103 protein-coding genes and 1 pseudogene (1 of these 104 running past the window's edge) are annotated in these 111,597 nt (G+C 73.8%); 58 read left to right on the forward strand and 46 right to left on the reverse strand.

Going from position 1 to position 111,597, the window contains the following annotated elements:
• Window positions 1–740: the 3' end of a type VII secretion protein EccCa gene (eccCa, locus tag IE239_RS11500; RefSeq protein ID WP_195826357.1), read on the forward strand. 3,241 nt of this gene lie to the left of the window's left edge; only the last 740 of its 3,981 coding nucleotides appear in the window; its start codon lies beyond the left edge, outside the window; its stop codon occupies window positions 738–740.
• A gap of 119 nt (window positions 741–859) precedes the next feature.
• Here eccCa and IE239_RS11505 read toward each other — a convergent pair whose 3' ends face one another.
• From IE239_RS11505 to IE239_RS11520, 4 genes are all read right to left on the reverse strand, one after another.
• Entirely contained in the window at window positions 860–2,125 is a 1,266-nt protein-coding gene (locus tag IE239_RS11505) for a S8 family serine peptidase (RefSeq protein ID WP_190149150.1), read from the reverse strand.
• A gap of 51 nt (window positions 2,126–2,176) precedes the next feature.
• On the reverse strand, window positions 2,177–4,330 hold the full coding sequence (locus IE239_RS11510) for an AfsR/SARP family transcriptional regulator (protein ID WP_190149151.1): 2,154 nt from the start codon (window positions 4,328–4,330) through the stop codon (window positions 2,177–2,179).
• A gap of 43 nt (window positions 4,331–4,373) precedes the next feature.
• Window positions 4,374–5,666, reverse strand: coding sequence for an RICIN domain-containing protein (locus IE239_RS42000; RefSeq protein ID WP_229878032.1), 1,293 nt, complete (start codon window positions 5,664–5,666; stop codon window positions 4,374–4,376).
• Window positions 5,667–5,817: 151 nt separating this feature from the next.
• Complete coding sequence (locus IE239_RS11520) at window positions 5,818–8,361, reverse strand: AfsR/SARP family transcriptional regulator (RefSeq protein WP_190149152.1); 2,544 nt, start codon at window positions 8,359–8,361, stop codon at window positions 5,818–5,820.
• Between the two features lie 322 nt (window positions 8,362–8,683).
• Here IE239_RS11520 and IE239_RS11525 point away from each other — a divergent pair, with 322 nt between their 5' ends.
• Together IE239_RS11525 and IE239_RS11530 are read left to right on the forward strand one after the other, a co-directional pair.
• Window positions 8,684–9,451: a response regulator transcription factor gene (locus IE239_RS11525; protein WP_190149153.1), complete on the forward strand. Its 768-nt coding sequence runs from the start codon at window positions 8,684–8,686 to the stop codon at window positions 9,449–9,451.
• On the forward strand, window positions 9,441–11,291 hold the full coding sequence (locus tag IE239_RS11530) for a HAMP domain-containing sensor histidine kinase (protein WP_190149154.1): 1,851 nt from the start codon (window positions 9,441–9,443) through the stop codon (window positions 11,289–11,291). The genes IE239_RS11525 and IE239_RS11530 overlap by 11 nt, the downstream gene beginning before the upstream one ends.
• An 11-nt stretch (window positions 11,292–11,302) precedes the next feature.
• Here IE239_RS11530 and IE239_RS11535 read toward each other — a convergent pair whose 3' ends face one another.
• Both IE239_RS11535 and IE239_RS11540 read right to left on the reverse strand, forming a co-directional pair.
• Window positions 11,303–12,712, reverse strand: coding sequence for a M1 family metallopeptidase (locus IE239_RS11535; RefSeq protein WP_190149155.1), 1,410 nt, complete (start codon window positions 12,710–12,712; stop codon window positions 11,303–11,305).
• Window positions 12,709–13,641, reverse strand: a complete 933-nt coding sequence (locus tag IE239_RS11540) for a M20/M25/M40 family metallo-hydrolase (protein WP_190149156.1) — start codon at window positions 13,639–13,641, stop codon at window positions 12,709–12,711. The genes IE239_RS11535 and IE239_RS11540 overlap by 4 nt, the downstream gene beginning before the upstream one ends.
• Window positions 13,642–13,823: 182 nt before the next feature.
• Here IE239_RS11540 and IE239_RS11545 point away from each other — a divergent pair, with 182 nt between their 5' ends.
• From IE239_RS11545 to IE239_RS11560, 4 genes are read left to right on the forward strand one after another with little or no spacing between them, the layout of a single operon-like run.
• Window positions 13,824–14,432 carry a hypothetical protein gene (locus tag IE239_RS11545; protein ID WP_190149157.1) on the forward strand — a complete coding sequence of 203 codons (609 nt, stop codon included), beginning with the start codon at window positions 13,824–13,826 and terminating at the stop codon, window positions 14,430–14,432.
• The gene (locus IE239_RS11550; protein WP_190149158.1) at window positions 14,416–15,510 is read left to right on the forward strand and encodes an efflux RND transporter periplasmic adaptor subunit; all 1,095 of its coding nucleotides are present in this window, start codon (window positions 14,416–14,418) and stop codon (window positions 15,508–15,510) included. The genes IE239_RS11545 and IE239_RS11550 overlap by 17 nt, the downstream gene beginning before the upstream one ends.
• Before the next feature lie 11 nt (window positions 15,511–15,521).
• The gene (locus tag IE239_RS11555; RefSeq protein ID WP_190149305.1) at window positions 15,522–16,235 is read left to right on the forward strand and encodes an ABC transporter ATP-binding protein; all 714 of its coding nucleotides are present in this window, start codon (window positions 15,522–15,524) and stop codon (window positions 16,233–16,235) included.
• On the forward strand, window positions 16,232–17,452 hold the full coding sequence (locus tag IE239_RS11560) for an ABC transporter permease (RefSeq protein ID WP_190149159.1): 1,221 nt from the start codon (window positions 16,232–16,234) through the stop codon (window positions 17,450–17,452). Before IE239_RS11555 ends, IE239_RS11560 begins: the two co-directional genes overlap by 4 nt.
• 147 nt (window positions 17,453–17,599) lie before the next feature.
• Here the strand turns inward: IE239_RS11560 and IE239_RS11565 are convergent, their stop codons facing one another.
• The gene (locus IE239_RS11565; RefSeq protein ID WP_190149160.1) at window positions 17,600–18,166 is read right to left on the reverse strand and encodes a rhodanese-like domain-containing protein; all 567 of its coding nucleotides are present in this window, start codon (window positions 18,164–18,166) and stop codon (window positions 17,600–17,602) included.
• Between the two features lie 77 nt (window positions 18,167–18,243).
• Between IE239_RS11565 and IE239_RS11570 the strand changes: the two genes are divergently transcribed.
• The gene (locus tag IE239_RS11570; protein ID WP_190149161.1) at window positions 18,244–18,525 is read left to right on the forward strand and encodes a metal-sensitive transcriptional regulator; all 282 of its coding nucleotides are present in this window, start codon (window positions 18,244–18,246) and stop codon (window positions 18,523–18,525) included.
• Window positions 18,526–18,567: 42 nt separating this feature from the next.
• Here IE239_RS11570 and IE239_RS11575 read toward each other — a convergent pair whose 3' ends face one another.
• The 4 genes from IE239_RS11575 to IE239_RS11590 all read right to left on the reverse strand — a co-directional run bounded on the left by IE239_RS11575 (window position 18,568) and on the right by IE239_RS11590 (window position 22,058).
• Window positions 18,568–19,320, reverse strand: a complete 753-nt coding sequence (locus tag IE239_RS11575) for a sulfite exporter TauE/SafE family protein (protein WP_190149162.1) — start codon at window positions 19,318–19,320, stop codon at window positions 18,568–18,570.
• Window positions 19,317–19,712, reverse strand: a complete 396-nt coding sequence (locus IE239_RS11580; protein WP_190149163.1) for a rhodanese-like domain-containing protein — start codon at window positions 19,710–19,712, stop codon at window positions 19,317–19,319. The genes IE239_RS11575 and IE239_RS11580 overlap by 4 nt, the downstream gene beginning before the upstream one ends.
• Before the next feature lie 38 nt (window positions 19,713–19,750).
• Window positions 19,751–21,127 carry an MBL fold metallo-hydrolase gene (locus tag IE239_RS11585; protein WP_190149164.1) on the reverse strand — a complete coding sequence of 459 codons (1,377 nt, stop codon included), beginning with the start codon at window positions 21,125–21,127 and terminating at the stop codon, window positions 19,751–19,753.
• Between the two features lie 394 nt (window positions 21,128–21,521).
• Entirely contained in the window at window positions 21,522–22,058 is a 537-nt protein-coding gene (locus IE239_RS11590; protein WP_190149165.1) for a DUF2231 domain-containing protein, read from the reverse strand.
• Between the two features lie 284 nt (window positions 22,059–22,342).
• Between IE239_RS11590 and IE239_RS11595 the strand changes: the two genes are divergently transcribed.
• The 8 genes from IE239_RS11595 to IE239_RS11630 all read left to right on the forward strand — a co-directional run bounded on the left by IE239_RS11595 (window position 22,343) and on the right by IE239_RS11630 (window position 30,616).
• Entirely contained in the window at window positions 22,343–23,038 is a 696-nt protein-coding gene (locus IE239_RS11595) for a response regulator transcription factor (RefSeq protein ID WP_190149166.1), read from the forward strand.
• Window positions 23,035–24,381 (forward strand): sensor histidine kinase, encoded by a 1,347-nt coding sequence (locus tag IE239_RS11600; protein WP_190149167.1) that lies wholly within the window; start codon window positions 23,035–23,037, stop codon window positions 24,379–24,381. The genes IE239_RS11595 and IE239_RS11600 overlap by 4 nt, the downstream gene beginning before the upstream one ends.
• A 173-nt stretch (window positions 24,382–24,554) precedes the next feature.
• A complete protein-coding gene (locus IE239_RS11605; protein ID WP_229878033.1) occupies window positions 24,555–24,968 on the forward strand; it encodes a hypothetical protein in 414 nt (137 codons plus the stop codon).
• Window positions 24,965–25,930 (forward strand): FAD:protein FMN transferase, encoded by a 966-nt coding sequence (locus IE239_RS11610; RefSeq protein WP_190149169.1) that lies wholly within the window; start codon window positions 24,965–24,967, stop codon window positions 25,928–25,930. Before IE239_RS11605 ends, IE239_RS11610 begins: the two co-directional genes overlap by 4 nt.
• Entirely contained in the window at window positions 25,927–26,613 is a 687-nt protein-coding gene (locus IE239_RS11615) for a ferric reductase-like transmembrane domain-containing protein (RefSeq protein WP_190149170.1), read from the forward strand. The genes IE239_RS11610 and IE239_RS11615 overlap by 4 nt, the downstream gene beginning before the upstream one ends.
• Entirely contained in the window at window positions 26,610–27,950 is a 1,341-nt protein-coding gene (locus tag IE239_RS11620; protein ID WP_190149171.1) for an NADH-ubiquinone oxidoreductase-F iron-sulfur binding region domain-containing protein, read from the forward strand. Before IE239_RS11615 ends, IE239_RS11620 begins: the two co-directional genes overlap by 4 nt.
• Window positions 27,947–28,159, forward strand: a complete 213-nt coding sequence (locus IE239_RS11625; RefSeq protein ID WP_190149172.1) for a ferredoxin — start codon at window positions 27,947–27,949, stop codon at window positions 28,157–28,159. The genes IE239_RS11620 and IE239_RS11625 overlap by 4 nt, the downstream gene beginning before the upstream one ends.
• A 126-nt stretch (window positions 28,160–28,285) precedes the next feature.
• Window positions 28,286–30,616 (forward strand): heavy metal translocating P-type ATPase, encoded by a 2,331-nt coding sequence (locus IE239_RS11630; protein ID WP_190149173.1) that lies wholly within the window; start codon window positions 28,286–28,288, stop codon window positions 30,614–30,616.
• A 59-nt stretch (window positions 30,617–30,675) separates the two neighbouring features.
• On the opposite strand, the gene IE239_RS11635 is transcribed toward IE239_RS11630, so the two are convergent.
• From IE239_RS11635 to IE239_RS11645, 3 genes are all read right to left on the reverse strand, one after another.
• A complete protein-coding gene (locus tag IE239_RS11635; RefSeq protein WP_190149174.1) occupies window positions 30,676–31,425 on the reverse strand; it encodes a glucose 1-dehydrogenase in 750 nt (249 codons plus the stop codon).
• 144 nt (window positions 31,426–31,569) lie between these two features.
• A complete protein-coding gene (locus tag IE239_RS11640) occupies window positions 31,570–34,011 on the reverse strand; it encodes a glycoside hydrolase family 65 protein (protein WP_190149175.1) in 2,442 nt (813 codons plus the stop codon).
• A 48-nt stretch (window positions 34,012–34,059) separates the two neighbouring features.
• Window positions 34,060–34,935 (reverse strand): universal stress protein, encoded by an 876-nt coding sequence (locus IE239_RS11645; RefSeq protein WP_190149176.1) that lies wholly within the window; start codon window positions 34,933–34,935, stop codon window positions 34,060–34,062.
• 361 nt (window positions 34,936–35,296) lie between these two features.
• Between IE239_RS11645 and IE239_RS11650 the strand changes: the two genes are divergently transcribed.
• The 18 genes from IE239_RS11650 to IE239_RS11735 all read left to right on the forward strand — a co-directional run bounded on the left by IE239_RS11650 (window position 35,297) and on the right by IE239_RS11735 (window position 52,910).
• Entirely contained in the window at window positions 35,297–35,725 is a 429-nt protein-coding gene (locus IE239_RS11650; RefSeq protein WP_190149177.1) for a cyclic nucleotide-binding domain-containing protein, read from the forward strand.
• Window positions 35,726–35,749: 24 nt separating this feature from the next.
• Window positions 35,750–36,427 (forward strand): CBS domain-containing protein, encoded by a 678-nt coding sequence (locus IE239_RS11655; protein WP_190149178.1) that lies wholly within the window; start codon window positions 35,750–35,752, stop codon window positions 36,425–36,427.
• A 254-nt stretch (window positions 36,428–36,681) separates the two neighbouring features.
• Window positions 36,682–37,560 carry a universal stress protein gene (locus IE239_RS11660; RefSeq protein ID WP_190149179.1) on the forward strand — a complete coding sequence of 293 codons (879 nt, stop codon included), beginning with the start codon at window positions 36,682–36,684 and terminating at the stop codon, window positions 37,558–37,560.
• 124 nt (window positions 37,561–37,684) lie between these two features.
• The gene (locus IE239_RS11665; protein WP_190149306.1) at window positions 37,685–38,713 is read left to right on the forward strand and encodes an alcohol dehydrogenase catalytic domain-containing protein; all 1,029 of its coding nucleotides are present in this window, start codon (window positions 37,685–37,687) and stop codon (window positions 38,711–38,713) included.
• A 204-nt stretch (window positions 38,714–38,917) separates the two neighbouring features.
• On the forward strand, window positions 38,918–40,708 hold the full coding sequence (acsA, locus tag IE239_RS11670; RefSeq protein ID WP_190149180.1) for an acetate--CoA ligase: 1,791 nt from the start codon (window positions 38,918–38,920) through the stop codon (window positions 40,706–40,708).
• Window positions 40,705–41,814 (forward strand): pyruvate dehydrogenase (acetyl-transferring) E1 component subunit alpha, encoded by a 1,110-nt coding sequence (gene pdhA, locus IE239_RS11675; RefSeq protein ID WP_190149181.1) that lies wholly within the window; start codon window positions 40,705–40,707, stop codon window positions 41,812–41,814. The genes acsA and pdhA overlap by 4 nt, the downstream gene beginning before the upstream one ends.
• Complete coding sequence (locus IE239_RS11680; protein WP_190149307.1) at window positions 41,811–42,815, forward strand: alpha-ketoacid dehydrogenase subunit beta; 1,005 nt, start codon at window positions 41,811–41,813, stop codon at window positions 42,813–42,815. Before pdhA ends, IE239_RS11680 begins: the two co-directional genes overlap by 4 nt.
• 2 nt (window positions 42,816–42,817) lie before the next feature.
• A complete protein-coding gene (locus IE239_RS11685) occupies window positions 42,818–44,503 on the forward strand; it encodes a dihydrolipoamide acetyltransferase family protein (protein ID WP_190149182.1) in 1,686 nt (561 codons plus the stop codon).
• A complete protein-coding gene (locus IE239_RS11690) occupies window positions 44,500–44,751 on the forward strand; it encodes an acyl carrier protein (protein WP_229878035.1) in 252 nt (83 codons plus the stop codon). Before IE239_RS11685 ends, IE239_RS11690 begins: the two co-directional genes overlap by 4 nt.
• A 182-nt stretch (window positions 44,752–44,933) precedes the next feature.
• Window positions 44,934–45,398, forward strand: coding sequence for a hypothetical protein (locus IE239_RS11695; RefSeq protein ID WP_190149183.1), 465 nt, complete (start codon window positions 44,934–44,936; stop codon window positions 45,396–45,398).
• Between the two features lie 14 nt (window positions 45,399–45,412).
• Window positions 45,413–46,357 (forward strand): V-type ATPase subunit, encoded by a 945-nt coding sequence (locus IE239_RS11700; protein ID WP_229878036.1) that lies wholly within the window; start codon window positions 45,413–45,415, stop codon window positions 46,355–46,357.
• Complete coding sequence (locus tag IE239_RS11705) at window positions 46,344–47,804, forward strand: V-type ATPase 116kDa subunit family protein (protein ID WP_229878037.1); 1,461 nt, start codon at window positions 46,344–46,346, stop codon at window positions 47,802–47,804. Before IE239_RS11700 ends, IE239_RS11705 begins: the two co-directional genes overlap by 14 nt.
• Before the next feature lie 32 nt (window positions 47,805–47,836).
• The gene (locus IE239_RS11710) at window positions 47,837–48,259 is read left to right on the forward strand and encodes an ATP synthase subunit C (RefSeq protein WP_190149185.1); all 423 of its coding nucleotides are present in this window, start codon (window positions 47,837–47,839) and stop codon (window positions 48,257–48,259) included.
• Window positions 48,260–48,261: 2 nt separating this feature from the next.
• Window positions 48,262–48,489, forward strand: a complete 228-nt coding sequence (locus IE239_RS11715; protein ID WP_229878038.1) for a hypothetical protein — start codon at window positions 48,262–48,264, stop codon at window positions 48,487–48,489.
• Complete coding sequence (locus IE239_RS11720; RefSeq protein WP_190149318.1) at window positions 48,486–49,013, forward strand: V-type ATP synthase subunit E; 528 nt, start codon at window positions 48,486–48,488, stop codon at window positions 49,011–49,013. Before IE239_RS11715 ends, IE239_RS11720 begins: the two co-directional genes overlap by 4 nt.
• Window positions 49,010–50,794 (forward strand): V-type ATP synthase subunit A, encoded by a 1,785-nt coding sequence (locus tag IE239_RS11725; RefSeq protein ID WP_229878039.1) that lies wholly within the window; start codon window positions 49,010–49,012, stop codon window positions 50,792–50,794. Before IE239_RS11720 ends, IE239_RS11725 begins: the two co-directional genes overlap by 4 nt.
• Window positions 50,791–52,272, forward strand: a complete 1,482-nt coding sequence (locus tag IE239_RS11730) for a V-type ATP synthase subunit B (protein ID WP_268254508.1) — start codon at window positions 50,791–50,793, stop codon at window positions 52,270–52,272. Before IE239_RS11725 ends, IE239_RS11730 begins: the two co-directional genes overlap by 4 nt.
• A complete protein-coding gene (locus IE239_RS11735) occupies window positions 52,269–52,910 on the forward strand; it encodes a V-type ATP synthase subunit D (protein WP_190149187.1) in 642 nt (213 codons plus the stop codon). Before IE239_RS11730 ends, IE239_RS11735 begins: the two co-directional genes overlap by 4 nt.
• Before the next feature lie 64 nt (window positions 52,911–52,974).
• Here IE239_RS11735 and IE239_RS11740 read toward each other — a convergent pair whose 3' ends face one another.
• The 4 genes from IE239_RS11740 to IE239_RS11755 all read right to left on the reverse strand — a co-directional run bounded on the left by IE239_RS11740 (window position 52,975) and on the right by IE239_RS11755 (window position 58,249).
• Entirely contained in the window at window positions 52,975–53,631 is a 657-nt protein-coding gene (locus tag IE239_RS11740; RefSeq protein WP_190149188.1) for a potassium channel family protein, read from the reverse strand.
• Entirely contained in the window at window positions 53,628–54,287 is a 660-nt protein-coding gene (locus tag IE239_RS11745; protein WP_190149189.1) for a potassium channel family protein, read from the reverse strand. The genes IE239_RS11740 and IE239_RS11745 overlap by 4 nt, the downstream gene beginning before the upstream one ends.
• Entirely contained in the window at window positions 54,284–57,145 is a 2,862-nt protein-coding gene (locus IE239_RS11750) for a cation-translocating P-type ATPase (protein ID WP_308435389.1), read from the reverse strand. Before IE239_RS11750 ends, IE239_RS11745 begins: the two co-directional genes overlap by 4 nt.
• Window positions 57,146–57,376: 231 nt before the next feature.
• A complete protein-coding gene (locus IE239_RS11755; protein ID WP_190149191.1) occupies window positions 57,377–58,249 on the reverse strand; it encodes a universal stress protein in 873 nt (290 codons plus the stop codon).
• Window positions 58,250–58,529: 280 nt separating this feature from the next.
• On the opposite strand from IE239_RS11755, the gene IE239_RS11760 reads away from it, so the two are divergent.
• Window positions 58,530–59,555 (forward strand): 6-phosphofructokinase, encoded by a 1,026-nt coding sequence (locus IE239_RS11760; RefSeq protein WP_190149192.1) that lies wholly within the window; start codon window positions 58,530–58,532, stop codon window positions 59,553–59,555.
• A gap of 145 nt (window positions 59,556–59,700) precedes the next feature.
• On the opposite strand, the gene IE239_RS11765 is transcribed toward IE239_RS11760, so the two are convergent.
• The 3 genes from IE239_RS11765 to IE239_RS11775 form a co-directional block, all read right to left on the reverse strand.
• Window positions 59,701–60,111, reverse strand: a complete 411-nt coding sequence (locus IE239_RS11765) for an SHOCT domain-containing protein (protein ID WP_190149193.1) — start codon at window positions 60,109–60,111, stop codon at window positions 59,701–59,703.
• A complete protein-coding gene (locus tag IE239_RS11770; protein ID WP_229878040.1) occupies window positions 60,108–60,362 on the reverse strand; it encodes a carboxymuconolactone decarboxylase in 255 nt (84 codons plus the stop codon). The genes IE239_RS11765 and IE239_RS11770 overlap by 4 nt, the downstream gene beginning before the upstream one ends.
• Before the next feature lie 369 nt (window positions 60,363–60,731).
• The gene (locus tag IE239_RS11775; protein WP_190149194.1) at window positions 60,732–61,964 is read right to left on the reverse strand and encodes a PP2C family protein-serine/threonine phosphatase; all 1,233 of its coding nucleotides are present in this window, start codon (window positions 61,962–61,964) and stop codon (window positions 60,732–60,734) included.
• Between the two features lie 497 nt (window positions 61,965–62,461).
• On the opposite strand from IE239_RS11775, the gene IE239_RS11780 reads away from it, so the two are divergent.
• A complete protein-coding gene (locus tag IE239_RS11780) occupies window positions 62,462–63,160 on the forward strand; it encodes a CBS domain-containing protein (protein WP_190149195.1) in 699 nt (232 codons plus the stop codon).
• A gap of 22 nt (window positions 63,161–63,182) precedes the next feature.
• Window positions 63,183–63,848: a DUF4389 domain-containing protein gene (locus IE239_RS11785; RefSeq protein ID WP_190149196.1), complete on the forward strand. Its 666-nt coding sequence runs from the start codon at window positions 63,183–63,185 to the stop codon at window positions 63,846–63,848.
• A 163-nt stretch (window positions 63,849–64,011) separates the two neighbouring features.
• Here the strand turns inward: IE239_RS11785 and IE239_RS11790 are convergent, their stop codons facing one another.
• From IE239_RS11790 to IE239_RS11800, 3 genes are all read right to left on the reverse strand, one after another.
• Window positions 64,012–64,323 (reverse strand): DUF1876 domain-containing protein, encoded by a 312-nt coding sequence (locus IE239_RS11790; RefSeq protein WP_190149197.1) that lies wholly within the window; start codon window positions 64,321–64,323, stop codon window positions 64,012–64,014.
• Window positions 64,324–64,373: 50 nt separating this feature from the next.
• Window positions 64,374–65,726, reverse strand: coding sequence for a nicotinate phosphoribosyltransferase (locus tag IE239_RS11795; protein ID WP_190149198.1), 1,353 nt, complete (start codon window positions 65,724–65,726; stop codon window positions 64,374–64,376).
• 253 nt (window positions 65,727–65,979) lie between these two features.
• A complete protein-coding gene (locus IE239_RS11800; protein ID WP_190149199.1) occupies window positions 65,980–66,798 on the reverse strand; it encodes a universal stress protein in 819 nt (272 codons plus the stop codon).
• 358 nt (window positions 66,799–67,156) lie between these two features.
• Between IE239_RS11800 and IE239_RS11805 the strand changes: the two genes are divergently transcribed.
• The 3 genes from IE239_RS11805 (at window position 67,157) to IE239_RS11815 (ending at window position 69,117) form a co-directional block, all read left to right on the forward strand.
• Entirely contained in the window at window positions 67,157–67,615 is a 459-nt protein-coding gene (locus tag IE239_RS11805) for an OsmC family protein (protein ID WP_190149200.1), read from the forward strand.
• 67 nt (window positions 67,616–67,682) lie between these two features.
• Entirely contained in the window at window positions 67,683–67,970 is a 288-nt protein-coding gene (locus IE239_RS11810) for an SHOCT domain-containing protein (RefSeq protein WP_190149311.1), read from the forward strand.
• Between the two features lie 145 nt (window positions 67,971–68,115).
• Window positions 68,116–69,117 carry an Acg family FMN-binding oxidoreductase gene (locus IE239_RS11815; RefSeq protein WP_190149201.1) on the forward strand — a complete coding sequence of 334 codons (1,002 nt, stop codon included), beginning with the start codon at window positions 68,116–68,118 and terminating at the stop codon, window positions 69,115–69,117.
• A 72-nt stretch (window positions 69,118–69,189) separates the two neighbouring features.
• On the opposite strand, the gene IE239_RS11820 is transcribed toward IE239_RS11815, so the two are convergent.
• From IE239_RS11820 to IE239_RS11830, 3 genes are all read right to left on the reverse strand, one after another.
• Window positions 69,190–70,026 carry a universal stress protein gene (locus tag IE239_RS11820; RefSeq protein ID WP_190149202.1) on the reverse strand — a complete coding sequence of 279 codons (837 nt, stop codon included), beginning with the start codon at window positions 70,024–70,026 and terminating at the stop codon, window positions 69,190–69,192.
• 281 nt (window positions 70,027–70,307) lie between these two features.
• Window positions 70,308–71,828 carry a bifunctional aminoglycoside phosphotransferase/ATP-binding protein gene (locus IE239_RS11825; RefSeq protein ID WP_190149203.1) on the reverse strand — a complete coding sequence of 507 codons (1,521 nt, stop codon included), beginning with the start codon at window positions 71,826–71,828 and terminating at the stop codon, window positions 70,308–70,310.
• Window positions 71,821–72,687 (reverse strand): universal stress protein, encoded by an 867-nt coding sequence (locus tag IE239_RS11830; protein WP_190149204.1) that lies wholly within the window; start codon window positions 72,685–72,687, stop codon window positions 71,821–71,823. Before IE239_RS11830 ends, IE239_RS11825 begins: the two co-directional genes overlap by 8 nt.
• 267 nt (window positions 72,688–72,954) lie before the next feature.
• Here IE239_RS11830 and IE239_RS11835 point away from each other — a divergent pair, with 267 nt between their 5' ends.
• Window positions 72,955–73,557, forward strand: coding sequence for an Rv1733c family protein (locus IE239_RS11835; RefSeq protein ID WP_190149205.1), 603 nt, complete (start codon window positions 72,955–72,957; stop codon window positions 73,555–73,557).
• An 81-nt stretch (window positions 73,558–73,638) separates the two neighbouring features.
• Complete coding sequence (locus IE239_RS11840) at window positions 73,639–74,559, forward strand: pyridoxamine 5'-phosphate oxidase family protein (RefSeq protein ID WP_190149206.1); 921 nt, start codon at window positions 73,639–73,641, stop codon at window positions 74,557–74,559.
• A gap of 144 nt (window positions 74,560–74,703) precedes the next feature.
• Here the strand turns inward: IE239_RS11840 and IE239_RS11845 are convergent, their stop codons facing one another.
• Both IE239_RS11845 and IE239_RS11850 read right to left on the reverse strand, forming a co-directional pair.
• On the reverse strand, window positions 74,704–75,600 hold the full coding sequence (locus tag IE239_RS11845; RefSeq protein ID WP_190149207.1) for a universal stress protein: 897 nt from the start codon (window positions 75,598–75,600) through the stop codon (window positions 74,704–74,706).
• Window positions 75,601–75,617: 17 nt separating this feature from the next.
• Window positions 75,618–76,520, reverse strand: coding sequence for a universal stress protein (locus tag IE239_RS11850; protein WP_190149208.1), 903 nt, complete (start codon window positions 76,518–76,520; stop codon window positions 75,618–75,620).
• A gap of 435 nt (window positions 76,521–76,955) precedes the next feature.
• Between IE239_RS11850 and IE239_RS11855 the strand changes: the two genes are divergently transcribed.
• The 3 genes from IE239_RS11855 (at window position 76,956) to IE239_RS11865 (ending at window position 78,735) form a co-directional block, all read left to right on the forward strand.
• Window positions 76,956–77,684, forward strand: a complete 729-nt coding sequence (locus tag IE239_RS11855; RefSeq protein ID WP_190149209.1) for a CBS domain-containing protein — start codon at window positions 76,956–76,958, stop codon at window positions 77,682–77,684.
• A 62-nt stretch (window positions 77,685–77,746) separates the two neighbouring features.
• A complete protein-coding gene (locus tag IE239_RS11860; RefSeq protein WP_190149210.1) occupies window positions 77,747–77,968 on the forward strand; it encodes a hypothetical protein in 222 nt (73 codons plus the stop codon).
• A gap of 101 nt (window positions 77,969–78,069) precedes the next feature.
• Window positions 78,070–78,735 (forward strand): CBS domain-containing protein, encoded by a 666-nt coding sequence (locus IE239_RS11865; RefSeq protein WP_190149211.1) that lies wholly within the window; start codon window positions 78,070–78,072, stop codon window positions 78,733–78,735.
• A gap of 182 nt (window positions 78,736–78,917) precedes the next feature.
• Here IE239_RS11865 and IE239_RS11870 read toward each other — a convergent pair whose 3' ends face one another.
• The 5 genes from IE239_RS11870 to IE239_RS11890 form a co-directional block, all read right to left on the reverse strand.
• Window positions 78,918–79,832, reverse strand: a complete 915-nt coding sequence (locus IE239_RS11870) for a universal stress protein (protein ID WP_190149212.1) — start codon at window positions 79,830–79,832, stop codon at window positions 78,918–78,920.
• Window positions 79,833–80,004: 172 nt separating this feature from the next.
• Entirely contained in the window at window positions 80,005–80,202 is a 198-nt protein-coding gene (locus IE239_RS11875; RefSeq protein ID WP_190149213.1) for a hypothetical protein, read from the reverse strand.
• Window positions 80,203–80,758: 556 nt separating this feature from the next.
• A complete protein-coding gene (locus IE239_RS11880) occupies window positions 80,759–80,962 on the reverse strand; it encodes a cold-shock protein (protein ID WP_069768673.1) in 204 nt (67 codons plus the stop codon).
• A 326-nt stretch (window positions 80,963–81,288) separates the two neighbouring features.
• Window positions 81,289–83,340 (reverse strand): alpha-L-fucosidase, encoded by a 2,052-nt coding sequence (locus IE239_RS11885; RefSeq protein ID WP_190149214.1) that lies wholly within the window; start codon window positions 83,338–83,340, stop codon window positions 81,289–81,291.
• 416 nt (window positions 83,341–83,756) lie between these two features.
• Window positions 83,757–84,590, reverse strand: a complete 834-nt coding sequence (locus tag IE239_RS11890) for a PIG-L family deacetylase (protein ID WP_190149215.1) — start codon at window positions 84,588–84,590, stop codon at window positions 83,757–83,759.
• 473 nt (window positions 84,591–85,063) lie between these two features.
• Between IE239_RS11890 and IE239_RS11895 the strand changes: the two genes are divergently transcribed.
• Window positions 85,064–86,191, forward strand: a complete 1,128-nt coding sequence (locus IE239_RS11895) for a glycoside hydrolase family 12 protein (protein WP_190149216.1) — start codon at window positions 85,064–85,066, stop codon at window positions 86,189–86,191.
• Window positions 86,192–86,647: 456 nt separating this feature from the next.
• Entirely contained in the window at window positions 86,648–87,670 is a 1,023-nt protein-coding gene (locus tag IE239_RS11900) for a LacI family DNA-binding transcriptional regulator (protein ID WP_190149217.1), read from the forward strand.
• A 367-nt stretch (window positions 87,671–88,037) separates the two neighbouring features.
• Here IE239_RS11900 and IE239_RS11905 read toward each other — a convergent pair whose 3' ends face one another.
• The 3 genes from IE239_RS11905 to IE239_RS11915 form a co-directional block, all read right to left on the reverse strand.
• Window positions 88,038–89,468 carry a glycoside hydrolase family 43 protein gene (locus IE239_RS11905; RefSeq protein ID WP_229878041.1) on the reverse strand — a complete coding sequence of 477 codons (1,431 nt, stop codon included), beginning with the start codon at window positions 89,466–89,468 and terminating at the stop codon, window positions 88,038–88,040.
• A 55-nt stretch (window positions 89,469–89,523) separates the two neighbouring features.
• Complete coding sequence (locus IE239_RS11910) at window positions 89,524–91,173, reverse strand: glycoside hydrolase family 27 protein (RefSeq protein ID WP_190149218.1); 1,650 nt, start codon at window positions 91,171–91,173, stop codon at window positions 89,524–89,526.
• Between the two features lie 426 nt (window positions 91,174–91,599).
• Window positions 91,600–91,830, reverse strand: coding sequence for a hypothetical protein (locus IE239_RS11915; protein WP_190149219.1), 231 nt, complete (start codon window positions 91,828–91,830; stop codon window positions 91,600–91,602).
• Between the two features lie 258 nt (window positions 91,831–92,088).
• On the opposite strand from IE239_RS11915, the gene IE239_RS11920 reads away from it, so the two are divergent.
• Complete coding sequence (locus tag IE239_RS11920; protein ID WP_190149220.1) at window positions 92,089–92,604, forward strand: MarR family winged helix-turn-helix transcriptional regulator; 516 nt, start codon at window positions 92,089–92,091, stop codon at window positions 92,602–92,604.
• Window positions 92,605–92,685: 81 nt separating this feature from the next.
• On the opposite strand, the gene IE239_RS11925 is transcribed toward IE239_RS11920, so the two are convergent.
• Window positions 92,686–93,882, reverse strand: a complete 1,197-nt coding sequence (locus IE239_RS11925) for a PP2C family protein-serine/threonine phosphatase (RefSeq protein WP_229878042.1) — start codon at window positions 93,880–93,882, stop codon at window positions 92,686–92,688.
• 307 nt (window positions 93,883–94,189) lie between these two features.
• Window positions 94,190–95,371, reverse strand: coding sequence for a PP2C family protein-serine/threonine phosphatase (locus IE239_RS11930; protein WP_190149222.1), 1,182 nt, complete (start codon window positions 95,369–95,371; stop codon window positions 94,190–94,192).
• Window positions 95,372–95,608: 237 nt separating this feature from the next.
• Here IE239_RS11930 and IE239_RS11935 point away from each other — a divergent pair, with 237 nt between their 5' ends.
• Window positions 95,609–96,094 (forward strand): MarR family winged helix-turn-helix transcriptional regulator, encoded by a 486-nt coding sequence (locus IE239_RS11935; RefSeq protein ID WP_229878043.1) that lies wholly within the window; start codon window positions 95,609–95,611, stop codon window positions 96,092–96,094.
• A gap of 497 nt (window positions 96,095–96,591) precedes the next feature.
• The gene (locus IE239_RS11940; protein WP_229878044.1) at window positions 96,592–96,873 is read left to right on the forward strand and encodes a hypothetical protein; all 282 of its coding nucleotides are present in this window, start codon (window positions 96,592–96,594) and stop codon (window positions 96,871–96,873) included.
• 153 nt (window positions 96,874–97,026) lie between these two features.
• Here the strand turns inward: IE239_RS11940 and IE239_RS11945 are convergent, their stop codons facing one another.
• A complete protein-coding gene (locus IE239_RS11945) occupies window positions 97,027–97,680 on the reverse strand; it encodes a hypothetical protein (RefSeq protein WP_190149224.1) in 654 nt (217 codons plus the stop codon).
• A gap of 207 nt (window positions 97,681–97,887) precedes the next feature.
• On the opposite strand from IE239_RS11945, the gene IE239_RS11950 reads away from it, so the two are divergent.
• From IE239_RS11950 to IE239_RS11960, 3 genes are all read left to right on the forward strand, one after another.
• Entirely contained in the window at window positions 97,888–99,444 is a 1,557-nt protein-coding gene (locus IE239_RS11950; protein ID WP_190149225.1) for a serine/threonine-protein kinase, read from the forward strand.
• 65 nt (window positions 99,445–99,509) lie between these two features.
• Window positions 99,510–100,025, forward strand: coding sequence for a MarR family winged helix-turn-helix transcriptional regulator (locus IE239_RS11955; RefSeq protein ID WP_190149226.1), 516 nt, complete (start codon window positions 99,510–99,512; stop codon window positions 100,023–100,025).
• Window positions 100,026–100,163: 138 nt separating this feature from the next.
• Window positions 100,164–100,535 carry a tetratricopeptide repeat protein gene (locus tag IE239_RS11960; protein WP_190149227.1) on the forward strand — a complete coding sequence of 124 codons (372 nt, stop codon included), beginning with the start codon at window positions 100,164–100,166 and terminating at the stop codon, window positions 100,533–100,535.
• Between the two features lie 97 nt (window positions 100,536–100,632).
• Here IE239_RS11960 and IE239_RS11965 read toward each other — a convergent pair whose 3' ends face one another.
• Complete coding sequence (locus IE239_RS11965; RefSeq protein ID WP_190149228.1) at window positions 100,633–102,060, reverse strand: PepSY-associated TM helix domain-containing protein; 1,428 nt, start codon at window positions 102,058–102,060, stop codon at window positions 100,633–100,635.
• Window positions 102,061–102,277: 217 nt separating this feature from the next.
• Here IE239_RS11965 and IE239_RS11970 point away from each other — a divergent pair, with 217 nt between their 5' ends.
• Window positions 102,278–102,922, forward strand: a complete 645-nt coding sequence (locus IE239_RS11970) for a peptide deformylase (protein ID WP_190149229.1) — start codon at window positions 102,278–102,280, stop codon at window positions 102,920–102,922.
• A 157-nt stretch (window positions 102,923–103,079) separates the two neighbouring features.
• Here IE239_RS11970 and IE239_RS11975 read toward each other — a convergent pair whose 3' ends face one another.
• Complete coding sequence (locus IE239_RS11975; protein ID WP_190149230.1) at window positions 103,080–104,498, reverse strand: dihydrolipoyl dehydrogenase family protein; 1,419 nt, start codon at window positions 104,496–104,498, stop codon at window positions 103,080–103,082.
• Window positions 104,499–104,642: 144 nt separating this feature from the next.
• Here IE239_RS11975 and trxA point away from each other — a divergent pair, with 144 nt between their 5' ends.
• Window positions 104,643–105,044: a thioredoxin gene (gene trxA, locus IE239_RS11980; protein WP_190149231.1), complete on the forward strand. Its 402-nt coding sequence runs from the start codon at window positions 104,643–104,645 to the stop codon at window positions 105,042–105,044.
• A 181-nt stretch (window positions 105,045–105,225) separates the two neighbouring features.
• On the opposite strand, the gene IE239_RS11985 is transcribed toward trxA, so the two are convergent.
• The 3 genes and pseudogenes from IE239_RS11985 to IE239_RS11990 form a co-directional block, all read right to left on the reverse strand.
• Complete coding sequence (locus IE239_RS11985; protein ID WP_190149232.1) at window positions 105,226–106,662, reverse strand: benzaldehyde dehydrogenase; 1,437 nt, start codon at window positions 106,660–106,662, stop codon at window positions 105,226–105,228.
• A 49-nt stretch (window positions 106,663–106,711) separates the two neighbouring features.
• Window positions 106,712–106,879, reverse strand: a pseudogene (locus tag IE239_RS42005) (4-hydroxybenzoate 3-monooxygenase); the annotation flags it as partial.
• Between the two features lie 207 nt (window positions 106,880–107,086).
• Window positions 107,087–108,136 (reverse strand): LacI family DNA-binding transcriptional regulator, encoded by a 1,050-nt coding sequence (locus IE239_RS11990; protein WP_190149233.1) that lies wholly within the window; start codon window positions 108,134–108,136, stop codon window positions 107,087–107,089.
• 115 nt (window positions 108,137–108,251) lie between these two features.
• Between IE239_RS11990 and IE239_RS11995 the strand changes: the two genes are divergently transcribed.
• Complete coding sequence (locus IE239_RS11995) at window positions 108,252–108,923, forward strand: TetR/AcrR family transcriptional regulator (protein ID WP_190149234.1); 672 nt, start codon at window positions 108,252–108,254, stop codon at window positions 108,921–108,923.
• Window positions 108,924–108,967: 44 nt separating this feature from the next.
• Entirely contained in the window at window positions 108,968–110,098 is a 1,131-nt protein-coding gene (locus IE239_RS12000; protein ID WP_190149235.1) for an FAD-dependent oxidoreductase, read from the forward strand.
• Window positions 110,099–110,118: 20 nt separating this feature from the next.
• Here IE239_RS12000 and IE239_RS12005 read toward each other — a convergent pair whose 3' ends face one another.
• Window positions 110,119–110,826: a TetR/AcrR family transcriptional regulator gene (locus IE239_RS12005; RefSeq protein ID WP_190149236.1), complete on the reverse strand. Its 708-nt coding sequence runs from the start codon at window positions 110,824–110,826 to the stop codon at window positions 110,119–110,121.
• Between the two features lie 118 nt (window positions 110,827–110,944).
• Between IE239_RS12005 and IE239_RS12010 the strand changes: the two genes are divergently transcribed.
• Entirely contained in the window at window positions 110,945–111,508 is a 564-nt protein-coding gene (locus IE239_RS12010; RefSeq protein WP_190149237.1) for an NAD(P)H-dependent oxidoreductase, read from the forward strand.
• Window positions 111,509–111,597: the final 89 nt, after the last annotated feature.

A 111,597-nucleotide genomic window follows, 5' to 3' on the forward strand; every position in this document is an offset into this window, starting at 1 on the left:
TGCCGGTCCGGCTGTCCGCGGCCGAACTGCCGCCCGCCGAGGGGGATCTGCGCGTCGCCCTCGGTGTCGAGGAGGACAGACTGGCGCCGGCCTGGCACGACTTCGCCGAGCACCCCCACCTGGTCGTGGTCGGCGACTCCGAGACCGGGAAGACCAACCTGCTCCGGCTCGTGGCCAAGGGCATCACCGAGCGCTACACCCCGGAGGAGGCCCGGGTCCTGGTCGTCGACTACCGCAGGGAGCTGGTCGAGGCGGTGCCGCAGGAGTACCGGCTCGGCCACGCGGTCTCCGTCGACCAGCTGCGCGAACTGGCCGAGGGCGCGGCCCGCGCGCTGCGCACCCGCATGCCGGGCCAGGACATCGCCCCGTCCCGGATGCGGCTGCGCGACTGGTGGCAGGGGCCGACCCTGTTCGTCCTGGTCGACGACTACGACCTGATCAACGCACCGCTGGGGCGCAGCCCCTTCGAGCCGTTGCTGGACTTCCTCGCCCTCGGCTACGAGATCGGCTTCCACCTCGTGGTGACGCGTTCCGCCGCGGGCGCCGGGCGAGGCCTGGGCGACCAGGTCCTGCGGCGGATGCTGGACGTGAACACGCCCGCCCTGCTGATGTCGTGCCCGCCGTCGGAGGGTTACCTGTTCGGCAGCGTGAAGCCGCGCGTGCTGGTTCCGGGGCGCGCGCTGCGCATCACCCGGCGCAAGACGTTCCAGGTGCAGACAGGTCTGCTGGCGGAGGACTGAGACCGAAAGACGAGGAGGGGGCCGGCCGATGGCCGGACCCCTCCTCGTCTTTCGCCGCCCGCCCGGCGGGCACGGACACCGCCGGGCCGTCGCGGCGCTCGCCGGCCTCCGCGGCGCTCTCACGCCTCCGCTACGTCGTCGGGCCGGACGCGCCGGGCGCGCACCGCGCCCCGTACGGCCGCCGCCGTCAGCACCGCCAGCAGACCGGCGGAGCCCACGAGCAGGGCGATCCTGCGGGGGCCCGGATCGTCCGCCCGCAGGGACAGCACCACCCGTCGTTCCGGCGCGCCCTGCGACACGGCGGCCCGCCCGGTGTGCGGTACGACGGTCAGCGAGGCGTAGGTGTCCAGACGCGGCGTGTCCGCCGGGTACGCGGTCCCGGTGAGCCGCCGCGCGGTCTCCTCGGCGCTCAGCTTCGGATACCGGGACCGTACGAGCGCGGCGGCGCCGGCGACATAGGCGGTGGCGAAGGACGCGCCGGTGCCGGTGAAGCTGCCCTTGCCGCGCGGGCCGGCGCCGACGACCTTGTCGCCGGGCGCGGCCAGGTCGGCCCGCAGCGGCTTCGGCGCGTCGTCGGGGCGGTCGCCGTCGGGGCCGAAGTCCAGGACGGAGAGCACGCCCTTGTCCGAGGCGGGCCAGTAGGCGCCGGGCGGGGCCGGCGTCGTCGTGCCGTGGGACGCCCCGGCGGGCGCGTCGGGCACGGCCGCCGCGACCACCAGGCAGTCCTGTGCCGTGGCGTACCGGACCGCCGCGGTCAGGTCCTCGCTGCTCTTGGACAGCGCGAGCGGGACGGCGATCACCCCGGCACGGGCGTCGGCCGCCGCGCGGATGCCCACGGCGACCGCCGCGGCGTCGGCCCGGCCACGGGCGTCGGTTCCGCGCACGGCGAGGACCCGTGCGTCCGGAGCCATTCCCCCTGCGCCGGCCCCGCCGCTGGTGCGGTCGTCCGCCGCGATGAGGCCGGCGACGAAGCTGCCGTGTCCGACGCAGTCCTCGCCGGCGTCCCCCACCGCCTCGACCCGGCCCTTCAGACCTCGGGTCCCCGGCTCGACCCCCGTGTCGACCACGGCGACGGTGACTCCCGCTCCCCGGGAATGCTCGCGCGCGCCGGACAGCCCGAGCACGGCGTACGTCCAGGGGACGACCGTCATCGCGGTGGGAGAAGGCCGGGTGCAGGACGCGCCGGAGCCGAGGGAGCCGGGGATGACGGGCAGCCGTACGGTCGGGGCGGACGCGGCCGGGGACGGTTCCGCGTCGCCGGCCGACGCGGCCGGCACGGAACAGACGGTGAGAGCGAGGGCCCACAGCCCGCTGGGGAGCACGTACCGGGAGCGGCGGGCGGGCAGAGCGGGCCGGGCCGCCCTGCGCGGCCGGGAGAGGGGCATGTACGGTTCGGTCCTTCGGTGGTCGGGACGGTCGGAGCCGGTCGGGGGCCGTCAGGACGAGGGCGTCCTGAGCTGCGGACGAGAGGAGCGGCCGGCGGCCGGCGGCGAGGTCGCCACGCCGGCCGCACGGACGGGCCGCAGATGACGGCCGGACAGCCGGTGGACGGCCGCGGCGCGCTTTTGCGTGCTCTCGTTCCGGTGCAGGAGCTCGCGTGCGTAGGCGTGCTCGAGGGGACGCAGCGTGAACAGCCCCGGTGCGCGCTCGTCGAGCAGGTGCACCGCGGTGAGCGCCGACAGCAGGGCCCGGGCCCGGCGCGGCTCGAGGCCTGCCAGGGCCGCTGCCTCCTCCGTGCTCGCCCCGCGACCGGGGTGCAGGGCGAGCAGCCGGAACAGACGGGCCGGGCCGGGGGCGAGGGTCCGGTAGGAGCCGTGGAGGCGCTGCCGTGCCTCCCCCAGGGCGGCCTCCCCCAGGGCCGCCTCGGCCTGCGCCCCCGGCTCCACGCCGGCGCCCGTGATCCGTGCGGCGACGGCGGTCAGCGCGAACGGCAGTCCCGCGCAGCGCTCCACGATCCGTGCGGTGGCGGCGTCGTCGGGGGTGACCCGGCCGGGGCCCAGGCACGCGGCCAGGAGTTCCGTGGACTCCGCGGACGTCATCGGATCCAGGACGACACGGTGGGCGCCCTCGGCCGCGACGAGGCAGGAGAGCTGGTCGCGGCTGGTGACCAGGACCATGCACCCCGGCGTGCCGGGCAGCAGGGGCCGTATCTGTGCCGCGTCGCGGGCGTCGTCGAGCAGCAGCAGGAAGCGGTGGCCGCTGAGCACGCTGCGCCACACGGCGCTGTGCCCGTCCACGTCGTGCGGGTCCTCGGGCAGACGGTGGGGTGGCACGTCCAGCGCGCGCAGGAGGCCGCGGAGGGCCTCGGCCGGTGCGACGGGCGCCGCGTCGGGGTCGAAACCGCGCAGATCGACGCGGATCAGTCCGTCCGGGAACCGGTCCGCCAGCAGGCGGGCCACCTGGGCGGCCAGGGCGGTCTTGCCGACCCCGGCCTGACCGCAGACTGCGGCGAGGACCGGCGCCTCGTGCTCCGGCGAGGCGCCGGCGGCCAGGGACAGCAGTTCGGCGGTCTCGGCGCGGCGCCCGACGAATCCGGACGCAGGGGCGGGCTCGGCTGCGGGGGCGAGCTCCGCCGTGGCTGCGGGGACGGGCCCGGTCGCGGCTGCGGCTGCGGTCGCGGTCGGGCCGGTGAAGATCAGCCGTCGCCCGTCGTCGGGCAGGCCGGGCTGCGGCGCGGGTCCGGCGCCGCCCGTCGGCGCCGCCGCGGGCCGCGATGACGCCACGGCCGCTCGTGCTTCCGGCGCCCCTGGGAGGAGGCCGGGCTCCCGGCACGACGCCGCGACGACGTGCCCGGGTCCAGGACGCGCGGGAGGCACGGCGACCGGGCCGTCGCTCATGTGGCCGGCGAGCACCCGCTCGTGTGCGGAGCGCAGTTCGGCCCCCGTCGTGACGCCCGGTTCCGCGGCGAGCCGGGTCCGGGCGAGGTGGCACACGTGCAGGGCCTCGGCCTGGTGGCCGGTGGCCGCCAGCGCCAGGGCGAGTCTCGCGTGCACGCCCGCGTCGAGGGGACGGCGGGCGGCGCAGCGTTCGAGCATGGGCAGGACGCGGTCGGCCAGCCCGTGCCGGAGCGCCGTGTCCGCGCCCTCCCGCACGGTTGCCGCGTACTCGTCGTCCAGGGCGGTGAACAGGCGGTGGTCGCGTGCGACGGCCGGGATTCCGGCGACGACCGGCCCCCGCCACAGCGCCGCCGCCTCGACGAACAGGTCCACGGCCGTCTCGGCGGCCTGCGCGAGGCCCGCCTCCTGCGCCCGCTCGCGCAGGAGGCGGAAGCGTGTCAGGTCGACGTCGTCGGGGCCGACCCTCAGCCGGTAGCCGCCGTAGCCCCGCACGAGGAGCTGTCCCTGGGCGCGGTGGGACAGACCCGGCTCCAGGACCCGGCGGAGCATGCCGATGTGCCGGTGGATCACGTTGGTCGCGCTCACCGGCGGCCGCTCGCCCCACAGCACGTCGGCGATCTCGCCGACGGGCACGGGCCGCTTGCCGCGGACGAGCAGCACCGCCAGGGTGGCGCGCTGCTGCGGGGGGCCGAGATCGAGCTCGGCGCCCTCGCACCAGGCGCGCATCGGTCCCAGCACGGAAAAGGACGGCACCACGGGTTCCTGACGCACTATCTGTTCTCCTGCCGGACGGCCCTCACTCCAGGCGCCACTTCTGGTTCTGGCCCCCGGCGCACGTCCACAGCTGCAGGCGGGCGCCGTTGGCGGTCTGCTCGTCCTTGACGTCGACGCACTTGTCCGCCCCGACGTTGACCAGGTCGCCGGCGGCGGTGAGCTTGAACTTCTGGGCCCAGCCGCCGTTGCAGTCAGCCAGCTGGATCGCCGCCCCGTCGCTCGCCGAGGCCCAGGCGATGTCCATGCACAGGCCGAGCGAACGCACCGAACCGTCCGAGTAGAAGGACCATCGCTGGCCCTTGGAGCCGTTGCAGTCCCACACCTGGAGGGGAGTTCCGTCCTTGCCCGCCCCGCCCGTGACGTCCGCGCAGCGGCCGGAGGCCGAGCTCGTCAGGGAACCCGCCGTCCGCACGGCTGGGCCGGAGGCGGCGTTCTTGACGGCCGAGTTCGCGGACGTGGACTTGACGGGCTTGTCGCCGCCCGCCGCGGCGGCACCGGCCCCGGCCGCACCGGCGCCCGCCGCCGCGGCACCGGGCTTCTGCGGGGCCGCGCCGGGCGCGGTGTGCGAGGGTGCGGCAGACCCGACCGCTCCCTTGACCGGCTTCGACGAGGTCGAGGCGGCGCCGGACGGGACGGCCCCGGCGGGCGCGCCGGGCCCCGCCGTGGAGGGGGCGGCGCCCGGGACGCCGCCGGGGACGCCGCCGCTGTCCTGGGAGAAGTCTCCCTGGGCCGACCGCGCGGTCGGGGCCCCGGACTTGTCGCCGCCCGAACCGACCAGCAGCACGGAACTCCCGGCCACCAGCAGAGCGAGCAGGGAGACGCCGAGGACCGACTCCCGGGAGAGCCGTCGGCCGCCCTGGCCCGCGTCGGGGTCACCGCCCTCCTCCGCGGGCTCGGCGAGCGTCGCCGACGCGGAGTCGCCCATGCCCTCGGCCCTGCCGGTCGAGGCCTCGCGCCGCCCGTCGGCGGAGCCCCGCTCGGCGCCCGGCCGGGCGTCCGGTTCGGCGGCCTCGCCCTCCGTGTCCGCGCCTGCGGGGACCTGCGGTGCCGCGATCCCCCGTGCGCCGGTGTCCGTGGCGGCGGCCCGCCGGAGGGACGCGGACGTCACCGTCGTGCCCGTGGTCGTCGCGGTGGCGCCGGCCACGGTCGGAGCTTCCTCGGTCCGCGCCGCGGTCGCCGCAGCGCGGTCGGGTGCGGGCGCGGCGGCCGCGCCGGCACGTGCGGAGCCCGGCGTCGGGCCCGGTTCCGGGGCGACGTCCGGTTCCGGCGATTCCTGCGTCGCCGCAGCGAGGTCACCGGACGGGGACGAGGTCATGTCCCCGGAGCGTTGCGTTACCCCGCGCGTCATAGTCCACTCTCCTGGATCAGGCCTCGGTCAAGCGGGTGACCGGCCCGTGCTCGTGTACACGACGTGCCGCGAAAGCGACTGCCGTCCGACCGGTGACCGGGCGGGTCCGCCCTCCGGGTCAGCGTAGGTCGGCGCAGTGACCGGAAACTGACCCCCGCCACCCGGCCCGGGCCGTCCGTCCTCCTCCTCCGGCCGACCGGTACCGCTCATCGGCGTGGCGGCGCCCGGTGGGCGTGCGGCGTCGCCGAGCCGGCCCCGCGCCGGGGACGACCGACCGGGCCACGGCTGTCCGTGGGCGTGCGCCGCCAGGACGCCCGGTGCTGCTGACAGTCCGTCGGCGCCGCGCCGGCGGGCGTGGACGCCGCCCTGCCGATCCGGGCCTCGAGGGAACTCCCCGAGCGGGCGGTACCCCGGGGCTCGCGGCACCGGACCGCACGGTCGCCGGGGCGGGTCGGGCGCGGGCGGCGGAGCGCCGGCGTCGCCGCACAACCCCTCCCGGCCGCAGCGGAGTCCGGGTGACCGGGCGGCGCGGCGGCCGTGCTCGTGAAAGCCGCCGCGGGGACGCGGGGAGAGCGGCGGGAGGAGGTTCGCCGGCGGGCGAAGCCGGCGGTCCGGCGAGCCCACCGGGTCCGCCCGCGGCGCTCCGGCGCGGTGGCCGTCGTCCCCGGACGTGCTGGGGCCGCCCGCGTGGCCGCAGGCCACGGGCTCCCCGGGGAGCCCGTGGTGGGGCGGCCGTGTTCTCGGACCCGGTGGAACGGCCGAGTTCGGCCGCGTACGTCCCGATCAGCACCGGCCGTCGGTACGTGTCGCCGGTCCCCTCGGCCAGCAGCCCCGCCCGCACCAGTTCGCCCAGCGGCCGGCGGACCCGCTCCACCGGCCACGCGGCCGCACGCGCGGCCGCGGCGGCGGAGACCGTCGTCCCGGGGCAGGCGGCGAGCCTGCGGAAGACGCGTGCGGCGGCCGGGGAGAGGACCCGGTACGCCGTGTCGAGGGCAGCCCGGACCTCGGGCACGGCGTTCAGCCCGGCGTCCGCGGGCTGGAACTCCTGGACCAGCGCCGCGAGCGGGAACCCTGGTCGCGCCGAGGCGCGGGCGGCGACGGAGGCCAGTGCCAGCGGCAGTCCGCCGGTCAGGTCGATGAGCGAGGCGACGGCGTTCTCCTCGGCGGTGACACGGCCCGCGCCGAGCCTGGACACCAGACAGTCGCGGGCTTCGTCGGCGTCGAAGGGCGCCAGGTCGCAGAAGCTCACGTCGCGCGTGCCGTGCGCCGTCTCCCGCATCGGGCCACGGCTGGTGACGACGGCGAGACAGCCCGCGGCCTCGGGGAGCAGATCCCTGATCTGGGCGGCATCGCGGGCGTCGTCGAGGAGGACCAGGACGCGACGGCCCGTCAGAGCCTGCCGGTAGCGCCGGACTCTCTCGCTCTCGGGTATGTCCTCCGGCCGGAGTCCGAGGGCGCGCAGAAGACCGCACAGCACCACGGCGGGGTCGGCCGGCGGAGCGTCAGGGGCATGGCCCCGCAGGTTCGCGTAGAGCCGGCCGTCCGGGAAGCCGGGGGCCGCGCGGTGCGCCCAGCGGACGGCCAGCGCGGTCTTGCCCACGCCCGGCGGTCCCGTGACGAAGATCAGCCCGCTCGGTCCGCCCGCCGTGCCGTCCGCCGTGCCGTCCGTACGCGGCAGCAGAGCCAGCTCCCGCTTCCTGCCGACGAAGACCGCGAGTCCCGGCGGGAGTTGAGCGGGCACGGCGCTTCCGGCCAACGGCTCGGCGGGTCGCCGCGCATCGGTGGACGGGGCTGGGCCGTCGGACGGGGCGAGGCCGTCGGCTACGGTCGCCGGGACGACGGCGCTCGTCGGGACGACCGCGGGCGGGCCGAGCACATGCCGGGCCGCGGCGCGCAGTTCCGGGCCCGGTTCGATGCCGAGCCGGTCCGCGAGTCGTGCCGTCACGTCCCGGTAGGCGCGCAGCGCCTCCTGCGCCCGGTCCGCCGCCTTCAGGGCGTACAGCAGGCGCGCGTGCAGCGGTTCGTCGAGGGGGCGTTCGGCGGCGCACAGACGCAGCGGCCCGAGCAGTTCGCCGGTCAGGCCGCACTGCTGTGCCGCGTCCGCGGCCTCCTTGACCACGACATGGCGCTCCCGGCCCAGCGCCTCGAAGGCGGGGGCCGTGTGCGCCGACGGCGGAAGCCCGTCGAACGGCCGGCCTTCCCAGAGTCCCAGCGCCTCGACGTACATCGCGACGCTCCGCCGGGTGAGGCCTTCGTCCCGTACCCGACGCGCGTCCTGAACGAGCTGTCTGAAACGCAGCAGGTCGAGGGAGTCGGGGTCGACCTCGATGCGGTAGCCGCCCGCTCCGCGCAGCAGCAGGCCGCCCGACACCCGCGCGGGAAGGTCGGGTTCCAGGGTCCGGCGCAGGGTGCCGACGTACCGGTAGACCAGGGTGGTCGCGCTGACCGGCGGTTCCTCGCCCCAGAGCGCGTCCACGATCTGCTCGACCTCCATCGGCTGCCCCGGGCGGGCGAGCAACAGGGCGAGCAGGGCCCGCTGCTGGGGCGGGCCCAGTTCCAGGGCGACTCCGTCGCGCCGGACACGGACCGGACCGAGCACGGAGAACCGCAGCCTCCCCCGCTCGGACGTGGTCCTGCCCTCCTCCGTGCCACCCGTGCGCATGTGCCTGGCCTTTCCCTGCGGCGCGGACGTCGTCCGTGGTCGCCGCTCATCGTTCTCGGTGTGGGTGGCATCGCCTTCGAGGAAGGCCTTCGTGGAAGGCCCGTTGAAGGCCCGTTGAAGGCCTGGATGTGCCGAACCAGCCCGTGCCACGTCGGCGCCGACGGCCTTCACCGTGGCGGCTGGACACTGCCGGGGATGCCGGTGATCAGATTGCCGTTCGAATGTCGGGAACTTGTTCCGTTCCTGTCGGGGTCCGGTGCCCCCTGCCCACATCCACGGCCGTGGCGGGAACCAGCCGTCGGCCGTCCCTACGATGGCGTCCATGTGTGCGTATGTGGTGCTCGCCGACGACGACCCGAAACAAGCCGATCTCATCCGCCTGTACCTGGAGCGAGAGGGCCATTCGGTCGGCGTCGTCCACGACGGGCGGGCCGCGCTGGACGAGATCCGGCGGCGCATGCCCGATCTCGTGGTGCTGGACTGGATGATGCCGCGCGTGGACGGTCTGGACGTGTGCCGGGTGCTGCGCAGGGAGTCCGACGTCCCGGTCCTGATGCTCACGGCGCGCGCCGAGGAGGACGACCTGCTGCTCGCCCTCGACCTGGGCGCCGACGACTACATGACCAAGCCGTGCAGTCCGCGGGAACTGGTCGCCCGGGTCCGCACCCTGCTGAGACGCGCCGGGCAGACGGCGGCCCCCGGCGCCGCCCGGAGAACCGAGCCCGCGTTCGAGGAGAGCGACCCGGTGTACGTCGTGGGTTCCCTCGTGGTCGACCCGGCCCGGTTCGAGATACGGGTGGAGGGACGTCCGGTCGACTGCACGCCCGGTGAGTTCCGTGTGCTCGAGGTGCTGGTCTCGGCTCCGGGGCGGGTGTTCTCGAGGAAACAGATCCTGGAACACCTGCACGGCATCGACCGCTATGTCACCACGCGCACGGTCGACGGTCATGTCATGAACCTCCGCCGCAAGATCGAACGCGATCCGTCCCGGCCCGAGCGGCTGCTCACGGTCTACGGCGTGGGTTACAAGGCCGCCGAACCCGGCCCCACGGCCGAGTCCGACGACGCGGCCGGCACCCGTGCGCGGTGACCTGTCCCTGCGCGGGAGTCTGCGCTCACGGCTGCTGATGCTGTCCGTCCTGGTCTCCCTGTGCTCGATCGTCGCCACCGCCTGGCTCGTCGTCAGCGTCACCGCGGTCGCCATCGGGCGTGAGCGCGGCCAGGCCATCGCCGAGGACGCCCGGGTGTACGACACGCTCGTCGGCTTCGCCGCGACGCACCCGGACTGGAGGGGGGTCGAGCCGACGGTCCGGTCCCTCTCACTGCAGACCGGCCGCCGTATCACCCTGACCGACGAGAACCGTCGTCTGCTGGCGGACTCCGACGGCGCGGGCCGCACGCCGGCCAGGTCGCTGCCCGACACGCCGTCGGCGACCGTCGACGCGCTCGCCGTGGACACCACGCTCGTCGCCCGCCACGGCGGCAGGACGTCCGACCGCATCGATCCGCGGGCCGTCGGTCCCTTCCGGTTGACCGCCCAGGAGAAGGCGTTCCTCCAGGCCGCTGCGACGCGGGTCGAGCGCTGTTTCCGCGAGGGGAGCGTGCCGTCCGACGTCGAGATCGTGCAGACTCCGAACGGGCGGCCGGAGATCGAGCTCGACGGCCGGCCTCTGGACCTCGGCGACCGGTGCGGGGTCGATGTCCTGCTCGAACGCACGCCCACGGAGAGCAGGGCGCTCGCTCAGCTGGGCAAGCTCGTCAACAGCTGTCTCGCCGCCCGTCATGCCGCGCCGGTACAGCTCGCCGACAACCTGACGTGGACCCCCTCCACCGCCCGCGGCGCTCCGAACAGCCGTGCGGTGACGTCCTGTCTCTCCACGGCGTCGCGCGACCAGCTCGACCCTTACGTGGCGCCTGCGGCGCTGCTCTTCGCCACCGCGCCCGAGCGGAAGATCGCCACCTTCTTCGATCTGTCCGACGCCAACCGCCTGAGGATCGCCGGAGTCACCGCCGCGGTGCTGCTCATCACGGTGACGGTCACCTTCGTCGCCGGCACGCGCATGGTCAGGCCGTTGCGCGCCCTGACCGGCGCGGCACAGCGGATGGCAGAAGGGGACGAGGACGCCCATGTCGAGGTGAGCGGCGGCGACGAGTTCGGCAGGCTCGCCGCGGCCTTCAACCTCATGTCGAGCCGGCGCCGGCAACTGGAGCAACTGCGCCGGGCGCTGGTCAGCGACGTGGCCCACGAGCTGCGCACCCCGCTCAGCAACGTCCGGGGCTGGCTGGAGGCCGTCGAGGACGGTGTCGTCCCCGCGGACAAGAGCCTCATCTCCTCGCTGCTGGAGGAGGCGCTGCTGCTTCAGCACATCATCGACGACCTGCGCGACCTCGCGGCAGCCGACGCCGGTGCGCTGAGGGTGCACCCGGAGGACGTGGACGCGGCCGCGCTGGTCGCCCAGGTCGCGCGGGCCCACCAGGGCAGCGCGGGGGCCGCGGGAGTGGAGCTGCGGGTGCGGTCCGGGGAGGAACGGCCGTTCCTGCGCGCGGACCCGGTGCGACTGCGTCAGGCGATCGGGAACCTCGTGTCCAACGGCATACGGCACACGCCCGCCGGCGGGTCGGTCACCCTCTCCGTCCGCCACGGGGGCGGTGACGTGGTGTTCGGCGTCGAGGACACCGGCTCCGGCATCAGCGAGGAGGACCTGGCCAAGGTGTTCGACCGGTTCTGGCGTGCGGAGAAGTCGCGCAGCCGGCAGGGCGGCGGAAGCGGGCTGGGCCTGTCCATCGTCCGCAAACTCGTCGAGGCGCACGGCGGCAGCGTGCACGCGTCGAGCGTTCCCGGACAGGGCTCCGTCTTCTCGCTCCGGCTGCCCGGCCCGTCGGCCGGGCAGCCGGAGTCGTGGAACCGGCCGCCGCCACCGCCCTCTTGAGACGGGGTGGGTCAGCGGGCCGCCGGCCGGGGCAGGCCCGCCGGGTACAGGTACCGGTCGGGAGGAACCTGCGTGCCGCGCGCCCAGGCGGTGAAGAAGCCCCGCAGGTCCTGGTGGGACAGTTCGGCGGCCAGGGCCTCGAACCGGGGCCACGAGGCGTTGCCGTAACGGTGTTCGGCCGGCCAGGCTCGCAGGAGGTCGAAGAACGCCTGGTCGCCGACCGTGCGTCGCAGGGCGTGCAGCATCAGCGGCCCTCGCGCGTACAGCGCGGAGTCGAGCTCCCGGCCGGGTCCGGGGTCGTACAGCGGGACGCGCCAGAACGCCGGATCGGCGCGGTGCTCCTCCACCGTGGGCAGGTAGTAGTCGCGGTCGACGTCGTCGCCCTGGTGCTCGTACCACAGCCACTGGGCGTACTGGGCGACGCACTCGGCGACGCACGTGTCACGCCAGTCGGTGAAGGACACGCTGTCGCCGTACCACTGGTGGGCGATCTCGTGCACCATCGCGACGTCGAAGAGACCCGAGTCGTACGTCGGGCGGCTCTGGGTCTCCAGGTCGGCCGGGCCTGCGCCGGAGCGTCCGGTCAGCACGAGGGCCCCGGCCGAGGAGAACGGGTACGGGCCGAACCGGGAGGCCAGGAAGCCGATGATGTCCTCCTGCAGCGCCTCGGCGTCCGGGTCGATCAGCGCGTCGGGGCTGTACGCGTTGACGACCGGGGTTCCGTCGGGCAGTTCGGAGGTGCGCACGGTGAACCGGTCGACGGCCACCGTGCTGACGTAGGTGGCGAGGGGGCGGTCCTCGTACCAGCGGAAAGTGCGACGCCCCGCGCCGTCCTGGGTCACCGGGCCGGGCCGGCCGTTGCCGACGGCGCTCCAGCCGTCGGGGACGGTGGCCGTGAGGCGGAAGGTGGCCTTGTCGGACGGGTGGTCGTTGGCCGGGTACCAGGAGGTGGCCGCGTGCGGCTCACCGCTGACGGAGAAGCCGCCGTCGGTCAGGGAGTGCCAGCCGCCGCCGACCGGCCTGCCCGAATACCGCACGCGTACGGAGAAGTCGTCGCCTTTGCGCAGCTCGCGGGCCGGGGTGATGACCAGCTCGTGCTCCCCCTCGCGTGCCACCGAGCGGGCGCCGCGGCCGTCGACCGTCACGGACGACACGTCGAACCCCGTCAGGTCCAGGTGGAACCGGCCCAGATCCGTCAGGGCGCGCGCGGTGATCGTGGTGTCGCCGGTCAGATGGTCGGGGCGGGCCGGGTCGTAGGCGATGCGGACGTCGTACTGGGCCACGTCGTAACCGGAGTTGCCGTCCGTGGGGAAGTACGGATCTCCCAGGCCCGCGCCGCCGTCGGCCGCTGACGCGGGCGCCAGGCCGGTGAGCATGCACAGGGCGAGGGCCACGAGCGGCGGGGCCACGAGCCGCCTCATCGGCTGCCCTTCGCCAGGGCGAGCTGCCAGGTGACGTCGAGCACGGCGTTGGTGCTGGCGGTCTGCACGGCCGGGTCCACGTTGTGGATGTCGTCACAGGCGCTGTGGATGCAGTCGGAGATGCCGGTGGTGAAGCCGGCGACGGGAATGCCCGCGGCCGCGAAGGACCGGTCGTCGGAGCCCGTGTCGCCGATGTCGAAGGTCGGTGTCGAGCGGGCGGCGAAGTACCTCTCGAAGGCCTCGGTCGACTCCACGGCGCCTTCGGCCTCGGACGGGTCGTGGGTGACCAGCCAGGTCGTGGTGTTCCGGGAACCGGCCTGGTCGAAGTTGAGGTACGCGCGGATCGAGGAACGCTCGGCGGGCGACAGGGCGTTCACGTAGTGGCCCGAACCGAACAGGCCGCCCTCCTCCGCACCCCACCACGCGAACCGGAGGTGCCGCTCGGTCTTGAGGTGGGCCTGGGCGACGGCGACCGCGGTCGCGAGCACGGCGGCCGAGCCGGAACCGTTGTCGTTGATGCCGGGACCGGCCAGGACGCTGTCCAGATGCGCTCCCACCAGGAGGGTGTTCCGCGTGTCGCCGCCCGGCCAGTCGGCGATGATGTTGTATCCCGTGGCGCCGGCGTGCGTGAAGGGCTGGAGGACCGTGCGGTAACCCGCTTCGTCCAGTTTCCGCTTCACGTAGGACACCGACTCCCGGTAACCCGGTGTGCCGTGCGCCCGGTTGCCGCCGTTGCGGTCGGCGATCGCCTGAAGGTCCGTCAGGTACGGCATGACGCGCTGGGCCGTGACGACCGGCGGGCCCGGGACGCGGGAGGCCGGGGCCGCCGCGGTGGCCCCGACGGGGGTCGCGCCGACGGGCGTGGCGCCGAGCAGGCCGGCGCACAGGGCGCCGACGGCGGCGCAGCGCAGGAACGGGCGGGATGCCATGAGAGGGCTCTCCTGTCACTCGTGGATCGGACGGCCACGAAGCTAGGGAGGCCGCGTCAGGTTCCCGTCGGGAAGACGTCGGCGGCCGGTGGGTGTGCGGTGGCCGCACCAAAACCGAAGCCGGAACGGACCGGCAACGGTTGCCGACCGTTTCCCGACACATGGCGCGGACCATGAGGCGCATGGACCACTTCGACATCGCGAGCCGCCGCCGCGTGCTCGGCGCCGCCGTCGTCGCCGCCGGCGCCCTCCTGCTCACCGGCTGCGGCGGTTCGGGCGAATCCGGCGACTCCGGCGGCAAGGGATCGGCGCGGCAGGACGTGGCGTCCCTGCACAGTGACGCGCCCGACGGCAAGGCGACCGCGCAGGCCGCTCCGTCCTCCGACGACGGCCGTCCCCAACTCCGTCTCGACAGCTCCGAGGAGGAGAAGAACCGCTACTGGCACATCTACGCCCAGTGCCTGAAGGAACACGGGCACAAGATGATCGCGGTGCGCGGCCCGGACTCCGTCGACGACACCGACCACAGCGCCACGGCCAAGGCGGCCACCAAGGCCTGCGCGAGCAAACTGCCGCTGCAGCCGCCGGAGATGGACGAGTCGACGAACCCGCACTACGACGACGACTACCGCGCCTACGTGAAGTGCCTGAACCGGAAAGGGCTCAAGGTCACCGCGCTGCCGGACAACTCCGGCTGGACCTACGACGGCAACACCACGCTGAGCGCGGACCAGCAGACCCAGGTGGACAAGAGCTGCACCCTGGAGGCGTTCGGTGGCAAGACACAGTAAGGGCGTCGTCGCGCTGAGCGTCCTGCTGGTCGCCGGTGTCACGGGCGGAGGCGCATGGGTGTGGCGCGACGCCCATGCCGGGCAGGGCACCAGGGCCGCGGCCCCCGACCGGGTGCGGACCGCCACCGTCACCAGGACCGACCTCTCCGACAGCCGCACCCTGCCGGGCACCCTCGGCTTCGGCACACCGCACACCCTCAAGGGCGCGGGCAAGGGCATCGTGACCCGGCTGCCGAAGCCCGGCGCGCGGGCGGTCAGGGGCAAGGCGCTGTACCGGATCGACGACCGGCCCGTCCCCGTCTTCTTCGGTGACACGCCGTTCTTCCGCACCCTGGCCAAGACGGGGGTGCGCGGCCACGACGTGAGCGTCCTCGGGGACAACCTGCGAGCGCTCGGCTACGAGACCGGCGCCGCCGTCACCTCCAGGAAGACCGGCGACGGCGATGAGGGCGAGGAGTTCACCCCCGCCCTCGCCGCGGCTCTCGAGCGGTGGCAGCACGACACCGGGCAGGCCGCCACAGGCGCCCTCGCCCCCGGTCAGGCCGTCGTCCTGCCCGGACCGGTGCGCGTCGACACAGTGCAGGCGCAACCGGGCGACCCGGCCGACGGCCCGCTGCTCACCTACACCTCCGCCGCCAAGACCGTCACCGTTGCGATGGAGGCGACCGCCGTGGGGACCGTCAAGGCAGGCAACAGGGCTGCCGTCACGCTGCCCGACGGCAGGACGATCCGCGGCACCGTCACCTCACTCGGCCGCACCGTACAGGGCGGCTCCGCCCAGGACTCCGCGCAGCAGACCGGGCCGGCCACCGTCGACGTGACGGTGGTCCCGGACCGGGCGACGGACGTGCAGAGCCTGGACGCGGCAGCGGTGCAGGTGCGGTTCGACAGCACCACGCGCAAAGGCGTCCTCGCCGTGCCCGTGGGGGCGCTGGTCGCGCTGCGGGAGGGCGGGTACGCCGTGCAGCGCCCGGACGGCACACTGATCGCGGTGACGACGGGCATGTTCGCGGGCGGCCTGGTCGAGGTGAGCGGCAAGGGAGTGGCCGCCGGCGCCGAGGTCGTGACGGCATCGTGAACACCCTCGCCATGACCTCGGCGCCGGCCGCCGGCTCCACGGCCCCCGTCCTCCGCCTCGAGGAGGTCACCAAGAGCCACCCGGGCGGTGTCACGGCACTGGACCGTGTCTCGCTCCGCGTCGACGAGGGCGAACTCGTCGCGATCGTCGGCCCGTCCGGCTCGGGCAAGTCGACGCTGCTGCACATCATGGGCACCCTGGACCGGCCGACGAGCGGCACCGTCCGCATCGCGGGACACGAAGTCCACACCATGAGCGACCGTCACCTCTCCGCGCTGCGGGCGCGTCACCTGGGCTTCGTCTTCCAGCACTTCCACCTCACCGACGGGCTCGACGCCACGGAGAACGTCGCCACCGGCCTGCTCTACGCGGGCGTCCCCCGTCGCAGGCGGGCGCCCCTCGCACGGGAGGCGCTGGCCAGGGTGGGCCTCGAACACCGGCGCTCCCACCTTCCCCAGCAGCTGTCCGGGGGTGAGCGCCAACGGGTCGCCATCGCGCGTGCCCTGGTCAACTGGCCCGCGCTCGTGCTGGCCGACGAGCCGACGGGCGCGCTGGACGCGGCCAACGGGGAGGCCGTCCTGCGGTTGCTCGTCGAACTCAACGCGCAGGGCACGACCATCGCCCTGATCACCCACGACCGCGACATCGCGGCTCGCCTCCCCCGCCGGGTGGAACTGCGCGACGGCCGCATCACGGCCGACGTCAGCGGGGTGAGTGCCCGATGACGCGCCCGCTGCAGGACCCCGGGCCCCGCACGGTTCGGCTGACCTTCGCCGACGTCCTCCGGCTCGGCCTGCTCGGCATCCGCACCCGCGGTCCACGCGCCGCGCTGTCCGCGCTCGGCATCTCCATCGGCATCGCGACCCTCGTCGTCGTGACCGCCGTTCCCGCCTCCAGCCAGCGGGCCCTGTTGGAACAGCTGTCCGCGCTCGGCACGAACATGCTGCGCGTGGCGCCGCCGACGGACGGCGATCCCCCGGTCGTCCTGCCCGCGACCGCGGACGCCATGGCCGCCCGTATCGGCCCGGTGACCAGCGCGAGCGCCGTGGCCAACACCCACAAGACCGTTCTGCGCTCGGACCGCGCCGACCCGTCCGACGCCTCGGGCATCAGTGTGCTCGCCGCCCGCACCGACCTCCTGAAGTCGGTCCACGGGACGGTGCGTTCCGGCTCGTTCCTGTCGCCCACCGCCGGACGGTTCCCGACCGTGGTCCTGGGCTCCCGGGCCGCCGCCCGGCTCGGCTACGACCGGGTCCGGCCCGGCCAGGAGACCGGACAGGTCTACATCGACGGCCACTGGTTCACCGTCGTCGGCATCCTCGACCCGCTGCCGCTCGCCCCCGACCTCGACGCCTCCGTCCTGGTCGGCTGGGACGCGGCCCGCGAACAGCTCCGGTTCGACGGCCATCCCACCGTCGTCTACGTCACCGCCCGTGAGTCGCAGATCGAGGCCGTCCGCGCGGTGCTGCCCGCCACGGTCTACCCGCAGCTGCCGGGGCTCGTCCAGGTCAGCCGCCCTTCGGACGCCCTGGCCGCCAAGCGCGCCACCCAGGCGACCCTGTCGGTCCTGCTGCTCGGACTCGCGGGCGTGGCGCTCCTCGTGGGCGGCGTGGGCGTGGCCAACACCATGGTCGTCTCGGTGCTGGAGCGGCGCCGCGAGATCGGTCTGCGCCGGGCGCTGGGCGCCAGTCGCGGCCAGATCAGGGGGCAGTTCATGGCGGAGTCGGTGGCCCTGTCCGCGCTGGGCGGATGTGCGGGCACGGCCCTCGGCGCGGCGGTGGCGGCGGGGTACGCCATGTCCCAGTCGTGGCCCGTGGTCTTCCCGCGCCTCGCGCTCGTCGCGGGCGTCCTGGGCGCGGTCGCCGTCGGGGTGGCCGCGGGTCTGTATCCCGCCGTACGCGCCTCCAGACTGCCCCCGACGGAGGCGCTGGCGGCGGTGTGAGGCAGGTGCGCCCCGGTCGCACACGATCGCGTGGACGCTGTCGGTTCGGATCGACCGACAGCGTCACACGTTGTCGTGGCGGCCGGGGCCGTGGGGCCGGCGCACGCGGTCAGGGGGTCCCTGTCGCAGGCGCCGGTTCCGGTGCCGTCAGCCGGCCAGGGCGGCCAGGGTGGCGTCCAGGTCCGTCGCCTTCGGCTGGTTGTGGGGAAGCCTGGAGAGGATCTTGGCCATGCCGCAGGTGTTGGTCAGCGCGGAGAAGACCAGGCCGCCCGCGACCCCGGCGGACAGCAGGCGCGCCGCGCTCCAGCGCTGTCCGGCGATCACGCCGGCCAGGACGAGGGATCCGGCGGCGAGGCGGACCTGGCGGTCCATGGCCCACGGGGTGCGAGCGCCGGCGGGGCGGTGGGTGTCGTGGCCGAGCTGGGTCCAGGCGCTGGTGCCGCCGGTGAGAGTGGCGGCGGCGAGGCCCTGATCGGCCAGACGCCGACAGGCGGCCTCGGAGCGGGAGCCGGAGGCGCACACGATGAGGAGGTCGCCGCGACCGGCGGCGACCTTCAGCGCGGGCAGGGCGGCGTCGAGGTGGTCGAGGGGGATGTTGTGGGCGCCGGGCAGGTGGCCGGAGGCGTACTCGCCGGGGGTGCGCACGTCGATGACGGTCAGCTCGTGCAGGCGGGCGTCGGCCTGCTCGGCGGTGAGGGCGGTGTTGGGTGCCATGAGGTACTTTCCTTTGCGCTGTCGGGGTTACCCCTTCGATAGGATACCCAAGGGGGTATCTCGAAGGAGTGTGGGTCGTGGAGCTGGCGATGGCGGCTGAGGAACTGAAGACGGTGGTCAACCGGCTGCGCAGGGCGCAGGGGCAGATCGCCGGCGTGATCAAGATGATCGAGGAGGGCCGGGACTGCGAGGACGTGGTCACCCAGCTCGCGGCCGCGTCCCGGGCGTTGGACAAGGCGGGTTTCGCGATCATCGCCACCGGACTGGAGCACTGCCTGACCGATGCCGACATGGCTGCTTCCGGTGACCGGGAGCAGATGCGCGCCAGGCTGGAGAAGCTGTTCCTCTCCCTGGCCTGAGCCCGGGCGCCGCGGCGCCCGCCCGTCCACCGGCCCGGCCCGTCAGGTGAGGGCGTCGGCCAGCATGAAGGCGGCCACCGCCAGCAGCACGAAGGCGAAGGTGCGCTGCAGGAGCCTGCCGGTGACCTTGGCGGCCAGCCGTTTGCCGTCCCAGGCGCCGAGGACCGCTGCCCCGATGAAGGGGCCGATCACCGCCCAGTCGATGCCGACGGCCGTCGCCCCGCGGGTGGTCAGGGAGGCCAGCGAGTTCGCCGAGATGACCAGCAGGCTGGTGCCGACGGCGGCCTGCATCTCGAACGCCAGCACCGTGACCAGGGCCGGGACGGCGAGGAAGCCTCCGCCGACCCCCAGCAGTCCGGTCAGCGCGCCCAGACCGGCGCCGGTCCCGGCCGCCCTGGCGGGCCTGGTGGCGCCGGCTGCCGGGGCGGTGACGACCTGACGGGGGCGCAGCATTCTGACGGCGGCGAGCGCGGCGACGGCGGCGAACGCGGTGGTCAGCACCGGCTGGGGCAGCCGGGCCGAGGCGGCTCCGGCCGCGGCGGCGGGCAGCAGTCCGGCCGCCGCGAAGAGGAGGCCGGATCTCCAGCGGACGTTGCCGGTGCGGGCGTGGGCGTACAGGGCGGTGAGCGAGGTGGCGGTGACGATGATCAGGCTGGCGGTGGTGGCCGCGGCCGGGGTGAAGCCGAGCAGGTAGATCAGTGCGGGCACCGCCAGGACGCTGCCGCCCCCGCCGAGCGCGCCGAGCGCGAGTCCGACCACGGCCCCGGCGATGAGGGCCAGGATCAACGCGCTCACGTGATGACACCTCCGCTGCCGCCCCGGCCTCCGGTGACGGGCAGGCCCGCCCGCGCCCATGCGGTCATCCCGCCGCTGACGTCGGTGGCTTCGACGCCGCGTCCGGCCAGCAGTGCGGCCGCCCGCCGTGAGCGGTGACCGGAGCGGCAGATCGTGATGACCGGGGCGCCCTGCGCACCGCCCGGGAGCGGGGCCCCGGCCAGCAGGCGGGACAGGGGCAGGTGCAGCGCGCCGGGCGCGTGCCCCGCCTTCCACTCCGGTGTTTCGCGGACGTCCAGCAGGACGGCCTCGCCGCCATCGGTGCGCTGACGGGCTTGCCGGGGGGTGAGACGGCCGGGGCCGCGGCGGGGATGCGAGAACGTCGAGAACAGCGAAGACAGCGAGAAAGGCATCGTCGATCACTTTCGTGCGGGTGGTGCGGGAGGGGGTGTCAGTCGGTGCCGTCGGGGCCGGCGAGGGGCAGTCCTGCCTCGGCCGCGGCGTCGAAGCCGTCGTCCACCGCGACCACGGCGCGGCCGGCGGCGTCGAGCAGGGACGCGGCTATCGCCGCGCGCATCCCACCGGCGCAGTGCACCCAGACCACCCCGTCCGGCACTTCGCCGATGCGGCCGCGCAGCTCGTGGACCGGGATGTGGACCGAGCCGTCGATACTGCCGTCTGCCCGTTCCGAGTCCCGGCGCACGTCCAGGACGACCACGTCGTCGCCGCGCTCGCGCACGTCGGCGAGGTCGGCGAAGCGGGCGCGAGGGAAGGAGGCGAGCCGTTCGCCGGAGCGGACCCAGCCGGCCGGGTCGCCGGTGGCCGCGGCGGCCGGGCGGTCGATGCCCACCCGCGCGAGTTCCCGCTGCGCGTCGGCGATCTGCGCCGGGGTGTCGGCGAGCAGGGTGACGGGCTTGCCCCACGGGATCAGCCAGGCCAGGTAGGTGGCGAGCTTGCCCTCGCCCTCGAAGTTGAACGATCCGGCCACATGCCCCCGGGCGAAGGCCGTACGGCTGCGCAGGTCCACCACCCACTCGCCCGCGGCGAGGCGGGAGGCGATCTCCTCGGCGTCCGCGCGCTCGGGCGGGGTGAGGTCGACCGGAGCGGGGCCCGCCGCGTTGGCGGGGCCCATGTGCGCGTAGTAGGCGGGCACGTCGTCCAGCCCGGCGAGCGTCTGCGCGACGAAGGCGTCCACGTCGAGGGTCAGCGCGAGGTTGGCGCTGCGCTCCTTGCCGATCGTGGTCGCGTCCCCCTCGGCCTGGGAGGAGGAGCAGAAGCTGCCGAATCCGTGGGTGGGCAGCACGGCCACCTCGTCTTCCAGCTCGTCGGCCAGCCGGTGGGCGGAGGCGTGCTGGGCGCGGGCCAGTTCCCCGGTCAGCCTCGGCTCGACCAGGTCGGGGCGGCCCACCGTGCCGATCAGCAGCGATCCGCCGGTGAACGCGGCCACGTCGCGCCCGTCCTCGGTGAGGACGTAGGAGGTGTGGTGCGGGGTGTGCCCGGGAGTGGCGATGGCGCGCAGGGTCACGCCCTCGTCCACGGACACGGTGTCGCCGTCGACGACGGGAGTGCGGGAGAAGGACACGTGCGCCCCGGCCGGCACCAGGTACCGGGCGCCGGTGACGCGGGCCAGCTCCAGACCGCCGGTGACGTAGTCGTTGTGCACATGGGTCTCGGCCACGAAGGCGATGCGCACCCCGCGGCGGGCGGCTGCGGCGATGACCTGGTCGATGTCGCGCGGCGGGTCGACGACCACCGCGGCGTCGGTTCCGCCGGCCAGGTAGCTGCGGTTGCCCAGACCCTCGTACTCCAGGGTGTCGACAAAGAACACGGCTCACGCTTCCTCTCGGACGATGTACCCCGGGGGGTATCTGACACTCACCCTAACAGCTATACCCGGGGGGGTATTCCGAGAGCGGACGCCTCCCTGCCCGAGGCGTCCGCGGGTGCCGTCGCCCGCGTCTTCCGGCGGCGCCTTCTCGCCGCGCCGGCCCCGCGAGAGGCCGTCGAAGCCGCCCCGGCGCACCAGGCCGGGACCTACGAACCTGATCGCGCCGCGGAACCCCAGGCCGCGCTCCGCCGAGCCGCCGGCGCCCCGGTGAGGCTCATCAGGATCCTGGCGGCGCGGCCGCTCCGAGCACGGCACAGGCCGGGGGCGGGAGATCTCCCGCCCCCGGCCTGTGCCGAGGTCATGGCGCCGCGCGCCGCGTGCCCGTGCCGCTCCGTCAGTCTTTGTCGCCCTGGTCGCCCTGGGCGCTCTTGGTGAAGCCGTCCTGCCAGGCGGCCTTCGCCCCCGAGTCCCCGATCCGGTACACGTCCACCATGGCGCCCGCGGCCACCCCGACGCACAGGACCGCCGTCACGACACGGACAGCCGTCGCGGACCGGGCCGTGACGGGCCGGCTCCGGTCCCCGGACCCGGCCTCCGCAGCGGCCGGCCTGCGGGCCGTCCACCAGACGACGGCCGCCAGCACCAGCAGGCCCGCGGCCCACGGGAGCAGCCCGTCGCCGAGCTCGGCGTGCTTGCGCACCAGGGCGTTGCTGTCCACGTGCTCCTCCAGCCACTCTCCGGCCTCCGAGGCCAGGGGCACGGAGGCCAGCGTCACCAATGCCAGCAGAGGCAGCACCACGCCCATGCGCCGCGCGGCACTCGGCCATATCGCGCCGACCACGAGCGCCAGTGCGCTCAGTGGCACGAGCACGATGACGAAGTGCACGATCAGGACGTGTGCGGGCAGACCGTTGACAACGGTGAGGCTCATCGGGTGTTTCCTCCAGAAAGCGGCCGTGGGGAGCCGGCGCGCGCACAGGTGTCCCCCGTGGCGGCCGGTTACGGCGCGTCAGCCTGGCACAGGAAGCTCTCAGCTTCTTCTGAACACACGCGTTTCCGGACCGCACCCGGCGAGCGCCGGGAGTCCGTCCGGCCCGGCGGAGGGGGACGAACGGCCCCTGCCGTCGGCGCCGGGCGAAGGCGCAGGCTGAAGGAGGGTCGCGCAGTCGGTCCCCGCGCAGTCGATCCCCTGAACAGGAAGGGCGGGTGTCAGGCATGAACGCCCAGGCCACGAGCGGGGCCGAGGAAACGCGGGTGCTGGTCGTGGAGGACGACCGCGGCATCGCGGAGTCCCTGGTACGAGGCCTGCGCCGAGCCGGGTACGTCGTCGAGGGAGTCAGCACCGGGCGGGCGGCGCTGTCGGCGCCGAGCCCCGATGTCGTCCTGCTCGATCTCGGGCTGCCCGACATCGACGGCGTCGAGGTGTGCCGAAGGCTGCGGGCCCGGTCGGACGCGGTGATCATCGCGGTGACCGCGCGGGGCGAGGAGGCGGACCGGGTGGTGGCCCTGGACGAGGGGGCCGACGACTACCTCGTCAAGCCGTTCGGGCTGGCGGAGCTGCTCGCACGGATGCGGGCCGTGCTGCGCCGCAGACGCCCGACGGGCCCGGAGATCCTGCGGCACGGGCGGCTGGAACTGGACCTGCGCACCCGGCAGGTCTCGGTGGACGGCCGGGCGGTGGCGCTGACGCCGAAGGAGTTCGGCATTCTGGAGTGCCTGGCCGCCGACCCCGGCCGGGTGGTGAGCAGGCAGCAGATCCTGGACCGGGCCTGGGACGCCCACTGGTACGGCCCCACCAAGGTGCTGGACGTGCATGTCGCCGCGCTGCGCCGCAAGCTCGCCGTGCCGGGGCTGATCGAGACCGTCTACGGGCACGGCTTCCGGCTCGGGGCGGCCCGGGAGCAGTCGTGACCCGCCGGATCACCTGGACGCTCCTGGTCCTGACCTCCGTACTGCTGGTGCTGGCCGTGGTCCCGCTGGGGGTGTCGCTGACGGCCCGCGAGCGGGTGGCCTTCCGCGACAACCAGCGGGCCGCCACCCGCGTGATCGCCGCGGCCGCCGAGGAACACCTCTCCGATCACCAGCCGGCGACCGCCGTGCGCGGGGAGCTGGCCGCCGCCGCCCGCTCGGGCGACTGCGCCGCCGTGTACGACGTCGCCGGACGCGTGGTCGCGAGTACGCCCTGCACCGCGGCCCAGGGGGAGGAGTCGCAGGAGCTGGTGACGAAGGTGCTGGCCGGGCACGAGCCCGAAGGTCCGGAGAACGAGGGCCGGCTGCTGACCGCGGAACCCGCCGGCGAGATCCGGCGTCCCGCCGGCGCCGTGGTCCTCGCCCGGTCCGCGGCTCCGCTCGACGCCCGGGTCGCCGCGATCTGGGGCTGGTCCGCGGCGATCGGCACGGCGGGCCTGGCCGCATCGGTGCTGCTGTCCGCCCGTCTCGCCCGCTGGGTGAGCCGCCCGCTGTCTTCGCTGGACGCCACGGCGCGGCGGCTCGGCGAGGGTGCTCTCGACGAGCGGGCGGACGTCGGCGGCGGACCGCCGGAGGTCCGCCGGCTGGCCGCGACGTTCAACACCATGGCGGCCCGCACGGAGGCCCTGGTGCACGGCCACCGGGCCGTGATCGCGGACGTGTCCCACCAGTTGCGCACCCCGCTGACCGCGCTGCGGCTGCGGCTCGACGTGCTGTCCGCGGGGGCCGAGGGCGACACCGCCGCGGAGCTGTCCGCCGCCCAGCAGGAGGTCGCCCGGCTGTCCCGGCTGGTCGACGGGCTGCTGGCGGTGGCGCGCGCCGAGCAGGCCACACCGCGTCCGGCCGCCGTGCGGGTCGGCGAGGTGGTGGCCGAGCGGGTGGCCGCCTGGTCGCCCGTGGCCGAGGAGCGCGACGTCCGGCTGACCGCGCCCGAAGGGCCCGCGCCGACGGCCGCGCTGGGCGCGGGTCACCTTGAGCAGATCCTCGACAACCTGATCGCCAACGCCGTGGAGGCCGTTCCCGACGGGGGAAGCGTGACGGTCGACGTCCGGACGGCGGCCAGGGGCTGGTCCCGTGTGCGCGTGATCGACGACGGACCCGGGATGTCCGAGGAGGCGAAGGCGGTCGCCTTCCGCCGGTTCGGCAACACGGAGGCCAGGGGCACCGGCCTGGGGCTCGCCATCGTCCACCGGCTGGTCACCGTCAACGGCGGTACGGCACGGCTGGAGGACACGCCGGGCGGAGGGCTGACCGTGGTGCTGGATCTGCCTCTGTGGCGGGAATGAGGCATGCCGCCACGGGCCCGGATCCCAGGCCCGGATCCCGGATCCCAGGGCCCGGGTCCCGGAGATCTTTACCGGTTCTGAAGAGGTCGTGAGCGAGTTCCCGTGTGCCGTCGCCTCAGCCTGGAGGTGCACGCAACCGATCCGGGCCGCCGATCCACCAGGGAGCCGCCGCCATGTCACCCTCGCCCGACGACTTCGACCAGCCCTTCCCTCCGGCGCCTCCGGCGCGTTCCCCACAAGCACGCGATCGCGGCCTGCGGCGGACCCGCCGCGTCACCCGGTGGACGGCCGTCACCGCCGTCGCGGGCGCGGCGGCCCTGGGAGGTCTGTACACCCACGTGCTGCCGGGCGGCTCGGCCGCTCCCGCGCCGGCGGGCCCGCCCGCGCACAGCCCCGCGGCGTCCTCCTCCACCGCAGCGGGAGAGGACGACGGGGAACACGGGCAGGCGGGAAGTCACGACAGCGACGGGGACGACGCGGGCGACGACGGGGGCACCGCCCCCGCCGCACAGCCGGCGCCGCTGGCCCCGTCCCCGCCGCCCGCCCCGACCCAGCAGCCGCCCCACACCACGACGGGGGCGTCATGACCACCCGCACCCCCGCGCCGCCTGCCGCCCGAACCGCCTTCCCCGCCCTCGGCACCACGGCCGAGCTGCTGGTGACCGACCCCCGCGCGCTGGCCGTCGCGGAGGCCGTCCTGCGCGCCGAGCTGGACGTCGTCGACCGCGCCTGCAGCCGCTTCCGGCCGGACTCCGAACTCACCCGGGTGAACCTGACCGCCGGCGCCACGACGACGGTCGGCGGACACTTCGCCGAGGCCCTCCAGGCCGCGCTGCGGGCCGCCCGGCTGACCGGCGGAGCCGTGGACCCGACGGTGGGCAGGGCGGTGATCGCGCTCGGCTACGACCGCACCTTCGCCTCCCTGCGCCCCGACGACGCACGCCCCCTGCCCGTCGCCCGCCCCGCCCCCGGCTGGCAGCGGATCGTCTTCGACGCGCACACCCGCCGGCTGCGCCTGCCCCCGGACACGCGTCTCGACCTCGGCGCCACCGCCAAGGCCCTCGCCTCCGACCGTGCCGCCCGGCGCGCCGCCACGGCCGCCGGCTGCGGGGTCCTGGTCAGCCTCGGCGGCGACCTCGCGACGGCCGGGCAGGCCCCCGAGGGCGGCTGGCGGATCGCTCTGGCCGACGATCACGCCGGGCCCGCCCGCGGTGAGGGACCCGCCGTCGCCGTGACCGGAGGCGCGCTGGCGACGTCGGGCATCGGCGTGCGCACGTGGCGACGCGCAGGACGCGCCCTGCACCACATCGTCGACCCGGTCACCGGGGAACCCGCCACCGCCGTCTGGCGCACCGTGACCGTCGCCGCCGCCACCTGCGTGGACGCCAACACCGCCGGCACGGCGGCGATCGTGCTCGGCGACCGGGCCGTCGACTGGCTGCGCTCCACCGCCCTGCCGGCCCGTCTGGTGCGCCTCGACGGCGCCGTCGTACGCCTCGGCGGCTGGCCGCCCGATTCCCCCGCGTCGGCCGAAGGAGGCCCGCGATGACGGCCCTGGCCCTGACCGGCAGCCCCCTGTGGTATGCGAGCCGGGCGAGCGGCACCCTCGCGCTGGTCCTGCTCACCGCCACCGTGGTGCTCGGGATCGCCTCCGGCGGTCGTGCCGCGCCGCGCCGCCTCGGCCGGTTCGAGATCGGACGGCTGCACCGCGACCTGTCCCTCCTCACCCTGGTGTTCCTCGCCGTGCACGTGGTGACCGCGGTACTCGATCCCTTCGTGCATCTGGGGTGGGCGGTGTCCGTGGTGCCGTTCACGGCGTCCTACCGGCCGCTGTGGCTCGGGCTGGGCACGACCGCGTTCGACCTGCTGCTCGCGGTGCTGGTCACCAGCGCGCTGCGGCTGCGGCTGGGGGTGCGACGCTGGAAGGCGGTGCACTGGCTGGCGTACGCGGCCTGGCCGTTCGCCCTCTTCCACGGCGTGGGCACCGGCACCGACACCCGGCTCTCCCTCCAGCTGTGGCTCTACGCGGGGTGCCTGGCGTCGGTGGTCGGGGCCGTGTGGTGGCGGCTGGCGAAGGCCGGTCCGGGGCGGGTCACCGGACGACTGACGGCCGCCCTGGCCGCGACCGCGGTACCGGTGGTGCTGACCGCGTTCCTCGCCGCCGGGCCGCTCCAGCCGGGCTGGGCCCAGCGGGCCGCCGCGACGACGATCCTCGCCGGGAGCGGACGATGAACTCCTCGGACACGACGCCTCTCACCCGCGCGCCGGAGACCTCCACCGCGCCCCGGCTGCTGGCGGGATGGCACGCCACCGGCCGGCCGGACACCCTGGCCGGTCATCTGGGACGCCACGGGCCGTCGCCCGTCGCCGCGGTCCTCGCCGGCCGCGGGCGCTGCGGCGGGGCGATGTCGCTGGTGGACGCCGTCGGAGCGGCCGGGCTCACCGGACGCGGCGGGGCGGGTTTCCCCACCGCCCGCAAGCTGCGTGCGGTCGCGGAGCGGCGGGGGCGCGCCGTGGTCGTCGTCAACGCGATGGAGAGCGAGCCGGCCAGCCGCAAGGACCGGTTCCTGCTCGCCATGGCGCCCCACCTCGTCCTCGACGGGGCCGTCCTCGCCGCGACGGCGGTCGGCGCCGACACCGTCCACGTGTGCCTGCCCCGCGACCGCTCCGCCCAGCACGAGCAGCTCGGCGCCGCCCTGGAGGAACGCCGGCGCGCACGCCTCGATCCCGTGCGGCTGCGCCTGCACGCCCTGCCGCCCGCCTACGTGGCCAGCGAATCGACCTCCCTGGTGAGCTGGCTCAACGGGGGTCCCGCGCGCCCCGGGGGCGGCCCGCCACGCACCCACGAACGCGGTGTCGCCCGCCGCCCCACCCTGGTCCACAACGCCGAGACGCTCGCCCACATCGCGCTCATCGCACGCCACGGCCCCGACTGGTTCCGGCAGGCGGGCACCCCGGAGGAGCCCGGCACCACGCTGGTCACCGTCTCCGGCGCCGTCGCCGGTCCGGCTGTACTGGAGGTCGCGCCGGGCACGCCGCTCACCGCGGTCCTCGACCTCGCCGGAGGGCCCACGGAACGCCTTCACGGGGTCCTGCTCGGCGGGTTCGCCGGCGCCTGGCTCCCCGAGGCCCGTCTGCGCACGCCGCTCACCCGGCGCGACCTGGCCCCCTTGGGCGCCGCCCCCGGCGCGGGAGTGATCGTCGCACTCGCCGGCTCGGCCTGCGGGCTGACCGAGACGGCCGGGATGCTGGCCTACCTGGCCGCGCACAGCGCCCGGCAGTGCGGTCCCTGCCGCTTCGGACTGCCCGCCGTGGCCGAGGACTTCACCGCGCTGGCCGCCGGGCGGGCGGACCCGGACCTGCTGTCACGGCTGCACCGCCGGACCGGACTGCTGCCGGACCGGGGCGCCTGCCGCCACCCGGACGGCGCCGCCCGCCTCGCCGCCTCCGCCCTGCGCGTCTTCGCCGACGACGTCGACCGGCACCTCGCCCACGGCGCGTGCCCCGCGGCCCACCGGTCGCCGCAGATCCCCGTACCGTCCGCCGCACCCCCGGAGACATGGCGATGACCCGCACCCGAACCCTGCGCATCGACCGCATCGCCTGCACCGGCCAAGGTCTGTGCGCCGAGCTGCTCCCCGAGCTCATCGACCTCGACGAATGGGGATACCCGATCGCCGGGGACCCGGCCGTGCCCGACCGGCTGCGCACCCACGCCCGCCGGGCGGTCGCCGCCTGCCCCCGCCTGGCCCTGCACACCGACGACGACCCGGCCTGACCGGACCGCGCACGACCGTTCGGCCCTGGATGAGGGCCGGACGTCACATGCCGTCGGCGCCGGGGTGCGATGTGATGGAGGGGGGCCTTCCGACGGCCACCGCACCGGACCGGACCGAGGTACGCCATGAACGACTCTCCGCACACGGCACGACTGCGCGGTCTGACCAGGATGGTCGCGTCCCCAGGACTCGAACCGGTCCTGCTGGTCGTCACGGCGGCGGCCCTGGCCGGCGGCGGCATCGCCTGGCTCGCCGGAGCCGGCGGTCTCGCGGACCTGTTCTGGGCACTGGGCGCCCTGGCCGCGGTCGTCCCCGCGCTGGGGTGGGTGCTGGCCGCCCTGCGTCACGGGCACGCGGGCGTGGACCTCATCGCCGTGCTCGCGCTCGGCGGCACCCTGGCGGTCCACGAGTACCTGGCCGGAGCGCTGATCGCGCTGATGCTCGCCACCGGCCGCACCCTCGAGGCCGCCGCCCAGCGACGGGCCTCCCACGACCTGCGCGCCCTGCTCGAACACGCCCCGCGCTCCGCGCGCCGCCGCACCGACGCGGGGGTGGCCACGGTGGCGCTGGCGGAGGTCGTCGTCGGCGACCTGCTCGTCGTCGGCCCCGGCGAGGTCGTCCCCGTCGACGGCCGCGTGGAAAGCGCGACCGCCGTCCTCGACGAGTCCGTGCTCTCGGGCGAGTCCCTCCAGGTCGAGCGCGTGCGGGACGAAGGGGTGCGCAGCGGCGTGGTGAACGCCGGCGGCGCCTTCGAGCTGCGCGCCACTGCCACCGAACAGGACAGCACGTACGCCGGCATCGTGCGGCTGGCCCAGCAGGCCGGGGCCGAGTCCGCGCCCGTCGTGCGGCTGGCCGACCGCTACGCGGCCTGGTTCCTGCCCCTGTCCCTCGTGGTCGCGGGTCTGGCCTGGCTGATCAGCGGCTCCGCCGTGCGCGCGGTCGCGGTCCTGGTCGTCGCCACACCCTGCCCCCTGCTGCTGGCGGCCCCGGTCGCCATCGTCTCCGGTCTCTCCCGTGCCTCGCGCCTCGGCGTCGTGATCCGCGACGGCGGCGCCCTGGAGAACCTCGGCCGCGCCCGCACCCTCCTGCTCGACAAGACCGGCACCCTCACCCGCGGCCGCCCCCGCGTCCTCGACGTGACCGCCGCCCCCGGCCTCACCCCCGCGGAAGCCCTCCGTCTGGCGGCCTCGCTGGACCAGTACTCCCCCCACGTGCTGGCTCAGGCCATCGTGGACACCGCCCGGGAACGCAAGCTGGAGCTCTCGATCCCCTCCGACGTCACCGAGGAGCCCGGCCGCGGCGCCTCCGGCACCGTCGACGGCCACCATGTCGCCGTCGGCCGCGTCGGCGACCGCGACGCCTGGCCGGCCTGGGCCGCGGCGGCCGACAACCGCGCCCTCCTCGACGGCGCGGCCGTCGCCTGGCTCACCGTCGACGGACAGCTCTCCGGCGCCGTGCTGCTGCGTGACCCCCTGCGCCATGACGCCCCTCGCACCCTGCGCCACCTGCGGTCCGCCGGCATCGAACGGCTGATGATGCTCACCGGCGACCGCTCGGCGCCCGCCCACGAAATCGCCGCCGTCCTCGGCCTCGACGACGTCCGCGCGGAGCTCACTCCGGCCGACAAGGTCGCCGCCGTGCGCGACGAACGCACCCGCGCGGTCACCGTGATGGTCGGCGACGGCGTCAACGACGCGCCCGCCCTCGCCGCCGCGGACATCGGCGTGGCCATGGGCGCCCGCGGTTCCACCGCCTCCTCGGAGGCCGCCGACATCGTCCTGACCACCGACCGCGTCGACCGGCTCGCCGACGCCGTGACCATCGCGCAACGCGCCCGGCACATCGCCCTGCAGAGCGCCCTCGGCGGCATGCTGATGTCGCTGGCGGCCATGGCCGCGGCCGCCGTCGGCCTGCTCCCGCCCGCCGTCGGCGCGCTGCTCCAGGAGGGCATCGACGTCGCCGTCATCCTCAACGCGCTGCGCGCCCTGCGCGTCGACCGGACCTCGCGACCGGCCCTCACCCCTGCCGCCGAAGCGCTCATCAACCGGTTCGCCGCCGAGCACGACGACCTTCAGGACGTCCTCGAATCGGTCCGCGACGCGGCCGACCGTCTCTCCGGCAGCCCGGGCCCGTCGGCGCTGGCCGCCGTGGAGGAGACGCACCGGCTGCTCACCGAGCGGCTGCTGCCGCACGAACACGCCGAGGAACACCAGCTCTACCCTGCCCTGGCCCCCGCCCTCGGCGGCCCGGAGACCACCGCCACCATGAGCCGCGCCCACGCCGAGATCGAGCGTCTGTCCCGGCGTATCGCCACCCACATCCAGCTCGCCCGGGCCGGAGGCGGCCTGGCCCCCGCGCAACTCGACGACCTGCGCTCCTGCCTCTACGGCCTGAACACCGTGCTGCGCCTGCACTTCACCCAGGAGGAGGAGAACTACTTCTCGCTGGCCCCGTAGCCGCTGCCGCGGACCGGTCGGCGGGCGGGCGGACGTCAGGGCGGTGGGCGGACGTCGGGTCAGTGGGCGGACGTCAGGGGGGCGGGCGGGCCTGCCGTGACCCCGCCGTCCAGGACGAACTCCGAGCCGGTGGAGAAGGTGGCCTCGGCGGCGATGAAGGCCACCATGCGGGCGACCTCCTCGGGCTCACCGAACCGGGGCAGCGGCTGTCCGTCGGTGAAGGAGTCGTCGAAGCCGGCGGTCATGGCCGTGCGCACCGCTCCGGGGTGGACCGAGCAGACCCGGATCCCGTCCGGGGCCAGTTCGAGGGCGGCGGCCTTCGTCAGGCCGCGCAGCGCCCACTTGCTCGCCACATACGAGCCGATGCCGACGTAGCCGGTGATGCCGGCGATCGAGGAGATGTTCACGATCACTCCGCCGCCGCGGCGGCGGAGAGAGGGAGCCGTCGTCCGTATGCCCAGCCAGGCTCCCTGGAGGTTGACGTCGACGACCCGCCGGAAGGATTCGAGGGTCTGTTCCTCGATCGTCCCGAACTCGAGGATCCCGGCGTTGTTGACCAGGACGGAGACCGGGCCCAGTTCGCGTTCGGTCCGCGCCACCACCGCCTGCCAGCCGTCCTCGGTGCTCACGTCGAGGTGCGCGTAGCGGGCCGGGGCGCCCAGTTCCGCGGCCAGTTTCTCCCCGTCGGCGTCCAGGACGTCGGCGACGACCACGGCGGCGCCCTCCTCCGCCAGCAGGCGTGCCACGGCGGCCCCGATGCCCCGGGCGCCGCCCGTGACGATCGCCACCGCTTCGTCGAGACGTCCCATCACGACCTCCTGCACGATGCTTGCGTCCGGTGATCCAGAACCAGTGTGGGTTCTGCGCGGCCCGTGCGCACGCGGGAGGCCGGGTGGACGGTCACCCGGTGGAAGGGGAGCACCGTTTCGGGACCTACGGCCCGGTGCGGCGGATCACGAGGCGGGCCCGGGGCCCGGCTCGCCCGTCCAGGCGAACCCGTCCTCCGGCAGCACCAGCGTGCAGGTCTCTCCCGGAGCGATGGTGACGGCCCGGTCCGGGAGCATCACGCGGATCGACGACTCCTCGGAGTCGGGTATGCCGATCTGCAGACGACGGCTGCGACGCCGTACGGTCACCCCCCAGTGGCCGCGGTAGCGCAGGGAGAACCCGTACTCGGAGAGCGCGGGCAGCGGCACCGGGTCCAGCCACAGGGCGTCCTCGCGCGTCTCCAGTCCCGTCAGGCCGCGCTGAACCAGGTCGAGGGTGCCGGCCATGGCTCCGAGATGGACGCCTTCGCCGGTCGTGCCGCCCTGGATGTCGGCGATGTCGGCCTCCAGGGCCTCCTGGATGTACTGCCAGGCGCCGGCCCGTCTGGCCTTGGCCAGGACCAGGCCGTGGACCAGCCCGCTGAGTGTGGAACCGTGGCTGGTGCGCCGGAGGTAGTAGTCGACGGTCCTGCGCCAGACCTCGTCGTCCAGGTGGTACCCGAGACGCCGGAACAGGTCCCGCAGCTCGGCGGGCGAGAACAGATAGCCGAGCATCAGGACGTCGGCCTGCTTGGACGCCTTGTAGCGGTTGACGGTGTCGCCCTCCGCCTCCAGGATCCGGTCCAGCCGCCGGATGCTGTCGTAGCGCGCCCGGTAGGCGTCCCAGTCCAGCTCGGCGAGGGCGTCGTAGCCCTCGAACTGGCTGATGACGCCCTGGTGGAACGGCACCGTCAGCCGTCGCGAGACCTCCTCCCACTGGGGGAACGCGTCGTCGTTCAGCCGGATGCGGTCGAGCAGTTCCGCACGGCGCCACCGGGGAAGGCGCCGCAGGAGGTCCAGGGCGCGCGCGAGGACCCAGGCGGCCGTGACGTTGGTGTACGTGTTGTCGTCCAGCCCCGGCAGCACCGCGCCCGGATACGAGTCGTGGTACTCGTCGGGGCCGACGACGCCCCGGATGCGGTAGCGGTCCGTGGCGGGATCCAGGACCGCGAGGTCCGCCCAGAAGCGGGCGATCTGCAGGAGCATCTCCGCACCCCTCGTGTGCAGGAACTCGGTGTCGCCCGTCGCTTCGCAGTACTGCCACACGTTGTAGGCGACGGCCGAGCCGACGTGGTGCTGCAGCCGGGAGTGGTCGGGCAGCCAGCGCCCGGAGTGGGGGTTGAGATGCCGTTCCTGGGTCTCCTCGCGGCCGTCGCTGCCGCTCTGCCACGGGTACATCGCCCCGCCCCGGCCGCTCTCGGCGGCGGCCCGGCAGGCGCGTGGAAGGCGCCGGTATCGGTAGTTCAGCAGTTCCCGGGAGACCTCCGGGAAGTGCAGGTTGAGGTACGGCAGGACGAACAGCTCGTCCCAGAAGACATGGCCGCGGTACGCCTCGCCGTGCAGCCCCCGGGCCGGGACGCCCACGTCCAGGTCCGCGGTGTGCGGCGACAGCGTCTGCAGGACGTGGAAGAGGTGGAACCGCAGGACGCGGCCGGCCCGGCCGGGGACGTGGATGTCGGCGGCCCGCCACAGCCGCTGCCATGCCGCGACGTGGGAGTGCAGCAGGGCCGGGAAGTCGCCCGCCGCCGTCACCCGGTCGAGGGCCGCCTCGAGGGGACCGCTGATGGCCCTGTCGCGTGAGGTGTGCAGCGCCACGGTCTTCTGCACGGTGACGGTGTCGCCGGGCGCCATGGGGACCACCATGCGGTGGACGGCCCTGCGGCGGCCGGGACGCAGCTCCGACGAGGACGGGGGCCGGCCGACGACGACGGTGCGGGCGGCCATGGCGACCCCGACGTCCGAGGAGCTGGTCCGGCAGCTCAGCCAGACCGTCCGGGGCTCCACCGCTCCCGTCCGCACCCGGGTGAGATGACGGCTGTCGAGAGCGCGGTACCGGTGCACGTTGCCGTTGGTCACCTCGCCGTCGAGACCGGACTCGACCTCGACCTCCCCCGACCAGTCCTCGGCCGTGAACACGGTCCGCAGCGCGGCCAGATGGGGATCCGCCATGTGCACCAGGCGGACCTGCTCCACGCGCAGCGCACGCCCTTCGGCGTCCTGGAGCCGGAACGTGCGGGTCAGCGTGGCTCTGCGCAGGTCCAGGACGTGCCGGTGGCCGGCCGGCCGCGATGTGTCGGGCGAGAACCACGGGCCCGCCGTCCCGTCGGCGGAGCGGAGGCGGAATCGCAGGAGCAGCCAGTTCGGGAGGTTCACCAGGTCCTCGTTCACCACCCGGCGTCCCGCTACCGTCGACTCCAGCCGGTTGTAGACCCCGGCCGCGTAGGTGGCCGGGTAGTGCGTCAGGCCCGCCGTGCACTCGGGCACCGCGCCGCGGGTGGCGAAGTAGCCGTTGCCGAGCGTGCACAGGGCTTCGCGCAACTGCTCGGCAGCGGGGTCGTATCCGTCGTACTCCCAGGTCCAGTCCGGCATCCCTCGCCTCGCCCTCTTCCCTCACCGCACGTGCGGACGCGCGGGGGTTCAGGCTCGCTGCGGGACGACGGCCACGGGGCACTCGGAGTGGTGCAGCAGGGCGTGGGCGACCCGGCCGAGCTGCAGACCGAAGCGGCCGTGCCTGCGCAGTGCTCCCACGACGACGAGATCGGCCTCGGCCGCCGCCTCCAGGAGAGCCCGGTGAGCGGGGCCCTCGACGGTCCGGCGGTGCACTTCGACCCGCGGATGCTCCCGGGCGGTGTCACGGGTCGCTTCGGTGAGGCGGGCGGAGGCCTGTTCCTCGTGGGCGCGGACGGCATCGTCCACGACCAGGGGCTGGTCCGCGTGCTCGTGTGCGGGGCGGCGCCAGGCCCGGACCGCGTGGAGTGCGCAGCCGCGCGCCTCGGCCTCCCGGAACGCGAACCGTACGGCGGCCGAGCTCTCGGCGCCCTCGCCGACACCGACCACGACCCGGCCACAGGAGCCGCGCCGGTTGCGCTCCCCGCCACGGACCACGACGACCGGGCACACGGCGCGGGCGGCCACCGTGAGGCTGACCGACCCCAGCAGCGTGCCGGCGATCTCGCCGCGGCCGCGCGAGCCCGTCACCAGGGCGAAGGACTCGGGGGCGGTGTTCAGCAGCACGGCCGCGGCGTCGTCGGCGACCACCTCGCTCGACACCTTCAGCTCCGGGCCGAGCCGCCGGGCGCGCTCGGCACAGGACGCGGCGATGTGCTTCGCCATGATCTCCTCGGACGGGCGGCCGGTGGTGAAGGACGGGCGGGCCCCTTCGTACCGCTCCCACCTGGAGGCGTGGACGAGCCGCAACGGCAGCCCGTGACGTGCCGCCTCGTCCACCGCCCAGTCCACGGCCTCCAGGCTGGAATCCGATCCATCGACGCCCACGACCAGCGGGAGCTCCATCCTCCCCACCGCCTTCCTGCCAGGGAACCGCGAGACCTCCTGTATTACCGTCGCACCGCCTCGGGCCCGTCGCGACACGGGGAACGGGTTCGTCGCACCCGTGCGGGCCGGGAGGCGGAGCCCCCGTCCGGGTTGCACCACGGCGGTTTGCGGCGATCGTGGAGTCATACGTACGTCAGGGAGGAACACGGCACGGGGTGCGCCCCCTCGCCGCGACGCGCTTCCGGGCCTGTCCGCGCCTACGAAGACCACGGCCCCGCACGGCGAGACGTCGTGACCGGGTACGAAGCCCCGCTTCCGCCCGCGAGGCCATGGAGAAGGGAAGGCCTCAGTGGTCTGGAGGACCGGCATTTTCTCAGCCATGACCAAGGAACACCGCGAGCAGCTCATGGCGCTCGCGCATGAGGTGTCGTTCGCGACGGGCGACCGCATCTTCGACGAGGGCGCGACGGCCGACCGGTTCTGGATCATCCACACGGGCACGGTCTCTCTCGACCTTCGCGTACCGGGCCGGCAGCCCGCGGTCATCGAGTCCCTCGGCGCGGGAAAGCTGCTGGGCTGGTCCTGGCTGGTCCCTCCCTACGTCTGGCATCTGGGGGCCGAGGCCGCCAGCCCCGTGCGGGCCTACGAGTTCGACGCGGCGGCGGTCCGTGCGCTGTGCGCCGAGGATCCGCGGCTGGACCACGAGCTGTGCACCTATGTGTCGGGCGTGCTCGCGCGTCGGCTCAGAGCCGCCCGGGTGCGGCTGCTCGACCTGTACGCGCCCTACGGCGCGGGCGAGGTTCCCTGACGAAGCGAGACGAGGTGGTGGGACATGCCCGAGACCCCGCACATCGTGAGCGATGTGATGACGCAGACGGTCGTGGCCGTCGGGCGCGACGCGCCGTTCAAGGAGATCGTCCGGACCATGGAGCAGTGGAGCGTCAGCGCCATGCCGGTCCTGGAGGGCGAGGGGCGCGTCGTCGGCGTCGTCTCCGAGGCCGACCTGTTGCCCAAGGAGGAGTTCCGCGAGGGCGAGCAGAGCATGTACGAACAGCGGGAGCGGCTGCCCGACGTCGCCAAGGCCGGGGCGACGACGGCCGGGGAGCTCATGAGCGCTCCCGCCGTCACCGTGCGCCCCGACGCGACGCTGGCGCAGGCCGCGCGGATCATGGCGGTGCGTCACGTCAAGCGGCTGCCGGTGGTCGACGACATCGGCATGCTCCAGGGCATCGTCAGCCGCGCCGATCTGCTGAAGGTCTTCCTGCGGTCGGACGACGACATCGAGGAGGAGGTCCGCCGCACCGTGGTGTCCTACCTCTTCCCGGCCTTCAGTCACGCCATCCACGTGAACGTGGACGAAGGAGTCGTCACCCTCCGCGGACACATCCAGGACACCTCCCTCATCTCGGTCGCGGTGCGCCTCGTACGCGCCGTCGAGGGTGTCGTGGACGTCGAGCCCCACCTCACGGGCGGGTCCGCGACACCGGCCCGTCCCGATGGCCCCCGGTGAGCCACGCCGCCGGCCGCCGCCCCTCTCGCGGTGAGGACGGTCAGCCGCGCAGCGGCGGACGCTGAGCCGGTCCGGTCAACCCGAGGGCGAGCGACATCACGGCGGCGCCGGACAGCGTCACCGCGAAGCGGAGTCCGGCAGCACACCCTCCGCGCACGGCCCGCCCCGGCGGTCCACGCAGAGGCCACGACCGGCGCCGGAGGGCGACCGCGTTCACCGTCCGTTCCCGCTTCCACCGAGACGGAGGCCTCACCGTGGAACGAGTCCTCACCGTGGGCCTCGACGGCTCACCCGAGAGCCTCGCCGCCGCCCACTGGGCGGCCGACGAGGCCGAGCGGCGCGGGCTCGCCGTGCGCCTGCTGCACGCGTGGCCCCTGCTGGTGCCGGAACCGACGCGCATCCCCGCGGAGATCGACCAGAACCACTGGGCGAAGCGGCTTGTCCACCACGCCCGGGCGGAGCTCCTGGCCCGTCACCCGGGCCTCACGGTCGTCGAGGACCTGGTCGCCGACGACGCCCGGAACGCGCTGCTCCGGGCGGCGTCGGAGTCGGAGGAGCTGGTGCTCGGCTCACGGGGCCTCACCTCCGCGGAGAGCTACTTCCTCGGGGACGTCGGCATGCCCGTGGTGGCCCGGTCGGACCGGCCTGTGGTGCTGGTGCGCGCCGCCGAGCGGCTGGACGAGGGACACGCGGCCGCGTCCGGGCCGCCCGGCGTCGTGGTGGTGGCACTGAAGCTGAAGGCCCCGTGCGACGACCTGCTCGAGTACGCCTTCACCGCTGCGGCGGCGCGGGGCGTCCCCGTGCGAGCCGTCCACGGCCGCGCCGTGCCGCTCCACGCGTACGCTCCCTGGGGCCTGGACCACACGGTGACCCACGAGGTCAGACAGGACGCCCGGAAGGGCCTGGACCTGGCCCTGCGTCCCTGGCGCGAGAGGTTCCCGGGCGTGGCCGTGAGCGAGACGGTCCGTCTCGACAGCCCCGCCAGGGCCGTCATGGGCGCCTCCGGGAGCGCCGGCCTGCTGGTCGTCGGCCGGCGCAGGCGCCGTCCGACCGTGACGGCTCGGTTGGGGCCCGTGGCCCAGGCCGCGGCCCACCACGCACGGTGTCCTGTCGCGGTCGTCCCCCACGACTGAGCCGGGCCCGCCACGGAACCCCCGTGGTCCGGTGAGCCCGACAGGCCGACGGGGCGACGGGCCCGGTTGCCGGGCAGACCGGCCGGAGTGACCGTTGAGGTGGGGGAGCAAGGGAGTGAGCAACGTGCGAGCGCTCGTCTACCACGGTCCGGGACAGAGCTCCTGGGACACCGTCCCCGACCCGGTGATCGAGGAGGCGACGGACGCGATCGTGCGCGTCGACGCGACCACCGTCTGCGGCAGCGATCTGCGCATCCTGCGAGGAGACCTCCCCGAGGTGAAACCGGGCACGGTTCTCGGGCACGAGGCCGTCGGCGAGGTCGTGGAGGTCGGGCGCGACGTCCACCATCTGCGCCCCGGCGACCAGGTGATCGTGTCGGCCGTCTCGGCGTGCGGTCGATGCAGGGAGTGTCGCGACACCGTGTTCGGGCAGTGCAGTGGGGGCGGCGGCCGGCTCCTGGGCGATCGCATCGACGGGACCCAGGGCGAACTGGTGCGGGTGCCCCTCGCCGACCGCTCCGCCCACCGACGGCCGGGGAACGTCGCTCTGGACGACGCGATCCTGCTCTCCGAGGTGCTCCCCACCGCCTACGAGGTCGGGGTGCGGAACGGCCATGTGAGCCCGGGAGACACCGTCGTCGTGGTGGGAGCGGGGCCTGTCGGCCTCGCCTCGGCGGGCATCGCGCGCCTCTACTCGCCCCGCCGGGTCGTGGTGGTGGACCTGTCCCCCGCGCGGCTCGAAGCCGCGGCCCGGATGGGGCTCGAGGCCGCCGGGTCGCCCGGCGAGCTGGTCGCCGACCTGTCCGAGGGACCGGGCGCGGACGTGGTCATCGAGGCGTCGGGGGAACCGGACGGCTTCGCTCTGAGCACCCGCGTCGTCCGCACCGGCGGACACATCGCCAACATCGGCATGCACGGCAGGCCGGTCATCCTGCATCTCGAGTCCCTGTGGCGCAAGAACGTGACGATCAGCACCGGTCAGGTGGACACGTCCTCCACACCGTGGCTGCTGGAGCGGGTGAGGTACGGGGATCTCCCCGTCTCCGGGCTGGTCACGCACTCCTTCCCCCTCGACCGGATGGAGGACGCCTACCGGGCGTTCGCCCACGGACCGGCCACGGGAGCACTCAAGGTGGTCCTGCACCGCGCCTGACAGGAGGCCCGGCACCGGTGCGAACGAGCCTGGCCTGTCGCCGGTCGAACGGGCCGGGGCGGTCGCGGATCCGAACGGGCCGGGCCGAACCCCTCCCCTGTCGCCGCGGACCGCGCCGCGTCGGACCGCGCCGCGCGGCCGAAGTGCAGTCGAGGGCCGACTCGGAGACCCTGGAGACCAGAGGCAGTGCCGGGAGGAGCGCCGATGCACTGGGAGACCATCCGCAAGGACACCACCCCGGTCGTCCCACCCCGCCTCGCCGACTACGACCGGGCCCGCTCGGCCTTCACCTGGGCGCGGGCGCGCGACGACCTGGCCGGGCTGCCCGGCGGCGGCCTCAACATGGCCCACGAGGCGGTCGACCGGCACGCGGCGTCGGCCCGCGCGGACCGGGTCGCGCTGCGGTGCGTCGCTCGCGACGGCTCCGTCTCGTCCGTCACGTACGCGGAACTGGCCCGCCGTACGGCACGCTTCGCGAACGTCCTCGGATCGCTCGGCGTGGGCCGCGGCGACCGGGTGTTCACCCTGCTCGGCCGTTGCCCCGAGCTGTACACCGCGGTGCTGGGCACGCTGAAGAACACCAGCGTGCTCTGCCCGCTGTTCTCCGCCTTCGGCCCCGACCCGGTGGAACAGCGGCTGCGGCTCGGGGACGCGCGGGTCCTCGTCACCACCGCGGCCCTTTACCGGCGCAAGATCGCCGGGCTCCGCGCGTCGGTTCCCGGGCTCGAACACGTCCTGATCGTCGGTGACGGCGCCGGTGAACTGCCCGGCACCGTCTCCTTCGACGACCTGATGTCCGAGGCCCCGGACACGTTCACGATCCCGCCGACGGCGCCCGACGACATGGCCCTGCTGCACTTCACCAGCGGCACCACCGGCACGCCCAAGGGAGCCGTCCACGTGCACGAGGCGGTGGTCGCCCACTACGCGACAGCCGCGTACGCACTCGACCTGCGCCCCGAGGACGTCTACTGGTGCACCGCCGACCCGGGCTGGGTCACCGGCATGTCGTACGGGATCGTCGCCCCGCTCGCGCACGGGGCCACGGTGGTCGTCGACGAGGGCGACTACGACGCCCGGCGCTGGTACCGGGTCCTCGGCGAACAGGGTGTCACGGTCTGGTACACCGCGCCCACGGCCCTGCGCATGCTCATGCGCGCCACCCCCCGTGAGGGTCCCTACGACCTGCCGCGCGCCTACGACCTGTCGGCCCTGCGGTTCGTCGCCTCTGTGGGAGAGCCCCTCAATCCGGAGGCCGTGGTGTGGGGGCAGGACGTCCTGGGTCTGCCGGTGCACGACAACTGGTGGCAGACGGAGACCGGTTGCATCATGATCGCGAACTTCGCCGGCTGCGAGATCCGGCCCGGCTCGATGGGACGACCGCTGCCCGGCGTCGAGGCGACCGTGCTGGAGCGGGGCGAGGACGGCCGGGCACTGGTCGTCGACGGCAGCGTCCGCGAGGTACGGGACGCCGACGTCGAGGGCGAGTTGGCGCTGCGGCCGGGCTGGCCGTCGATGTTCCGCGGCTATCTGCACGACGAGGAGCGCTACGACGCGGCGTTCGCCGGCGGCTGGTACCTCACCGGTGACCTGGTCCGCCGCGACACGGACGGCTGGTACTGGTTCGTGGGACGCGCCGACGACGTCATCAAGTCGGCAGGGCATCTGATCGGCCCCTTCGAGGTGGAGAGCGCGCTGATGGAGCACCCGGCGGTGGCCGAGGCCGGGGCGATCGGACGGCCGGACCCGGTCGCCGGGAACGTCGTCAAGGCGTTCGTGTCCCTGCGCCCCGGCGTCGAGCCGACGCCGGATCTGGAGCGGGAGCTGCTGGCGTTCGGCCGCCGCAGACTGGGCCCCGCCGTCGCTCCCCGGGAGATCGCGTTCGACCAGAACCTGCCCAGGACCCGCAGCGGGAAGGTGATGCGCCGTCTGCTGCGGGCGCGTGAACTGGGCCTGCCGATGGGAGACCTGTCGACCCTGGAGGGATCCGGATGAGCGTGGCCCGTCCCACCCGCACCCGTAAGGACTCCGCGCCTGCGAAGTCCGGCAAGAAGACGCCCGAGCGCGGCGCGGGCGGCCGCGCTCCGGCCGGACGGCCGGTCCCCGGCCCCGGCTCGGCCCCGGACCCAGACCCCGGACACCGTAGGGACCTGCTGGAGACGATGCTGCGCATCCGGCGCTTCGAGGAGCGGTGCGTCGAGCTGTACAGCGCCACGAAGATCCGCGGCTTCGTCCACCTCTACATCGGCGAGGAGGCGGTCGCCGTCGGCGTCACCCAGGCACTGGCCCCCGAGGACGCGGTGGTGTCCACCTACCGCGAACACGGGCACGCCCTGGCCCGCGGGATCCCGGCCGACGCCGTGATGGCCGAGATGTACGGCAGGACGACCGGGTGCAGCGGCGGCCGGGGCGGATCCATGCACCTGTTCGACGCGAGCCGGCGCTTCTACGGCGGCAACGCGATCGTCGCCGGCGGCCTCCCGCCGGCCGCGGGCCTGGCCCTCGCCGACCGTATGCGCGGGCAGAACCGCGTCACCTGCTGCTTCTTCGGCGACGGGGCTTTCGCCGAGGGCGAGTTCCACGAGACGGCGAACCTCGCGGCGCTGTGGAGACTTCCCCTGCTGCTGGTCTGCGAGAACAACCTCTACGCCATGGGCACCGCCCTGGCACGTCACGAGGCGCAGACCGACCTCGCCATGCGGGCCGCCTCGTACGGCATGGTCGCCTGGACGGTGGACGGCATGGACGTCGAAGCCGTCGAACAGGCGGCCCGACGGGCCGTCGAGGGCATCCGGACCGGTACCGGACCGCACTTCCTGGAACTGCGCACCTACCGCTTCCGCGCCCACTCGATGTACGACCCGGACCGGTACCGCGAGAAGCAGGAGATCGAGAAGTGGAAGTCCCGGGATCCGATCGAGCTGCTCAGGGACCGTATGCGGGAGAACGGTGAACTGCGCGACAAGGACATGGCCCGGATCGAGCGGCGGATCACCGCCGAGATCGAGCACGCGGTCGAGGCGGCCGAACAGGCGCCGCGGGAGCCCGTCGGCGACCTCCTGCGCCACGTCACCAGTTCCCCGGCGGGGGCGGTGAGCTGACGGTGGGCGCGGACGGAGAAGACCTGGCGGCGAGGACGACCTACCGGGAAGCCATGCGTGAGGCGCTCCGGGAGGCCCTGCGCTCCGACGACCGGGTCTTCCTCATGGGCGAGGACGTGGGCCGCTACGGCGGATGCTTCGGCGTGAGCCTCGGCCTGCTGGAGGAGTTCGGGCCCGAACGGGTCCGCGACACCCCGCTCTCGGAGTCCGCGTTCGTGGGCGCGGGCATCGGCGCCGCCCTGGCCGGGATGCGGCCGGTCGTCGAGATCATGACCGTCAACTTCAGCCTGCTCGCCCTCGACCAGATCCTCAACAACGCCGCCACCCTGCTGCACATGTCGGGCGGCCAGCTGCCCGTACCGCTGGTCATCCGCATGACCACGGGCGCCGGGCGGCAGCTGGGCGCGCAGCACTCGCACAGCCTGGAGGGCTGGTACGCGCACATCCCCGGCATCCGCGTCCTCGCCCCCGCCACCCTCGAGGACGCCCGCCACATGCTGGCCCCGGCGCTCGCCGACCCCGACCCGGTCCTGGTCTTCGAGCACGCAGGCCTCTACAACGTCTCCGGAGAACTGCTCCCGCCGGCCGCGCCCGTGGACCTGGACCACGCCGCGATCCGCCGCCCCGGCACCGACATCTCCCTGATCACGTACGGGGGTTCGCTGCCCAAGACCCTGGCGGCGGCGGACGAGCTGGCCGCGGCGGGAATCAGTGCGGAAGTGATCGACCTGCGCACGCTACGCCCCCTCGACGACGCGGCCGTCAACGCCTCCGTCGCCCGGACCCACCGTGCCGTCGTCGTCGACGAGGCATGGCGGACGGGAAGCCTCGCCGCGGAGGTGTCCGCCCGCATCGCGGAGGACTCGTTCTACGAACTGGACGCGCCGGTCGAGCGGGTGTGCAGCGCCGAGGTGCCGATGCCGTACGCCCGGCAGCTGGAGGAGGCCGCGCTCCCGCAGACCGCCGACATCGTCGCGGCCGCCCACCGGGCGGTGGACTGACCATGGCCGAGTTCACCATGCCGTCCCTGGGCGCCGACATGGAGGAGGGCACCCTCCTGGAGTGGCTCGTGGGGCCCGGCGACCCCGTCCACAAGGGCGATCCGGTCGCGGTCGTCGAGACCGCGAAGTCGACGATCGAGGTGGAGTGCTTCGAGACCGGGGTCATGGGGCGGCTCCTCGTCGACCCAGGCGCCACGGTGCCGGTGGGCACACCGCTCGCGCTGATCGGTCCGACGGCGGACGGAGCCGTGGAACCGGAGAAGCCGGGCAGCCCTCGGAGGAAGCCGGGGAAGGCAGCGAAAGCCGGGGGTCCCACGAAGACCGGGAAAGCCGCGAGAAGTGAGAAGCCCGAGAAGGCAGTGAAGCCGGGGAAGGCAGCGAAGGCCGGTAAATCCGGTGAAGGGGAGAAGGCCGGGAACGCCGAGAAGCCGGGCGAGGCCGAGAAGCCGGGCGAGGCCGAGAAGCCCGGGAAAGCCAGGAAGGCCGAGAAACCCGGGAAGCCGCCTCGACGGCCGACCCGTCCCCCGCCCGGGAGGGAGGAACCCACCGGGCCCGCACCCTCGTCGCCCGAACCCGTCCAGGCCCCGACCCCGGCCCCGACCCCGGCCCCGGTCCCGGCCCCGGCCGCCGCCGCGCGGCCCGGGCACCTCGAGGCGGGCCCCCTGGCCCGGCGCATCGCGGAGCGGAGCGGCGTCGACCTGGAGACGCTGCCCGGTTCCGGCCCAGGAGGACGCGTCACCCGCACCGACGTGGAACGGGCCGCGGCCGGACGGGGCGCCGCCCGGCCCCCGCGGGTCCGGGCCACCCCCTTCGCGCGGCGACTCGCCGCCGAACTGGGCGTCGACCTGGTCACGTTGACGGGGACGGGCAAGGGCTCGGCCGTCCGTGCCGCCGACGTACGCCGGGCGGCCCCGGGCCCGGCGGCCGAGCCCGCGCCGGCCCGCCCGGAAGCCGCCTCGGCACGTCCCTCCGCCGAACGGGTTCCTTCCGGACGTCCCGCCGCCGCAGGTCCGTCCGAGGAGCGGGCGTCGGCCATGCGCCGGGCGATCGCCGGCCTGATGACCCGCGCCAACCGGGACATCCCCCACTACTACCTGTCCACGACCGTGGACGTCGCCGCCGCGATGGACCGGATGCACGAGCACAACCGGCGCAGCCCCGTCGGCGAACGGCTGCTCCCCGCGGCCCTGCTCCTCAAGGCGGCGGCGCTGGCCGCCCGGGAGGTCCCCGAACTCAACGGCTTCTGGACCGACGACCGCTTCACGGCCGGGGACGGCGTCCACCTCGGCATCGCGGTGTCCCTGCGCGGCGGAGGGCTCGTCGCCCCCGCGTTGCGTGACGCCGACTCCCTGGCGCTCCCGCAGCTGATGGCGGCCCTCAAGGACCTGGTCGCCCGGGCACGTGCGGGCAGACTGCGCGGGTCCGAGATGTCCGGCGCCACCCTCACGGTCACCGACCTCGGCGATCAGGGCGTGGAGACCGTCTTCGGCGTGATCCACCCACCGCAGGTGGCCCTGGTCGGCTTCGGGCGGGTGGTGGACCGGCCGTGTGCCGTCGACGGCCTGCTGGGCGTGCGCCCCACGGTGACGGCGACCCTCGCGGCCGACCACCGGGCGACGGACGGCGCCGTCGGCGCGCGCTACCTCACGGCCGTGACCCGCCTCCTGCAGAACCCGGAGGAGTTGTGAACATCAACCGGACCGACGCACTGGACATGGTCAGGGACGCGATCTCCCGCGCCGTTCCCGGCGCCGACGTGAGCGCCCTGGAGCCCGACGACCCCTTCCGGGACGTGCTGGAGATGGACTCGCTGGACTTCCTGGGATTCGTCGAGATCCTCAGTGAGATGTCGGGCGTCCGCATCGAGGACGAGGACGCGCCCCGGCTCGCCACCCTCGCCGACAGCGCCGGCTTCCTCGTCGCCCGCTCGACGTGACATCCGCTCGACATGACGTCCGCTTCCCGCGTCGGCAGACGGGAGCGGACGGCGGCCCGGACGGCCCCGCCCGATGGGCCCGGCGGCAGGCAGGCCGCTCAGGCCGCTCCGGCGCGACGCGACACGCCGTCGTTTACCAAGGAGACTGGAAAGCGGGACAGGGCCCAGCCGGAGGAGGGTTCATGACGGCGATCCGGGACTTTCTGGCACGGTTCCGGCCGGCGCCCTCGCCCGGCCGGGCGGCACCGGGCGGTGTCCCGGCCGACCGTTCCGCGGAACTGCGCGCGGAACTCGCGCCGCCGCTGGCCCTGCTGGAGGAGACGGAGGCGCAGGCCCGGACCGTGCGCGAGCGGGCCGACGCCGCCGCCGGGATCCGGCGCCGTGAAGCCGAACGGCAGGCCGGGCAGATCGTGGCCGAGGCGCGCGCGGAGGCCCTCCGGGTGCGCAGGCGCGCCGCCGAGCAGGCGGTGCGTGCCGCCGAAGCCGAGGCCGAGGCCCTGCTCGCCGTGGCGGACCGTGAGGCCGCCGCCGTACGCGCCCGTGCCGGACTGCGGATCCCCTTGCTCGCCGACCGGGTACGCGCGCTCGTGCTGGAGGACCTCGCGGCGCAGGAGTCACCGTCCCGGGAACCGGGGGCTGGTCCCTGATGGGCGCCGGGTGGGTGGCCGGAGTGACCCGGGCGCGGGCGCTGCGGACCAGGTGCCTGGGCCCCGACGGCCTCGCGGAAGTGGCCGGGTCCCCCGGACTCGATGACGCACTGCGCTACTTGGCGGCCACCCCGTACCGGCACGACGTCACGCCCGGGGTCACGCCGGCCGAAGCCCAGCATGCGGTCTCGGCGACGCTGCTGTGGCATCTGCGGGTGCTCGCCGGCTGGCAGCCGGCCGCGGGCGCCGGCGCCGTCCGGGCGCTCGCCGCGGGATTCGAGATCTCCAACACCGCACGGCACCTGAGCGCGCTCGCGCCCGGCCCCGAGACACAGGGGACGGAGCCCGTCCGCCTCCCGCCCTACCGCCTGGGCACGCTGGCGACCGCCTGGACACGGCTCGCCCGCACCCGTGGTCCGTCGGAACTGCGCACTGCGCTGGCGGCCTCCGACTGGGGCGACCCCGGAGGCGACTCCCCCGCCGCGGTCGCCACCGGCATGCGTGTCTCCGCCGCCGTGCGGCTTGCCGGGACGGTCCCCGACGCGGCGCGCTGGGCCGCGGCGCGGCTCGCCCTGCTGGTCGGCCGCCAGGTGTTCGTCGTCGGTCGCCGGATGCCGGACGTCTCCGCCCGCCGGGCGGCACGCCTGCTCGGCCCGCGGGCGATGCGGGCTTCGTCGTACGCCGACTTCCGGCAGGCGCTGCCGGCCGCCGCGCGGTGGCTGCTGGACGACGTCGACGAGGCGGCACAGCTGTGGCGGGCGGAGGCACGGTGGTGGGACGCCGTCGAGGGGGACGGCCGGGACCTGCTGCACCGGTCCGGCTTCGGGCCCCATGCTGTGGTGGGGGCCGTGGCGCTGCTGTCCGCCGACGCGTGGCGGACCCGGGGCGCCCTCGAACTGGCCGCCCGGGGCGGCGGCTCCGGGACCCGGCCCGCGGAGGTGCTCGATGCTCCGGGCTGAGGCGGTCCCGGTGCGGATGCGCAGAGTGGCCCTGATGGCGCCCGAGAGCGCCCTGCGGGAGAGCCTGGTGCGGGTCGCCGAGGCGGGCTGCGTGGAGATCGACCTCCCCGGCGACGGCGGACCGGATGTCCGCGGGCCCGCGGCGGCACGCCTGCAACGTCTGCGCACCGAGCCGGTGCGCCCGGCCCTGAGCGCGGCGCCGCCCGAGCTGGACGCCCTGGAACGCGAGGGCAGGGCGGACCTGCTGGCGGGCGAGGCGCAGCTGGAGGAGCGGCTGGGCAGCGCGGTCCGGCACGGCGAGGTCGCCGCCCTGGCCGGCTGGTGTCCCGAGGCGGAGGTCGCGGCCACGGCGGCGCGCCTCGCCGGCGCGGGAGCGGCGCTGGTGCCGCTGCGGAGCCCGCGCGGTGTCGATCCGCCGACCCTGCTGGCCGGAGCGGGCTCCGCGTCCCCGGCCCGTCCGGGGAGCACCGTGCGGCGCTCCTTCACCCCCCTGGTCAGCACGTACGGAACCGTGCCCTACGCCGACCTCGACCCCACCGTCGCGGCCGGGATCGTCTACGTGGTGATGTTCGGCCTGATGTTCGGCGACGCCGGGCACGGGCTGCTGCTCGTCGGCCTCGCCCTGCTGCTGCGGGCGGGACGGCCGCGCCGGGCGGCTGCACTGCGCCCGCTGTGGCCCTTCGTCGCCGCGGCCGGGCTGGCCGCCACCCTGGCCGGGGTCGCGTACGGCGAGTTCTTCGGCCCGACCGGCGTGCTGCCCGTGCTGTGGCTGTCGCCGCTGGAGGAGCCCATGCGGCTTCTCGCCTGCGCCGTCGGACTCGGCGCGGTACTGCTGGCCGCCGCCTACGGCGCGGGGATCGCCAACCGCTGGCGGGAGGGCGGCTTCGCGGCGGCCCTGTACGCGACGACCGGCATCGCCGGGGCGACGCTCTACCTCGGTCTCGCCGTCGTCGCCGGGTACGTGTGGCTGGGCGGGGCGGCGTACGGCGTGGCGGGGGCCGTGATCGTCGGCGTGGGCCTGTCGCTGGCCGGGGCGAGGCTGTACGCGACCACGACGGGCGGTCCGGGCGGCGCCGTGCAGACCGGCGTCCAGCTCTTCGACGTGGTGGTGCGGATCGGCTCCAACGTGGTGTCCTTCGCCCGCCTCGCGGCCTTCGGCCTGACCCATGCGGCTCTGGGCGCGATCGTCTGGGACGGCACGACGGCGCTCGCGGGACGGGGCCCGGCCGGCGTCGCCGCCGCGTCGCTGGTGTTCCTCGTCGGCAACGCACTGACGTTCGCGCTGGAGGCCTTGGTGGCGGGTGTCCAGGCGCTGCGTCTGGAGTTCTACGAACTCTTCTCCCGGCTCTTCGTGGGCGAAGGACGCCCGTTCAGGCCCTGGCGTCTGCCCGTCGAGCGCCTACCGTCGCCGTCCGGGACGAAGGCGGCCGTCGGACCGGCCCGGTGAGGAAGGAGCAGTCGTGTGAGGAAGGAGCAGTCGTGATCACCTGGTTCCTGGCCCTGCCCGTCGTCGTGGCGGGATTCGTCGCCGCCCGCCTCGTCCTGCGCCGTTCGGGCCGCACGGCCCTGTGGTGGATGGTCGCCGCCGACGCCGTGCTCCTCGTGGCGGCCACCGTGGTGCTGACCCTGGCGCTCAGCGGCGGATCCGCGCAGGCCGCGGCCGACGCGGCGCAGGGCTCCGGCTCGGGTTCCGGCTCCGCCGCCCTGATCGGCGCGGCCATCGCGGTGGCCGGGGCGACGATCGGGGCGGGCATCGCCGTCGCCTACACCGGTGCGGCGGCCCTCGCCGCGCTCAGCGAACGGCCCGAACTCTTCGGCCGGGCCATGGTCATCGTCGGCCTGGCCGAGGGCATCGCCATCTACGGGCTGGTCGTCGCGGTCATCCTGATCGGGAAGGCGTGACGATGGGGCGCGTCGCGGCCCTCGGAGAGCGGTCCCGGGTGATCGGCCTGGCGCTGGCCGGGGCGGTCGTCCTCGTCGCGGACGACGCCGAGGCCGTGCGCCGGGGCTGGCACGCCCTGCCGGACGACGTCGACCTCGTGATCCTCACGCCGGCCGCGGCCGAGGCACTGGGCCCGGACCCCGCGGCGTCCGGGGGGAGCGGGCCGCTGACCGCCGTGATGCCGTCATGACGGCCGCCGCCTCCGACCGGACGGCGAACGCGCTCCATCCGGTCCGGACGGGTCTGCTGCGCGCGGCCCACGCCGACGCCGAGGCGCTGCTGGCCCGGGCCGACCGGGAGGCCGCCTCGCTCGTCGAACAGGCGCGCTCGGATGCGCGCGCCCTCGTCGCCGAGGCCCGCCGACAGGGCGAGGCCGATGGCGCGGACTCCGCACGCGACCTTCTCGTCAGGGCCCGGCGGGAGGCCAGGTCTCGCACGCTGGGCGCCCGGCGGGAGGCGTACGGGCGACTGCGCCGGGAGGCCGCCGAACGGGTCGGGGGACTGTGCGCGACGGAGGGATACGCCGCACTGCGGGAACGGCTGGAACAGCGCGCCCGAGCCCTGCTCGGACCCGGCGCCGAGGTGACCGGCCACGCCGACGGGGGTGTGGTGGCCCGGACGCCCGGGAGGCGGGTCGACCTGTCGCTGACCGAGCTGGCGGACCGAGCGCTGGACCGGATGGGCGGGGAGGTGAGGAGACTGTGGGAGCCGTGACGAGAGCCGTGACGGGAGAGGCGACGGGAGACGTGTCGGGGCCCGCCGGCGCGTCTCGGCCGTCGGCCTGCCGGATCCTGCGGGTCACCGGGCCGCTGGTCGAGGTCGAGTACACGGGCGGCGTCGCGATGTACGACCTGGTCTCGATCGGCCCCGCCGGTCTGTCCGGCGAGGTGGTGGCCATCAGCGGTGACGTCGTCACCCTTCAGGCGTACGAGTACACCGGCGGCCTCGCTCCGGGGCAGACGGCGCTGCCGCAGGGCCGTCCACTGTCGGTACGGCTCGGTCCGCAGCTGCTCGGAGGGGTGTTCGACGGCCTGCTGCGTCCGCTGTCCGGGGCCGGCGACTGGCTGCTGCCCGGTGCGGGGAGCACCGCGGGCGAGGACCGCACCTGGTCCTTCTCCCCCAGGGTGACGCGGAACGAGGAGGTGGCGCAGGGGCAGGTGCTCGGAGACCTCCATGACGCGGGCCCGGTGCCGGTGAAGATCCTGGCGCCGCCCGGCCGCGGAGGCCCGGTCACGGAGATCGCCGGCGCCGGGGACCTGCCGTCGGAGGCCGTGGTGGCCGTGGTGGGCGGCGCCGAGGTGACGATCGGCGCCCTGTGGCCGGTGCGCAGGGCCCGCCCGGTGCGGGAGCGAGTCGACACCCGCGCGGCCCTGAACACCGGCCAGCGGGTGATCGACCTGCTCTTCCCCGTGGCGCGGGGCAGCACGGTGGCGGTGCCGGGCGGGTTCGGCACGGGGAAGACGGTGCTGCTCCAGCAGATCGCCAAGTGGTGCGACGCGGACGTCATCGTCTACGTCGGCTGCGGGGAGCGCGGCAACGAGATGGCCGACGTCATCACCGAGCTGGCCGGACTACGGGACCCGCGCACGGGCGGACGCCTCGCGGACCGCACCGTGACGATCGCCAACACCTCCAACATGCCGATGATGGCCCGTGAGGCGAGCGTCCACACCGGGATGACGGTCGCCGAGTACTTCCGCGACATGGGACTGGACGTGGTGGTCATCGCCGACTCCACCTCCCGCTGGGCCGAGGCGCTGCGCGAGTTCGCCTCCCGCACGGGCGCGCTGCCCGCCGAGGAGGGCTACCCGGCCGGGCTGGCGTCCGCCGTCGCGGCCTTCTACGAGCGGGCCGGAGCCGTGACCACCCTCGGCGGCGACCGGGGCTCGGTGACCGTCATCGGGGCGGTCTCGCCGCCCGGCGGGGACATGACCGAACCGGTGACCGCGCACACCGAACGCTTCGTCCGCTGCCTGTGGACCCTCGACCGTGACCTCGCCTACGCCCGGCACTACCCCGCGATCTCCTGGGCCGGGTCCTTCTCCCGGGACGTCCCGGTCCTCGCCGCCGGGCACCGGGCGGCCGGCGATCCGGCGTGGGCCGGGCGCCGCGACCGGGTCGGGGCGGTGCTGGCGGAAGCCGACCGGCTGGCCGACCTGGTGGACCTGATCGGCATCGCCGCCCTGCCCGCGCGGGAGCGGGTCAGCGTGCTGGCGGGGCGGCTGGTCAGGGAGGGGGTGCTGCAGCAGAGCGCGCTCTCGGAGCAGGACGCGTACTGCGGGCCGGAGAAGGCGGCCGCGCTGGCCGACGCCGTGCTGGCGGTCGTCGACCGCTGCGGCGAACTGGTGGACTCCGGGGTCCCGGCGGCCTCGGTCGAGGAGGTCGACTTCGGTCCGCTGCTGCGCGCCCGTGAGGAGACCGGCCCGCACGACGCCGCCGGAGTGACGGCACTGCGGGACGCCATGCTCACCAGGCTGGTGGGCCTGCGCCCATGAGCCGGTCGGGCGGGATCGAGTACACGACGGTGCGCGAGCTCCGGGGGCCGCTCGCGATCGTCGCGGGCGTGTCGGGGATCGGCTGGGACGAGTACGTGCGCATCACCCTCGCCTCCGGTGAACGGCGCCATGGAGTGGTCCTGGACGCCGACCGCGACCTGGCGGTCGTCCAGGTGCTGGAGGGCACCGCCGGCATGGACCCGGAGGGCGTCCGGGCGGCCTTCTCCGGTGGCCCGCTGCGCGTCCCGGTCGGGACGGACTGGCTCGGCCGGGTGTGCAACGGCCGGGGCGAGCCCCTCGACGGCGGCCCTCCCGTGTTCGGCTCCCGCGACGCCGAGGTGGGGGGCGCGCCCATCAACCCGGTGCGGCGCGAGCCGCCGTCCGAACCGGTGCTCACGGGCGTCGGGGTCGTCGACGCCCTGACCACCCTGGTGCGCGGCCAGAAACTGCCGGTCTTCTCCGTGGCCGGACTGCCGCACCTGGAACTGGCCGCCCAGATCGCCGCGCAGGCCACCACCGCGGGCGAGGCGTTCTGCGTCGTCTTCGCCGGCATGGGACTCACCCACGCCGACGCCTCCTTCGTGCGCGACGCCCTCGAGGAACGGTCCGCGGCCGGGGAACTCGTCCTCTTGCTGAACACCGCCGACGACCCGGTGATCGAGCGGATCCTCACCCCCCGCATCGCGCTCACCGTCGCCGAACACCTCGCCTTCACCGACGGACGGCACGTCCTCGTGGTGATGGCCGACATGACGACGTACGCCGAGGCCCTGCGCGAGGTCTCCGCGGCCCGCGGGGAGGTCCCGGCCCGCCGTGCCTACCCGGGCTACCTCTACAGCGACCTCGCCTCGCTGTACGAACGCTGCGGGCGCGTCCGGGGCCGCCCCGGCTCGGTCACCGTGGTTCCGGTGCTCACCATGCCCGCGGGCGACATCACCCACCCCGTGCCGGACCTGACCGGCTACATCACCGAGGGCCAGATCGTGCTCTCGCCCGAGACGCACGCGCGGGGCGTGTACCCGCCGGTGGACGCGTTGTCCTCGCTGTCCCGGCTGATGCGCAAGGGCGCCGGGCCCGGCCGCACCCGGGACGACCACCTGGACGTCGCCGCCCAGCTGCTGGCCTCTCTGGCCCGCGCCCGGCAGGTCCGCGACCTCGCGGACCTGGTGGGCCGGGCGGCGCTGAGCCCCACCGACCGCCGGTACCTCGACTTCGAGGAGGCGTTCCTGCGGGACTTCGCCGACCAGCGCGACGACGAGCCGCGCGGCCTCGACGCCTCGCTGGAACGGGGCTGGCGGGCGCTGCTCACCCTGCCGCGCGGCCAGCTCTCCATGCTCCCCGCCGGACTCCTCGACGCCCACGGGGCGAGGGAATCCGACGATCACGAGGATGCCGACGAGGTCGGCGGACCCGGCCGTCCCGAGGATCCCGACTCGCCCGAGGATCCCGACTCGCCCGAGGAGGAGGCTTCCCGATGAGCGACGTCCGCCGTACTCCGCCCGGCCGTGCGGGACGACTGCGGCTGCGGCACAGCCTCGACGTCGCCGGGCGCGGAGCGGACCTGCTGGAGCAGAAGCTGCGTATCCTCCGCTCCGAGCACCAGCGGCTGCTGCGCGCGCAGGAGGCGGCCGCACTCGCCTGGCGGGACCTGGTGTCCGAAGCGGAGGGCTGGCTGCTGCGGGGACTGCTCCTGGGCGGGGAAGCGGCCCTCGACTCGGCCGCCGCGGGCCTCGGCGCCTGCGACGTCACAGTGCGCTGGACCGTCTCCATGGGGGTACGTCGTCCGGCGGACGTCACCACGTCCGTACCCGTCCGGCCCCCTGCCGCCGCCGCTCCCTCCAACACGGCTCTCGTGCACGCCGAGGCGGCCTACGGCCGTGCCGTGCGCGCCGCCGCCGAGTACGCGGCGGCCCGGGCCGCGACCGCGCTCGTCGGGGCGGAGGTCGTCGGCACCCGGCACCGGGTCCGTGCTCTGCGGCGTCACTGGATCCCACGTCTGCGGGAGGCGCTCGCCCGGGCGGACCTCGCCCTGGAACAGGCCGAGCACGAGGACACCGTCCGCCGCCGCTGGGCTGCCCGGGCGGCCGGGGGCGGCGGGCCGGCGGCCGGCGGATGACGGTCGCGGACGCCCCACGGCCGAGGCGGTTCACCGAAACGCGGCTGTCACCGGAACGTGGCTGTCACTGGAACGCGGCATGGATCTCCTGTTCGGTCGCGGTGTGCGAGACGAGCAGGAGTTCGTCGCCGGGCCGCAGCGGTGTCGAAGGGTCCGGCACGGTGGGCTGTCCGTCGCGGACGATGGTGGCGACGACCGTCCCCTCGGGCAGCCGGACGTCGCCCAGCGGCCGTCCCGAGGTCCTGGACTGCGGCGTGATGACCGTTTCGATGACGTCGACACCGGCCTTGCTGAGCCGCAGCAGGGCGACGGTGTCGGTGGCCCCGGTCGCCTCCTCGATGAGGGAGATCAGCGGGGTGGCGGCGGGGACGGAGGCGTCGACGCCCCAGCGTTCGTCGAACAGCCAGGCGTTCTCGGCGTCGTTGACGCGGGCGGCCACGCGGGGCACCGAGAACTGCCGCTTGGCGAGCAGACTGATCACGAGGTTGTCCTCGTCGTCCCCGGTGGTGGCGATGACGAGGTCGGCGGTGAGGGCGCCGGCGTCCTCCAGCAGGGACGGTTCGCAGGCGTCCCCCGCCACCAGCCGCACCGGGATGCGGCCTTCGAGTTCGGCCAGGCGGTCGTCGTCGGCGTCGATCAGCGTGACCTCGTTGCGGGCCGCGGCGAGCACCTGCGCGATCTGGGCGCCGAGCCGTCCCGCCCCGGCGATGAGTACCTTCACGTCCCCAGCTCCTTGTCGAGAAAGCCGCCCAGTCTGCCCAGCGCGGTGGCGGCGACGGCGAACGTGACCAGGTCGCCCGCCTGCGCGGGCGTGCCGTGCGAGGGAATCAGCGAGCGGCCCCCGCGGGTGACCTCGATGACACGGATCTCGCCGTCGACGTCGAACTCGGCCAGCCGCCGCCCGATGAGGTACTCGGGCACCTCGGAACGGACGAGCAGGGTCTCCCCGTTGCCGAAACCGAGCTCGGGGTTCAGGTGACGGTGCAGCAGCATCCGGTGGATCTGGTGCACCGTCCAGCGGACGCTGGCGATGGTGGGAATGCCGAGTTCGCGGTAGATGTCGGCGCGCCGGGGGTCGTAGATGCGCGCGAGGACGATCGGCACCCGGTAGGTCTCCTTCGCCGTGCGCGCGCTGACGATGTTGCTGTTGTCCCCGGAGGTGACGGCGACGAAGGCGTCGGCGTGGTCGATGCCGGCGGCCTGGAGCACGGCACGGCTGAAGCCGTTGCCCTCGTGGAAGCGGATGCGGGGGCTGTCGGGCAGGCGCCGGGCGGCCTTCGGGCGCCGGTCGACGACGTCGACGTCGTGCCCTTCCGAGGCGAGCAGACCGGCGAGCGCGGTGCCCACCCGTCCGCAGCCGACGACGATCACCTTCACCGTGGGACTCCCTTCGGGTCGGCGCGGCGCAGCCACGCCTTGCGGGCTTCGTCCGCGAGCAGGGGCAGCGTGCCGAGCCCCGCCAGGACCGCCCAGTCGACGGCGTCGAGCGGGGCGGTGTGGAAGACGGCCTGCAGCGGTGGCGCGTAGCTGATGGCGACCATCAGGGCCACCCCGAAGCCGCCGGCCGCCAGCAGGGCCGGATTGGACAGGATCCCCGCCTTCAGGATGCTCTGCCGGTCGGTGCGCACCGCGAGCGCGTTGAAGAACTGGCTGAGCACGATCCCCGCCTGGACCATGGTGATCGCCTCCCGGTAGACGGGCGTGTCCTTGGTGAACTCGTCGAACGGGATGCCCGAGGAACCGATGTGCCAGAAGAAGACGGCGCTGACGCAGACCGCCTGGATGCCGCCCAGGAACAGGATGCGGCCGACCACGGCGGCCGAGAACAGCCGCTCCCGCCGGGAGCGCGGCGGACGGTCCATCACGTCGGGCTCGGGCGGCTCCGCTCCCAGAGCCAGGGCGGGCAGCACGTCGGAGCCCAGGTCGATGGCCAGGATCTGCACCGCGCTGATGGGCACCAGGGGGAATCCGGCGAAGGTCGCCGCCAGGATCGGGACCAGTTCCCCGATGTTGTGGCTGAAGAGGTAGACGAGGAACTTGCGGATGTTCTGGTAGACGGCCCGGCCGAGCCGCACCGCCGTCGCGATGGAGGCGAAGGAGTCGTCGAGCAGCACCATCGCGGCCGCCTCGCGGGCCACGTCGGTGCCCGACGCCCCCATGGCCACCCCGATGTCCGCGTGTTTGAGCGCGGGGGCGTCGTTCGCGCCGTCCCCGGTGACCGCCACCACCTCGCCCCGCCGCTGGAAGGCGGTGACCACCCGCATCTTGTGCTCGGGGCTGACCCGGCACAGCAGCAGCTCGGACGGCTCGGCGAGCAGGGCGTCGAGCGCCTCGTCGTTCATCGCGTCGAGCCGGGCGCCCGTCACCACGACCGGATCCGGCCGCCGTACGATGCCCACCCGGCGGGCCACGGCCTCGCCGGTCAGCGGGTGGTCGCCGGTGACCATGACGATGCGGATGCCGGCCCGGCGGCAGGCGGCGACCGCGTCGGTGACCTCCGGACGCGGCGGATCGAGCATGCCGACCAGCCCCAGCAGCGTCAGCCCGGACTCGGCCTCGCCCTGCGCGGGACGGGCCGAGTCCAGTTCCCGTCGGGCCACGGCCAGTACCCGCAGGCCCTGCGCGGCGAGCGCGTCGCCCGCCGCGGCCACCGCCGCCCGGTCCTCCCCGGTGAGCGGTCCGCGCCTCCCCTCCCACTCCACGCCGGTGCACCGCCCGACCAGCTCGCCCGGCGCTCCCTTGACGCACGCCTGGTAGCCCGCGCCGGTCCTGTGCACCGTCGTCATCAGCTTGCGGTCCGAGTCGAAGGGGAACTCCGTCACCCGGGGCGCCGCCTCCTCCTCCGCGCCGAGGTCCATCCCGGCCTTGGCGACGACGACGAGGAGCGCGCCCTCGGTGGTGTCGCCGAGCACCCGCCAGCGTTCCCGGCCCTCGGGACCCCTGGAGCGCTCGGGGCCCCCGGGGCTCCCGGGCGGCAGCAGCCGGGCGTTGCAGCACAGGCCGGCCACCCGCAGCAGTTCCCGCACCGGCGTCGCGTCGGCGACCTCGCCGCTCGGGGCGTAGCCGACCCCGTCCACCGGATGCGGCGGTCCCCCCGCCCACACCTGGGTGACGGTCATCTCCGCCTGGGTGAGCGTTCCCGTCTTGTCGGTGCACACCACCGTGGTCGACCCGAGCGCCTCCACCGCCAGCAGCTGCTTGATCAGGGCGTGGCGGCGCGCCATCCGCCGTACGCCGATCGCCAGGGACACCGAGAGGGTGGCGGGCAGCCCTTCCGGAACCATCGCCACCATCACCCCCAGCGCGAACACGAACGAGGTCACCACCGACTGCCCGGTGGGCAGCCGCACGGCGAACACCACCGCCCCGATCGCCAGTGCGGCCCCCGCCACCCGCCGGGCCATGGAGGCCACCTGGATCTGCAGCGGGGTCTTCTGCCGCGGGGCGGCCTCGGCCAGCCGGTAGATCCGCCCGAACTCGGTCTCCGCGCCGGTGGCGTGGACGACGGCCCGCCCGGATCCGGCGACGGCATCGGTCCCCATGAACACGCAGTTGCGGGCGTCCAGAGGCGCTCCGGCCGCCACCGGGTCGGCCGTGCGGCCCACGGCGTTGCTCTCCCCGGTCAGCGGAGCGTTGTTCACGGACAGCTCGTGCGCCTCGACCACCCGGCAGTCGGCCGGAACGGCGTCCCCGGCCTCCAGCACCACCACGTCACCCGGCACCAGGTCACGGGTGGACACCTCCAGCCGTTCGCCGTCGCGCAGCACCCGGCAGGTGTGGGGCACCATCGCCTCCAGCGCCTGAGCCGTCCGTTCGGCCGAGTACTCCTGGGCGAAGCCGATGCCGGCGTTCAGCAGCACGACGCCCAGGATCGCCACCGCCAGTTGCAGGGTGCCGACGTCGCGCGGCTCCTGCAGCCCGTATGCCAGGAAGGTGATCCCCGACGCGACGATCAGCACGACCGCGAAGAGGTCGGTGAACTGCGCCGCCAGCTGTCGCCATACGGGCCGGCGCCGCGCACGGGGCAGTTCGTTGGGTCCGTACCGCTCGAGGAGGTCCCGTGCCCGCGCCGCCGACAGCCCGCGCGGTGACGTGTCCAGCGCGGCGAAGACCTCGCCCGGGGCGAGTTCCGGCACCTCGGCGGGACGCGGACCGCGACCGGGCACGGCGTCGGCCGGCTCGTCCTTGCCGCCGGCCGTCCCGTCCTTGCCGCCGGCCGGTGCCGACGGGTCCAAGGCGGGGCGCATCATCCGGTCCCGTGGGGGGACGGGTTCGTCGGCCCCGGTCGGAGCAGCCGCATGGCGCGTGGGCCCTTGTGCGAGGCTGCCATCACGGACTCCAGGGAACTCGGCGGACAGGTCGCGGGTCCGCCGCCCCTCACGGGCGGCGGCGCTCCCCCATCGTGGGACGGGCCCGCCGCCGGAACCAGGGCCGTTCGGGGCAGGATCACCGGTCCGTTCGGCGGCTCACACCGGAACCGTGAGGACGGGGCAGTGTGCGTGGTGCAGGACGCCCTGACTCACCGAGCCCAGGAGCATCCCGGTGAACCCTCCGTGCCCCCGGGTTCCCACGACCAGGCCGAGGGCGTGCTCCGACGCCTCCGTCAGGACGTGCACCGGGTGCCCGAGGAGGACTTCGTGGTGCAGCTCCACCTCCGGGTGCGTCTCGGTACGGCCGGCGACCGTCTCGGACAGCACACGGCGGGCCTCCTGCACCGCCGCGTCCTCGTCCAGGACGCCGAGGAGCGGCGGCTGCCACACGTACAGGGCCCGCAGGGCCGCGCCGCGCAGGGCGGCCTCGTCGAACGCCAGATCCACCGCCGCGGCCGAATGCGGACTGCCGTCGACGCCGACCACGAAGTACGCGGGTTCCTGGGTGACGTGCTCCGGTTCGGGAACGACCGCCACCGGACAGGGGGCGTGGGCCACGAGGGGCAGGGCCACGGAGGCGGAGGTGAGCATTTCACGCCGTCGGTTCAGGTGCCAGGATCCCACCACGACCAGCGAGGCGCCGCGCGCCTCCTCGCGCAGGACCCACGCGGGCTCCCCTTCCGCCAGCAGCGTCGACACTTCCACGTCCGGTCGCCGGGACTCGACGAAGGCGACCGCCTCCGCGAGGATCTGGTCCCCCAGTCCGTGCAGCGCCTGGTTCCACTCCTCCCAGGACGGCAGCACCTCACGCGACCGGTAGCCGCGGGTGGGCATGCCCTGGGCGTGCACGAGCCGCAGCGGTACGCCCCGTCGGCCGGCTTCGTCAGCCGCCCAGGCGAGCGCGAGTCGCTTCGAGGCATCGGGGTCGACGCCCACCACGATCGGCCTGCGCCCGTCCGCACCAGCCATGGCACCTCCAGGAGATCGCTCCGCGCCGCTGCGCGTCCCTGTCTCCAGCGTCACCCCAGTCGTCGCGAACCGCCACGCCTCCGCCTGCGCCTCCGGTCACTCCCGTCACTCCGCACTCCGCGCTCCGCACGAGGGAGCCGCTCGGGCCCGTGTCCGTCGAGTGGCCACCGCGGACCGAACGGGGGGAGGCTGGAACCACGCGATCGACGTTCCCGCCGGCGGTCCCGAGCGCCGCGCGGGCCGCGGCCGCGCGAGCCGTCGAGCGGATGGGAGAGAGCCCATGAGGGTCGGAGTACTGACCGGCGGCGGCGACTGCCCCGGCCTGAACGCCGTGATCCGCAGCGTCGTCCGCAAAGGCGTCGACGCGTACGGCTTCGACTTCGTCGGGTTGCGCGACGGCTGGCTCGGCCTGCTCCAGGATGTCGTCCTCCCCTTGGACATCGCCAGGGTGCGGGGGATCCTCCCGCGCGGCGGAACCATCCTCGGTTCCTCCCGCACCAACCCGTTCACGCACGAGGACGGGCTGCGACGCGTGCGGGACACCATTGCCGCGCACGACGTGGACGCGCTCGTCGTGATCGGCGGCGAGGACACCCTCGGCGTGGCCGCCGAACTGAGCCGTCAGGGCATCCCCCTGGTCGGCGTGCCCAAGACCATCGACAACGACGTCGCCGGCACCGACTGCACCTTCGGCTTCGACACCGCGGTCGGCATCGCGACCGAGGCCATCGACCGTCTGCACACCACCGCCGAGTCGCACATGCGCGCCCTGGTGGTGGAGGTCATGGGGCGGCACTCCGGGTGGATCGCGCTGCACGCGGGCGTCGCGGGCGGCGGCAACGTGATCCTCATCCCGGAGCGGCCCTTCGACATCGATCAGGTCTGTGAGCAGGTGAAGAACAGATTCAAGATCAACTACGCGCCGATCGTCGTGGTCGCCGAGGGGGCCGCCCCGAAAGAGGGGCAGATGATTGTCAAGGACCAGTCGGTGGACGAGTTCGGCCATGCCCGGCTGTCCGGCGTCGGCGAGTGGCTGGCCCGGGAGATCTCGGAGCGCACCGGCAAGGACGCCCGCACGACGGTGCTGGGGCACGTTCAGCGCGGCGGCACCCCCAGCGCCTTCGACCGCTGGCTGGCCACCCGCTTCGGGCTGCACGCCATCGACGCGGTCAGGGACGGCGACTTCGGCGTCATGGTCGCCCTGCGGGGCACCCGGATCGTCCGCGTCCCCCTCGCCGACGTCACGGCGAAGACCAAGACCGTCGATCCTTCGCTGTACGACGAGTTCGAGGTGTTCTTCGGCTGAGCACGACCGGCGCCCGCCTCGGCTGGAAGAAAGAGCCTCCCGGGACGGGCCTCCCCGGACGGCTTACCCACACGGGTCGCCTCCGCCCGGAGGCGTCGGTGCGTGGGGCAGGTCCGTCCGGGGGCTTCCGGCGGCACGGCTGCGCTCAGTGCAGGATCTTCTCCCTGGCCAGCCGGAACTCGTCTTCGGTGATGTCGCCCTTGGAACGGATCTCGGAGAGTTTCGCCAGTTGTTCCGCCTCGCTCGCGGACTCCGCACCGCCGCCACGGGCGGTCTCCCGGATGTGTTCGTCGAACGCCTGCTGACGCGCCTGGGCATGCTGCCTCTCGCGGGTGCCCGTCTCCTTGCCGCGGGCCACCACGTAGACGAAGACGCCGAGGAACGGGAGCAGGATCACGAACACGAGCCACCCCGTCTTGGCCCCGCCACCGAGGCTGTCGTCCCGGAAGACGTCACCGATGATCCGGAAGAGGAGGACGAACCACAGGATCCACAGGAAGATCCACATCGTCGTCCAGAAGACCCCGGGGACCGGGTAGTCGTAGGCCAGGGTCATGTCGCCGCTCCTGGCTCCTCGCCCTCGTCGTCCACCGGGAGCCAGAAGGCCTCGCCGATGTTGCGGGCGGCGGACACCACGCGGGCGCTGCCGACCACGGGGGCCACTGCCACGAGGGTGCCCTGGATCCGTTCCAGGGGCACGCCGAGTCCTTCGGCGGCCCCGACGTCGAGCAGGTACGAGGCGGGAGAGGCGTCCATGGCCACCAGCGCCGCGATACGGGTCAGCAGGTACGTCTCCGGGGTCCACAACGGTTGAACCGGGTGCGCGGCACCGCGGGCGGAGGCGGCTTCCGTCGGACCACGAAACGTTCGCCGGAGACGTCGGCGACGACCCTGCCGGCCGTGCCTCCCGTGTACGGGAAGGGACCTGCGCGCCGGCCTCACCCGCACCGGGGGATCAGCCGTGGCCGGGCCTCCGCACGCCCAGAGACGCGTTGCCGGGCGTCGCGTCCGGGCGGACTGCCCGCGCGTCACCCGTGCCGGGGTGACGGACTCAGGGCCGCGCACGGCCCGGACCGGGGCGATGAGCGCCGCTGAGCTGCCCGATCCGAGCGTCCGGCGCCACCCGTTCCACCCGTTGCAGTCGGGCGGGCGGGGGCGTGGCCGGGACGAGGAGGGTCACAGGCGGATGACGACCAGCGCGGTGTCGTCGGTGGTGTCGGTGGACGGAAGCAGGTCGGCCAGGAGGGCGTCGGCCAGGGCCTCGGGGTCGGCTCGCCCGTGGCGGACGAGGGAGTCGGCGAGGCGGGCCAGACCGACGTCGATGTCCTCGTTGCGACGCTCGATCAGGCCGTCGGTGTAGAGGACCAGGATGGCGCCCTCGGCGAAGTCCGTGGTGGCCTCGGGCCGTGCCACGTGTTCGGGGCGCGCCCCGAGCGGGGGGTCCGTCGCCCGGTCGAGGAAGGTCACGGTGCCGTCCTGGTGCAGCAGGATCGGTGGGGGATGGCCCGCGCTGCTGTAGGTGATGGTGTGGGTGCCCCAGTCGATGAAGGCCTTGACCACGGTGCTCGACTCGGCGCCCTCGACATGGCGGGCATACAGCCCCAGGGCCTCCACGGCGCGGGCGGGGCTCTCGGCGACACGGGCAGCCGCGCTGAGCGCGCTGCGCAGCTGCCCCATGACGCCGGCCGCCTGCAGGCCGTGGCCGACGACGTCGCCGACGGCGACCGCGATCCGGTCGCCGGGCAGGTCGACCAGGTCGTACCAGTCGCCGCACACGTTCAGGGTGCCGACGGCGGGCCGGTAGCGGACGGCAGCCCGGTGGTGTCCGACCGGGGTGGGGGTGGGCAGCATCGCCGCCTGCAGGGCCAGGGCGACCTCGCGGTCACGCGCCTGCGCCAGGCGGAGGCGTTCGTTCAGTTCCTGCAGCTCACGGGCGCGGGTGTACAGCTCGGCCTCGAGCACGCGGGCCCGGCTGCTGTCACTGCCTGTGCCGCTGCGGGCGCGGATGAGTTCGGTGACCTCCTCCACCCGGTGCACGATCAGCACCACGTTCCCGTCCGGGCCGAGCACGGGGGCGTTGACCGGGCTCCAGAAGTGCTCCACCCAGTGGCCGGGCCGCTCGCGGTCCTCGATGTCGTAGCGCAACAGCGCCATGGTGTCGCGCTCGCCGGTGGCCACTGCCCGCAGCATCGACGCCCGTGTCTCGCGCATGCCGGCCGCGGCCGGGTCGTTGGGGTTCTCGGGGAAGACGTCGAAGACGTAGCGGCCCAGCAGCTGCTCGCGGTCGCGCCCGGCCAGCAGCAGGAAGTCCTCGTTGGCGTCGACGTACCGCAGATCAGGGGTCAGCAGAGCCACCATGCCCGGGAGGGCCCGGAACACCGCCGCGTAGTCGATCCGCGGTTTCCTCATGTGCTGCCCGCCTCGGCGCCGATCGTCCCTGTGCTGCTCCACGATAGGAGGGAACACGCCGCCGAGCCCGGACACTGCCCCTTTCGGCCCACGGCAGTCACCTGGGCGGCCCCGTGGAGACGGCGCGGCGCGCCGGGGGTGGGAAGGGGCGGCGACCCCCCGGCGGCCTGCCGCCAGGGTCCTCCCCCGTGAGGCACGGGACACGACGGTCGGCCACTGCCGCCGGACCTCCCGCCGGCCACCCGAACGGGTGAACTCGCGGAACCTCGCGGAGGAGACGGCCGGCGGTTCGGGGATCGCCGTCGCGCACCCGGCGTGCCGCTCGTGCCGCGTTCCGCCGGCGACGGTCCCGCCCGCCGTCCGTGCCGGTCGGTGGGGCACGGAGCCGTCCGGGCCCGCCCGGCCGGAACCGGTGCGGACCGACCGGCCCATGCGCCTCCCGTGCATCGGGCGGAGAGTGGAGGGAGGAACGCACGCGACATGAGGAGGCAAAAGCCATGTGGCACCGGACGGTGAGCGACCTCATGACCACATCGGTCGTCCGGGTGAACCGGGACACCGGCTTCAAGGAGATCGCGAAACAGCTCGCCGAGTACGACGTCACCGCCGTACCGGTCGTCGACGACGAACGCGTCGTGGGCGTGGTCTCCGAAGCGGACCTGCTGCGCAAGGAGGCGGCCCGGCTGGACCCGGCGGGCCTGCTGCCGGTCCTGCACGCGAAGCCCGCCTCCCGGGCGAAGGCGGAGGCGACCACCGCCGAAGGCCTGATGAACAGCCCCGCCGTGACCGCGAGGCCCCAGTGGACGGCCGTCGAGGCCGCGCAGGTCATGGAGCGCCACCACGTCAAACGGCTGCCCGTGGTCGACGAAGCCGACAGGCTGGTCGGTGTGATCAGCAGGGCCGACCTGCTGCGCGTCTTCCTGCGTGGCGACAGCGCCATCCGGGAGGAGATCTCCGGGGAGATCCTGCTGCGCACCCTCGGCATCACGCCCGGCGCGATCGCCGTGCGGGTCGTGGGAGGCCGTGTCTCGCTGAAGGGCACCGTCGAACGCAAGTCCCTCGTCCCGGTCGTCGTGCGCCTGTGCCAGGGCGTGGACGGAGTCGTCGACGTCTCCGCGGAGCTGCTCCACCGGGTCGACGACACCTCCTCGGAACCCGGGGCCGACGCGTCACGCCGCACCGGACTGGCCATGTGAGCGAGAATCGGAGTTGATCACCATGAGCCCTGCGGCCGCCGCGCCCGATCGTCCGGTCCGGGTCACCACCAGGCTCGACGCACCGCTCTCCCGCTGGCTGTGGCTGGTGAAGTGGATCCTGGTCATCCCGCACTGGGTGGTGCTGTTCTTCCTCTGGATCGCCTTCACCGTCGTCACTGTGATCGCCTTCTTCGCCATCCTCTTCACCGAGCGCTATCCACGCGCCCTCTTCGATTTCAACCTCGGGGTGCTGCGCTGGAGCTGGCGGGTGGCGTACTACTCGTACGGCGCCCTGGCCACCGACCGCTACCCGCCCTTCAGCCTGGGCGAGGAGCCCGGCTACCCGGCGCGGCTGGACGTCGCCTACCCCGAGCGGCTGTCGCGTGGCCTGGTCCTGGTGAAGTGGTGGCTGCTGGCCGTCCCGCACTACCTCGTCATCTGCTTCTTCGTCGGCAGCTGGCGCACCGACTGGTGGTCGGGCGGACTGGTGGGGGTGCTGACCCTGATCGCCGCCGTGGTCCTGGCCTTCACGGCGAAGTATCCCCGGGACCTGTTCGACCTGATCACAGGCCTGAACCGATGGGTACTGCGCGTTGCCGCCTACGTCACCCTGATGACGGACGCCTATCCGCCGTTCCGTCTCGACATGGGAGGCGACGAGCCCGACGACCCGCGGCTGCCGTCATGACCCGCTGCCGCCCGGCCGCCTGAGGGAGGCAGGGAATCCGGGAGGCAGCCCCGAATCCGGGAGTCAGAGAATCCGGAAGTCGGGGAATCCGGGGATCCGTGGATCCCGCCGTCCGCCGGGGCCGCCTGTGCGACGGCACGGCACGGGGCGGCCCCGGCGGGCCTCACCGTGCCGGTCCGTCGTCCGCCATGGGCCAGCCGGACGAGGGACCGGCGCTGCGCGTGTCCACCGGCGGGTTCATCCCCTCGATGTCGCGGTCCGCCACCTCCACGAGCTGCCGGCCGAGGTCGTACAGGGCACGGCCCGCCGCCAGCTCGTCGCCGATCTCCGGTACGTCCTTGTCGGCGGGGTTGCGGTGCGCGGCACCGTGACCGGTGAGTTCCGTGGTGCCGGTGTCCAGCACCGCACGCGCCTTGGTCCTGTCCTCTTCCTCGAAGAGGTAGAGACGAACCTTCCACTCCTGGGTGTGCGGCATGGTTCTGCTCCTCGCATCGGTGGGGATCAGGGAATCCGGGTGCCTCGCGTTCATGGCCCGGCCGGGCCGCGGGGGTGGGCCAGGACCTCCTCCTCGATACGGCGTCGGACCTCCTCGGCGAGGAGGGACAGCCGCTCCGAGGACACCGCCCGGGGCGCGACGGGGGCCCGGATCCGGCGGGCCTCGGGCGGCAGCCAGGCCAGATCCGCGAGAAGTCTCTCCGTGCTCGCCGCCAGGCCGGGACGCCCGGTGGTGCGTCGGCCGCCTCGCATCACCGTCTCCAGGAGCGGCACGCCGGCCGCCGGCGGCTGCTCGTCGTGCAGAGCGATCACGTCGGCCCGCTCCGGACGGCGGAAGACCTGCTTCTGTCCCGGGGCCGTCACCTTCGCCGAGGAGAGCTTCATCACCGGCCGTCCCGCGTACTCGACCAGCTTGTAGGCGGAGTCCAGGAACGGGGCGTCGGCGGACACGCCCACGCGGGTGCCGACGGCGTAGACGTCGATCGGCGCACCGGAGCGGACCAGTTCGTCCACGGCGTACTCGTCCAGGCCGCCGCTGGCGACGATCCGTACGTCCGGCAGGCCGGCCGCGTCGAGCAGGGTCCGCGCCCGGAACGCGAGGGCTCCGAGGTCACCGCTGTCCAGCCGTACGGCCGAACCGGGTCCCCGGTCGAGGTCGCGCAGGACGCGCGCCGCGACGCGGACCCCCTCCTCGGTGTCGTAGGTGTCCACCAGGAAGGTCAGCGGACCCGGGTGGGCTCGGGCGAAGGCCCGGAAGGCTTCTTCCTCCGTCCCGAAGGCCTCGATGAACGAGTGGGCCATCGTGCCGACGGCCGGGACTCCTTCGGCGACCGCGGCGGCGACGTTGCTCGTGCCCGCGAAACCGACGAGCGCGCCCAGCCTGGCGGCCTGGAACCCTGCCTGAATGCCGTGGGTGCGGCGGAGGGAGAAGTCCACGACGGGGTGTCGCGCGGCGGCCAGGACGCAGCGCACGGCCTTCGAGGCGATCGTCGTCTGATGGCTGACCTGGTTCAGCAGGTAGGTCTCCACCAGCTGCGCCTGCGGGATCGGGGCGGTCACCTCCAGCAGCGGTTCTCCGGCAAGCACGATCCGGCCTTCCGGCACCGCTCTCACCTGGCCGGTGAACTCCGTGCCCCGCAGGAGGTCCAGCTCACGCGCGGGCCGGTGCAGCGCCGAGGCGTAGGCCTCGACGTCGTCCGCGCCGACCCGGAAGCCGGCCAGGAAGTCCAGCGCCGACTCCAGTCCCGCCGCGACCAGGAAGCCGCGGTCGGGTGGCAGGTCGCGGACGAACAGACTGAACGTCGCGGGCGCGGTCATTCCCTCACGCAGGTAGGAGAGGGCCATCGTGACCTCGTACAGGTCAGTGGTCGTCGCTTCCGACATGGTGGACACCTCCTCCGGTCTCCCGGGCTCTCCCTCTCCCGGGCTCTCCCTGCGCAGGCGCACGGACCGGCCGACGGCGCACCCGTCGCGTCCTGCCCGCGCGCCTTCGTCCGACGGCGTCGCCCCCGGCTCCGGCTCCGGGCCCGGCTCCGAAGCCCGCTCCCACTCAGGTCGCCCGTCTCCGGGTGCCGGCGCCCGGAATCGGGCCGCAGGTCCTCGTCGGCCGGGCGTCCGTCTCCCTCAGCGGCGCGGGTCACAGCGCGGGCACGACCACGACCGGACACGGCGCGTGATGCAGCACCGTGTGATTGACCAGGCCCAGTTGAAGGCCGACGTGCCCGTGACGCCGGCGCGCTCCGACCACGATCACATCGGCTCGGGAGGCCTCGTGCAGGAGCGCGCGCCGTGCCGAGCCCTCGACCACCTCGCTGCTCACCGCGACGTCCCGGTACCGCTCGGCGGGACCGGCCAGTTTGTCGGCGAGCACCTGCGCCGGCGGTCGCCGCCCGGCCTGGAGCGCGTACCCGGACAGGCCGGGAGGCCCGGGGTTGCCGACGGGGACGGACCAGGCGTGCACAGCGACCAGTCGGCAACGCCGCACCTGGGCCTCACGGAAGGCGAAGAGGAGGGCGGTGTCGCTCCCCTCCCCCTCCTCGACGCCGACGACGACGCTGCCGAACCGGCCCTGACGGTGCTCCGCCCCACCGCGCACGACGATCACGGGGCAGTCGGCGTGAGCGGCCACGGCCAGGCTGACCGAGCCCAGGAGCAGCCCGGCCAGATCGCCGAGGCCTCTGGATCCGAGGACGAGCGCGAAGGCGTTGCGGCCTTTCGCGACGAGCGCCGCCGCCGCCTCCTCGTGCACCACCTCGTCGGACAGCCTCGCGGCCGGCGCGCTTCGCCTCGCTCGCGCCGACGCGACGGCGACCAGGCCGGACGCCGCGTGCTCCGGCACGGCCGCGTGGACGAGGTGGAGGGGCACCCCGTGCCGCAGCGACTCGGCGGCGGCCCAGTCCACTGCCTCCAGGCTCGCCTCGGACCCGTCGATGCCGACCATCAGGGGAAGCGTCACCGCCGCCACCTCCGTCGTTGGGGATCGGGCGCCCTTGCGGGCAGAGCCCCGGCCGGGGAGCACCTGTGCCACGCCGGGATCCGATCACCTCGACGCGGACGTGCCGCACCGCGTGGACCGGCGGGGACGCTCACCCACCTTCCAGCTTCGTACGGGACGGCGGCGGTCGCCACGGCAGCGGTCCGCTCCCGGCCTTCGCGGCCCGCCCGGGACCCCCCTTCCGCTTCCCGACCGCCGGTGCGGCCGGCCGGGACCGGGGCCGAACGGTCCCGTCACCACCCGTTCGGCCCATCGCGGCCGCGGCTCTCCCGCGTTCGACTGGAACCAAGCAGCGGGAACATCACCGAGGAGGCCGGTCATGAAGAGCGCGGCACCGGACACGACGCCGGACGCGACGACCGTGCGGGAGCCGGTCGTGCACGAGTTGAACGTCACCCATGTCGAGGGTGACGCCTACGCGGTGGACATCCGGGGGCACCGGCTCCTGGTCGACCAACCGGTCGACGCGGGAGGGACGGACACCGCCCCGACGCCCGTGGAGCTGTTCGCCGCGTCACTGGCGGCCTGTGTCGCCCACTACGCGGGCCGCTACCTCCGGCGTCACGGAGTTCCGCGCGCCGGACTGCGGGTCCGCACGGAGTTCACCATGGCCACGGACCGGCCCGCCCGTGTCGGGTCGATACGCGTCGTCGTCGTTCCGCCCCCGGCGCTGTCCGCCGAGCGGCACGCGGCCATGCTCGCGGTCGCCTCGCACTGCACCGTCCACAACACGCTCCACGAGGCCCCCCTGATCGACATCGCCCTGGAGACCCCATGACGGCCGCCCCCTCCCCTGGCTCCCCTGACTCCCCTGTCCCCTCGAGTCCCCCAGGAAGCGGGTGACGATGATGTTCTGGTACGGCCATGATCCGAGCGGGTGGGGCTGGTTCGTCATGTCGGTCGGCATGGTCTTCTTCTGGGGTCTCGTCATCGCCATCGGCGTCCTGCTGTTCCGGACCCTGTCCCGGCCGGCCGAACCGCGGATGCCCGGCCCTGAGCGGAGTGGGCCCGTCGCCGAGCAGGTCCTCGCCGAACGGTTCGCCCGCGGAGAGATCGACGAGGACGAGTACCGCCGCCGACTGGCCGTCCTGCGCGACCGTGACGGGGCCGGCCCCCGGCCGGACAAGAGATGATCAGCAGGCCGGTACCGGGCCGGGCGGGTCGTGCCCGCGGCCCGGCAGCCGCCGGCACCCGCTTCCGCGGCCTCCGTGGAATAGTGGAGGAGAGGCGAATCGCCCTTCCGCGAAGGGCCGGTGGCCTCGAAGGGAGGCAGGTCCGGTGTCCGTGAGAGCACTCGAGACGACGACCGTGACTTCGCTGGTCGAAGACGCCGCGGCGGCTCCGTCCATGCACAACGCGCAGCCGTGGAGATTCCGGTTCCTGCGCGCAGACGACGCGTTCCAGGTGTACTCGGATCTCGAGCGCGCCATGCCGCGGGCCGACCCCACCACGCGCGGCCTGCACCTGGGTTGCGGCGCGGCCCTGTTCAACCTGCGCGTCGCCATCGCCCACGCCGGCTGGGCGGCCGTCACCGAGCTGCTGCCCGACCCTGCGGACCCGCGCCTGCTCGCGGTGGTTCGGCTGACGAGCCCCACGCTCACGGACGACGGCCCGGAGGAGGATCTCCTCCCGCTGTACCCGGCGATCGCCCGCCGCCACACCAGCCGTCAGCCGTTCACCGGCGAGGCGATACCCGAGGCCATCAAGGACTCCTTGAGCGCCGCCGCGCTCCTGGAAGGGGTGCGACTGGCCTTCCCGGACGTGTGGCATATACACACACTGCTGGACCTGGTGCACGACGCCGAGGGGCGCGACGACATGGACGACGCGGCGTCCGAGGAACTGAGGCGCTGGACCCGTGTGGGCCCGGAGTCGGAGAAGACGGCGAGGGACGGGGTGCCGGAGTACGCGTTCGGCCCCCGCAGGCTCTACGGCAGGGGAACCGTGCGCGACTTCGCCGGCAGGGGCCTCGTTCCCGGCCGTGCGACCGCCGCGTTCGAGGACGCGCCTCAGCTCGCCATCCTGGGCACCGTGAGCGACAGGCCCCGGGACTGGCTCATGGCGGGCCAGGCCATGGAGCGCGTCCTGCTCGAGGCCACCCTCGACGGGCTCGCCACGTCCCTCACCTCCCAGGCCCTCGAGTGGCCCGAACTCCGGTGGACCGTGCGCGATCCGCAGTCGGCGATGGGATTCGTCCAGATGGTGCTCCGGCTCGGATACGGCCCCGCGGGCCCCGGCACGCCGCGCCGCCCCGTGGACGACGTACTCGAGATCGTCTGAGCTTCTGCGTTCCCGCGAGCCCGACGACCCGCGGGAACGCACTCCCGTGCCAGGCGACCCCGCCGTTCCCGGTCACCGGTCTCCCCGCTCGTCGGGGATCACCGCCACGGGGCAGCCGGCGCGCCGCAGGGCCGTTCGGCCGACCGTTGCGGGCAGGGCCGCGCTCCATCCGCCCCGGCGCCGCGTACCGATCACGACGAGTCGGGCCGACGTGCTCGCCTCGACGACGGCCCGCCGCGTCCCGCCCCGGACTCGGGGGCGGTGCACGGTGACGTCCGGGTACCGCTTGCGCAGCGCGGCCAGCGGGTCGTCGGACCGGCCCCGGGTCCGGCCGTTCCGCGCCGCGAAACCGTTCAGCACGACCACGTCCGTCCCGCGGGCCGACGCCTCGGCGAAGGCGAACTCGGCCGCTCGCCGACCGAGGTGCCCGTCGTCGCAGGCGAGCAGGACGGGACCGTCCGGATCCGGCCTGCCCCGGACCATCAGCACCGGAGAACCGCCGTGGACGGCCAGCCGGGCAGCGACCGAGCCCCGTCGTCGTCCGCTGCCGGACCGGGCCGGGGGCCGGCTGCCGACGACGGTGAGCGACGCACGGTGCGATTCGGACTCCAGCACCGTCGCGGGTTCCCCCATGAGGACCGCGCGCGTGACACGCACGCCGGGCGCGACACCGCGAGCCCGGCGCACGGCCTCCGTCAGCCCGCCGTGCGCCGGGCCGGCCGAGCCGTCGGCCCGGATCCCGTCCGGGTCCCACGGAGCGATGCCCGGCGCCACACGGGCGGCCGGCCAGCCGCAGGCGTACGCCAGCCGTAAGCCCACGCCCATGCGGTCGGCCTCCCGTGCGGCGGCCTCCACCGCGGCCATGCTCGTCGTCGAGCCGTCCACTCCCACCAGCACGGGCCCGCTCATGACGGGTCCCCCCTCTCCACTCGCGCTCCGCTCGCATATCTCAGGACCGAAGCGGCGCCGCGCCGCCCGCAGCCGGGCAGCCTCGGGCTGTCGGCCCCCTCGGGGCGGGCGGCCCGGTCCGCTTCCTGACTGCACGGTGCACTGCACAGGCGCCCGCCCGGCAGGGGCCGGTCGGCCCCCGCAGCGCACCGTCCGGCCCGGCGGCGCGTGGCGCGGGGCGGGTGGGGGCGCGGGGCGAGTGCGGGCGCGGTTGTGCCCGCCACACGGAGACGTGGCTCCCGTCAGTCCGGCTCCATGTAGGGGCGCCGGAACACCGGGGCCTGGCCCGTCCCCCACGGGCGTACGGCTGCCAGCGCCCGGGCCACCGCGGACTCCAGCGGGCCACCGGTGTCGACGGCGACCGCCTCGGGCCACGCGGGTTCCCGGGCCGCCATGGCGGCGGCGATGTCGAGGCCGGCGTCGGACGGACCGGAGGCGCGCGTGCTCAGGCGGGCCGCCGACACGTCCTGCGGAACATGGCAGTGCAGGGCCACCAGATCGGCGCTGGTGCGTTCGGCCACGCGCCGCACCGCCTCACGCTGTGCCGCGTCGGACCAGGTGGCGTCGAGGACGACCGACTCACCGGCGGACAGCAGGGCGGCCGCCCGGTCGAGGAGCGCGGCATAGGTCCTGGCCGTCCACTCCGCCGTGTACAGGCCCTCGCCGTAGCCGGCCGACGCGGACTGCTCCGCGGGAATGCCCGCCAGCTCCTTGCGGACGCGGTCGCTGCTGAGCAGAGTGACCCCCAGCCGGTCGGCCAGCGCACCGGAGAGGGTGGACTTCCCACTGCCCGGCAGCCCGCCGACGACGGTCAGGCCGACGGCGGAGGTGCGCAGATGACGCAGCGCCGTCGCGGCCAGCCGTCCTGCCGCGGCCCGCGCGCCGGGCGCGCCCTGGCCGGCCGCGATCAGGGAGACCTTGGCGCGGACGAACGCGCGGTAGGCGACGTAGTGGTGGCGCAGCGACGCGGGGGCGGGGTCGCCGGAGTATTCGCCGTACTGCGCGAGGAAGTAGGCGGCGGCCTCCGGGACGCCCAGCTGTTCCAGGTCCATGGCGAGGAAGGCGGCGTCGTCCAGGCCGTCGACGTAGCGCAGCCGGTCGTCGAACTCCAGGCAGTCCAGGACACGGGGGCCGTCGTCGAGGCAGAAGACGTCCTCGGCGAGGAGGTCTCCGTGGCCGTCCACCACCCGCCCCTGCTCGATACGGGACGCGAACAACCGCTCGCGGCCGGCGAGATAGCGCCGCACCAGTTGTTCCGTCTCGGTGATCTCCGCGGGCCCGTAGCCGTCGTCGGCCAGCGCGTGGACCTGCTCGAAGCCGGCCTCCCACCGCGACGACAGGGCGTCCCGTGTGCCCTGCTCGTCCACCTCGGGGCTCCGGGGCGCCTCCGCGTGCCAGGCCGCGAGGCGGCGGGCGAGGGACCGGAGGACGTCGTCCAGGACGGCGCCTTCCCGGACCAGGCTCGAGAGCCGCCGGTCCGCTGGCATGCGCCGCATCACCACGAGGGGTTCGGGCGCCTCGGCGTCCGGGCCGCTGAATTCGCCGAGACCGAGATACACGTCGGGGGCGAAGCGGCGGTTGAGAGCGATCTCGCGCTCGCACGCCGTCCTGCGCGCCGCCCGCGTGGTGTAGTCCAGGAACCCCAGGTCCACCGGCTTCTTGACCTTGTAGACACGGTCCCCGGCGAAGAACACGACCGCCGTGTGGGTCTCGCAGACCTCCGCGCGCGGCGGCTGCCGCACCTGGCTCCCGGCCTCAGTCATGAGGGACGACGGCGACGGGGCAGCGCCCGTGGTGGATGGCGGCGTGAGCGACTGGACCGATGTGGGGCGTCCGGCCGTGGCGGTTCGCACGCCGGCCCACGACCAGCAGCCCGGCGCCCTCGGAGGCCTGGACTCCCGCCTTGGCGGGGTTCACGAGACGTACCCTGTCCACCACCTCCACCTGCGGGTACTTCTCGCGCCAGGGTCGCAGCACCCTGCTCAGCTCCTGCTGCGCGTCCCGGGTCAGCCCCTCGCTCACCTCGTGATCCACGCCCCAGGGCACCCGCGCGTGGAACGGCACGCTCCGGCCGTGCGCGGCCACCAGCGGAACGTTCCTGGCCGCCGCCGAGTGGAACGCGAAATCGAGCAGGCCGTCACAGGATCCCTTCAGCTTCAGCGCCACGACCACGGGGCCGGCGGGCGCCGGACGCGCATGCGCGTCCCCCTCGGCGCGCACGAGGACCACCGGCCGCTCCGCCCGTGCCACGACCGGCAGGCTGACCTCACCCATGAAATAGCTCTCGACGGTCCCCAGCCCATGGGAGCCGAGCACCGTCATCTCCGACTCCTTCGCCGCCTCGAGCAGCGCCTCCTGCGCGTCATTGGCCACGAGGCTCCCCACGACGGTCAGGCCCGGGTGGCGGGCCTGCGCCTCGGCCCGTGCCGTGTGCACCAGGCGCTTCGCCCAGTAGTTCTGATCGACCGTGGAGGAGGCGTGCGCGGGCTCCGGCGTCAGCAGGGGCCACGCATGCAGCAGCCGCAGCGTGAGCCTGCGCCTGTCGGCCTCGTCGGCGGCCCATCGGGCGGCGGCGAGACTCTCGGGTGAGCCGTCGAGGCCCACGGTGACGACCGATTGCATGGCGGCGGCCTCCGTCTCGTTGCGAAGCGGGGATACGACGGGGGATGACGGGGGACGAGCCCGACGGCGGACTCGCGCAGGAAGCCGCCGACCTGCCGAACGCGGTGCTTCCTCCTTCGAGAATTACCCCGATCCCGCCCCGCCGCATGTGGAACCGGGCCGGATACCGGGCCCCAGGGACCTTCGGCCCCATGCCCCGCGCCCGTCGCCGTCCGACGGTGGTGGGAGGTGGCGGGGGACGGACCGCGAGTGGCTGGAGGGCGACTCATGGACGCACAAGGCTCGCCGTACACACCCGGTCCGCCGTCGAGGCGCGGCGAGGACACCGCCAAGGGCGCGAACTCACTGAGACGCACCTCCGACAGGTTCGAATGCTGGTTCCGCCGCGTCCTGTTGGTCGTTCTCGTCGTCGGTCTGCCGATGGCCTCGGTCAGCGCGGGGCTGGCGGCGTACGAGGCGTCGATGCGCAGCGTACGGGTCCAGGCGGCGGAACGTCATCAGGTCACCGCCCGGCTGACGTCGGCCGTCAAGGGCTCCGACTGGGCGAAACGGCCGGCACAGGTCCGCTGGACCGACGCCGACGGCACCGCGCGGACCGGATCGGCCCTCGTGAAGCCGGGAACGTCCAAGGGCGCCGCGGTGCGTGTCTGGGTCGACCGGGCCGGAAACGTCGTCACCGCGCCGGCGACCACGCTCAACGCGACCGCCAGTGGCTGGCTGATCGGCGGGATGACGGCCTTCGGTGTGGCCGCCGGGTCCTACGCGGCCCGGGAGGGAATGCGCCGGGTCCTGGACCGGAGAAGGTACGCGCAGTGGGACGCCGAGTGGGACCTGGTCGAACCCCGGTGGTCCGCACGCTTCCGCCGGTGACCAGCGCCTGCGTGCCACGTGCGGCGGCCCGTCGCACGTGGCACGTTGGATATCAGCACCACTCCGAGGAAGGGCGGCGTCATGAAGGCTCACCTCGGCGATCAACTCGTCATCGAGCAGACGAGGTCCGCCGGCGCCAGGCGTGACGGCGAGATCGTCGGACTCCATCACGAGGACGGGACTCCGCCCTACGACGTGCGCTGGTCGGACACGGACGAGGTGACGCTGGTCTTTCCCGGTCCCGACGCGCACATCCGCCATCTCGAACACGGAGCTGCACGCGAACAGCAGCCCGGGGCGGCTCCCGCCCCTGCCGGCGCCGCCCCGTCCGAGGTGGAGGCCGAGCCGCACGTGACGGGCCGCAGCGCCGACGTCGGCCGACGCGTGGCCGTCGAGCGCCGGAGACGGAATCTCAGCCGCGAGGAGACGGCGCGCCGCGCCCGCATGTCCCCCGGCTACCTGGCCTATCTGGAGGAACGGCCTGCCGACCCGAGCATGGCGACGCTCATCAGACTGGCCGACGCGCTGGGCACCACCGTCTCCGCGCTGCGGGGCGCCGGAACGGATCTGCCCCCGGGGCTGGGACAGGCGATGCTCCATCCCGAGCTGCGGGACCTCGACCCGGAGGAATGCCGCGCCCTGCTCTCCACCCACGGGGTGGGGCGTGTCGCGGTGTCGGCGCCCGACGGCCCGGCGGTCGTTCCGGTCAACTACGACGTCGTCGACGACGCGATCGTCTTCCGGACCGCGCCGGACTCCACGCCCGCGGCGGCCGTCGGAACGGAGGTCGCCTTCGAGGTCGACCACATGGACGAGGCACTGAGCCAGGGCTGGAGCGTCCTCGCGGTCGGCCCCGCGAGCGTCGTGACGGAGCCCGGGGCCGTGCACAGCCTCACGGAACACGCCCACACCACGCCGTGGGCGGGGGGTGAGCGCCAGATGTGGGTGTCGATCCGGCCCGCACACCTCACGGGCCGCCGCATCACCGCGGCCGACGGCTGAGCCGACGACACGGATGAGCCGACGGACGGGGCGGCGGGCCGTCGAGCCGGCCGCCCGATCCGTCGCATCCGCCGGATCCGGCGGATCCGGCGGATAAGAGCGGTGAGCCGTCGTGTTCGGTCGTGCCGTCGTGTGCCGTCGTGTTCAGTCGTGCGGGACCAACGCGACCGGCCGGCGTACGTGGTGGAGCAGCGCGTGGGCCACCGGACCGGTGTGCGGACCGAGCGGGGCACGCCGTCGGCGGCGGCCCACCACGAGGAGCGCGGCCCCGCCCGCCGCCCGTGCGAGAACGTGGGTCGCGTGGCCTTCGTGCAGGTTCTCGCGGACGACCACGCCGGGGTACTTGGCGCGCCAGGGTGCGAGCACCTCCGTCAGCGCGCGCTCCGCCTCCTCCCGGATCCGCGCGCGCTCCTCGACGCCGGGGACGCCTTTGGTGAGCGGCACGTGCCAGGCGTGCACGACGCGCAGCGGCGCCCTGCGGAGCTCGGCCGCGTGGAACGCGAAGTCGAGGACGTCGCCGCAGGGTCCGGCGGTGTCGACGGCGACCGCGACATCACGGCAGGGCGTGGTGGCCGACGCCTTTCTGGGACCGTCGGGAAGGTGTTCGTCCGCCGCCGTCTCGCCCGCCCGGACGAGAACGACGGGGCGTCGGACGTGGGCGACGACGTGCAGGGCCACCGACCCGGACAGGAGCCCGCCGACGGCGCCCGCCCCCCGTTCCCCGATGACCAGCAGCTCCGCGTCCTCCGCCTCGGCGAGGAGCGCGGGACCCGGCTGTCTGCGGACCTGCTCGGCCGCGATGTACAAGCCCGGGTACCGCTCGTTCAGCATGTCCAGGGCGCCGCGCAGGACTCTCCGTGCGTGGTACTGCGGTGCCCGGATCTCGGGCAGATCCGGGCAGGCGTCGTCGTCGGGCAGGCCCTCCCAGGCGTGCACGAGACGGAGCGGCAGTCCGCGTCGAAGGGCTTCCCTGGCCGCCCAGTCGGCTGCGGCGAGGCTCTCCTTCGAACCGTCCAGGCCGGCCACGACTGGCCTCGTCATGACGTTCGCCTCCTTCTCTAGAGATGGGGCACGACGGCCACGGGGCAGCCGACGTGGTGGATCACGGCATGGGTGACCGGTCCGGTGCGCGGGCCGACCGGCCGTTCGGCGAGGCGGTGGCCGACGACGAGGAGACCCGCGCCGGTCGAGGCCCTCGTCAGCGCGGTCGTGGGCTTGTCGTCCACCACCGTCTCCAGGACTTCCACCTCGGGGTACTTGTCACGCCACACCTGGAGTACGGCCTTGAGGAATCCCAGCCACTCCTCGCCCTGCCAGGTGTTCTCGACCAGTCCGACGTCGCCGGGGCCGAGGCCGACAGGGGTGGCCGTGTGCCAGGCGTGGACGGCCCGCAGGCGGGCGTGCCGGAGCCGGGCGGTCTCGAAGGCGAACTCGATGACCTCGTCACAGGCCTCCTCGAGGTCGATGGCGAGCACGACGTCCCGATATCCGGAATCCGTCGAGGCGCTTCCGTCAGCCGCCGCCACGTGTTCGTCGGCCGCCTCCTCGTCCGCCCGGACGAGGACGACGGGACGCGTCGACCGCGCGACCACGCCGAGTGCCACGGAGCCCACGAGGAATCCGGTGAAGCCGGTCAGTCCGCGGGAGCCCAGGACCATCAGGTCGGCCCGTTCGGCCGCCTTCAGCAGGGTGGCCGGGGCCGGGCCCTCCGTCTGCTCGAGGGTGAGGGGGACGTCGGGGCACTCGGCGCGGACGCGCTTCTCCGCCTGGCGCAGCGAGCGCCGGGCCAGATGCCGCTGGGCGGCGTCCGCGATCTCGCGCTCCTGCCCGCGGGGGTGCCGTTCCCAGGCGTGCACCAGGTGCAGCGGGCGGTGCCGCCGCTCGGCTTCACGGGCCGCCCATGCGGCGGCGGCCAGGCTCTCGGGGGATCCGTCGACTCCTGCGACAACGGGCGAAAGCATGTCGGCACCTCCAACGATCGGTCTGTCGTCCGGTACCAGCGTCACGCCGCGGTCCATGCGGGGGCAGAGGCTGCCCGGTCCGCTCCAAGGGCCGTCCGGCCCCCTTTTCGCGACGGCTGCTCCATGACGCCCGCCGCCCCGGGACGCCGGGCGCCGGTCCCCCGGACGTGGCCGAGCCCCGCGTGGAACCGTCGGCGTGCGTACGCGCATTCCTCGCCCACGGGTTCGGCCGTGCGGGGGGGGGTGTGTACGTGCGCAGGGGGATGCGCCCGGGATCCACCGCGCCGCCGCACCGGTCGGCGGCCGCACGAGGGGCGGATGGGCCCTCGGCGGGGACGACCGGCCCCTGCCGCCCGCGCGGCGACGGCCGGAAGGTGGAGTCGAGGGCCCTGCAAGGGGTTCGTGACCACTCCCCCACGAAAGCGAGGCTCAGCCATGAAGCCCACGAGGACGGGCGCGCTCATGGTCGGCGATGTCGTCACCGCGCGGTGCGACACGCCGTTCAAGGAAGTGGTGCGTCTGCTCGAAGAGCACCGCATCAGCGGTCTCCCGGTGATCGACGGGAACCGCAGGGTCATCGGTGTGATCTCCGGGTCCGACCTCGTGCTGCGTCAGGCTCGTGAGCCGGGGTCCACCGGCGTGCGGGCGCGCTGCCGGCGTCTGCTCGGCGGCCGTGCCCGGCACGCCGCCGCCGGGAGCCGCGGCAGAACGGCCGGCGGCGTGATGTCGACCCCCGCCGTCACCGTGCGCGCCGACGCCACGGTCTCCGAGGCCGCCCGGCTCATGACGGAACGCCGTGTCGAGCGGCTGCCCGTGGTGGACGAGGACGGCTCGCTCGTCGGCATCGTCACGCGCGGAGACCTGCTGCGGGTCTTCCTGCGCGCCGACGACGACATCCGGCGGGACGTGGAGCAGGAGGTCCTCGTCAACACGCTCTGGCTGGCCCCGCACACCGTCGAGGCGGTCGTCCGGGACGGTGTGGTCACCCTCACCGGACAGCTGGAGCGGCGCAGCGACGTCCCCGTCGCCGTCGGTATGACGCGGCGGCTGGACGGCGTCGTCGACGTCGTCGACCACCTCTCCTACCGTCTCGACGACAAGCATCCGCAACCCGCCGGTCTGGCTGTGCACGGCGTCGCCGACGACTGGCTGCGCAAGCTCTGAGCCGGTGCTCCGCCGCGCCGGGTCGTCTCCCGCGTCCACCCCGGGGAGAAAGGACACAGGTCATGATCCCCATTCTTCTGATCGCAGCCGCCGTGCTGGGCGCCTGTCTGGTGTTCGGTTACAGCTCGTTCGTCGTCGGCCTCGCGCTGATGGCCGTCGGCGTCCTGGGGCTCGTCGCCTTCCTGTCGACGCCGGGCACGGTTCTTCGGCCCGGTGAGCGGGAGTTCGTCGAGGAACGGCACTACTTCGGCAGGAACGACGACCACCACGAGTTCCGCAAGTGATCGGCGCCGTTCGAGCCGCCCCCGGCCGGATCGGCTCCGGTCCGGCGCGGGGCGGGGCGGGGCGGCTCACCGGACCTCGCCCGATCTCTCGAGGAGGAGTCATGAGCACCAGCCCGCACGTCGTGAGTGACGTGATGACACGCGCCGTGGTCGCCGTAGGCCGCGACGCGCCGTTCAAGGACATCGTCCGGCTCATGGAGCGGTGGAAGGTCAGCGCGCTGCCCGTGCTGGAGGGCGAGGGCCGGGTTGTCGGGGTCGTCTCGGAGGCCGACCTGCTGCTCAAGGAGGAGTTCCGGGACGACCTTCCGGACCTGTTCACCCAGCGGCAGCGCCTGTCGGACCTGGCGAAGGCCGGCGCGCAGACCGCCGAGGAGGTGATGAGCAGTCCGGCGGTCACCGTGCACGGCGCCACCACGCTGGCCGAGGCGGCACGCATCATGGCCAGGCGCGAGGTCAAGCGGCTGCCCGTCGTCGACGACGAGGGGAAGCTCGAGGGCGTCGTCAGCCGCTCGGATCTCCTCAAGGTGTTCCTCCGGGACGACGAGGATCTCACCGAGGAGGTGCGTCACGAGGTCGTCGAACGCCTCTTCCCGCTGCCCGCCGACCACATCCGCGTGGAGGTCCACGAGGGGGTCGTGACCCTCACGGGTTGGGTGGACGGCCCGGAGCTGATACCGGTGGCCGAACGTCTGGCCCGCGCGGTCGAGGGAATCGTCGATGTCCACTGCCGGCTCGCCGGTGCGAGCGGCGCCCGTCTGCAGGGGTGAGGAGACCCACGCGGCCGAACGGCGTGCACGCCCCTTCGCGTGCACGCCGTTCGGCCCGTTCGGCGGTCGGCCGCCTGTTCCGGCCTCCCGCGCGCCCGTGCTGGAGTCACCGCTGGAGTCCCCGAGTGCCAGTGGGTGGGCCGGAGAGTGCCGACCGGGTTCCGCACCTGCGCTTCCCCGTGTCAGTCGTGCGGCACCACCGCGACCGGTGCGACGGCGTGATGCAGCACCGCGTGCGCGATCGGGCCGATGCGGCCGCCAACCAGCGCATGGCTCTTCTTCCGGCCGACGACGACCAGCGACGCGTCGTGCGAGGCGTGGACGAGATGGCGGCCCGCGCTGCCGACGACGGCCTGTGCGCGCACCTCGACGTCGGGGAACTTGTCCTGCCACGGGCGCAGGACGTCGCTCAGTCCGTGCCGTGTCTCCTCCGCCAGGTCGGCGCTGAGCCCCGAATCGAGGACGGCGCCGTAGCCGTAGACGGTCGCCGGGTTCCAGCCGTGGACGACCCGCAGGCCGGCCGCGCGACGGCGGGCGGTCTCGAAGGCGAACTCGACGACGGCGTCGCCCGGTTGCTCCAGGTCCAGCCCCAGCACCACGTCACGGTACGGGGTCGTCCCCGACCCGGCGCCCGCGGCGTCCGGCAGACGCTCGTCCTCGGCGTGCGCATCGGCCCGGACGAGGACGACGGGCCGCTCGGAGCGCGCCACCACGGCGAGGGCGACGGAGCCGACCAGGAACCCGGCCACCGTGCCGAGGCCCCGGGAACCGAGAACCAGCAGTTCCGCGTCCTCCGCTGCCGCCAGCAGGGTGGGGACGGCCTCCGTCTCGGCGTGCCGTGTCGTGATCCACAGGCCGGGGTGACGTTCCGTGAGCCGGGATTCCGCCTCGCGCAGCAGCTTGGCGGACCAGTCACGGTGGGCTTCGATCGCGCCCGGCGCCGGCACCCCCATGTAGGGGACGTACAGGGAGCCCAGTGCGTCTTCGGCGTGGAGGAGACACAGAGGTGCCTCCCGTTGTGCCGCTTCGCGAGCGGCCCAGTCTGCGGCGGCCAGGCTTTCGGGCGAGCCGTCGAGACCGACGATGATGGCGGGCATGTGCGGACCTCCTTCAGGGATGCACCACCAGTCTCCGAGCCGCAGACGTGTCCCAGGAGGGGCCGGAGGTCCCCGCCGGGAGCCGATCGGCCCGGCGAAGGCGTCGCCGTTCAGCACGAGGGGCCGGGTACCCAGGTACCCGGCCCCTCGAAGGCGCTGTCCGCCGGGCGCATCAGGAGTGGACCGGCATACGGTGGTCGCTGCGGTCCGGCCCGCTCGACACCCTCGGCGCCGCACTGTGTGCCCGATGGCGCGGCAGCCGGTCTGCCAGGCGGGCGAAGACCGTGGCCAGGACCCCCGTCAGGCCCACCGCCAGCAGGAGCAGTACCGCGAATCGTTCCCAGAACTCCGGCGTGAGACTCGTGCCCATCGTGCTCGCCCTCCCTCGTCAGGTCCTTCTCCCTGCCACCAGCCAACTCCTCCGCGGCTCGGAGCACATGAGCCGAGGGGGCCCGAGCGAGGCGCGCAACGGCCCTTCTGGGGGGCCGCAAGGCCGGGAGACCGGCCTTGCGGGGGTCAGGGCGCACGCGCTTCGGCCGCACGGTCCGGGACGACGGCGTCATACGGCCCGGCAGGCAAGCAGGGCGGCCCGGCCGGCAGGCGGGCGAAGCGGCGGGCGGCAGCCGAAACGGGGTGGGGCGCGTCGGACGGGGTCGGAGCCGTCCGGGCCGCGGTCTCCTCGGGAGGGGGCCGATCGGCCCTGGCGGTCGTGCGGTCCCGGTGGTGTGCTGGAGGTGGCGGGAAGGACCCGGCAAAGGCGCGGAGAAGCGGCCCTCGCAGACCGCGCACCGCGCGATCAGGATCCGCGAGAAGCGGGTGACGTCCTTCCCGCCCCGCTCGTGCCGGAGCCCGTCGAGGCCCGGCTCGCAACAACGGTCAGGCCCGGCGTCCCGGAACCGGGATGCCGGGCCTGACCGACGCGGGCGTCAGGCGGGGCGGATGTTCTCCGCCTGCGGGCCCTTCTGGCCCTGGGTGACGTCGAACTCGACCTTCTGGCCCTCCTGCAGCTCACGGAATCCCTGGCTGGCGATGTTGGAGTAGTGGGCGAAGACGTCGGGGCCGCCACCCTCCTGCTCGATGAAGCCGAAGCCCTTCTCGCTGTTGAACCACTTCACAGTGCCCTTGGCCATGACTGTCTCCTTCGAGGGAAACCGGGCGCGCGCCTTGCGCGTCCGGGAGGTGATCGCCCTGGTCCGGAGAGGCGCTGAACAGCAAGAACGCCCGCGACGGCGATCACGGGCGAACAGAACTTCGGAACCACGACTGCTGATCACAACGCTATAACGGCCCGGCGGCGCCCGCCACCTGCGACGCGCCGAAATCACCCCCCGAAATCGGTGCCCGGCATCTGGTGACACGGCGGCGGAGGCCGGCGCACAGACGCCCTCGAGGCAGTCCGCTTCCGGAGGCGGAGGCGTCTGTGCGCGGTCGCGGTCGCGGGCGCCGGGCGAGTGCGTCAGGCGACCGGGCGGAACGTCCACAGCAGGTTGGCGCTCTGCTGCCACGTCCACTGCTTGGTCACGGCCCCCGCGGCGACCGCTCCACCGCCGTCGAGGACCAGTCCCGTGCTGCGGTTGGCGATCGAGTACCGCCCCTGGCCCCGGTGGGTGATCCGCCACTGCTGGGTGTCGCCGCCGTCCCAGGCCTTCTGCCGGGCCGGGTCACCGTTGCCCGTGGAGCCCCACCCGTCGGCGACCAGGCCGTTGGTGCGGTTGACGAGCCTGTAGCAGCCGTTGCCGAGCTCGATCGCCCGCCACTGGAGGTTGGTGTGGTCCACCGGCTTCCACTGTTTCAGGGCCGAGCCGGCGACATTGCCGCCGCTGTCCAGCACCAGGTGGTTCGTGACGTTGGTCAGACGGAAGTACGCGTCGGGCCTGAACGTCACCTTCAGCGAGGCGATGACGTCGTTGTTGCCGGTCGCCCGGAGGTCGGGGGTGCTCGAGGTGAACGTCCAGGCGGTGCCGGTGAAGTCGTCCCCGGAGTAGCCCGTCACCTGGTAGCCGTCGGGCAGCAGGAGGGAGGAGGTCATGGCGGGCCCCAGGCCTGCGGCGGTCAGCTGGGACGAGGTGTAGCTGCCCAGCGGCAGAACGGCGCGGGCGCCTTCGTAGCCGACGTCCTGGAACACCGTCGCCGAGACCCTCACGGGCATGCCCTGGACCTCGACGCACACCACGGAGTCCTCGGCGTTCGGCGCGGTGGCCGGCACGGTGACGTTGATCTGGTCGGTGACCGTGTACGGGAGGGAGACCGAGGGATTGTTCATCAGAGAGACGCGGGTGACGGCGTTGTCGATCGCGGGGATCCGCAGCCGACCGTTCGTGGGCCAGGTGAAGACGTGGGCGAAGAGCTTGCCGTCCTTCTTGGTGACCTTCCCCCACGCGGGTTCCGTGGCGAACGGGCTTCCGCTGGTCCCGTGGATGCTGTCGCCGTGCGTGGACATCCACGAGGCCAGTCCGTCGAGCACGGTCCGGGTTCCGGCGGTGACCGAGCCGTCGCCCTTGGGACCGATGTTCAACAGGAGGTTGCCGTCCCGGGAGACCACGGTGACGAGCTCCTGGACGATGTCCTTCAACGACCTGTAGGAGTTCTCACTCGACGCGTTGTAGCCCCAGGCGCCGTTCATGGTGGCGCACCGTTCCCACGGGCGGCCCATCGGCTCGCCGGGTATCCCGAACTCCGCGACCGCGTAGTCGCCGAGGTCGTGGTCCCGCTTGACCCGTTCGTTGACGACGAGGTCGGGCTTGCGGGCGATCAGCCAGTCGTAGAGGTCGACGCCGTCCGACGACAGCCACCAGTCCTCCAGGGTGGGAGCGGCAGGCTCGCCGAACCAGTCGCCGTCGAACCAGAGCAGCGCCGGGTCGTAGCGGTCCAGCAGTTCCTGGAGCTGCGCCTTCATGTCGGCGATGTAGGCGGTGCGGGCGGTCTGCGAGGACATCGTGGTGAGACCGCCCCCGTGGCGGTCGGTCTGGGAGGGATGGTTCCAGTCGAGGATCGAGTAGTAGAGGCAGAACCTGATCCCCCGGCTCTCGCACGCCGTCTTGAGGTCCATGAGGGGGTCGGTCCGGATGCCGTTGTAGTCGTGCAGGTTGTACAGCTCGGTGGCCGTGGCGTCGGTGAAGCTCGCCACGTCGGAGTTCCACATCGCGTAGCCCTCGTGGTGCTTGGCGGTGATCACGAGGTACTTCATGCCCGCGTTCTTGGCGAGTTCGGCGATCGTGACGGCGTCGAACCGGGCCGGGTCGAAGTTCTTGGTGACCTGGGTCTGGTAGTTCGCCTTGCTCCACTGCTGCGTGTCGAACGCCCACTCGCCCTGGCCGAGCTGCGAGTAGGACCCGAAATGGATGAACATCCCGAACCTGGCCCGGTACCACCAGTCCATCTTCGAGGGGACGGCATACGCCTCGGCGGTGGAGGGCCACACAGCCTGTGGCAGCCCGAAGGCCGCCACTCCTCCGGTGAGGGCGGCGGCCTTCATCAGCGAGCGTCTGCTGAGAGCGTCGGAGGACATGGTGCGGCTCCATGTGTCGGGGCGGGGGGATGACAGGACACCAGGACGGGAGCGCCGGCACGGCGGCCACGCTCCGCGCCCCCTCCCAAGAAGACATCGGATGGATTTATAGGAGAACGACGACGACCCCGTCTATAGCTGAGACGAGATTGACCCAAAATTCGGAGCCGATCAGGACGTCCATCGGACGGAGGGCGCCCACGAGGCCGTTCACTCGCCAGTCGAACCCGTTATACATAGGATGTCTAGAGAGTGGCCGAAAAGGCCGGGTCACGGCGCGAGGAAGCGCGGCGCACGACGGCCGGTCCGTGCCGGGGGCGCCGCCCGGCTCCTCGGCGACCGCGCCGCGCGAGGGCGCCCGACAGAGCCGCAGGGACCGTCGGCTCTCCCGGGCGCCCGGTGGTCCGGTGGTCCGGTCAGCGCAGTCCGGCGAAGAGGTCGTTCTCGGGAACGGCCGCGTCGGTGGTGTCATGGACGCGCACGAAGGTCTCGACGCCCATCAGCTCGGTGAACCTCTCCTGGCCCATCTTCAGGAAGAAGATGTTCTCGCCCTGGCTGGCGTGTGCGGCCAGGGCGTCGAACTTCTGGCCGCCGAAGGCGGACGTGTCCACCCAGGTGGTGATCTCCTCGTCGGGGAGTCCGATCTCGGCCAGCGCGGCGGCCTCGGCGGGATCCGGCTCCTGCGCCTCCCCTCCGAACTCGCGCATGACCTCCCCGAACCGCTGCATCATCGAGCGGGGCGCGGTCGTCCAGTACACCTTCGGCGTCAGCCCGGTCATCTCCAGCGCCGCCATCGTGATGCGGTTGGCCTGGATGTGGTCGGGGTGACCATAGAAGCCGTTCTCGTCATAGGTGACGACCACGTCGGGCCGGTAGCGCCGCAGGAGTTCCGCGAGTCGGGCCGCGCCCTCTTCCACGGGTGTCCGCCAGAAGGATCCGGGCGCGTCATTGGTCGGCCAGCCCATCATCCCGGAGTCGGCATAGTCGAGCGTCTCCAGATGGCTGATCTTCAGGACCTGACAGCTCGTCTCCAGTTCCTGACGCCGCATCAGGGCGACGGCCGCCGGATCGTGCCCGGGATCACCCGGCTTGACGCCTCCGGGTCCGTCACCGCACCCGCCGTCGGTGCACGTCACGAGGACCGTGCGGATGCCCTCTGCCGCATACCTCGCGAGGACCCCTCCTGTCCCCGTCGCCTCGTCGTCGGGGTGGGCGTGCACGGCCAAGAGCGTCAGCGGTGAGTCGTTCATGAAACAGTCCTCCAGTGTGAAAGGGCCCTGGACCGGGCCCGTGGGGGGCGCGGAGCGGCGGCCGTCGACAGCAGAAGCCGGACGACCTGGCATACCACGTGACCCGGGGTGCTCCTGGATCACGCCGGGACGTCCTGTCGGTCTCCGTGCGCCGGCCGGCCGCGACGCCGGCCTCCTGACCGGGGCAACAACGCCTGCCCGCCCGGCTGTTCCCCGCGCACACGGATGATCGTCCTCGCGGAGAAGACGCGAGACCGACACCGCGACCGCAGCCGGTCCGCCCGCGGCCGTACCTGCCGGCGGCGACGGGACGGTGGCCGCCGCAGTGCGCGAGCCGCCGCTCGAGACGGCGACGTCCATCATCTTGTCAGGTGCATGATCATCTCCTACAGTCCGAGCGGAGAACGGAATGGGAGCGCTCCCAAAAGCAGGCGGAGCGCTCCTGGCCCCCACACTCATCGCGGAGGACCCGCATGCAACCGTCACCTCTCCAAGCCCGCAGGGTGCGAGCCCTGTTCGGTGCGCTGCTCACCTCACTCGTCGCGCTGGCCGCCCTTCTCACGGGCGCTTCGGCGTCCCATGCCGACACGACGATCTGCGAGACGTACGGCTCCACCACGATCAAGGGCCGTTACGTCGTGCAGAACAACCGCTGGGGCACGAGCGCGACCCAGTGCATCACCGTCACGGACTCGGGCTTCCGGATCGCCCAGGCCGACGGCTCCGTCCCCACGAACGGCGCCCCGAAGTCCTACCCGTCCGTGTACAACGGCTGTCACTACACCAACTGTTCGCCCGGCACGAACCTCCCGGCCCGGCTCAACTCCATCTCCGGCGCACCCACGAGCATCTCCTACAGCTACGTGGGCGGCGCGGTCTACGACGCCGCCTACGACATCTGGCTGGACCCGACGCCCCGCACCGACGGCGTGAACCGCACCGAGATCATGATCTGGTTCAACCGCGTGGGGTCGGTGCAGCCGGTGGGCTCGCCGGTCGGTTCCGCCACCGTCGCCGGACGCCAGTGGCAGGTGTGGTCGGGCAACAACGGCGGCAACGACGTCCTGTCCTTCGTGGCGCCGTCGGCGATCGACAGCTGGAGCTTCGACGTGATGGACTTCGCCCGGAACGCCGTGTCCCGCGGACTAGCCCAGAACGACTGGTATCTGACGAGCATTCAGGCGGGCTTCGAGCCGTGGCAGAACGGCGCGGGTCTGGCGGTGAACTCGTTCTCCTCCACCGTGAACCTCGGCGGCGGCACCCCGGGCGGCCCCGGCGGCCCCGCCGCGTGCAAGGTGACCTACGGCACGAGTGTGTGGCAGGGCGGCTTCACCGCCGACGTCACCGTGGCCAACACGGGTTCCTCCCCGGTCAACGGCTGGAACCTCACCTTCACGCTGCCCTCCGGGCAGCAGATCACCAGCGCGTGGAACGCCGGCGTCTCGCCGTCGTCCGGCACGGTGACGGCCACCAACGCGGCGCACAACGCGAACATCGCGCCGGGAGGCCAGGCCGCCTTCGGCTTCCAGGGCTCCTACAGCGGCAGTTTCGTCAGGCCGAACGTCTTCAGCCTGAACGGCACTCCCTGCAGCACCGCCTGACGGAACGGCTCGCCCGACCCGGGACGGCCGGCTGATCGACCGCCGCACACCCCCGGACCCGAGTCGCGTCATCTCCGCCCAACCGGGACCCGCCCGCCGGCCTCCGCGCCGACAGGGCGGGTCCCGCCCGCTTCCCCCTCTTCCCCCCTTCCCCCTGGACGTCGGACGTGGACGGTGGCGGTGGACATCGACGGTGGTTGACACCGGTGCGCATCGGACGATGAAGGTCGGGCGTCGGGCGTCGGGCGTCGGACGGCGGACGGCGGGCGGCGGGCGGCGGACGGCGGGCCGGGGCGGCTGCGCGGCACGGGTCGGGCGACGGGTGTGCGGCGCGATCACTCACCGCCCGTGCGAACCGGCCGCCCTCTTGGCCGGCAGTGTGCATCGCTCAGGCGGAATCGGTGTGCCCGGTTTTGCCGGGCCCGTAAGATCGGTGATCTCTTGGGGGAGGTGGTCATGGGCAGGCGACGCCCCGGCACTCCGACGCTGGAAGAGGTGGCCGCTCACGCCGGGGTGGGGCGGGGCACGGTCTCCCGCGTCATCAACAACGAGGCCGGCGTGAAGGAATCGACGCGCCAAGCCGTGCAACGTGCCATCGAGGAACTGGGATACGTACCCAATCTCGCGGCCCGCTCCCTGGCGGGGCGGCGGACCGACGCCGTCGCCCTCGTGCTGACGGAGCCCGACTGGAGACAGTTCGCCGAGCCGTTCTTCTCGGAGATCGTCCGCTCGCTGGGCGACGCGCTCGCGGACACCCGGATGCAGCTGATGCTGACCCTGGTCCGTTCGGACGACGAGCGCCGGCGCTTCCTGGAGTACGCGCGCGGCGGCCGGGTCGACGGGGTGCTGCTGATGTCCGTGCACGCCGGGGACCGGCTGCCGGACATGCTCGCCGAGGCGCGGTTGCCGACCGTGATGCTGGGGCGCCGCTCGGGCGACGAGTACGTCAGCTACGTGGACGCCGACAACGTGGGCGGTGCGCGCAGCGCCGTCTCCCACCTGCTGTCACGGGGCCGCACGGTGATCGCCACCATCACGGGCCCACTGGACATGTACGCCGCCCGATGCCGGCTGCGCGGCTACCAGGACGCTCTGGCGCTGGCCGGCCTGAGCGGCAGGCAGTCCCTGGTCGCCGCGAGCGACTTCACCGAGGACGGCGGACGTCGCGCCATGGCCCGGCTCCTCGAACGGCACCCGGAGATCGACGGCGTCCTCGCCGCGTCGGACACGACGGCGGCCGGGGCGCTGCAGGCGTTGCGGGCCGCGGGCCGGCGGGTGCCGGAGGATGTCGCCGTGATCGGTTTCGACGACTTTGCGCTGGCTCAGCGCACCGAGCCACGCCTGACCACCGTGCGTCAGCCGCTCGAGGAGATGGGCCGGGCCATGATCCGGCTCCTGCTGGAGGACATGGAGGAGCCTTCGGTGGCCTACCGGCACGTCATCCTGCGGACGGAACTGGCGGTACGCGAGTCCGCCTGACGCGTTGCCGGGGCCCGAGGTGACGGCGACGTCGTTCCGGGAGCGCTCCCAAACCTCGCTGTGCCACCGCCTTCGCCGGGTCCGGTGCCCGCTCCGGGGAACCTCTCGTGGACCGTTCTCCCCGATGCGGGCCGCTGCGGCCACCATTCGCTCCGCCCCAGCAGGCGGCGGAGCAGACGGCGCAGGGTGCGCCGTTGCTCCGCCGCCCTCCGCTCCCCGCGGCTCCTCCCGGTCGTCCCGGTCGTCCCGGTCGTCGAGTTCGGTGGCCCTCAGCCGTCAGCCGCCTGCGGCGGTCGGCGCAAGGGCTCCGGGCGGGTTCGCGCGCACCGGGTCCCCGGCGAGCGCGAAGCCCGTTCTCGCCCTCGGGCTACCGTGGCGGGGCCACGGCGCCGCCCTGGGTGAACTGCCACCAGTTGACGTTGAACAGATAGCCGCTGCCGCCGGTGAACCGCAGGTAGAGATCCTGGGTTCCGGTCGCGCCGCTGACCGGGCAGGTCACCGTCGTCCAGGTCTGCCAGCCGCCGGTGCCGGGCACACCGCACCGGCCCACGACCGTCCCGGTCGGCGAGCCCAGGCGCAGTTCGACGGTGCCGCCGGCGTTGGCCGAGGCCACGCGCACGGCGAAGGAGGACGCACCCGCCCCGAAGGCGACGCCCTTGACCTTGATGTAGTCGCCGTTCTCGATCCAGCCGACGTCCATGCCGCCTTCGCCGGAGGCTTCGGTCTCGACGCCGGATTCCCAGGCGATCGTCTCGGCCTCCTGGCGTACGTACGGGTCGAGGGCGCCGGCCTGGGGTGCGCCGGTGTTCGTCATGTTGATCGTCGGGATCGTGCCGTCGGCGTTGTAGGAGAACTTCTCCACCGCGACCGAGCGGGTGTAACCGCCGCCGCCCGGCAGCGCGCCGTTGTGGTAGAAGAAGTACGAGTTGCCCTTGAAGTCCACGATCCCCGGGTGGTTGGTGAAGCTGCCGCCCTGGGTGGGCATGATCGTCCCCCGGTAGGTCCAGGGTCCGGTCGGGCCGGGCGCCGTGGAGTAGGCGATGAACTCCGAGCAGCACTTGGCCGCGAACACCATGTAGTACAGGCCGTTGCGCTTGTAGAACCAGGGACCTTCCTCGAAGAGCGTGGGACGGTTGGCGTCTCCGGTGCGGGCGCCGAATCCGGCGGCGGTGAGCGGGGTCTTCGTGGGGCTGCCCGAGTAGGACGTCATGTCGGCGTTCAGCCGGACGTACCAGAGGTTGGGGTTTCCCCAGTACAGGTAGGCCTGGCCGTCGTCGTCGACGAAGACCGTGGGGTCGATCTCGCCGTTCTCCACCAGCGGGTGACCGAGGGCGTCACGGAACGGTCCGGTGGGGCTGTCCGCCACCGCCACGCCTATGGCCATCCGGCCGGTCGCCCGGTTCTTCACCGGGACGTACCAGTAGAACCGGCCGTTGCGCTGCACGGTCTGTCCCGCCCAGGCGTCGGAGGACGCCCAGCTGAAGGTGGTCAGGCTGAGCGGCGAGCCGTGGTCGGTCCAGTTGACCATGTCGGCCGAGGACCACACCCGCCAGTCCTTCATGGTGAAGTAGGTGGAGCCGTCCTCGTCGTGCCCGGTGTAGAGGTAGACCCGGCCGTTGTAGACCAGCGGGGCGGGGTCGGCGGTGTAGACGTGCTGCACGATCGGGTTGTCGGCGCGGGCCGTGGTGGGCTGCAGCGCGGCGGGGACCACGGCGAACGCCAGCAGGAGACCCAGCACCCAGGCTGCTGCCCGGGTGAGCCTCGTGCCGGCGGTGGCCGACTGCATGGTGGGCGTCATCGCGGCCTCCGGGGGACGGCGGGGTTCGGCGAACTGATGGTCCGTGCGACGTCGCTCATGCGTGACTCCACTTCTGGCCGGCCCGGCCGTCGCAGCTCCACAGGACCAGCGGGGTGCCGTTCGCGGTGCCGGCCCGGTCGACGTCGAGGCACAGGCCCGCGTGGACGTTGCGGATCGACCCGTCGGAGCCGACGGTCCACTTCTGGTTGTCCTGGCCGTTGCAGGGCCAGGTGACGACACGGGTGCCGTTGGCGGTTCCCCGGTCGTAGGCGTCGAGGCACTTGTCACCGAAGACGCGGATCTCGCCGCCTGCCCAAGTGGTCCAGAGCTGGTTGGCCGCCGTGTGGCAGTCCCAGAGCAGCACGGTGGCGCCGGCGGCGGTGGAGGCGTTGTCCACGTCCACGCACCGGCCGGAGCCGTTGCCGCGCAGCCGCGCGGTGGTTGCGGCCAGCGGGCTGCCGCCGCTCACCCGGAAGACGGCGACGCCGTGCGCGGGGACGCTCGCCGAGATCTGTCCGGTGGTGCTCGACGTGCCGCCGGTCCACAGGTCCGTGAGGGTGAACTGACCTCCGGACAGGCCGACTTGAGCAGCCGTCGTGGCGACCGTCGCGGTGCCCGCTCCCCGGTTGAACAGGCCCACCGCGACCGAGCCGTCGGACAGGGGCTTGGCGAACACCTCGGTGTTGCCGTCGTCGCGCACTCGGCGTCCGCCCGCGCCCAGCGGATCCTGGTCCACCGCCAGCAGTCGCGGGTTGCGCAGGATCGCGCTCACGTCGGCGGACATGGTGCGGATGTCGTTGCCGGCCATGAGCGGCGCGGCCAGCAGGGCCCAGAGGGCGAAGTGGGAGCGGGATTCGGTCAGGGACAGGCCCGGGCGGCCGACGACCAGCATGTCGGGGTCGTTCCAGTGTCCGGGACCCGACTGCGCCGCCAGCGGCGCGGTGACGTCGAGGACGTTGCCGACGCCCATCGGGTAGCTGTTGGTGTTGCCGTTCTGCCAGATGTCGAGCAGGTCCTCGGTCGTCCGCCACAGGTCGGCGACCTCGCCCCAGTTGTAGGTGGAGCCGGTGATCGCGTGGAAGCTGTTGGGGTTGATGCTGTAGACGATGGGCCGCCCGGTGGCGCGCAGGGCGTCGCGCATCAGCGTGAACCGCGCGACCTGCTCGTCACGGGTGCCGCTGGAGGAACACCAGTCGTACTTGAGGTAGTCGACGCCCCATGAGGCGAACGTGGCGGCGTCCTGGGCCTCGTGCCCCCTGCTGCCCGTCGAGCCGGGATAGGCGCCGCTGGTCTGCGCGCAGGTGCGCTCGCCCGGCACCTGGTAGATGCCGAACTTCAGGCCCTTGCCGTGGATGTAGTCCCCGAGCGCCTTCATCCCGCTCGGGAACTTGGCCGAATTCGCCTTCAGGTTGCCCGCCGCGTCTCGCTGCGGGTCGAACCAGCAGTCGTCGACCACCACGTACCGGTAGCCGGCGTCCCGCATGCCCGAGGACGCCATTGCGTCGGCGGCCTGGCGGACCTGCGCCTCGGTGACCCCGCACCCGAAGCTGTTCCAGCTGTTCCAGCCGAGCGGCGGAGTGAGCGCCGGGCTGCCGGGCGCGGCCTCGGCGGTGGCGGTGGAGTGGACGACGGCCGTGAAGGACGCGGTGAGCGTCAGCGCGGCGGCCGCCAGGAGGTCGAGCAGTCGTCTGCCTGTTCTGCGCACTCGGCTTCCCTTCCTGGGGTGAGGGCGCCGGAGGTGGTCACCTGCGACGCCGGGAGACAGGGGATGACTGGCATGCCTGGACGGTGGTGTCATGCATATGACATTGATGTGCTCGTTCGAAATTTCGATTACATTTCGGAATGCCGACCTCACGGATGTTAGAGAGACTCCCGCCGGTGTCAACACGATCGTCGAGCCGACTGGCTCACCGATCCCCCTGTCGGCCGCCGTCGCGACCGGCACGAGATTCGAAACATTTCGCCTTTGTACGCGAATCATGCGAAAGGCATTGACGGGACCTGTCCGTCCGTCGAACGGCGGGCCGCGGACGGCGGCTGCCGAGGTTCGACGGTCCGGGTCGGCAGGGTTCGAGCGGGTCCCCGCGCCGAGAACGCGGTCACGCCCGGGACCGTCGCGAGGAGGGGGTCAGACCGGGTCCAGCCCGGCCGCTTCCACGGGGTGCGTCCGCAGCCAGGCTCGTGCGTCGGAGTTCTCCCTGAGCCACCGCGCGCAGACGGCCCATTCGACGTGGTCGCTGCCCGCGTCGCACAGAACGACGTCCGCGATCAGCGGTGCGCAGCCCGCCCCGGCGCCGTGGGCGCTGCACGCGTGTGTGGCGTTGACGTGCGCGACGATGGAGACGATGCGGGACTCCATGGTCCGCTCCCCTTCCTCAGGAGCACGACCGGGACCGGTCCGGGCCCCGTGGGGGCCGAAGCAGGTCACCGGATCGCGCATGGCGTCGATCGGGGGCCCCGTCCACGCGGGGGGGGGCGTGGACGAGGTGGGCTGCCCCCGGCGGACGAGTCCTGCACCGGATGCAGTATCGGCTGCTTGCTCGTTGGCTGTTCGGGTAGTGCGTTTGAATGAGCATTGCATGTGTATTGCCTCGGGCTTACTGAAAGAGACTTGTTCGTGACGCACCTCGACGGCGCCGACAACGATCAGGCGAAGGGGCCGGGCCATGGTCACCGGGCCATCGCCCGGGAGATCGCCGACGCCGTGGAGAGCCTGGCGGACCTGTGGACCGTGGCCGCGCAGGAGGCGGCACTGCGGTTGTCCCTGCATCAACTCAAGGCGCTGCGGGCCGTCGCGGAGGCGCCGGGACTGAATCTCACGGCGTTGGCGGAGCGGCTGGACATCGGGATGCCCACGGCCAGCCGGCTGTGCGACCGCCTCGAGGCAGCCGGCCTGCTGGAACGAGGGATCCATCCGTTCAACCGCCGCGAGGTGCAACTGCGTCTGACGCTGCCCGGCCGGGAGGTGCTCAAAGATGTCGCCGGACGTCGCGCACAGGCCCTGGCGGCCGTGCTGGGGGTGATGGAACCGGCCGACAGGACCGCTTTGCGCCGTGGGTTGCAGGCCCTGCGCGCCGCGCGCGACGCCCCGCCGTCGACGGGGAGCGGCCCCGCGGATCCGGACGGCCGGTGAGGAAAGGTCGGTGACGGACGCCGGTGCCGGACGGCCGGCGAGGAACGGCCGGTGACGGAAGGGGGCTCGTCTGCTCGGCCGTCACGCCCCGTTGTTCCGGCCGCTCCAGTCCAGGCACACGACCGCGGCGTCGGCGGCGAGTTCTCTGCTGCCGAAGTGTTCGATCAGACCGGACACGACGGCACGCGCCGCCTCGTGCGGGGACTCCCGGCGTGTGGCGCTCAGCGTCTGGCGCAGGGCTCGCTGCCCGAAGGATCCGCCGTCGGCGGCGCGTGCGCCGTGTACGCCGCTGCTGACCACGATCAGCCGGTCGCCCGGTTGCACGTGAAAGGTCTGTTCTTCGTAGAGGGTCTCCTCGAACATGCCGAGCGGGAGCTGTGCTTCGAGTTCGATCCGCTCGACGGTGTCGTCGCGCTGGCGGTAGAGCTGGGGCGAGCCGGCGTCGACGGCGCGCACGACGCCGGTGTCCAGGTCGAACCGCAGCAGCAGGGTCGACGCGTACGACTTGCCGCCGTACTGGGCGAAGAGGGCCTGGTCCGCGAGGCAGGCCTGGTCCGCGAGTCCTATGCCGGCGCGGCGTGCGTTGCGCAGCGCGCCGACGGCGAGGCTGGTGAGCAGGGAGGCGTCGATGCCCTGACCCATGCCGTCGGTGACGGTGAGGGTGAGGTGGTCGGCGTCGGTCGACCAGTCGAAGTTGTCGCCGCCGACGGTGTAGGCGGGCTCCAGATGGGCGCCGATCACGTACTCCTGGCGGGCGCAGCCCCGGCCCGGCAGAAGCTGCCACTGCATCTCGGCGGCCAGGGTCAGGCGCCGGGTCCGACGGGCCTGGAGGTACAGGTCGGTGTCGCGGCCGGCGGTGGTGACCTCGTGGGCGAGGGCGGTGGCGAAGTCGGTGAGCCGGAGCACCGTGGCCGGGTCGCTCGCGCCGCTGGAGAGGCGCACGGACAGGACGCCCAGCCGGTCGCCGCGGACGGTGAGCGGCAGGTGGACGACGTGAGCGTGCGCTGAGCCGTCGGGGACCTCGACGACCGGCGTCTGACTGATGAAGGCGCGTCCGACGGGCCCGTCATGGGCGGCGACCGGGTCCCCGGTGTACGGCAGGTGGGTGACCGGTTGCAGGACGCTGAGCGCGTAGTCGGCCAGCAGCAGGGTCACCTCCTCGGCGCCGACATGGTCGCTCAGGAGGCGGCGCGCGGTGGCGACCAGCTCGTGGGGCGCGGCGGCGCGAAGCAGGCTCTCCGCGGACGGAACCGGTTCAGAAGCGTTCACGGCACCCACTCTCTCCCCCTGCTCTGTCCACAGTATCGCCATGCGTGTCCCTCCCCGGCCGGGGGCGAGCCCACGGCGACGGGCTCGTCGACGTCCCCTGCGACCCGCGCGAGCGGAGCGACCGCGGCCCCCGCCGGCCCCCGCCGGCCGGCGCCGGCCGCCCCGGGCCGCCGCGACCGCGGCCCGGCACGGTCGACGATCGCCGAGGCCGCGGGCGGTGCGGGGAGCGGTATGCGTGCTTCGAGGAACGCACCGGCCTGCCGCGCCGCACCACCGATGACCGGCCGGACCCGGACGGCGGCTCGCCGGGAGCCGGTCACGGCCGCCCGCGCCAGTCGAGGCAGAGCACCAGGGCGTCGTCGTTCGGCTCGGTGCGGCCGCGGTGGCCCGTCAGCTCCCGCAGGACGGCACGGGGGACCTCGGCGGCCGGAAGCAGCCGCGTCGACTGGATCGCGCGGGCCAGGGCGGTGTCCCCGTACGTCTCCCCGCCGGGGGAGGCGACCTCGTAGACCCCGTCGCTGACGAAGACGAGACGGTCGCCCGGCTCGACCTGGAAGTCCTGCGCCAGATAGTCGGTCTCCTCGAACATGCCGAGCGGCAACTGCGCCTCGAAGGCGACGCGTTCGAGCGTGCCGTCGCGCAGGCGCAGCAGCTGCGGCGAGCCCGCGTCCACGACCCGGGCGCGCCCGCTGGCGAGGTCGAAGTCGAACATGAGGACCGACAGGTAGCAGCGGCCCCGGTAGTGCGCGTAGATCGCCTGATCGGCCAGGGCAGCCTGGTCGGGGAGGGAGATGCCCGCCCGCCGGGCGTTGCGCAGGGCGTTGACCGCCAGGTTCGTCAGCAGGGAGGCCTCGATGCCCTCGCCCATGCCGTTGGAGACGTACAGCGTCAGCCGGTCGGCGGTCGCCGACCAGTCGAAGTTGTCGCCGAAGATCGCGTACGCGGGCTCCAGCTGCGCCCCCAGCTCGTACTCCGGCCGGGCGCAGGAACGGCCGGGAAGCAGCTGCCACTGCATCTCGGCGGCCAGGGTCAGCCGGTCCTTGCGTCGCGCCTGGAGGTAGAGGTCCGTGTCCCGTTCGGCCACGACCACCTCGTGCGCCAGCACCTCGGCGATCTCCGTCAGCTCGGGGAGGCAGTCCCGTACGGGCCCCTCCCCCTGCGCGGTCACCGTCAGGACGCCCAGCCGGTCCCCGCGCACGGTCACGGGCAGGTGCACGCGCACCCGGCCGTGCGGAAGCTCCTCGAGACAGGGCTCCTGGGCGCCGAAGGCGCGGCCGGCCGGGCTGTTGTGCACCGACACCGGTTCAAGGGTGTGCGGCAGCACGGACACCGGCTGCAGCACGGTCAGACCGTAGTCGGCCATGAAGAGCTCGACCGAGGTAGCCGCGTACTCCTCGCAGAGCACGCGGCGGACCGCGTCGAGCAACTCGTGGGGCGCCGCCGTACGCAGAGCGCGTTCGGCGGTCACGAATCTGTTCACGGTTGTCAATACACCCATCTTTCGTCGGACGTTCGCAGGTTCTGTGCACGCGGTCTCTGTGCATGCGGTCTCTGTGCCCGCGGTCTGTGTGCCCGCGGTCTCTGTGCACGCGTTCCGTGTGCACGCGTTCCGTGTGCACGCGTTCCGTGTGCACGAGGCGAGGCCGTTCCGTACGGCCGCGCCCGGATCCGGTCCGTCTACGGCCGGTCACCGGCCGCCCGGTACGCCGGAGGTCGTCCCGGCGCCTGCGAGAATGTGACGGTGAGTTCCTTCCGCCCCCGCCCGGAGCCGGACGAGGTCGCCCGCGTGACCTCCACGGCCGCGGAGTTGCTGGAGGTGCTGTGGGGCCGGGCCACGACGGCGCCCGTGTCGGCGTCGCAGTTGCGCGTCCTGCTCGTCCTCGAACACCGCGAAGGCGTCAGTCTGCGCACTCTGGCCGAAGCGCTCGCCTCCACACCGCCGTCGGCCAGTCGGCTGTGCGACCGCCTGCAGGCGGCCGGCTTCGTCGAGCGGGTGGCGAGCCCGGCGGACCGGCGCGAGGTGCGCCTCCACGTCAGCGGCCGGGGCCATGCGTTCCTCGCCGGTCTGCGCACCCGCCGCGAGGGCGCGCTGCAGGCGGTGCTGGACCACATGGACGCACCCCAGCGGACCGCGCTCCTGGAGGGGCTCGAAGCGTTCTGCGTCGCCGCGGCGGCGCAGATGCACGACGACGCCCAGGGGTCCGGAACCCGCACGGCCTGAACGGCCGGCCACCGACATCTCACGTGCCGCCCGCCCTCCGACGCCGGCGTTCAGCGAACGGAGCGGACTCCGCCCACGGGAACATCCAGATCCTTCCCCCTGCACGTCCGGCCTCCACTTTCTTGCCTCACGGCTATAGTTGTCAAACGGCAACTGTCCTGCCGTGAGCCGTTCTGCCTCCGGAAACCGGTTACCCCCTGATGCGGGGACCTTTGCGCCTGTGGCCAAAATCTCGGCGGATGAGGGGAGGCGATCGGCCGCACCGAAGCGGTACCGGTGCGGCGTCCGTGGGCGCGAACGTGCGAAAGGCCCCCGCTTCTGAGCGGGGCGAGCTCGGGCGCCGGTGCGGGGGCGGGGCCGGGCGGCCGCCTGCGCCGCCGCCTGGTCCGACCTGCTTCGGGCCGACGGCCGCCGTACCCGTGACGCGCGCCCGGCAGAGCTGACCCGGCAGAGCTGATCCGCGTACGGGGCGCGGGCAGCGCGGGGTTCGCCGAGCTATGGGCGAACGCTACGGTGGCCGCTCACCGCGAGAGCGCAAGACCGTCGAGCATCCTTCGGTGGGTCCGGTGACCGTGGACGGCGACGTGCCGGCGGACGGCGGCCCGGGCCTCGGGGCCGTGGTCGTCACCGGCGCCCCCGGCCGCGCGGACGGGACCGCGCTGCCGCCGGCCGCGGTCGCCGGTCGGCCGTTCGTCGCCGACAGCGTCCCGGAGCGCCAGGCAGGCCCTGTCCGGTCGGTCACGCCGCGGGTGAGCGACAGGGACCGACCGGCGCGGTGAGCGGGGTCCGGTGCGTGCGGCCGCAAGGCGGAGGAGGGCGTCGACGCGATGGGGCCCCCGCGCAAGCACGGTCGAGCGTGAGAGAGTCGGCAACCGACGACGCCGCAGAGGTGCGTGCCGGACCCGCGTCTGCGGCATGACCGGCCGGGCAGGTCAGTACGCCTGGTCGCTGAAGTCGTAGGCGGCGAAGGCGAGGCAGACGATCGTGTCGTCGGGGTCCAGCGCCTCGTAGCCGTCCCGTTCCTCGGCCTCCACGGGGAAGAACAGGGCGTTGCCGCCGCGGTCCGGAACAGTGACGATCTCGGCCCAGTTGTCACGCCGGCCCTCGCCGTCGCCGGCCGCGATGACGCGTTCGGCCTCGCGCAGATCGGCCTGGGCATCGCGGCCGGCGACGCTCGCCGGATCGAACGGGCCGCTGCACAGGACGGCGTATCCGTCCACAGGCGCCGGTTCGTACCCGTTGTATCCGTCGTTCCATTCGGCCGCGGCGATGGTGGCGGGGTCGGCGAGCGGCAGGACGACCATGCTCACCCGGGCCACGGGCGGCTTGTCGTCCTCCCGGTGCCAGTAGCAGCCCGCGTACACCGGAGCGCTGCGCAGTCCGGCGGGAAGCTCGCAGTGGTACCAGCCGCCGATGGTCGTCATCCCGAACCAGGTGACGTTCTCCTCCAGCGTCAGTTCCCCCGCGCAGGCGAACCATTCGGGCCGGACGATCTTGCCGCCGATGTGTTCCGCCCACCGCCACAGCAGTGCGTCCAGGGTTTCCTCGGAGCCGGTGGTGGCGGTCGGGTCGTTCGTTGCCGTCATGGCCCCAGCATCGCAAGGGGGTCTGACAGTCCCCTTGTCCCCGTCGTCAAAGCGGGCCTGGCGCAGTGCAGTTGACGGCTCGGGGGCATGACGTGCTCGGCTATGCTCGGGCCCGTTCGAACCAATGACGACCTGCCGAACGCACAGCGAGTGAGCGACGCCGGTGGGCAGCGCCCAGCCCTCCGAAAGGGAAACGTGAGAGAGCACGTGGCATCGGGACATGGCGATCATCCGTCGGCGACACGTCCGGGGAGCGGCGCGGAGCGGCTGATCGCCGACCGGTATCTCCTCCACGACGTTCTCGGCCGCGGCGGGATGGGCACGGTCTGGCGCGCCCACGACCGGTTGCTGGATCGCCCGGTCGCCGCGAAGGAACTGCACATCCTCACCCATGGCGACGACGAGCACCTCGTGCGGATGCGGCGCGCCGTCCGTGAGGCGCGCGCGGTGGCCCGGGTACCGCACCCGCACGTGATCGGCGTATACGACCTCGTCGAGTCCGAGGACCGTCTGTGGATCGTCATGGAACTCGTCGACGGGCCCTCGCTCGCCCACCATGTCGCACGTTCCGGGCCGCTCACCCCGCAGCACACCGCGGTCCTCGGCCTCCAGGTGCTCGACGCACTGGAGGCCGTGCACGCGGCCGGCACCCTGCACCGTGACGTCAAACCCGCCAACGTCCTGCTGCGCCGCGACGGCAGAGCCGTCCTCACCGACTTCGGCATCGCGGCCCTGGACGACGGCGAGTTCCTGACCAGCACCGGCCAACTGGTGGGCTCCCTGGAATTCATGGCCCCCGAGCGGGTGACGGGATCGCAGACCGGCCCGGCCTCCGACCTGTGGTCCCTGGGCGCGACGCTCGCCACCGTGTGCGGCGGCGAGTCCCCGTTCCGCAGACCGGGAGGTCCCGCGACGCTGCACGCGGTGGCGTACGACGAACCCGTACTGTCGGAGCGGCTCGGACCGCTGCTGCCGGTCGTGGAGGCGCTGCTGCGCAAGTCCCCGCAGGAGCGGCCCTCGGCGGCCGGCGCGCGTGCCGCGCTGCGGCGCGTCGCGGCGGGCGAGGCGGACGCCGGGCCGCTGCCGTCGGCGACCGTACGCGTCCCGCGGCCTTCGTCGGCGCTGGCCGACTCGGAGACCGTGACGAGCGGTCACGGGCAACTCGTCGGCGCCGGGGAGGCCGTGCCGACGGCGCGGGACGCCGCGTCGGGCCGGCCGTCGCCCGCCCGGTCGTCCGGCTCGGCGGTGCGCAGGCGGCTGGGGTGGGCTCTCGCCGGCACGATGGTGGCGGCGGGCGTCGTGGCGGGCCTGTTCTTCACCGGGGTGCTTCCGCCCGAGAAGGAGACCGGTCCGAGGACGACGACCGTCGGTCAGGTCGTCCGGTCGGCGAACGGCTGGCAGCCGGTGGCCGGAGCGGTCGTCCGGCGCGGGGACCAGGTCACCGTCCGGTTCGTCTCAGGACAGTGGACGGCCGACCACCGGAACATGCCCATGACCGGGCCGGCCGGCTACGACGCGGCCACCGACAGGCTGCTGGACGGCGCGAAGAGCTGCAAGGTCAAACCCACGGCGCCGTTCGGCGCGCTGCTCGCCGTCCTCGCCGGGGACAAGGACTTCCCCGTGCACACCGTCGGCAAGGAGCTCACCTTCAAGGCCACCGGGAACGGCACCCTGAAACTGGGCATGAACGACGCCGCCGGGTCCTGCTCCGACGACAACAAGGGCACACTGACCGTGCAGGTGCGCATCACGCGCCAGGGCTGACCGGCGTCCTGCGGACGTCCTCGTCGAGGATCGGCCTCGCATAGTAGCCATGTAACGTGTTTCGTATGAGCGAGAGCACGGACTCCGAACGCGCCACGCCCGGCTTCCTGGTGTGGCGCCTGTCCACGAAGTGGCGCGTGGCCGTCGACCGGGCGGTCGCGCCCCTGGGGCTCACCCACGCGCAGTACTCGCTGGTGGCCTCGCTGTACGGCATGCAGCGCGACGGGGAACGTCCCAGTCAGCGCCGGCTCGCCGACCACACCGGTCTGGAGCCGCTCTACGTCTCCAAGCTCGCGCGGGCCCTGGAGGCCGCGGAGCTGATCGAGCGGACCCGCGATCCGCGCGATCCGCGGGCGGTCCAGCTCGCCCTCACCGAACGGGGACAGGACGTCACCCGACGGGCCGTGAAGGTCGTCCAGGCGCTCCTGGAGCAGTTGCTGGAACCATTGGGCGGCCTGGACAGCACACGCACCCGGACGCTCACCGGCGAGCTGACGGCCCTGCTCGGCGTACCGCTCGAGCTCCCGGTGAAGCGGCCTGAGGCTGCCGGGGCGGCGGGGACGGCGGACGGGACCGCCTGATCCGGCGGCCCGCCTCGGCCCCGCCCCCGGCCCCGCGTCGCCCGTCCGGCGGCCCTGCGCACAGGTCCCCGGCACTCCGGCCCGGTGCTGGAATATTCAACCGACCGTCCCGGTTGTCGGCGGCGAAGGAGGTCACCAGTGGACACGACCTACGAGACGACGACCGGCGCCGAGTACTACGCCCACGGAACGCCGTCCGAGCGGTGGGAGCGGGCACAGCTTTTCTTCGGCGCGAAGGAGTACGCCGCCGCCGCGCGGGTGCTCGCCGGACTCGTCGAGGAGGTGCCGGAGCAGACCGGGCCGCGGCTGCTGCTGGCCCGCGCCTACTACCACTCGGCCCAACTGCGCCGCGCCGAGGCCGAGTTGCGGACGATCGTCGACCGTGACCCGGTGGAGCACTACGCGCGGCTGATGCTGGGCCGCACCCTGGAGCGGCAGGGGCGGCACGAGGAGGCGGGACCGCAGCTGCGGCTGGCCGCCGCGCTGTCCGGGGAGTTCCCGCAGGACTGACCCCTCACGGACCCGGGAGGACCGCCCCTGTGGGCCCGTCCTCCCGGACACGGTCCAGGGGGCTGCCGGCGAGGCGGGCTCCCCGGACCGGACGTGCTCAGACCGCCCGGCGGCGGCGGTGCGCGATCTCCCCGAGCACCACGTCCACGACGATGAAGCCCGCCAGCGGAATGCCCAGCAGCGGGACCAGATACCCGACCACGGCGACCGCCGCCGCCAACGGGACGAGGACGAGCGGCGGGACCTGGGCCCAGGCCCCGCGCGGGACGGGCCGGCCGAACGCGGAGCCGCGGCCGCGCCGCCACCACATCAGGTAGCCCAGCACGATCAGCAGGATCAGAGCGAGCGCGAGGAGCATCAGCGCTATCTGGTTGACCAGCCCGAACAGGATGCCGGTGTGCAGGTCGATGCCCCACCGGGTCAGCTTGGCCAGGAGCGGGTAGTCGGCGAACCGCGAGACGTCGGTGACCTCGCCGGTGGCCGGGTCGACCGCCACGGCGTCCTGCTTCTCGGGCCAGCTGCGCTGCACCTGCTTGACCACGTACGCGGAGGACGCGTCCGCGGGCGGGACGATCTCGACCGGGTCGCCCAGCCCCTCGGCCCGCGCGGCGGCGAGGATCCTGTCGAGCCCGACGCCGTGCTCCGCGTCTCCGCCGCTGCCGGACGCACCGGCGTGACCGGCATGGTCGCCACCGGCCGCGGCCGCCGACACCGACGGGGTGGACTGGCCGAGGGAGGTGCGCAGTTCGTCGATGTTGGCGCCCGCGTACGTCGACCAGGTCAGTCCGGTCGCGGAGAGGAAGAGGAAGCCCACCGCGGCCCACGCGCCGATCGTGCCGTGCAGGCCGAGGGCGCGGCGCCGTCCGCTCGTGCCGCGCACCTTGCGCAGGGCGCGACGGCGGGAGAACCACAGCGCGAGGCCGCCCGCCGCGATCACCCAGAGCCAGCTGGCGGCGAACTCGCTGTACAGGCGGCCGTTCTCGCCGAGGTGGAGATCGCGGTGGAACTCGTCGATCCAGGTGCGCAGGGGCAGCGCGCCGGTCGAGCCGTACTGCTCCAGGGCGCCGCGCACCTGGCCCGTGTACGGGTCGACGAACACGGCCAGGGCGTGGGTGGCGTCGACTCCCTCGACGCCCGTGAGCATCACGCGGGTCGTGGCGTCGTCCTCGGGCGACGGGCGTACGGCCGAGACGGCGCCCTCGGGATGGGCCTTGCGGGCCGCCTCCACCTGCGCGGAGATCGGCAGCTTCGTGTCACCGGCCGGCACGTTCATCTCGTGGGCGTACACGAGCTTCTCGGCCTGGAACGCGCCGGCGTAGAGGAACCCGGTGACCGCGGCGACGAGCAGGAAGGGCGCGACGAACACGCCGGCATAGAAGTGCAGACGCAGCACCAGCGGGCGCAACGGGGCCCACGGACCGCGGGACTTGGGCGCGCGGGCCGCCGGCTGCGGGGCCTCGTCCGACGAGGGTCCCCCCGCTCCGGCGGAGCCGGGGGCGGGGGAGGTCGGGAGATCGGTGGACATCGGCGGGCTTCTCCGGGGTCGAAGGGGGCGAGGGGAGCTTGAAGGACCAGGGGGACGAGGGAGACGAGGGGGCGAAGGGCCGAAGGGAGCCGCCGGGCAGGGGCTCTCGGGAAGGCTTTCGGCCGTGACGTCCCAGTAGTCGGGGCGGAACCGACCGGAGTTCCCGTCCCTCGAAGTGACCCGTGTCACACGCCATCGGTCATGGGATGCTGACCGAATGGCAACTCCCAGTCCCCGCGCCCCGCTCGGCGAACGGATCGAGGAACTCCTCGCCCCCGGCGACCCCTTGCCCATCGTCGCGGCCGGCGACCCCGTCCTGCGAGCCGGCGCCGCGCATTACGACGGCGAGCTCGAACCGGCTTTGCTGGCCCGGTTCGTCGAGGCCCTGCGCGTCACGATGCTCGCGGCGCCCGGCGTCGGCCTCGCCGCGCCGCAGGTCGGGGTGGCGCTGCGGATCGCGGTGATCGAGGACCCCGCGCCGGTGCCGGACGAGGTGCGGCTGGCCCGCGGCCGGGTGCCCCAGCCGTTCCGGGTGCTCGTCAACCCGAAGTACGAGCCGGCCGGTCCGGAGCTCGCCGCGTTCTTCGAGGGCTGTCTGAGCGTGCCGGGCTACCAGGCGGTGGTGGCCCGGCACGCGGAGGTCCGGCTGACCGGAGAGGACGAGCGGGGGCGGCCGCTGGACGAGGTGTTCACGGGCTGGCCGGCCCGCATCGTCCAGCACGAGACGGACCACCTCGACGGGCTGCTCTACCTCGACCGGGCCGAACTGCGCTCGCTCTCGTCCAACCGGACGGTGCTGGAACGCTGGGCGCAGCCGACCCCGGCCGAGGCGGCGAGCGCCCTGGACTTCCCCCTGCCGTAGACGGTTCCGCCCTGCGGGGCCGACGCGGTCGCCGACGGCAGCGACGGCGCGCGAGCGCCGGGCCCGGGAGGCGCCGGTGCCGGGGCGGGCTGCCACCCGGGCCTGCGGGCCGGCCCCCCGCGGGGCAGTCCGGCGGGCAAGCCCGGCCCGTCGTGGGTCAGTTGTCCCGGAAGGCCTCCAGCAGGCGGAGCCACACCTCGCTGATCGTCGGGTAGGACGGGACCGCGTGCCAGAGACGGGCGATCGGGACCTGGCCGACGACGGCGACGGTCGCGGAGTGGATGAGCTCGCCGACGCCGGGGCCGACGAAGGTGACGCCGCGCAGGATCTCCCGCTCCAGGTCGACGACCATCCGGGCGCGGCCCTTGTAGCCCTCGGCGTACAGGCCCGCGCCGGCCACCGACGACATGTCGACGTCGACGGCCCGCACCCGGTGTCCGGCCGCTTCCGCCTCCGCGAAGGAGAGGCCGACGGAGGCGGCCTCCGGGTCGGTGAAGACGACCTGCGGGACGGACTCGTGGTCGGCCGTGGCGGTGTGGGCGCTCCACGGGTCGGCCCGGTCCAGAGGCGTTCCGGCGGCGCGGGCGGCGATGGCGGCGCCGGCGATCCGCGCCTGGTACTTGCCCTGGTGGGTGAGGAGGGCGCGGTGGTTGACGTCGCCGACCGCGTAGAGCCAGTCGGCGCCGTCGACGCGCAGACTGTCGTCGACGTCGAGCCACGATCCGGGCTCCAGGCCGACCGTCTCCAGGCCGATGTCGTCGGTGCGCGGGGCGCGGCCGACGGCGAAGAGGATCTCGTCGGCCTCGATGCGCTCGCCGGTGCCGGTGACGATCACGACGACGCCGTCGGTGCGGGTCACGGACGCCACCGAGGTGCCGGTGCGCACGTCCGCCCCGGCCTCGGTGAGCGCCTCCGCGACCAGCTCGCCCGCGAACGGCTCCATCCGGTCGAGCAGCCCCTTGCCGCGCACGAGGAGGGTGACCTGCGAGCCGAGGGCCTGCCAGGCGGTGGCCATCTCGGTGGCGACGACTCCCCCGCCCACCACGACGAGCCGGCCGGGCGCGGCCTGGGCGCTGGTGGCCTCGCGGCTCGTCCAGGGCCGCACCTCGGCCAGGCCCGGCAGCGCGGGCAGCGCGGCGCGGGTGCCGGTGGCGACGACGACCGCGTGCCGTGCCGTGAGCACCCGGTCGCCCACGCTCACCGTGCGCGGGCCGGTCAGTCTGCCCTGGCCGCGGTAGAGGTCGGCGCCGATGCTCTTGATCCAGTCGACCTGGCCGTCGTCGGTCCAGTCGCCGGTGTACCAGTTGCGGCGGGCGAGGACCGCCGCGGTGTCCAGGGGGCCTTCCACGGCCTGGCGCAGGCCGGGCAGGCGGCGGGCGTCGGCGCGGGCGATGACCGGGCGCAGCAGGGCCTTGCTGGGCATGCAGGCCCAGTACGAGCACTCGCCGCCGACCAGTTCGCTCTCGACGACCGCGGTGGTGAGACCGGCCGCGCGGGTGCGGTCGGCGACGTTCTCCCCCACGGGCCCGGCCCCGAGCACAACCACGTCGTACAGGTTGGTTTCCGTTTCCGTCATGGGGTCAGTCTGGTGGGTGGTGTGCGCGGTGGCCACACGGGTAGGGGCGCGGAATACGCGAGCGGCCGGCCGTGTTGGCGCGGACGGCTTCACCTCATGCCAGGGAGCGCCTGGCAGGGAGCACCGGGAAGAAGGATGCAGGTCATGAGCAGCACCGTGGAGCTCACCAAGGAGAACTTCGACCAGACGGTCACCGAGAACGAGTTCGTCCTGATCGACTTCTGGGCGTCCTGGTGCGGGCCGTGCCGTCAGTTCGCCCCGGTCTACGACAAGGCCGCCGAGGCGAACCCGGACCTGGTGTTCGGCAAGGTGGACACCGAGGCGCAGCCGGAGCTGGCCGCCGCCTTCGGCATCCAGTCGATCCCGACGCTGATGATCGTGCGGGACCGGGTCGCGGTGTTCGCCCAGCCGGGCGCGCTGCCCGAGGCCGCCCTCACGGACGTCATCGGGCAGGCGCGCGAGCTGGACATGGACGAGGTCCGCAGGTCGATCGAGGAGCAGCAGGCCAGGAGCGGGGCCGACGGCTCCGCCGCCCAGGGCGAGTGAGCCCGGGAAACGCTGCCTAGTGCCGCGGCAGGCAATGTTCGCCCGAGAAGGAGCGGCGTCTGGTGCGTGCTGTCGGCGTGCCGGGCGGAAGCACTCGTACTGGACGTACTCGGGCTTTCGCCCGGTGCGGCGAGAGTGCGTGCCAGGCGTCGTGACGGGGCGAACATTGCCTGCTGCGGCACTAGAAGGGGTAGGGCGCCACGTCGCTCCGCACCGTCGTCCAGCGCACGTCGGTGAAGGCCTCCAGGTTGGCCTCGCCGCCGAAGCGGGCGCCGGTGCCGGAGGCGGCGACCCCGCCGAAGGGCGCCACGGCCTCGTCGTTCACGGTCTGGTCGTTGATGTGGACGATGCCGGTCGGGACGCGCTCGGCCAGGTCGAGGCCACGGGCCGCGTCGCGGGTGACGATGCCGAGCGAGAGGCCGTAGGAGCTGCGCGCGGCCAGCGCCGCGGCCTCGTCCGCGGTGGTGAAGGAGCGCACCGGCGCCACCGGGCCGAAGACCTCCTCGGCGTACGCGGGGGTGTCGTCGTCGACGCCGGCGAGGACCGTCGGGCGGTAGAAGAGACGGTCGTGCGTGCCGCCCGCGGCGAGTTTCGCGCCGGAGCCCGTGCTGGCCTCCACCAGAGCGTGCACCTTGGCGCGTTGCCCGTCGTCGATGAGCGGTCCGAGGTGCACCTGCGCGCGGTGCGGGTCGCCGACGGCGAGGGCGTCGGCCTTGGCCGCGAGCCGCTCGACGTACTCCTCGTAGAGGGAGGCGTGCACCAGGTGGCGGCCGGTGGTCATGCAGATCTGGCCCTGGTGGAAGAACGAGCCCCAGGCGGCCGTGGAGATGACCGCGTCGAGGTCGGCGTCCTCCAGGACGATCAGGGCGGAGTTGCCGCCGAGTTCCAGGTGGGCGCGCTTGAGGTGGCGTCCGGCGGCCTCGCCGACCGCGCGGCCGGCCGCGGTGGAGCCGGTGAAGGAGATCACCGGCACGCGCGGGTCGGCGACCAGGGCCGCGCCGGTCTCGGCGCCGCCCGGCAGGACGTGCAGCAGCCCGTCCGGCAGACCCGCCTCGGCGAAGACGGCGGCCAGGGACAGTCCGCCGCACACCGCCGTGCGCGGGTCGGGCTTGAGGACGACCGCGTTGCCGAGCGCGAGAGCGGGCGCGACGGAGCGGATCGACAGGATCAGCGGGGCGTTGAACGGGGAGATCACGCCCACCACGCCGACGGGCACCCGCCGGGTGTAGGACAGCCGGGGCGCCTCGCTGGGCAGGACCTGCCCGGCCGGACGGGAGGCGAGAGCGGCGGCCTCGTAGCACTCCTGGGCGGCGACGTGCAGCTCGAAGTCCGCCTTGCCGGGTATGGAGCCGGACTCGCGGACGATCCACTCGCGCAGTTCCTCGGCGTGCGCGGCGAACAGGTCGCCGGCCTTGCGCAGCACGCCGGCGCGCACGAAGTGCGGGAGGCGGGCCCACTCGGACTGGGCGGCGCGGGCGGCCTCGGCGGCGGGACCGACGTCCGCGCCGCTCGCGAGGACGACCGTGCCCAGCGGGTCGCCGGTGGCGGGCTCGGTAACGGTGTGCCGGGGGCCGGACAGGGCACGGGGCTGCCAGTTCTGGGGGTCGAGCAACGGCATGAGGGCTCTCCGATCGGTGACCCGCGGGACTTGCCGTTCTCACGGGGAGAAGGGGAAGTCCCGTGCAGGTGGCCGCCAGTTCGGCGGCGGCATGGCGGGATGCGGTGATCCGGCGCAGCCGGGCGAGCTGCATCCGATGAGCGAACGCATCCCCATCTGGTTGAGCACGCAACATCTTAGTCATGCCGCAGGACGATCGGGTCGCCTCACGCACGCGTCGATCGGTCCGGCGCGGAGCGCGACCGCGCCGGGCGGCCCTCTCGCCGACGGGAAGCCCCGGCCGAACACTTCCTTGACCAACTTGCTTGACTTACAAGGGACTTGGGGGGCCGACCGCCGGCCGGAACCGTGGCGCAGGCCCGGGCCGGGGGCACGCCGGAACCGTGGCGCGGGGTCGGGCCGCGATACGGGCCGGCGTCGTGGTTCAGCTGGATTCACGGTGCACGACCGTGGCCCCGAACGGCTCGTGCGGCTCGGGGGCGGCGGCGGGGTTGCGGACGGCCCGGTCCACCAGTGAGGCGAGCTCACGCCCCGAAGGCAGCGCGATCCGCACGGTGCTGAGCCGGGGCCGCAGCAGCCGCCCCAGCACGAGGTCGTCGGCGCCGACGACGGCGACGTCCTCGGGTACCCGGACCCCCGTCTCCTGCAGGGCGCGCATCAGCAGCATGGCGTACTCGTCGTTGTAGGCGAACACGGCGTCGAGGCCGAGGCCGGACCAGCGGGCGGCGAGGGCGGCCGCGGACTCCTCGCTGTAGGCGAGGGGCAGTTCGGTCACGGTGGCCCCCGTGCCGGACAGGGCCTCGCGGGAGCCGTGGAGGCGGGGCGCGGAGAACACCTCCATGCCCCGCCCCTCGGGGACGACCACCCCGATCCGGCGGCGGCCGCGCGCATACAGATGGGCCGCGGCACTGCGGCCGACGTCGGCATGGTCCAGGCGCAGCGCGTGGGCGCCCTCGACGGGCGCGGGGCTGAGGGTCACCACGGCGCGCGCGCCGGACCGCTTGAGGACGGCGACCCCCTCCGGTCCGATGCCCGGGGTGGGCACCAGCACGGCGACGGGCCGCAGTTCGGCCCAGGCCCGGGCGGCGTCGTCGCCGCACAGTCCGGTGGCGCCGTACTGGACGACGGTGTACTCGAGGCGGGCGAGCGCCCCCTGGAAGTCGTGCACGAACTGGCTGTAGAGCGGGCCGGCCGGGGCGGGCAGCGTGGGCATCAGGACCACGCGGCTGTGTCCCGCGCGCAGGGCGCGGGCGGCCGCGTGCGGCACGTACCCGAGTTCCTCGGCCGCCTGGCGGACCCGAAGACGGGTGGGCTCGCTGATGCGCACGGCGCCGGCGTTGTTCAGGACGTAGGAGACGGTCGCGCGCGAGACGCCGGCCAGGCGGGCCACGTCGGCGCTCGTGGGCACGGGGCGCGGGGCCGGCGACTTCGTCGGCGCGGGCGTGTTCGGTATCTGCACCATGACGTACGGCATCTTGGCAGACGCCGCTTCCGGGGTCCGGGGCGGGGGACGCCGGATCCGACAGACCGTCAACGAACATGTTCGTGACGTACTTGTTCGTGACGAACATGTACGTCATACTCGTGGCATGACAGCACGCCCCGACACCCCGCGCAGCCGCCGCGAGCGCCCCGCCAAGCCCGCCCTGACCAGGGAGGGCATCGTGGGAGCCGCCGTGGCGGTGCTGCGCGCCGAAGGACTTCGCAAGGTCACCATGCGACGCCTGGCCGAGGAGCTCGACACCGGCCCGGCCTCCCTCTACGTGTACGTCCGCAACACGGCGGAGCTGCACGCGGCCGTGCTCGACGAGCTGCTGGGCACGGTCGGCCCGGCCCCCGCCGGGGGCGACTGGCGCGAGCGGCTGGAAGGGGTGCTCACCGCGTACACCGCGATGCTCCTGGAGTACCCGGACCTCGCCCGCTCGGCGCTCACGGCGCGGCCCAGCGGCCCGCACTACCTGAACCTCATCGAGACGCTGCTCGCCCTGCTCGACGAGGGCGGGGTGCCCGCCGCCCAGGCCGCCTGGGGCGTGGACCTGCTGCTCCAGCACGCCACCGCGACGGCCGCCGAGCACAGCGAGGAGGCCTCCCAGGAGGACTGGGACGCCCTGCGGCACGCGGTGCGCACAGCCTCCGAGCAGACCCATCCGCACACGGCCGCCCTGGCCGGCCCGCTGCTGTCCGGCCCTCCCGCGGCCCGTCTGTCCTGGGGGGTCCAGGCGCTGATCAACGGCATCGAGCGGACCGCCACACCCTGCTGATCCACGAACCGTCACACCCTGCTGCCCCACCAAGGAGACCCACCATGGAGCACCACCCCATAGCGATCGTCGGCGCCGGACTCGGCGGTCTCACCCTCGCCCGTGTGCTGCGCGTGCACGGCATCCCGGCAGCCGTCCTCGATCTGGACGCCTCACCCGCCGCCCGCACCCAGGGCGGCATGCTCGACATCCACGAGGACTCCGGCCAGGAGGCCCTGCGCGCCGCCGGACTGCACGAGGCGTTCCGGAAACTCGTCGTGCCCGGCGGCGAAAGCGTCCGCGTTCTCGACAAGGACGCCGTGGTCCGGTACGCCGAGGACGACGACGGGGCCGGCGGGCGCCCCGAGGTCGAGCGGGGCGCCCTGCGCCGCCTGCTGCTCGACTCGCTGCCCGAGGGAACCGTCCACTGGGGCGCGAAGGTCACCGCAGCGCGGGCGCTGGAGGGCGGGCGGCACGAGGTGACCCTCGCGGACGGCGGCTCCTTCACCACGGACCTGCTGGTCGGCGCCGACGGCGCCTGGTCCCGGATCCGCCCGCTGCTCTCCGCCGCCCGGCCCGCGTACACGGGCGTGTCGTTCGTCGAGACGGACCTGCTGGACGCGGACGTGCGGCATCCGGTGAGCGCCGGGGTCGTCGGCGACGGCTCCCTCTTCGCGCTCGGCCACGGCAAGGGTTTCATCGCCCACCGCGAACCCGACGGCAGCCTGCACGTCTACACGGCGCTGCGGGTCGCCGAGGACTGGGCCGACGGCGTCGACTTCCACGACGACGAGGCGGCGAAGGCCCACGTCCTGGAGCACTTCGCGGACTGGGACAAGAGCCTGCGGGCTCTGGTCGCCGACGCCGACGGGCCGCTGACGCCGCGCCTGATCCACGCGCTGCCGGCCGACCACCGCTGGGACCGCGTCCCCGGCGTCACCCTGCTCGGCGACGCCGCCCACCTGATGTCGCCGTTCGCGGGCGAGGGCGCCAACCTCGCAATGCTGGACGGCGCGGAACTCGGCCTGGCCCTGGCGGCGCACCCGGGTGAACGCGAGGCCGCGCTGGCCGCCTACGAGGAGAAACTGTTCCCGCGCAGCGCGGCCGCCGCCGCCGACTCGGCCGAGAACAGCACGGCCCTGTTCGCCGAGGACGCGCCGCAGACCGTCGTCGACCTGTTCAGCGCTCACCCCTGACCCGCCCGCCCGGGCGGGCCTCACCCCTGAGCGGACCTCGCCCCGGGCGGGTCGCCGCCGGGGGCGGCGGCCTCGCCCGCCACCCGGTCGACCAGGTCGTTCCAGCCTGCCTCCAGCCTGGCCGGCGGCATTCCGGACTGCCGGGTGAGGTGGTGGACGAGGACGGGGCTGAGGTACCCCATCAGCGCGTGGGCGAGCAACTCCGCGTCCGCGTCGGGCCGGGCCTGGCGCAGCAGCATCGCCAGGTGAGCCAGATGGACGCGGCGCGGCGGCACGGAGTACCGGCGCTCGGCTCCGGGCTCGGCCGCCAGCTGCAGGTCGAGCTCGTCGACGCAGCGCCGGAGCATGGCGACGCCGAAGGCCCGCAGCCTCTCCGAGGGCGGCGCGCCCGGCCCCAGCGGCGGCGGACCGCTCAGGAAGGCGGCCTGGAAGTTGCGCTCGGAGTGGTCCAGGAGCGCGTTGAGCAGCCCGGTACGGTCGCCGAAGCGGCGGAACACCGTGCCCTTGCCGACGTGCGCCGCGCTCGCCACCGCGTCCATCGTGACCCCGGCCGCGCCGTGCTCGGCGATCAGCCGGGCGGCGGCGTCCAGGAGCCTGGCCCGGTTGCGGGCCGCGTCGGCGCGCAGGCACGGTTCGTCGTCGAACGGCCCGAGGTGCAGCAGCTGGGACTCGCCGACGGGCTCGTCGGATTCGTCGGGCTCCGGACAGGGGGGCAGAACGGCGGACATGAACTCAGCGTAAAGCACCGGGAATGAAACTGGACCGCGGTCCGTTTGGGATGCTAGAACAATAAACGGACTTCGGTCCGTATTCGTCGCAGCAGTGTTCCAGCCTCTGGGAGTACCCATGTCAGTCCGCATCCTCGCGCTCGTCGGCAGCCTCCGCGCCGGTTCGACCAACCGCCAGCTCGCCGAGGCGGCCGTCAAGGTCGCTCCCGAGGGCGCCGAGGTCGACCTCTTCGAAGGCCTGGCGGAGATCCCCTTCTACAACGAGGACCTCGACGTCGAGGGCAGCGTCCCGGCCGCCGCTGCGAGCCTGCGCGCGGCCGCGCAGGCCGCCGACGCCTTCCTGCTCTTCTCCCCCGAGTACAACGGCACCATCCCGGCCGTCCTGAAGAACGCCATCGACTGGCTGTCCCGCCCGTACGGCGCCGGCGCCTTCGGCGGCAAGCCCGTCGCCGTGGTCGGCACCGCGTTCGGCCAGTTCGGCGGCGTGTGGGCGCAGGACGAGGCCCGCAAGGCCGTGGGCATCGCCGGCGGCAAGGTGATCGAGGACCTCAAGCTCTCCATCCCGGGCTCCCTGACCCGCTTCGCCGAGACCCACCCGGTGGACGACGCCGAGGTCGCCGCGCAGCTGACCGAGGTCGTCGCCCGTCTGCACGGCCACGCGGGCGAGGTCGCGGCCGCCTGATCGCCGTCCTGCCCCGCGGGTGAAGAACGACGGGCGGGGCCCGGAGGATCCTCCGGGCCCCGTTCGTCGTTCGCACGTCGCATCCCCGC

It is taken from the genome of Streptomyces humidus (assembly GCF_014649655.1).
In the GTDB taxonomy this organism is placed as follows: Bacteria; Actinomycetota; Actinomycetes; order Streptomycetales; family Streptomycetaceae; genus Streptomyces; species Streptomyces humidus.

What these genes read in the sequence shown, in the direction of transcription:
- IE239_RS11505 (WP_190149150.1), bottom strand. Translation starts at nt 2,125, where the DNA reads ATGCCCCTCTCCCGGCCGCGCAGGGCGGCCCGGCCCGCTCTGCCCGCC.
- IE239_RS42000 (WP_229878032.1), bottom strand. Translation starts at nt 5,666, where the DNA reads ATGACCTCGTCCCCGTCCGGTGACCTCGCTGCGGCGACGCAGGAATCG.
- IE239_RS11520 (WP_190149152.1), bottom strand. Translation starts at nt 8,361, where the DNA reads ATGCGCACGGGTGGCACGGAGGAGGGCAGGACCACGTCCGAGCGGGGG.
- IE239_RS11525 (WP_190149153.1), top strand. Translation starts at nt 8,684, where the DNA reads ATGTGTGCGTATGTGGTGCTCGCCGACGACGACCCGAAACAAGCCGAT.
- IE239_RS11535 (WP_190149155.1), bottom strand. Translation starts at nt 12,712, where the DNA reads ATGAGGCGGCTCGTGGCCCCGCCGCTCGTGGCCCTCGCCCTGTGCATG.
- IE239_RS11540 (WP_190149156.1), bottom strand. Translation starts at nt 13,641, where the DNA reads ATGGCATCCCGCCCGTTCCTGCGCTGCGCCGCCGTCGGCGCCCTGTGC.
- IE239_RS11545 (WP_190149157.1), top strand. Translation starts at nt 13,824, where the DNA reads ATGGACCACTTCGACATCGCGAGCCGCCGCCGCGTGCTCGGCGCCGCC.
- IE239_RS11555 (WP_190149305.1), top strand. Translation starts at nt 15,522, where the DNA reads ATGACCTCGGCGCCGGCCGCCGGCTCCACGGCCCCCGTCCTCCGCCTC.
- IE239_RS11560 (WP_190149159.1), top strand. Translation starts at nt 16,232, where the DNA reads ATGACGCGCCCGCTGCAGGACCCCGGGCCCCGCACGGTTCGGCTGACC.
- IE239_RS11565 (WP_190149160.1), bottom strand. Translation starts at nt 18,166, where the DNA reads ATGGCACCCAACACCGCCCTCACCGCCGAGCAGGCCGACGCCCGCCTG.
- IE239_RS11580 (WP_190149163.1), bottom strand. Translation starts at nt 19,712, where the DNA reads ATGCCTTTCTCGCTGTCTTCGCTGTTCTCGACGTTCTCGCATCCCCGC.
- IE239_RS11590 (WP_190149165.1), bottom strand. Translation starts at nt 22,058, where the DNA reads ATGAGCCTCACCGTTGTCAACGGTCTGCCCGCACACGTCCTGATCGTG.
- IE239_RS11595 (WP_190149166.1), top strand. Translation starts at nt 22,343, where the DNA reads ATGAACGCCCAGGCCACGAGCGGGGCCGAGGAAACGCGGGTGCTGGTC.
- IE239_RS11605 (WP_229878033.1), top strand. Translation starts at nt 24,555, where the DNA reads ATGTCACCCTCGCCCGACGACTTCGACCAGCCCTTCCCTCCGGCGCCT.
- IE239_RS11610 (WP_190149169.1), top strand. Translation starts at nt 24,965, where the DNA reads ATGACCACCCGCACCCCCGCGCCGCCTGCCGCCCGAACCGCCTTCCCC.
- IE239_RS11615 (WP_190149170.1), top strand. Translation starts at nt 25,927, where the DNA reads ATGACGGCCCTGGCCCTGACCGGCAGCCCCCTGTGGTATGCGAGCCGG.
- IE239_RS11620 (WP_190149171.1), top strand. Translation starts at nt 26,610, where the DNA reads ATGAACTCCTCGGACACGACGCCTCTCACCCGCGCGCCGGAGACCTCC.
- IE239_RS11625 (WP_190149172.1), top strand. Translation starts at nt 27,947, where the DNA reads ATGACCCGCACCCGAACCCTGCGCATCGACCGCATCGCCTGCACCGGC.
- IE239_RS11630 (WP_190149173.1), top strand. Translation starts at nt 28,286, where the DNA reads ATGAACGACTCTCCGCACACGGCACGACTGCGCGGTCTGACCAGGATG.
- IE239_RS11635 (WP_190149174.1), bottom strand. Translation starts at nt 31,425, where the DNA reads ATGGGACGTCTCGACGAAGCGGTGGCGATCGTCACGGGCGGCGCCCGG.
- IE239_RS11640 (WP_190149175.1), bottom strand. Translation starts at nt 34,011, where the DNA reads ATGCCGGACTGGACCTGGGAGTACGACGGATACGACCCCGCTGCCGAG.
- IE239_RS11645 (WP_190149176.1), bottom strand. Translation starts at nt 34,935, where the DNA reads ATGGAGCTCCCGCTGGTCGTGGGCGTCGATGGATCGGATTCCAGCCTG.
- IE239_RS11650 (WP_190149177.1), top strand. Translation starts at nt 35,297, where the DNA reads ATGACCAAGGAACACCGCGAGCAGCTCATGGCGCTCGCGCATGAGGTG.
- IE239_RS11655 (WP_190149178.1), top strand. Translation starts at nt 35,750, where the DNA reads ATGCCCGAGACCCCGCACATCGTGAGCGATGTGATGACGCAGACGGTC.
- acsA (WP_190149180.1), top strand. Translation starts at nt 38,918, where the DNA reads ATGCACTGGGAGACCATCCGCAAGGACACCACCCCGGTCGTCCCACCC.
- pdhA (WP_190149181.1), top strand. Translation starts at nt 40,705, where the DNA reads ATGAGCGTGGCCCGTCCCACCCGCACCCGTAAGGACTCCGCGCCTGCG.
- IE239_RS11685 (WP_190149182.1), top strand. Translation starts at nt 42,818, where the DNA reads ATGGCCGAGTTCACCATGCCGTCCCTGGGCGCCGACATGGAGGAGGGC.
- IE239_RS11695 (WP_190149183.1), top strand. Translation starts at nt 44,934, where the DNA reads ATGACGGCGATCCGGGACTTTCTGGCACGGTTCCGGCCGGCGCCCTCG.
- IE239_RS11705 (WP_229878037.1), top strand. Translation starts at nt 46,344, where the DNA reads ATGCTCCGGGCTGAGGCGGTCCCGGTGCGGATGCGCAGAGTGGCCCTG.
- IE239_RS11715 (WP_229878038.1), top strand. Translation starts at nt 48,262, where the DNA reads ATGGGGCGCGTCGCGGCCCTCGGAGAGCGGTCCCGGGTGATCGGCCTG.
- IE239_RS11720 (WP_190149318.1), top strand. Translation starts at nt 48,486, where the DNA reads ATGACGGCCGCCGCCTCCGACCGGACGGCGAACGCGCTCCATCCGGTC.
- IE239_RS11730 (WP_268254508.1), top strand. Translation starts at nt 50,791, where the DNA reads ATGAGCCGGTCGGGCGGGATCGAGTACACGACGGTGCGCGAGCTCCGG.
- IE239_RS11735 (WP_190149187.1), top strand. Translation starts at nt 52,269, where the DNA reads ATGAGCGACGTCCGCCGTACTCCGCCCGGCCGTGCGGGACGACTGCGG.
- IE239_RS11755 (WP_190149191.1), bottom strand. Translation starts at nt 58,249, where the DNA reads ATGGCTGGTGCGGACGGGCGCAGGCCGATCGTGGTGGGCGTCGACCCC.
- IE239_RS11760 (WP_190149192.1), top strand. Translation starts at nt 58,530, where the DNA reads ATGAGGGTCGGAGTACTGACCGGCGGCGGCGACTGCCCCGGCCTGAAC.
- IE239_RS11765 (WP_190149193.1), bottom strand. Translation starts at nt 60,111, where the DNA reads ATGACCCTGGCCTACGACTACCCGGTCCCCGGGGTCTTCTGGACGACG.
- IE239_RS11775 (WP_190149194.1), bottom strand. Translation starts at nt 61,964, where the DNA reads ATGAGGAAACCGCGGATCGACTACGCGGCGGTGTTCCGGGCCCTCCCG.
- IE239_RS11780 (WP_190149195.1), top strand. Translation starts at nt 62,462, where the DNA reads ATGTGGCACCGGACGGTGAGCGACCTCATGACCACATCGGTCGTCCGG.
- IE239_RS11785 (WP_190149196.1), top strand. Translation starts at nt 63,183, where the DNA reads ATGAGCCCTGCGGCCGCCGCGCCCGATCGTCCGGTCCGGGTCACCACC.
- IE239_RS11790 (WP_190149197.1), bottom strand. Translation starts at nt 64,323, where the DNA reads ATGCCGCACACCCAGGAGTGGAAGGTTCGTCTCTACCTCTTCGAGGAA.
- IE239_RS11795 (WP_190149198.1), bottom strand. Translation starts at nt 65,726, where the DNA reads ATGTCGGAAGCGACGACCACTGACCTGTACGAGGTCACGATGGCCCTC.
- IE239_RS11805 (WP_190149200.1), top strand. Translation starts at nt 67,157, where the DNA reads ATGAAGAGCGCGGCACCGGACACGACGCCGGACGCGACGACCGTGCGG.
- IE239_RS11810 (WP_190149311.1), top strand. Translation starts at nt 67,683, where the DNA reads ATGATGTTCTGGTACGGCCATGATCCGAGCGGGTGGGGCTGGTTCGTC.
- IE239_RS11820 (WP_190149202.1), bottom strand. Translation starts at nt 70,026, where the DNA reads ATGAGCGGGCCCGTGCTGGTGGGAGTGGACGGCTCGACGACGAGCATG.
- IE239_RS11825 (WP_190149203.1), bottom strand. Translation starts at nt 71,828, where the DNA reads ATGACTGAGGCCGGGAGCCAGGTGCGGCAGCCGCCGCGCGCGGAGGTC.
- IE239_RS11830 (WP_190149204.1), bottom strand. Translation starts at nt 72,687, where the DNA reads ATGCAATCGGTCGTCACCGTGGGCCTCGACGGCTCACCCGAGAGTCTC.
- IE239_RS11835 (WP_190149205.1), top strand. Translation starts at nt 72,955, where the DNA reads ATGGACGCACAAGGCTCGCCGTACACACCCGGTCCGCCGTCGAGGCGC.
- IE239_RS11840 (WP_190149206.1), top strand. Translation starts at nt 73,639, where the DNA reads ATGAAGGCTCACCTCGGCGATCAACTCGTCATCGAGCAGACGAGGTCC.
- IE239_RS11845 (WP_190149207.1), bottom strand. Translation starts at nt 75,600, where the DNA reads ATGACGAGGCCAGTCGTGGCCGGCCTGGACGGTTCGAAGGAGAGCCTC.
- IE239_RS11850 (WP_190149208.1), bottom strand. Translation starts at nt 76,520, where the DNA reads ATGCTTTCGCCCGTTGTCGCAGGAGTCGACGGATCCCCCGAGAGCCTG.
- IE239_RS11855 (WP_190149209.1), top strand. Translation starts at nt 76,956, where the DNA reads ATGAAGCCCACGAGGACGGGCGCGCTCATGGTCGGCGATGTCGTCACC.
- IE239_RS11860 (WP_190149210.1), top strand. Translation starts at nt 77,747, where the DNA reads ATGATCCCCATTCTTCTGATCGCAGCCGCCGTGCTGGGCGCCTGTCTG.
- IE239_RS11865 (WP_190149211.1), top strand. Translation starts at nt 78,070, where the DNA reads ATGAGCACCAGCCCGCACGTCGTGAGTGACGTGATGACACGCGCCGTG.
- IE239_RS11870 (WP_190149212.1), bottom strand. Translation starts at nt 79,832, where the DNA reads ATGCCCGCCATCATCGTCGGTCTCGACGGCTCGCCCGAAAGCCTGGCC.
- IE239_RS11875 (WP_190149213.1), bottom strand. Translation starts at nt 80,202, where the DNA reads ATGGGCACGAGTCTCACGCCGGAGTTCTGGGAACGATTCGCGGTACTG.
- IE239_RS11880 (WP_069768673.1), bottom strand. Translation starts at nt 80,962, where the DNA reads ATGGCCAAGGGCACTGTGAAGTGGTTCAACAGCGAGAAGGGCTTCGGC.
- IE239_RS11885 (WP_190149214.1), bottom strand. Translation starts at nt 83,340, where the DNA reads ATGTCCTCCGACGCTCTCAGCAGACGCTCGCTGATGAAGGCCGCCGCC.
- IE239_RS11890 (WP_190149215.1), bottom strand. Translation starts at nt 84,590, where the DNA reads ATGAACGACTCACCGCTGACGCTCTTGGCCGTGCACGCCCACCCCGAC.
- IE239_RS11895 (WP_190149216.1), top strand. Translation starts at nt 85,064, where the DNA reads ATGCAACCGTCACCTCTCCAAGCCCGCAGGGTGCGAGCCCTGTTCGGT.
- IE239_RS11900 (WP_190149217.1), top strand. Translation starts at nt 86,648, where the DNA reads ATGGGCAGGCGACGCCCCGGCACTCCGACGCTGGAAGAGGTGGCCGCT.
- IE239_RS11905 (WP_229878041.1), bottom strand. Translation starts at nt 89,468, where the DNA reads ATGACGCCCACCATGCAGTCGGCCACCGCCGGCACGAGGCTCACCCGG.
- IE239_RS11915 (WP_190149219.1), bottom strand. Translation starts at nt 91,830, where the DNA reads ATGGAGTCCCGCATCGTCTCCATCGTCGCGCACGTCAACGCCACACAC.
- IE239_RS11930 (WP_190149222.1), bottom strand. Translation starts at nt 95,371, where the DNA reads ATGGGTGTATTGACAACCGTGAACAGATTCGTGACCGCCGAACGCGCT.
- IE239_RS11940 (WP_229878044.1), top strand. Translation starts at nt 96,592, where the DNA reads ATGGGCGAACGCTACGGTGGCCGCTCACCGCGAGAGCGCAAGACCGTC.
- IE239_RS11945 (WP_190149224.1), bottom strand. Translation starts at nt 97,680, where the DNA reads ATGACGGCAACGAACGACCCGACCGCCACCACCGGCTCCGAGGAAACC.
- IE239_RS11955 (WP_190149226.1), top strand. Translation starts at nt 99,510, where the DNA reads ATGAGCGAGAGCACGGACTCCGAACGCGCCACGCCCGGCTTCCTGGTG.
- IE239_RS11965 (WP_190149228.1), bottom strand. Translation starts at nt 102,060, where the DNA reads ATGTCCACCGATCTCCCGACCTCCCCCGCCCCCGGCTCCGCCGGAGCG.
- IE239_RS11970 (WP_190149229.1), top strand. Translation starts at nt 102,278, where the DNA reads ATGGCAACTCCCAGTCCCCGCGCCCCGCTCGGCGAACGGATCGAGGAA.
- IE239_RS11975 (WP_190149230.1), bottom strand. Translation starts at nt 104,498, where the DNA reads ATGACGGAAACGGAAACCAACCTGTACGACGTGGTTGTGCTCGGGGCC.
- trxA (WP_190149231.1), top strand. Translation starts at nt 104,643, where the DNA reads ATGAGCAGCACCGTGGAGCTCACCAAGGAGAACTTCGACCAGACGGTC.
- IE239_RS11985 (WP_190149232.1), bottom strand. Translation starts at nt 106,662, where the DNA reads ATGCCGTTGCTCGACCCCCAGAACTGGCAGCCCCGTGCCCTGTCCGGC.
- IE239_RS11990 (WP_190149233.1), bottom strand. Translation starts at nt 108,136, where the DNA reads ATGCCGTACGTCATGGTGCAGATACCGAACACGCCCGCGCCGACGAAG.
- IE239_RS11995 (WP_190149234.1), top strand. Translation starts at nt 108,252, where the DNA reads ATGACAGCACGCCCCGACACCCCGCGCAGCCGCCGCGAGCGCCCCGCC.
- IE239_RS12000 (WP_190149235.1), top strand. Translation starts at nt 108,968, where the DNA reads ATGGAGCACCACCCCATAGCGATCGTCGGCGCCGGACTCGGCGGTCTC.
- IE239_RS12005 (WP_190149236.1), bottom strand. Translation starts at nt 110,826, where the DNA reads ATGTCCGCCGTTCTGCCCCCCTGTCCGGAGCCCGACGAATCCGACGAG.
- IE239_RS12010 (WP_190149237.1), top strand. Translation starts at nt 110,945, where the DNA reads ATGTCAGTCCGCATCCTCGCGCTCGTCGGCAGCCTCCGCGCCGGTTCG.